The 84,244-nt window shown below is 68.1% G+C and carries 72 protein-coding genes and 1 pseudogene; 41 read left to right on the top strand and 32 right to left on the bottom strand.

The window, feature by feature from the left end; translation table 11 throughout:
- The 6 genes from NBG84_RS25780 to NBG84_RS25755 all read left to right on the top strand — a co-directional run.
- On the top strand, positions 1-257 hold a 257-nt coding region (locus NBG84_RS25780; RefSeq protein WP_250921988.1), incomplete at its 5' end, for an FtsX-like permease family protein.
- Positions 258-515: 258 nt separating this feature from the next.
- On the top strand, positions 516-983 hold the full coding sequence (locus NBG84_RS25775) for a GNAT family N-acetyltransferase (RefSeq protein ID WP_250921987.1): 468 nt from the start codon (positions 516-518) through the stop codon (positions 981-983).
- A gap of 163 nt (positions 984-1,146) precedes the next feature.
- On the top strand, positions 1,147-2,532 hold the full coding sequence (locus NBG84_RS25770; RefSeq protein WP_250921986.1) for a hemolysin family protein: 1,386 nt from the start codon (positions 1,147-1,149) through the stop codon (positions 2,530-2,532).
- Entirely contained in the window at positions 2,529-3,542 is a 1,014-nt protein-coding gene (locus NBG84_RS25765) for a hemolysin family protein (RefSeq protein WP_250921985.1), read from the top strand. The genes NBG84_RS25770 and NBG84_RS25765 overlap by 4 nt, the downstream gene beginning before the upstream one ends.
- Before the next feature lie 309 nt (positions 3,543-3,851).
- Positions 3,852-4,631: an SGNH/GDSL hydrolase family protein gene (locus NBG84_RS25760; RefSeq protein ID WP_250921984.1), complete on the top strand. Its 780-nt coding sequence runs from the start codon at positions 3,852-3,854 to the stop codon at positions 4,629-4,631.
- 499 nt (positions 4,632-5,130) lie between these two features.
- Positions 5,131-5,343: a hypothetical protein gene (locus NBG84_RS25755; protein WP_250921983.1), complete on the top strand. Its 213-nt coding sequence runs from the start codon at positions 5,131-5,133 to the stop codon at positions 5,341-5,343.
- A 181-nt stretch (positions 5,344-5,524) separates the two neighbouring features.
- On the opposite strand, the gene NBG84_RS25750 is transcribed toward NBG84_RS25755, so the two are convergent.
- Positions 5,525-6,274 (bottom strand): ArsR/SmtB family transcription factor, encoded by a 750-nt coding sequence (locus NBG84_RS25750; RefSeq protein WP_425608702.1) that lies wholly within the window; start codon positions 6,272-6,274, stop codon positions 5,525-5,527.
- 67 nt (positions 6,275-6,341) lie between these two features.
- Between NBG84_RS25750 and NBG84_RS25745 the strand changes: the two genes are divergently transcribed.
- From NBG84_RS25745 to NBG84_RS25730, 4 genes are all read left to right on the top strand, one after another.
- Positions 6,342-6,986 carry a flavin reductase family protein gene (locus NBG84_RS25745; protein WP_250921981.1) on the top strand — a complete coding sequence of 215 codons (645 nt, stop codon included), beginning with the start codon at positions 6,342-6,344 and terminating at the stop codon, positions 6,984-6,986.
- A gap of 910 nt (positions 6,987-7,896) precedes the next feature.
- Positions 7,897-9,339: an adenylosuccinate lyase gene (purB, locus tag NBG84_RS25740; RefSeq protein WP_250921980.1), complete on the top strand. Its 1,443-nt coding sequence runs from the start codon at positions 7,897-7,899 to the stop codon at positions 9,337-9,339.
- A complete protein-coding gene (gene mug, locus NBG84_RS25735; RefSeq protein WP_250922124.1) occupies positions 9,336-9,884 on the top strand; it encodes a G/U mismatch-specific DNA glycosylase in 549 nt (182 codons plus the stop codon). Before purB ends, mug begins: the two co-directional genes overlap by 4 nt.
- Positions 9,885-10,376: 492 nt before the next feature.
- Entirely contained in the window at positions 10,377-11,534 is a 1,158-nt protein-coding gene (locus tag NBG84_RS25730) for an ROK family transcriptional regulator (RefSeq protein ID WP_250922123.1), read from the top strand.
- Positions 11,535-11,620: 86 nt separating this feature from the next.
- Here NBG84_RS25730 and NBG84_RS25725 read toward each other — a convergent pair whose 3' ends face one another.
- Both NBG84_RS25725 and sigJ read right to left on the bottom strand, forming a co-directional pair.
- Positions 11,621-12,385: a GntR family transcriptional regulator gene (locus NBG84_RS25725; RefSeq protein WP_250921979.1), complete on the bottom strand. Its 765-nt coding sequence runs from the start codon at positions 12,383-12,385 to the stop codon at positions 11,621-11,623.
- A 256-nt stretch (positions 12,386-12,641) separates the two neighbouring features.
- Entirely contained in the window at positions 12,642-13,544 is a 903-nt protein-coding gene (sigJ, locus tag NBG84_RS25720; RefSeq protein WP_250921978.1) for an RNA polymerase sigma factor SigJ, read from the bottom strand.
- Between the two features lie 160 nt (positions 13,545-13,704).
- Between sigJ and NBG84_RS25715 the strand changes: the two genes are divergently transcribed.
- Positions 13,705-14,535 carry an alpha/beta fold hydrolase gene (locus tag NBG84_RS25715; protein WP_250921977.1) on the top strand — a complete coding sequence of 277 codons (831 nt, stop codon included), beginning with the start codon at positions 13,705-13,707 and terminating at the stop codon, positions 14,533-14,535.
- Positions 14,536-14,842: 307 nt separating this feature from the next.
- Here the strand turns inward: NBG84_RS25715 and NBG84_RS25710 are convergent, their stop codons facing one another.
- Positions 14,843-15,898: a DMT family transporter gene (locus tag NBG84_RS25710; protein ID WP_250922122.1), complete on the bottom strand. Its 1,056-nt coding sequence runs from the start codon at positions 15,896-15,898 to the stop codon at positions 14,843-14,845.
- A gap of 181 nt (positions 15,899-16,079) precedes the next feature.
- On the opposite strand from NBG84_RS25710, the gene pdxR reads away from it, so the two are divergent.
- From pdxR to NBG84_RS25690, 4 genes are all read left to right on the top strand, one after another.
- Positions 16,080-17,747, top strand: a complete 1,668-nt coding sequence (gene pdxR / locus NBG84_RS25705) for a MocR-like pyridoxine biosynthesis transcription factor PdxR (protein ID WP_250921976.1) — start codon at positions 16,080-16,082, stop codon at positions 17,745-17,747.
- Between the two features lie 195 nt (positions 17,748-17,942).
- Entirely contained in the window at positions 17,943-19,376 is a 1,434-nt protein-coding gene (locus tag NBG84_RS25700; protein ID WP_250921975.1) for an SWIM zinc finger family protein, read from the top strand.
- Positions 19,373-22,525, top strand: coding sequence for a DUF7824 domain-containing protein (locus NBG84_RS25695; RefSeq protein ID WP_250921974.1), 3,153 nt, complete (start codon positions 19,373-19,375; stop codon positions 22,523-22,525). Before NBG84_RS25700 ends, NBG84_RS25695 begins: the two co-directional genes overlap by 4 nt.
- Positions 22,526-23,018: 493 nt before the next feature.
- Positions 23,019-24,479 (top strand): GNAT family N-acetyltransferase, encoded by a 1,461-nt coding sequence (locus tag NBG84_RS25690; RefSeq protein ID WP_425608701.1) that lies wholly within the window; start codon positions 23,019-23,021, stop codon positions 24,477-24,479.
- Here NBG84_RS25690 and NBG84_RS25685 read toward each other — a convergent pair.
- Entirely contained in the window at positions 24,403-25,614 is a 1,212-nt protein-coding gene (locus NBG84_RS25685) for a trans-sulfuration enzyme family protein (protein WP_250921972.1), read from the bottom strand. The genes NBG84_RS25690 and NBG84_RS25685 overlap by 77 nt on opposite strands.
- A gap of 59 nt (positions 25,615-25,673) precedes the next feature.
- Between NBG84_RS25685 and NBG84_RS25680 the strand changes: the two genes are divergently transcribed.
- A complete protein-coding gene (locus tag NBG84_RS25680) occupies positions 25,674-26,174 on the top strand; it encodes an Lrp/AsnC family transcriptional regulator (protein ID WP_250921971.1) in 501 nt (166 codons plus the stop codon).
- 553 nt (positions 26,175-26,727) lie between these two features.
- Positions 26,728-28,410 carry a DUF885 domain-containing protein gene (locus NBG84_RS25675; RefSeq protein WP_250921970.1) on the top strand — a complete coding sequence of 561 codons (1,683 nt, stop codon included), beginning with the start codon at positions 26,728-26,730 and terminating at the stop codon, positions 28,408-28,410.
- Positions 28,411-28,501: 91 nt separating this feature from the next.
- Here NBG84_RS25675 and NBG84_RS25670 read toward each other — a convergent pair whose 3' ends face one another.
- From NBG84_RS25670 to NBG84_RS25660, 3 genes are all read right to left on the bottom strand, one after another.
- A complete protein-coding gene (locus tag NBG84_RS25670) occupies positions 28,502-29,353 on the bottom strand; it encodes an SDR family oxidoreductase (RefSeq protein ID WP_250921969.1) in 852 nt (283 codons plus the stop codon).
- A gap of 109 nt (positions 29,354-29,462) precedes the next feature.
- Positions 29,463-32,621 (bottom strand): AAA family ATPase, encoded by a 3,159-nt coding sequence (locus NBG84_RS25665; RefSeq protein ID WP_250921968.1) that lies wholly within the window; start codon positions 32,619-32,621, stop codon positions 29,463-29,465.
- Complete coding sequence (locus NBG84_RS25660) at positions 32,618-33,868, bottom strand: exonuclease SbcCD subunit D (protein WP_250921967.1); 1,251 nt, start codon at positions 33,866-33,868, stop codon at positions 32,618-32,620. Before NBG84_RS25660 ends, NBG84_RS25665 begins: the two co-directional genes overlap by 4 nt.
- 548 nt (positions 33,869-34,416) lie before the next feature.
- On the opposite strand from NBG84_RS25660, the gene NBG84_RS25655 reads away from it, so the two are divergent.
- Together NBG84_RS25655 and NBG84_RS25650 are read left to right on the top strand one after the other, a co-directional pair.
- On the top strand, positions 34,417-35,019 hold the full coding sequence (locus NBG84_RS25655) for an ankyrin repeat domain-containing protein (protein ID WP_250921966.1): 603 nt from the start codon (positions 34,417-34,419) through the stop codon (positions 35,017-35,019).
- Positions 35,016-36,137 (top strand): YncE family protein, encoded by a 1,122-nt coding sequence (locus tag NBG84_RS25650; protein WP_250921965.1) that lies wholly within the window; start codon positions 35,016-35,018, stop codon positions 36,135-36,137. Before NBG84_RS25655 ends, NBG84_RS25650 begins: the two co-directional genes overlap by 4 nt.
- A 197-nt stretch (positions 36,138-36,334) precedes the next feature.
- Here the strand turns inward: NBG84_RS25650 and NBG84_RS25645 are convergent, their stop codons facing one another.
- Positions 36,335-36,967 (bottom strand): YigZ family protein, encoded by a 633-nt coding sequence (locus tag NBG84_RS25645; protein WP_250921964.1) that lies wholly within the window; start codon positions 36,965-36,967, stop codon positions 36,335-36,337.
- 62 nt (positions 36,968-37,029) lie between these two features.
- Here NBG84_RS25645 and NBG84_RS25640 point away from each other — a divergent pair, with 62 nt between their 5' ends.
- A complete protein-coding gene (locus NBG84_RS25640) occupies positions 37,030-37,437 on the top strand; it encodes a CoA-binding protein (RefSeq protein ID WP_250921963.1) in 408 nt (135 codons plus the stop codon).
- A gap of 106 nt (positions 37,438-37,543) precedes the next feature.
- Here the strand turns inward: NBG84_RS25640 and NBG84_RS25635 are convergent, their stop codons facing one another.
- Positions 37,544-38,098 (bottom strand): YbaK/EbsC family protein, encoded by a 555-nt coding sequence (locus NBG84_RS25635; protein ID WP_250921962.1) that lies wholly within the window; start codon positions 38,096-38,098, stop codon positions 37,544-37,546.
- A gap of 132 nt (positions 38,099-38,230) precedes the next feature.
- Positions 38,231-38,803 (bottom strand): helix-turn-helix domain-containing protein, encoded by a 573-nt coding sequence (locus tag NBG84_RS25630; RefSeq protein WP_250921961.1) that lies wholly within the window; start codon positions 38,801-38,803, stop codon positions 38,231-38,233.
- 91 nt (positions 38,804-38,894) lie between these two features.
- Between NBG84_RS25630 and NBG84_RS25625 the strand changes: the two genes are divergently transcribed.
- Complete coding sequence (locus tag NBG84_RS25625; protein ID WP_250921960.1) at positions 38,895-39,761, top strand: EamA family transporter; 867 nt, start codon at positions 38,895-38,897, stop codon at positions 39,759-39,761.
- A 25-nt stretch (positions 39,762-39,786) separates the two neighbouring features.
- On the opposite strand, the gene NBG84_RS25620 is transcribed toward NBG84_RS25625, so the two are convergent.
- The gene (locus NBG84_RS25620) at positions 39,787-40,539 is read right to left on the bottom strand and encodes an acyltransferase (RefSeq protein ID WP_250921959.1); all 753 of its coding nucleotides are present in this window, start codon (positions 40,537-40,539) and stop codon (positions 39,787-39,789) included.
- A gap of 507 nt (positions 40,540-41,046) precedes the next feature.
- Between NBG84_RS25620 and NBG84_RS25615 the strand changes: the two genes are divergently transcribed.
- The 5 genes from NBG84_RS25615 (at position 41,047) to NBG84_RS25595 (ending at position 45,544) form a co-directional block, all read left to right on the top strand.
- Positions 41,047-42,750, top strand: coding sequence for a sensor histidine kinase (locus NBG84_RS25615; protein WP_250921958.1), 1,704 nt, complete (start codon positions 41,047-41,049; stop codon positions 42,748-42,750).
- Between the two features lie 161 nt (positions 42,751-42,911).
- Entirely contained in the window at positions 42,912-43,331 is a 420-nt protein-coding gene (locus NBG84_RS25610) for a roadblock/LC7 domain-containing protein (RefSeq protein WP_250922121.1), read from the top strand.
- On the top strand, positions 43,328-43,687 hold the full coding sequence (locus NBG84_RS25605; RefSeq protein ID WP_250921957.1) for a DUF742 domain-containing protein: 360 nt from the start codon (positions 43,328-43,330) through the stop codon (positions 43,685-43,687). Before NBG84_RS25610 ends, NBG84_RS25605 begins: the two co-directional genes overlap by 4 nt.
- On the top strand, positions 43,668-44,282 hold the full coding sequence (locus NBG84_RS25600; RefSeq protein WP_250921956.1) for a GTP-binding protein: 615 nt from the start codon (positions 43,668-43,670) through the stop codon (positions 44,280-44,282). The genes NBG84_RS25605 and NBG84_RS25600 overlap by 20 nt, the downstream gene beginning before the upstream one ends.
- On the top strand, positions 44,279-45,544 hold the full coding sequence (locus tag NBG84_RS25595) for a cytochrome P450 (protein ID WP_250921955.1): 1,266 nt from the start codon (positions 44,279-44,281) through the stop codon (positions 45,542-45,544). Before NBG84_RS25600 ends, NBG84_RS25595 begins: the two co-directional genes overlap by 4 nt.
- 180 nt (positions 45,545-45,724) lie before the next feature.
- On the opposite strand, the gene NBG84_RS25590 is transcribed toward NBG84_RS25595, so the two are convergent.
- The 3 genes from NBG84_RS25590 to NBG84_RS25580 form a co-directional block, all read right to left on the bottom strand.
- A complete protein-coding gene (locus NBG84_RS25590; RefSeq protein ID WP_250921954.1) occupies positions 45,725-46,951 on the bottom strand; it encodes a cytochrome P450 in 1,227 nt (408 codons plus the stop codon).
- 458 nt (positions 46,952-47,409) lie between these two features.
- Entirely contained in the window at positions 47,410-47,943 is a 534-nt protein-coding gene (locus NBG84_RS25585) for a gamma carbonic anhydrase family protein (RefSeq protein ID WP_250921953.1), read from the bottom strand.
- Between the two features lie 68 nt (positions 47,944-48,011).
- The gene (locus tag NBG84_RS25580; protein ID WP_250921952.1) at positions 48,012-48,464 is read right to left on the bottom strand and encodes a DUF4442 domain-containing protein; all 453 of its coding nucleotides are present in this window, start codon (positions 48,462-48,464) and stop codon (positions 48,012-48,014) included.
- A gap of 92 nt (positions 48,465-48,556) precedes the next feature.
- Here NBG84_RS25580 and NBG84_RS25575 point away from each other — a divergent pair, with 92 nt between their 5' ends.
- Both NBG84_RS25575 and NBG84_RS25570 read left to right on the top strand, forming a co-directional pair.
- The gene (locus NBG84_RS25575; RefSeq protein ID WP_250921951.1) at positions 48,557-49,576 is read left to right on the top strand and encodes a DUF8017 domain-containing protein; all 1,020 of its coding nucleotides are present in this window, start codon (positions 48,557-48,559) and stop codon (positions 49,574-49,576) included.
- A 47-nt stretch (positions 49,577-49,623) separates the two neighbouring features.
- The gene (locus tag NBG84_RS25570) at positions 49,624-50,952 is read left to right on the top strand and encodes an MFS transporter (RefSeq protein WP_250921950.1); all 1,329 of its coding nucleotides are present in this window, start codon (positions 49,624-49,626) and stop codon (positions 50,950-50,952) included.
- Here NBG84_RS25570 and NBG84_RS25565 read toward each other — a convergent pair.
- From NBG84_RS25565 to NBG84_RS25550, 4 genes are all read right to left on the bottom strand, one after another.
- Positions 50,914-51,759 carry a spermidine synthase gene (locus tag NBG84_RS25565; protein WP_250921949.1) on the bottom strand — a complete coding sequence of 282 codons (846 nt, stop codon included), beginning with the start codon at positions 51,757-51,759 and terminating at the stop codon, positions 50,914-50,916. The two genes, NBG84_RS25570 and NBG84_RS25565, sit on opposite strands and share 39 nt — an antisense overlap.
- Positions 51,760-51,874: 115 nt before the next feature.
- Positions 51,875-53,053, bottom strand: coding sequence for an elongation factor Tu (gene tuf, locus NBG84_RS25560; RefSeq protein WP_250921948.1), 1,179 nt, complete (start codon positions 53,051-53,053; stop codon positions 51,875-51,877).
- A 100-nt stretch (positions 53,054-53,153) separates the two neighbouring features.
- Positions 53,154-53,306, bottom strand: coding sequence for a hypothetical protein (locus NBG84_RS25555; RefSeq protein WP_250921947.1), 153 nt, complete (start codon positions 53,304-53,306; stop codon positions 53,154-53,156).
- Positions 53,307-53,396: 90 nt separating this feature from the next.
- Positions 53,397-54,110, bottom strand: a complete 714-nt coding sequence (locus NBG84_RS25550; RefSeq protein WP_250921946.1) for a DNA alkylation repair protein — start codon at positions 54,108-54,110, stop codon at positions 53,397-53,399.
- 49 nt (positions 54,111-54,159) lie between these two features.
- Here NBG84_RS25550 and NBG84_RS25545 point away from each other — a divergent pair, with 49 nt between their 5' ends.
- The 5 genes from NBG84_RS25545 (at position 54,160) to NBG84_RS25525 (ending at position 58,106) form a co-directional block, all read left to right on the top strand.
- Entirely contained in the window at positions 54,160-54,864 is a 705-nt protein-coding gene (locus NBG84_RS25545; protein WP_250921945.1) for a TVP38/TMEM64 family protein, read from the top strand.
- Between the two features lie 210 nt (positions 54,865-55,074).
- Complete coding sequence (gene uppP / locus NBG84_RS25540; RefSeq protein WP_250921944.1) at positions 55,075-55,962, top strand: undecaprenyl-diphosphatase UppP; 888 nt, start codon at positions 55,075-55,077, stop codon at positions 55,960-55,962.
- Between the two features lie 52 nt (positions 55,963-56,014).
- Positions 56,015-56,188 (top strand): hypothetical protein, encoded by a 174-nt coding sequence (locus NBG84_RS25535; RefSeq protein WP_250921943.1) that lies wholly within the window; start codon positions 56,015-56,017, stop codon positions 56,186-56,188.
- A 195-nt stretch (positions 56,189-56,383) separates the two neighbouring features.
- On the top strand, positions 56,384-57,550 hold the full coding sequence (locus tag NBG84_RS25530) for a methyltransferase (protein WP_250921942.1): 1,167 nt from the start codon (positions 56,384-56,386) through the stop codon (positions 57,548-57,550).
- A gap of 97 nt (positions 57,551-57,647) precedes the next feature.
- Entirely contained in the window at positions 57,648-58,106 is a 459-nt protein-coding gene (locus tag NBG84_RS25525) for a nuclear transport factor 2 family protein (protein ID WP_250921941.1), read from the top strand.
- 166 nt (positions 58,107-58,272) lie between these two features.
- On the opposite strand, the gene NBG84_RS25520 is transcribed toward NBG84_RS25525, so the two are convergent.
- The 3 genes from NBG84_RS25520 to NBG84_RS25510 form a co-directional block, all read right to left on the bottom strand.
- A complete protein-coding gene (locus NBG84_RS25520; protein ID WP_250921940.1) occupies positions 58,273-58,419 on the bottom strand; it encodes a hypothetical protein in 147 nt (48 codons plus the stop codon).
- Between the two features lie 249 nt (positions 58,420-58,668).
- The gene (locus NBG84_RS25515) at positions 58,669-59,574 is read right to left on the bottom strand and encodes a Gfo/Idh/MocA family protein (protein WP_250921939.1); all 906 of its coding nucleotides are present in this window, start codon (positions 59,572-59,574) and stop codon (positions 58,669-58,671) included.
- Positions 59,575-59,699: 125 nt separating this feature from the next.
- Positions 59,700-60,926 (bottom strand): FAD-dependent monooxygenase, encoded by a 1,227-nt coding sequence (locus NBG84_RS25510; RefSeq protein ID WP_250921938.1) that lies wholly within the window; start codon positions 60,924-60,926, stop codon positions 59,700-59,702.
- Positions 60,927-61,003: 77 nt separating this feature from the next.
- Here NBG84_RS25510 and NBG84_RS25505 point away from each other — a divergent pair, with 77 nt between their 5' ends.
- Positions 61,004-61,600 carry a TetR/AcrR family transcriptional regulator gene (locus tag NBG84_RS25505; RefSeq protein ID WP_250921937.1) on the top strand — a complete coding sequence of 199 codons (597 nt, stop codon included), beginning with the start codon at positions 61,004-61,006 and terminating at the stop codon, positions 61,598-61,600.
- Between the two features lie 191 nt (positions 61,601-61,791).
- Complete coding sequence (locus NBG84_RS25500; RefSeq protein ID WP_250921936.1) at positions 61,792-62,265, top strand: hypothetical protein; 474 nt, start codon at positions 61,792-61,794, stop codon at positions 62,263-62,265.
- Positions 62,266-62,592: 327 nt separating this feature from the next.
- Here the strand turns inward: NBG84_RS25500 and NBG84_RS25495 are convergent, their stop codons facing one another.
- From NBG84_RS25495 to NBG84_RS25460, 8 genes are all read right to left on the bottom strand, one after another.
- Positions 62,593-63,063, bottom strand: coding sequence for a hypothetical protein (locus tag NBG84_RS25495; protein WP_250921935.1), 471 nt, complete (start codon positions 63,061-63,063; stop codon positions 62,593-62,595).
- Positions 63,064-63,290: 227 nt separating this feature from the next.
- A complete protein-coding gene (locus NBG84_RS25490; RefSeq protein ID WP_250921934.1) occupies positions 63,291-63,974 on the bottom strand; it encodes a uracil-DNA glycosylase in 684 nt (227 codons plus the stop codon).
- 212 nt (positions 63,975-64,186) lie between these two features.
- On the bottom strand, positions 64,187-65,767 hold the full coding sequence (locus NBG84_RS25485) for an ABC transporter substrate-binding protein (RefSeq protein WP_250921933.1): 1,581 nt from the start codon (positions 65,765-65,767) through the stop codon (positions 64,187-64,189).
- 120 nt (positions 65,768-65,887) lie between these two features.
- The gene (locus NBG84_RS25480; RefSeq protein ID WP_250921932.1) at positions 65,888-66,667 is read right to left on the bottom strand and encodes an SDR family oxidoreductase; all 780 of its coding nucleotides are present in this window, start codon (positions 66,665-66,667) and stop codon (positions 65,888-65,890) included.
- Between the two features lie 16 nt (positions 66,668-66,683).
- The gene (fabG, locus tag NBG84_RS25475) at positions 66,684-67,445 is read right to left on the bottom strand and encodes a 3-oxoacyl-ACP reductase FabG (RefSeq protein ID WP_250921931.1); all 762 of its coding nucleotides are present in this window, start codon (positions 67,443-67,445) and stop codon (positions 66,684-66,686) included.
- A 217-nt stretch (positions 67,446-67,662) separates the two neighbouring features.
- Positions 67,663-68,055, bottom strand: coding sequence for a DUF3037 domain-containing protein (locus NBG84_RS25470; protein ID WP_250921930.1), 393 nt, complete (start codon positions 68,053-68,055; stop codon positions 67,663-67,665).
- Positions 68,052-68,879 (bottom strand): HipA family kinase, encoded by an 828-nt coding sequence (locus NBG84_RS25465; RefSeq protein ID WP_250921929.1) that lies wholly within the window; start codon positions 68,877-68,879, stop codon positions 68,052-68,054. The genes NBG84_RS25470 and NBG84_RS25465 overlap by 4 nt, the downstream gene beginning before the upstream one ends.
- Before the next feature lie 654 nt (positions 68,880-69,533).
- A complete protein-coding gene (locus NBG84_RS25460; protein ID WP_250921928.1) occupies positions 69,534-70,214 on the bottom strand; it encodes a DUF4232 domain-containing protein in 681 nt (226 codons plus the stop codon).
- 1,763 nt (positions 70,215-71,977) lie between these two features.
- Between NBG84_RS25460 and NBG84_RS25455 the strand changes: the two genes are divergently transcribed.
- From NBG84_RS25455 to NBG84_RS25445, 3 genes are all read left to right on the top strand, one after another.
- Positions 71,978-73,234, top strand: coding sequence for an FAD-dependent monooxygenase (locus tag NBG84_RS25455; RefSeq protein WP_250921927.1), 1,257 nt, complete (start codon positions 71,978-71,980; stop codon positions 73,232-73,234).
- A 681-nt stretch (positions 73,235-73,915) separates the two neighbouring features.
- Complete coding sequence (locus NBG84_RS25450) at positions 73,916-74,734, top strand: class I SAM-dependent methyltransferase (protein ID WP_250921926.1); 819 nt, start codon at positions 73,916-73,918, stop codon at positions 74,732-74,734.
- Positions 74,731-75,660: a malate dehydrogenase gene (locus NBG84_RS25445; RefSeq protein ID WP_250921925.1), complete on the top strand. Its 930-nt coding sequence runs from the start codon at positions 74,731-74,733 to the stop codon at positions 75,658-75,660. Before NBG84_RS25450 ends, NBG84_RS25445 begins: the two co-directional genes overlap by 4 nt.
- A gap of 243 nt (positions 75,661-75,903) precedes the next feature.
- Here NBG84_RS25445 and NBG84_RS25440 read toward each other — a convergent pair whose 3' ends face one another.
- Positions 75,904-76,149 (bottom strand): hypothetical protein, encoded by a 246-nt coding sequence (locus tag NBG84_RS25440; protein ID WP_250921924.1) that lies wholly within the window; start codon positions 76,147-76,149, stop codon positions 75,904-75,906.
- 256 nt (positions 76,150-76,405) lie between these two features.
- Complete coding sequence (locus NBG84_RS25435; RefSeq protein WP_250921923.1) at positions 76,406-76,741, bottom strand: hypothetical protein; 336 nt, start codon at positions 76,739-76,741, stop codon at positions 76,406-76,408.
- A gap of 84 nt (positions 76,742-76,825) precedes the next feature.
- Here NBG84_RS25435 and NBG84_RS25430 point away from each other — a divergent pair.
- From NBG84_RS25430 to NBG84_RS25420, 3 genes and pseudogenes are all read left to right on the top strand, one after another.
- Positions 76,826-77,161 (top strand): annotated as a pseudogene (locus NBG84_RS25430) (ABC transporter ATP-binding protein); the annotation flags it as partial.
- Between the two features lie 953 nt (positions 77,162-78,114).
- A complete protein-coding gene (locus NBG84_RS25425) occupies positions 78,115-78,873 on the top strand; it encodes a thioesterase II family protein (RefSeq protein ID WP_250921922.1) in 759 nt (252 codons plus the stop codon).
- Between the two features lie 101 nt (positions 78,874-78,974).
- Positions 78,975-84,244: non-ribosomal peptide synthetase (locus tag NBG84_RS25420; protein WP_250921921.1), on the top strand; the 5,270-nt coding region annotated here is incomplete at its 3' end.

Here is an 84,244-nt window from a genome sequence, read left to right as displayed (position 1 = left end):
AACTGCGCCGCATGATCAGACTGGAGTCCGTGGTGATCGCGGTGTTCGGGGCACTGCTCGGGCTGGCGTTGGGCCTGGTGTGGGGGGTGGCCGTCCAACAGGTGCTGGCGCTGGAGGGGCTGACCGCGTTCGCGGTGCCCTGGGGCACGGTCATCGCGGTGGTCGTCGGGTCGGTCGTGGTGGGTCTGGCGGCGGCGGTGCTTCCTGCGTTGCGCGCCTCACGCATGAATGTGCTGACCGCCATCGCCCACGAATAGTCCATCGCCCGCGCGGAGTGCCGACCACTCGACCTGACCTCGCTGGGGTGGGGCATCCCCCCACCCCGGCCCGCCAGTACCCGGCCTCGACCGGCTGCACCGCACCAGGACCGATGGCCGGGCCTACCCGAGGACGGTGCGGGTACGCGAGGGGTCAGCCCCGTACACCCGTACGCGGCGACAACGGCAACCAGGCCGGGACCGAGCGGAGGAAAAGCGGGTGGCGATGCCATGTCGGGCCATGCTTGGCTCGGGGCCATGACAACACGGATTGACCCGTTCACCCCCGCCGAGGTGCGGATTCGGACCGCTCGTGTCGATGAGGCCGAGACGGTGCTGGCGTTCTGGGCCGAGGCGGCGGAAGGGACCAGCATCACCGATGACACGGCCGGCGTGACCCAGCTGATCAGCAGGGATCCCGAGGCGCTGATCCTGGCGGAGTCCGCGGGCACGATCGTCGGCACGGTGATCGCCGGCTATGACGGCTGGCGGTGTTCGCTCTACCGCCTGGCCGTGCTGCCCTCCCACCGACGGCTGGGCATCGGCGGGGCTCTCCTCCAAGCGGCCGAGACACGGTTTCTCGCCGTGGGAGGCCGGCGCGGCGACGCTATGGTGTTGGAAGTCAATGAGCGGGCTCAGCACGCGTGGGCAGCGGCGGGATATCGACGCGAGGACCACTGGCGACGCTGGGTGAAGCCCTACCCAGTGCCGGCCCATACCGGCTGAGACCGCCGCCACCTGTCTAAGAACGGTTTTGCCGGTCCTTTACCATGGGTGGACCTAACTCTCTGTATGAAAGGTGTGAGCGTCCGTCCATGGGCGAGCCTCCCAGTATTAGACATCGAGCATTCCTCCCGCCCCTGCCCGATCATGGGACGGAGGTGACCCGATGACCGAAGTGCTCCTCCTCCTTGTGGCGGTGCTGCTGTCCCTCGCCTGCGGTGTCTTCGTCGCGGCTGAGTTCTCCCTCACCACCGTTGAGCGCAGCGACCTCGAACGTGCCGCCGAGCGCGGCGAACGAGGGGCGGCGAGCGCCCTCAAGGCCGTACGCGGTCTCACCTTCCAGCTCTCCGGAGCGCAGCTCGGCATCACCGTCACCAATCTGGTCGTCGGCATGCTCTCCGAGCCCTCCATCTCCAAGCTGATCCGCGGACCGGTCGAGGACCTTGGGCTCTCCCCCTCCGTGTCGTCATCCGTCGCCCTGGTCATCGGTACCGCGCTCTCCACGGTCGTGCTGATGGTCGTCGGCGAGCTGGTCCCCAAGAACTGGGCGATCTCGTCCCCGCTGGCGGTGGCCAAGGTCGTCGCGCCCGCGCAACGACTCTTCACAGCCGCCTTCAAGCCCCTGATCAGCCACTTGAACAACACGGCCAACCGCATTCTGCGCCGGCTCGGGATGGAGCCGACCGAGGAGCTGGCATCGGCCCGCAGCCCTCAGGAACTGGTCGCACTGGCCCGGCACTCCGCCAAGGAAGGCGCCCTGGAGGCGGACACCGCGGAGCTCTTCGTCCGCACCCTCAACCTCTCCGAACTCACGGCCGAGAATGTGATGACCCCACGAGTCCAGGTGACGGCGCTCGAAGTGCAGGCGACCGCCGAGGACGTCGCCAACGCCACGCGTGCCACCGGTCTCTCCCGCTTCCCCATCTACCGCGGGAACCTGGACACGGTCGTCGGTATCGCGCACATCAAGGACGTCCTCGCCATCCCCGCGGACCAGCGTCCGCGCCGGAGCGTGTCCGAGGTCCTACGGGAGCCGCTGCTGGTCCCGGAGACCTTGACGGTGGACCGGCTGATGGATCGGTTGGGCGCCAAATCCACCATGGCCGTCGTCATCGACGAGTACGGCGGCACGGCCGGTGTGGTGACGATGGAGGACATCGTCGAGGAGGTCGTCGGCGAGGTGCGGGACGAACACGATCCGCATGAGACACCGGATCTGGCCGCTGCCGGACAGGACGCCGACGGCAGATCGCTCTGGTCCGCTGACGGTGCCGCCCGCACCGACCAGCTGGAGCGGGTCGGACTGCGGGTCCCGGAAGGTCCGTACGAGACACTTGCCGGCCTGATCGCGACCGAGCTGGGCCGCATCCCGGCCGAGAACGACCGGATCGACCTCCAGGGATGGCGGCTCGACGTGGTGGACGCCTCCGGCCGCCGGGCGGCCCGGGTGATGATGCACGCACCCCCGCCATCCGCCGGGGACGACGGTGACGGCGCCCGTGAGTCCCGGTTCGGGGCCGGGTCCGACGCTTCAGGGGAGGCCGGACGATGATCGCGATCCAACTACTCATCGGCCTGCTGACCCTGGTCGTCAACGCGTTCTTCGTGGGCGCCGAGTTCGCCCTGATCTCGGTGCGCCGCAGCCAGATCGAGCCGGAGGCAGAAGCGGGCAACCGTCGGGCCCGCAGTGTGCTGTGGGGGCTTGAGCATGTGTCGGCGCTGCTCGCCGCAGCCCAGCTCGGCATCACCCTGTGCACCCTGATCCTCGGTATCGTCGCCGAGCCCGCGATCGCTCATCTCCTGGAGCCGGTGTTCAACTCGCTCGGGGTGCCCGAGGGCGCGGTTCACCCGATCTCGTTTGTGATCGCGCTTTCCCTGGCGACCTATCTGCATATGCTGCTGGGCGAGATGGTGCCCAAGAACATCGCACTGGCCGAGCCCACCCGCACCGCTCTGCTGCTCGGCCCGCCGCTGGTCGCCGTCGCCCGGGCACTGCGTCCGGTGATCTTCACGATCAACGCCTTCGCCAACACCCTGCTGAGGCTTCTGCGCGTCGAGGCCAAGGACGAGGTGGCCGCGACCTACTCGGATGCGGAACTGGCCCGGATGGTGCGGGACGCGGGCGATGCGGGACTGCTCGACGACCGTTCGGCCGAGCGACTGCGTGACGCCCTGGAACTGGGCAGACGCCCGGTCCGCGATGTGATCATGCCGGTGGACCAGATTGTGTACGCACGGGTGGGAACCACTCCGGAGCAGTTGGAGCTACTCTCCGCCGAGTCCGGTTTCTCCCGTTTCCCGGTGATCGACACGGGTCGCAACATCCTGGGCTACCTCCATGTGAAGGACGCCCTGGACGCGACCCCGCGCGATGTGCCGTTCCCGGTCACCGCGATGCGCCCGATCGCCCGGGTTCGGGCCGCCACGCCGTTGGACGACGCGCTGACCGCCATGCGGCGCAGCCGTACCCATCTGGCCGCCGTCCTGGACGAGGAAGGCAGGCCGGAGGGCCTGGTGACGATGGAGGACGTGCTGCGCGAGCTGGTGGGCGCCCAGGACTGATCGCCGGTTCCCCCAACGGTTCGGCCCCGATCCCCCGCGGATCGGGGCCGAACCCCTTTGCACCCGGGGCGAGCACTCCCCGTACGGGTGGGTGGCGAAAGCCCGACCACCGCGCCCGCGCTCCCCACGCTCACGGCGCGGGTCAACTCGGTGCGGGGCGACACGTGCGATCGCCGTCTGCCGGCGTTCGAGGACGGCGGTCTCCGGCTCCGCCAGCGCTCGCGTCGGCGCGCTGAGCGGCAGTCACCCAGCGGGTTCCCCACCACGGGACAGAACCGAGCACCTACCGCGCGGTAGTATCGCAGCGCCATGGACATGAGTGCCCACTACACAAGCTTTGTCGCCGTTGGTGATTCATTCACCGAGGGCATGTCGGATCTGCTGCCGGACGGTACCTACCGCGGCTGGGCGGACCTCCTCGCGGCACGGCTGGCCGCTCGTACGGAGGGGTTCCGGTACGCGAATCTGGCCGTACGCGGCAAACTCATCGGCCAAATCGTCGACGAGCAGGTCGGTACGGCGGCGGCGATGCACGCGGATGTGGTGACCCTGGTCGGCGGCCTCAATGACACCCTGCGGCCGCAGTGTGACATGGGGAGGGTCCGCGGACTGCTGGAGGAGGCCGTGGAGAAGCTGGCGCCGTCGTGCGGGCAACTGGTGCTGATGCACAGCCCGGGGCGCCAGGGCCCGATGCTCGCCCGGTTCCGTCCGCGGATGGAGGAACTGTTCGCCCACATCGACACACTCGCCGCCCGCCATGGCGCGCGGGTGGTGGATCTCCACGGCTCCGGGGCCCTGGGTGACCCACGGCTGTGGGACGAGGACCGGCTGCATCTGACGGCGGAGGGTCATCGCCGGGTGGCCGAGGCGGTCTGGCAGACACTGGGCCTGACCGCCGAAGACGACTGGCGTACGCCGCTGTCGACCGCGGTACCCCAGCGATGGGCAGCGCGGCGGACAGCCGACCTACAGTTCGCCCGGCGTCATCTGGGACCCTGGATCGGCCGTCGGCTGCTGGGACGCTCATCCGGTGACGGCCTCCCCGCGAAGCGGCCCGAACTACTGCCCTACGAACCGCCACAGCCCTGACGGGGGCCTTGCCAACAACGCAACGGGGGCGCTGGCCTACCAACACCGCCAGCAGACCCATGCCGGGTGTCTGCGGTGGAGTCGGCCGCCCTCAGGGCTAGGACCGTGCTCGGCACCGGCGCGGCTACCCGCCACACCCCTCGGCGGCTGATCACCCGCTCATCTCCAACGGACCGCGTGGTGTGTTGGGTTTCTGGTCGCGGTGCGCCCGACATCAAGGTGTGCGGGGTGGCGGTTACGGGCAGCGCAGGAGCCTCCCGACTCCCGGTCGGCGGGTAGGGTCGATGGCTCAACGGGTAGAGCATTCTCCCCCTGGCCCATGGGTTCCCTCCCTCTGTGTGCACGCAGGCCGCGGCTACTTCCCCGCAGCGGATTCCACCACATCCCTTTCTGATCTCAGGGCCTGACGGTGGGGCATATTTCCCTTTTTCTCAGTTGATTACCTCTGAACTCCCTCAAGTCCGCCCTACCGTCCTGCCCGCCTGGGAATGATCCGCGCATGAAAAAGAAGAGCAAGAGGAAGAACAGGAGACGTCGTTGGAATTCGGCCGGCGCGATGCTCAGTCTGGTGGGCAACACCATGGTCCTGACCGCGGTCACCTCACGTCCCGACCACTATGACGTGAGCCCGACCACCCTGTGGGTCGCGTGGCCCATCTGGGCGCTCTGCCTCATAGGCACGACCTGGCTGGTCGCTTTCAGCCGCCCGTAGCCCACCCCGCCACCCTTCGCAACGGGCACGGAGACGATGGGGACACCTCCGGGACCCATGGGTCCCGCACTCCCCGGGGTGCAGTGGAAACGAGCCGTGCGGTTGCGACACGTCCCGCCCCCGGAAAACACACGCGGCCGAAGGCTTGGGGCGCACCCTGCGCGGCCCCGCATCGGGAGGGTCAGCTCGACGTGCACTGCGGCTGGGGGAATGAGTCCATATGCTTCGAGTCCTCGGTCAGGCCGAGGTGCTCGCGGAGCGCGCGCTGGCCGGTGTCGGTGATGGCGACGGCGCGGGTGGTACCGATCCGAGTGATCCATCCGGCGTCGAAGGCGTGGAGGCACAGGGCCGCGCCGACGGTTCCGGCCAGGTGGGGTCGGCGTTCCGTCCAGTCCAGGCACGAGCGGACAGGCGGACGCCGGTTGGTGGGGGTGAGTGTGATGCCGAGTTCGGCCAGCCAGGCGGTGCCGTCGCCGGTGATCGTCAGCCCCCGCTCCCAGTCCAGCAGTCCCCGATCGGTCATGGCCCGGGTGATCGCGACCCCGAGGGCGCCCGCGAGGTGGTCGTAGCACGTGCGGGCCCGGGCCAGGGCCCGGCTTCGGCTGACAGCCGGCAGCGAGCCGGTTGGCGCAGCGCGTCGAGGGGCTCGGGAGGCGAGATTCTCGATCAGTGCCGCCGTATCGGAGTCGGCCAGGCGCACATAGCGATGACGGCCCTGGCGCTCCTGTGCCAGCAGTCCGCCGGTGACAAGGAGGTTCAGATGCCCGGTCGCGGTCGAGGCGGCCACTCCGGCGTGGCGCGCCAGTTCGGTCGCGGTCCATGCCCGACCGTCCAGCAGCGCCAGGCAGAAGCTCGCGCGAGTGCTGTCGGCCAGCAGACCGGCGAGGGCGGCCAGGTCCGGGCCGTGGCCATGCGCGTGAGTGCTGTTCATCATCGTCCATCATCCACCAGCGTCCCTTCGGCGCGTGCCGAAGAGTCCTCGCCCTACCGTCGCTCCCATGAACACCATCACACCCGGCGGCGTGTCCGCCCACACCTCGGGCGATCATGTGACCATCTCGCCGAGCATCCTGTACTTCGGAACACCGGTGGTGCTGCTGTCCACGGAGAACGAGGACGGCTCCTTCAACCTCGCACCGATGTCGTCGGCCTGGGCACTGGGCCAAGTGATCGTCCTGGGCGTGGGCATCGAGGGGCAGACCGCGCACAATCTGCGCAGCCGCCGTGATCTCGTGATCAGCCTGCCCGCGCCGGCTCAGTGGTCGGCGGTAGAGCGGCTTGCGCCACTCACCGGGCGCACCCCCGTACCCGCGGACAAACGCGATGGCTTCCGCTTCGAGCCGGACAAGTTCGCGGCCGCGGGCCTACGGCCTGAGCCCTCCGAGCTGGTTCGACCGCCCCGGGTTGCCGAATGCCCCCTCCAACTTGAGGCCCGTGCCGCCAGGGTCCAAGCCGACGTCTCGGCAGAGTTCCTCATCATCGAAGCCCAGGTGCTCAGGGTCCATGCCGATCCGCGCATCGTTCTGCCCCGTTCTCAGCACATCGACCCGGCCAGGTGGAGCCCGCTGATCTACAACTTCCGCCACTACTACGGACTCGGCCCCGAGCTGGGCCGCAGTTTTCGTTCCCGGACGCCTCGCTGAGGCCTGCGGCGCTTACCGGACGCCGTCCCCCAGCGGACCGGCACCGGGGGGAAGAGTCGCGGCCAAGCTGGCGGTGTTCCTCGACGTTGCGGGAGGTGTGCTGGGCATCCTGGGGTCCGACGCGTTTCCGGTGGGTGTCGCACTCGCCGCGGTGCTGCTGCTCCCGTTGCGGGCTGCCTTCCGCGTCGACGGCGGTAGGCCCCTTCGACAAGTCACCTCGGTGTGCGGCCGGTCCTGCGGGTCGCTGTCGTTGTGCTCATCCACGGCGGGGTTCTCACCCTATGGGGCGTGACAGGAAACCAACGCCCAGCTACGAAACCGCCGGTGCGACAACGGGTGCCCTGCGGGGTCTGTTCCTGTGCGACACCCTGATCCCCATCTACCGGAACGGGAGCCCTCTTCACCAGTCGGCCGTTCACCAGGGTTGTCACCCGCTTGGCGGGCTGCGCTGGTCACGTGGGGGTCGGTATCGCTTGCCGCTGCTCCCTTCCTGCGTTCTCCGCGGATGGCGAATCGAAAGAGGCAAGGCAGGACCGCCCCGCACTGGTCGCTTCGGTGCTGGTGGCCAGTCTCGGGTTGGTGTTGTCCGTCATCACAGCCGTTCATCCGGCGCAGGTCACCGAGGGAGCTGGGATGGCGCGGGAGACTGTTCTTCAGTCGCCCGCGACGGATGCCCGCGGCCGCGGATTCGCTACGCCGGTGGCTGGTCCGTGACGCCGCCGTCGCCAAAGGCCCGGAGGCCTTCGGCGACGGCCCTTTTTGTTGTCCAGAGCCGCAGGTTTCGCGGGACGCTGGAACCCCGTGCCGCGCGCGATTCCTGGAGTCGGTTCACCCGGAAGTCCTGACCTGGACTTTTCCACTCCGTACGGGCTGCGAGGACTCCCCCGTACGGTGGGTAAACTCTCGCCATGTGACTGCTGCGTCTGCGAAGCCTCGTATCCCCAATGTCCTAGCCGGCCGCTATGCCTCGGTTGAGCTGGCCGCCCTGTGGTCCCCCGAGCAGAAGGTGAAGCTGGAGCGTCAGCTCTGGCTTGCGGTACTGCGTGCCCAGAAGGACCTCGGCATCGAGGTTCCCGACGCTGCTCTCGCCGACTACGAGCGCGTGCTTGACCAGGTCGACCTGGCGTCGATCGCCGAGCGGGAGAAGGTCACCCGCCATGATGTGAAGGCTCGGATCGAGGAATTCAACGCCCTCGCCGGGCATGAGCAGGTCCACAAGGGCATGACCTCGCGCGATCTGACCGAGAACGTGGAGCAGCTACAGATCCGGCTCTCGCTGGAGCTGACGCGCGACCGTACGGTGGCGGTCCTGGCGCGCCTGGGCAAGTTGTCGGCCGAGTACGCGGAGCTGGTGCTGGCCGGTCGTTCGCACAACGTCGCGGCGCAGGCCACCACGCTCGGCAAGCGCTTCGCCACGGCGGCCGATGAGCTGCTGGTGGCGTACGGCCGCCTGGAGGACCTCCTCGGCCGCTATCCGCTGCGCGGGATCAAGGGTCCGGTGGGCACCGCACAGGACATGCTGGACCTGCTGGGCGGTGACGCTGAGAAGCTGGCCGACCTGGAGCAGCGCATCGCCGGGCATCTCGGATTCGCCCACGCGCTCACCTCGGTCGGTCAGGTCTATCCGCGCTCGCTCGACTACGACGTGGTCACGGCCCTGGTTCAGCTGGCCGCCGCGCCTTCCTCGCTGGCCAAGACGGTCCGTCTGATGGCCGGGCACGAGCTGGTCACCGAGGGCTTCAAGCCGGGGCAGGTCGGGTCGTCCGCGATGCCGCACAAGATGAACACCCGCTCCTGTGAGCGGGTGAACGGTCTGATGGTGATCCTGCGCGGCTACGCCTCGATGACGGGTGAGCTGGCCGGTGACCAGTGGAACGAGGGCGATGTGTCCTGTTCCGTGGTGCGTCGAGTGGCACTGCCGGATGCGTTCTTCGCCTTCGACGGTCTGCTGGAGACCTTCCTGACGGTGCTGGATGAGTTCGGGGCGTTCCCGGCCGTCATCGCCCGTGAGTTGGACCGCTATCTGCCGTTCCTGGCGACGACCAAGGTACTGATGGGTGCGGTGCGGGCCGGAGTGGGTCGCGAGGTTGCCCATGAGGCGATCAAGGAGAACGCGGTGGCATCCGCTCTGGCGATGCGTGAGCGGGGCGCCGAGCGCAATGAGCTGCTGGACAAGCTCGCGGCGGATGAGCGCATTCCGCTGGATCGAAGCGAGCTGGACGCCCTGATGGCCGACAAGCTCTCGTTCACGGGTGCCGCGGCCGACCAGGTCGCCGCGGTGGTCTCCCGTATCGAGGAGATCGTCAAGCGCCACCCCGAGGCGGCTGGCTACACCCCGGGGTCGATCCTCTGACCCCCGCCGAACTGGAGGCCGCCCGCGACCGCGTCATTGACGATGTGGTCGCGGACGGCCTCTCCGTGCTCTTCTGCGGGATCAACCCGGGGCTGATGTCCGCGGCGACCGGTCACCACTTCGCCCGGCCGGGCAATCGCTTCTGGCCGGTGCTGCACCGCTCGGGATTCACCCCGCGGCAGTTGAAGCCGGACCAGCAGCGGGAGCTGCTCGGCTATGGACTGGGGATCACCAATGTGGTGGCGCGGGCGAGCGCACGCGCCGACGAGTTGGACGACGAGGAGTTCCGCGAGGGTGGGCGCCTCCTCACGGCGAAGGTACAGCGGTGGGAACCCCGCTGGCTGGCCGTGGTCGGAGTCACGGCGTACCGCACGGCGTTCTCGCACAAGAAGGCGCGGATCGGGCCGCAGGAGCGCACCATCGGGGAGACAAGGATCTGGGTGCTGCCCAACCCCAGCGGGCTGAACGCGCACTGGAGTGCGGCGGCGATGGCGCAGGAGTACGCCAAACTGCGGGAGGCGGCACAGGCATCGGGCCTGGGCTGACGCTGTCGGTGCCCGACCGGCCGCCATACGGTCACTCGCGGGGGATGCCCAGCCCACCGGGGGCCAGCGGGGACCTACCTACCCGGTCACCCGGTGGGCGCGCGGAGGGGTTGACCTCAACTCGGCGTCCTGCTCGGTCAGGTGAACGTCGGGCGTGGATGGCGCCCGAGGGGGCAGCCGCGCTGGGCATGCGTCCCCAACAGTTGGTGAGGAGGTCGGTGGTTGGGCCCACCCACCAAGGATGAATCGGTACAGAACTACACTCTCTGGATATGAAGTCGATCGAAAACCGGTCGGGTGAGAACTTCTCCACCGCCGGCCGGACAAGCGCTTTGGCCAGGTGAGGCGCCGCTTGGACGGTCTCTGTTGGTTAAGGATCGGATGCGTTGCGTTGCAGCCCGTGCAGCAACCGTGCACGTCGTTCGGCCAGCGAGTACCATCCGGCAGACACACGCGCCCGAACTGCACGAGTGAGGGCTGGAAGGAAACATGGTGGGGCGGCTGACCGGCGGTGATCCGTCGCTGCTGCGGCGGATCAACTCCGCGGTGGTACTCCATGCTCTGCGAGGCGCGGGCTCTCCGACGCTGACAGATCTCACCCGAGTCACCGGCCTGTCACGGCCGACGGTGGAGGGTGTGATCGAAGGGCTGATTGAAGCAGGACTGGTCGCAGAATCGGTTCCCGAGGAGGGCGAGGCACGCCGCCAGGGCCGACCGGCCAGACGGTTCCGGTTCCGCGTGGAGGCGGGCCATCTCCTCGGCGTTGAAATCGGCCCCCACCGGATCGCCGCGCTGGTCTCCGGGCTGGATGGTCGCATCATCGGCGCGGGGTCCCGAGAGGTGTCGGAGACGGCGTCCGCGGACGATCGGCTGGAGCGGGTGCGGCTGGTGATCGCGGATGTACTGCGACGGACGGGGATCGCTCGGACCAGCCTGCGGGCTGTCGGGGTCGGCTCCCCGGGGATCGTCGAGGCGGATGGAACGGTACGACTGGGTACCGCGCTTCCCGGTTGGACCGGTCTGGCGCTGGGACAGCGCCTCCAGCGCTCGTTCCGCTGCCCCGTGCTCGTGGAGAACGACGCCAACGCGGCAGCCGTAGCGGAGCATTGGAAGGGCTCCGGAAAGGACTCGGACGACATCGTCTTCGTCCTCGCCGGACTCAGTCCTGGTGCGGGTTCGCTGATCGGGGGCAGGTTGCACCGCGGTTTCGGCGGTGCGGCCGGCGAGATCGGCGCGCTGCACCTGTTGGGACGTGAAGTGTCCCCGGAGACACTGCTCTCGCACACGGACGAGCCGCTCCATCCGCTGGACGAGCAGGCGGTGGCCAATGTCTTCGCCCTCGCCCGGCACGGGGACCCCCGCGCCAAGGCGGCGGTTGAGCGCTTTCTCCAACGGCTGGTGCACGATGTGGCGGCGTTGGTGCTCGCCCTCGATCCTGAGGTCGTGGTGATCGGGGGTTGGGCGGCAGGGTTGGACGGTGTGCTCGACCCGCTCCGCGACGAGCTGGCGCGGTACTGTCTGCGCCCGCCGCGGGTGACTCTCTCGCTCCTCGGTGAAGCAGCCGTGGCGACGGGTGCGCTGCGACTGGCGCTCGACCATGTCGAGGAAGAGCTGTTCGCGGTGGAGGGAACGGTGACGGCCCGCCACTGAGCCGAGGCTCGTGCGGCGGGCCGAAAGGTCCTGGGTGCCCCTCTCTGCCGAGTGCACGGCAGGAGGGGCCTACTCGGGGCGCGCGCTCAGGAAGCGCGGCGCTCCTCAGCGTGGTGGCTGATCTCCACGTCACCGGTGTCACCGAAGGTGAGCCGGCAGGTGTCAGCACGATAGGTCGCGACGGTCACGGCGGCGGTCCTGCCCTGCGAGAAGTACCGCGTGGTCACCACGAGCACGGGTGCCCCGGGGAGCCGGTCGAGCTCCTTGGCGTCGTCAGCACGGGCCGATCCCAGCTCGACCGAGCGGTCCTGGCCATCGAGGTCAAGACGCTGGAGCTCACGCAGCACGGCACGGGCCCTGGAGGGTCCGGAAGGTGCGTCTATGGCCGAGAGATCGGGCACGGACGTGGCGGGAACGTAGAGCAGCTCGGCCGCCACCGGGTGTCCATGGGAGACCCGCAGCCTGCGCAACGCATACGTCTCGTCTTCGATGCCGGTGCCCAGCATCCGGGCGACCGGTGCCGGCGGTACCGCCTTGGCGCAGTCGTATGACTGCCAGGTGTCCTGGGCCGAGCCCGGCCATGCCTGGCCTGCGGTGGAGACATCCACTCCGACGCGCGGCGGTGCGACGGTGGTTCCGACGCCGCGGCGTCGCTGAAGCCGTCCCTCCAGCTCAAGCTGTTCGAGAGCTTGCCTGAGCGTGGCTCGGGCAACCCCGAATCGAGCGGCGAGGTCCCGCTCGTTTGGCAGGATCTCGCCCACCGAAAAGTCTGAGTCGAGTGCTTCTCCGATCACGTTCTTCAGGTGCCAGTACTTCGGTTCCGGCACTGATTCCAGCTGCGTGGTCCCCACCCTGATCCTCCGCATTTCGCCGTGTCAGCGGCGGCTTTTCCGCGCCCTTGTTTATTAAAGGTTCCTGCACTATCTCAGCCGACGATAAGGCGATGAGGCACCTTGGTCAAGACCAATCCTGCATCGCCGCACCAGAAAATCGACTGCCTTATACAAGCGTTCATAGGGCGTTCGCATCGCGGCGAAGTGCGCTTTGCGCACAGTCCGCTTCTTTTCGACTTTTCGGACAACGGCCTCTGACGTGCGAAGCCGTGATTCAAAGGGATGCGATCGCGGCGAGTTTGTCAGGATTGCGCACGATGTAGATGCACTGAATGAGACCGTTCGCGATCTCCAGCTGGACGACGGTGTCCGGCTTTCCGGCGGAGAGGGCCAACAGGGCAGGAGCGCCGTTGATCTCCGCGAAGAGAAACTCCGCGTCCGGGATCGGGGTCCGGGCGATGGCGACGAGGAAACGCCCGATCCTGTCCGAGCCCGCCATGATCCGCAGTGGACCCCGGGACTTGCCGCCGCTGTCGCCCACGAGCCGCACATCCGGCGCGAGAAGGACCAACAGGGCGTCCAGGTCGCCCCCGGAGGCGGCGGTGAGGAAGCGCTCGGTGAGGTCCCGACACTCCTCGGGATCGACGTCGTACCGAGGCCTGCGTTCCTCGACATGCCTGCGCGCCCGCCCCGCGAGTTGACGTACGGCCGCCTCGGAACGATCGAGCGTGACGGCGATCTCCCCATAGGGATAACCGAACGCCTCACGCAACACGAACACCGCGCGTTCCAACGGAGAGAGCGACTCCAGCACCACAAGGACCGCAAAGGAGACCGATTCGGCCAGAACTGCACGTTCGGCAACGTCGGGAATGGTGGCCGCGAGGTCCGTGGAGATCGGTTCCGGAAGCCATGGGCCCGCATAGGACTCACGCCTGGACCGAATCCGGCGGAGCCGATCGATCGCCAGACGGGTGGCGATCCGCACAAGATAGGCGCGCGGTTCACGGACCTCGGAAGCAGCCGCTCCATCGCCTGCTTCCCGGGCTGACCAGCGCAGCCACGCCTCCTGCACTACGTCCTCGGCATCGGCGGCCCGACCCAGCATTCGGTAGGCCACTGCCATCAGCACGGGCCGGTGTTCTTCGAAGACGTCGGTCAGGGTGTCGGTCGCCACCCACCCATCCCAGCCGAAAGGGTGCCCGGGTGTCCAGCCGGGACAAAGCCACCCCGGCTTGAAGTGTCGGTCCCCTTGAACTCGAAGCTACCGAACGGTAATCATTACTGACATCCCGTCTACAGCAGCCGTACAGGGGCGACACGAGGGAGCAGCAGCCGTGGTAGCAAGTATTTCGTTCTCCGTCGCATCACCCCAGGGCAGCCGAAAACTGTCCGTTTCATATGAAAGGGCGGGGGCTGGAGAGCCTTTGCTCCTGCTGCACGGCATAGGGCACCACTGGCAGGCCTGGGAACCGGTCATGGGCATCCTGGCCGCCGGGCGCGATGTGATCGCCGTGGACCTGCCAGGATTCGGCGCCTCCCCGCCGCTGCCCCCTGGAGTGCCCTACGACCTGTCGACGGTCGGGGCTGTTCTCGGCGGCTTCTGTGAGGCGTTGGGCATCGACCGCCCCCATGTCGCGGGCAACTCCCTGGGTGGGCTGCTGGCTCTGGAGTTGGGTCGAGGGAGACTCGTGCGGTCGGTGACCGCGCTGTCGCCCGCGGGATTCTGGAGCGAGGCCGAACGGCGGTACGCGTTCAGCACGCTTCGGGCCATGCGTACGGGCGCCAGGGCGCTGTCACCCGCCCTGATCGACAGCCTGTCCCGGACGGCGGCCGGACGGATGGCCCTGACCGGGACCATCTACGCCCGCCCGGGGCGCCGTTCGCCCGATGCCGTGGCCGCTGAGACCCTGGCGTTGCGCGGAGCCACGGGGTTCCACCAAACGCTCGCCGCCGGCGGAGCCGTCCTGTTCAGGGACGACGTCCCGGACGTTCCCGTCACCATCGGCTGGGGCACCCGGGACCGACTGCTGCTGCGCCGCCAGGGCATTCGGGCGAAGCACATCATTCCGGGGGCCCGTCTGGTGCGGCTGCCCGGCTGCGGCCATGTGCCGATGAACGACAACCCGGGCCTGGTAGCGCGAGTACTCCTCGACGGCAGCAGCTGACGGAGAGCGGCCGACGACCCCACCCGGTCGTCATCGCACCGCGGTCTCGCCACTCTGATCGGGACACTGCGGTCGGGATCGTCGCGGACGAAATCGTCCCGGTCGGGATCGCCCTGGTCGGGATCGTCCTGGTCGAGGCCGGGGCTCTCCCCGCTTACTCCGACAAGCCCACGGCCTGATGACGGAGGGTGCCGCAGGCGGTGTCCCTCACCCCTCCCCGTCTCGTAGGAAGCCCGCGAGCCGGCGGTAGGAGTCCGCGCTTGCCCTCAGGTCGGGAGCCGGACCCCGCGGGCGGTCCGATGGGACGTCAGCGGGGCTGGCGCCCGGTCCGGTCGATCTGTCCGGCCCTCTCCGACGGTCCCGGCCGCCTGCCGTCCTCCCGCGCGGGTACCCGGCTGACGTTCTTCGTAGTGGCTCCGGTGGGGTCGTCGCGCTCCTCTTTGACGGAGGTCCCCACCGCACCACGCTCACCGAACACCCCGGAGCCCAACGCGGCGCCGGCGCCGACGAGTACGCCGCCGGCAGCCTGTGCGGCGCCCAGGGTGCCGGTGCCGACGAGCGGTGCGGTCAGGGCCGCCGTGACGGGGATGAGGCCGGTGAAGAGGGTGGCGCGCTCGGCGCCGATGCGCTGGATGCCCATGTACCAGGTGACGAACCCGATGACCGTGACGATCGCCGCCTGCCAGACCAGTGCCACTGCCTCTGCCCCATCGGGCATCCGAACGAAACGGGAGCCGTCCAGAACCAGGCCGACGATCGTGGACTCCACCGCGGCGACACCACAGACGCAGGCGGTGAGCAGCCGGGGGCCGAGCGGGCGCAGGACCGGAACGGCCAGGATCGCAAAGCCGACTTCCCCGATCAACGCCGCCACCGACCAGACGATGCCCGCCGTGTCCGCGCGGCCCCACCCCTGGACGGTGAACGCGCCAGCCGCCACCAGGAGGGCTCCGTACAACACGGGGCGGGTGGGGCGCCGGTGGTCGAGCATCGGTACGAGCACCGCGACGATCACCGGCGCACAGCCGACGAACACCCCCGGGACAGCCGGTTCGGCGGTGCGTTCGGCGGCCAGGATCGCCAGGTTGAAACCCACCATGCCGACCCCGGCGACCAGCGCGATCCGACCCCACTGGGCCGGGGTCAGCGCGCGCACCGGGCGGAGTGCCGCCCGACCTCCGAGCAGGGGCAGAAGAAGCAGAAAGGCGAGTGCGTACCGTACGGCCTGGCCGCCGGCGTAGGGGTACTCCCCCAGGACGCTGTTGGCAGTGAAGGAGGCTCCGACCAGGCAGTAGGCGAAGGAGACGAGCAGCACGCCTCGCAGGGCCTGGGGGTTCGTACGGGGTGCGGGGTGGTGGTCCATGGAAGTGACGCTAAGGATCACGGCGGCCCTCCTTAAGGTCCACTTCCAGTGCGTCATCGGGGACCAGTTGCCCAGCGAGGTCGCGGTCGACCACGGACCGACCGTTCGCGGTGGATCATGGTGAAGGGCCGGGCGCTCGATCGGGTGTCGTGATCGAGCCACGAGGGACGTGAGTACGGGGATGAGCCGGCCGGGTCGCTGCGGCTGTGGGCGAGGAGAAGGAGCGGATGCGGTGAGGGATCGAGGGGAAGGCGGGGCGCGGGAAGGAGGGCGCGCCGAGCACCAGGCGCCCTGGGCGACCGCCTGGGAGCTGCTGCTGCCCGCCGCGGCGGCACCCGCCCGTCAGCGGGGTCGCGCGCTGCAGTCCGCACTGCGCGACGCGGTTCGATCGGGACGGCTGGTGGCACGCACCAGGCTGCCCTCCAGCCGTGAACTCGCCGCCGACCTAGGGGTCTCGCGCGGACTGGTCACCGAGGCGTACGAGCAGCTGACCGCGGAGGGATATCTGCGCAGCGACCGGGGCTCGGGCACCTGGGTGGGGGACGCGGCACGCTCCGGCGTGCGGACGACGCGGGATCTCGCCCCCCGTACTCCCGGCCTGCGAGTGGACTTCCGCCCTGGGACGCCTGATCTCTCCCTCTTCCCTCGGACCGCGTGGGCCGCGGCGCACAAGTCGGTGCTGGCCCGGCTGCCTCATCATGCGCTCGGCTACCCCGACCCCAGGGGTCTGCCCGAACTTCGGACGGCTCTGGCGGCGCTGCTCACTCGGCGGCGCGGGGTGGTGGCCGATCCCGAGTGCCTCGTGGTGTGCTCGGGGGTCACTCAGGCGACGGCCGTGCTCGGTTCCCTGCTGCACGACCGTGGCGAGCGGGCGATCGGCGTCGAGGATCCGGGAAGTCCCAGCCATGGCCCGGTGTTCACCAGCGTCGGACTGCGCATGGCCGCTCTGCGGCTCGACGGCGAGGGACTGGCGATGGAGCCGCTGTACCGCTCGGGGGTACGTGCGGTGATGGCCACCCCAGCCCATCAGTTCCCCTCCGGAATTGCCTACTCCGCTCGGCGGAGGATCGAACTCCTCGACTGGGCGCGATCGGTGGACGGCCTGATCATCGAGGACGACTACGACGGAGACTTCCGCTACGACCGGGCCCCGGTGGGCGCGCTTCAGGGGCTTGATCCCGAACGTGTGGCATATAGCGGCTCGGTGAGCAAGTCCTTGGCCCCAGGCCTACGACTGGGTTGGCTCGTCGTGCCGGAACGGCTGGTCGACGCGGTCGTCGAGCGCAAGCGCACGATGGATCTCGGCAACCCGGCACTTGATCAGGCGCTGCTGGCGGACTTCATCGGCCAGGGCGGCTATGACCGCCAGCTGCGGCGGTGCCAGCGGGCGTATCGGGAACGGCGCGACGCACTCGTCGGAGCGCTGGAGGCGGGTTTCCCAGGGACCGAGGTGAGCGGTATCGCCGCGGGACTGCACATCATCGCCAGGCTGCCGGCACGGCATGGCCCCGAAGAGCTGTTCGCGGAGCGGGCGACTCGGGCGGGTGTGGGCGTACGACTGCTCTCCGACCACCGGATGCCGTCGGCCGGGGCAGTGGACAGGGCGAACCCGACCGAGGGGCCCGCTGGGAACGACTCGACCGTACGGCCGGACCCGTCCGGCTCGGCCCCGGCGACGCCGCCGGGGGTACCAGGCGCGGTCATGGGCCCGACGGGACCGCCTCCTTCGACGGGCGGGCCGGGAGCTCCGGGCGGTCCCGGGGTGAGCCTGGTGCTGGGGTACGCCCATCTGACCCCCTCCGAGATCGCCCGGGGGGTTGGACTGTTGGCCGGCCGGGCACCTGGCTGAGTGCGCTACGGACGAGCTGGCCCCGTGGGTTCCGGGGTGCGTGCCCGGCGCCGGGAACGGGCCGCCCCGGCGACCGCAGAAAAATCACCGAGGCGGCGGTGACCAGGAAGAACTCCGAACATTCAGCGGCTTCTGGCAGCTGAGCGGCGCCGCCGCGAGCGGTAGTTGTCAGTGCCAGGTCTTACCGTCCATTGCATGACGCGATCAACACAGGCGCTCGCCTATGTCCGCCCGTCCGCCCTTGAGTCCTCGGTGGACGGAGGGCTCCTCGGGCTGGAAACCTCGGGTGGGCTCACGCCGGTGGGTGCACAGCCGCACCCCAGCTTCTTCGCCGGCTTCCTCACCTCACCGCAGACAGCCGCGCGCGGCCTGCTGGCAGTCGCCGATGTGGCGGCGGCCCGCTATGTGGACCCCACTCCGCGCCCGCTGCTCGATCCTGTGGTGACGGGCAATGGCGACCGGCTGCGATTCGAGTCCTTCTCGGGCTGTTGCGGGGTCTATGCCCGTCTGGATGTGCTCCGTGAGGGGTTGGACGGTCAGGAGACCGGGCGGGGCACCACCAATGTGGACGTCAACAATCCGCTGCGGCAGGCCCTGTCCCGACTGACCGGGGACAGTCCGCTTCATCTGCGCGTGGGCCCCGGGGAGTTGGCGGTCACCACACTGGACGGCTCGGTGGTGGAGAAGAAGGTACCGCTGCCGGATCGCTGGTTGCGCGGATTCGCCGAGGCACAGGTAGCCACGGCGGGATTCGATCTACGGGCCGAGTTGTCCGCCGTGGAAGCCGTGCGCTTCCTGCGGTCGCTCCCCAAGTCGACAGGTCGGGCGTCTTGGGGGACGAGGTGGGTGGTGCCCTCGGGAAGGACCCTCCGGCCGACCACTCGGCCGGTGGCGGGAGCGATCAGTCTTCCGGGGCCGGAGCGGCTGACCACACTCCAGCGGGTACTACGCCACGCAACCGCACTGCGGGTGTACGGGCCGGCCACCCCCGGCGCACTCCCCGGGGGGTCGGCCGGGGCAACCTCCACCGCCTGGGAAGTCGTGCTCCCGGGGATGCGGTTGACGCTCACCCTCTCCCCCGAGACGCGTCGAGGGTTCTCCGGCGAGGGCGGTGTGCTGGAAGCACTGGCCACCGAGGAGGCCGCCCAGGACGCCGAGTTGATCTCCGTGCTACTCGCCTGGGAACCCGTGATCGATCCGGCTGATCTCGCGGCCCAGTCCGGTCTGACGGTGGCGCGGGTGCGCGCGGCCCTGGTGCGGCTCGGTACGGCTGGCCGGGTGGGCTATGACGTGGCTGACGCGGCGTACTTCCATCGTGAGCTGCCCTATGACGCCGACCGGGCGGAGCGTCACAATCCACGTCTGGTCGCGGCCCGTGGTCTGGTTTCGGCGGGGGCGGTGGCACTGGATGGGCGGGTGGCCTCGGTGACCTCGGGCGCTCGGGTGTACCAGGTCAGGGATGTCGACGGAAAGCTGCGCTGCACCTGTGTCTGGTGGACGGATCACCTCGGTGGACGAGGACCGTGCAAACACGCGCTCGCGGTCCGTATGGTCCGGCGCGGAGCCACCGTCGGCACGTCCACCGACACCCTGGACGCTCCGGCCGTCGCGGCGGGAGAAGGCCGATGAACGAGCTTCTGGAAGCAGTGCGGCAGGGGAAGTTCCGGGAGGTTCCCGGTCTGGTGGAGTCCTTGAGCCCGGCCGAGCGCAAGGAGTGTCTGATCGAGCTGAAGGCCCTGCGCACCGAGTTCCGCGGTGCGGACTTGAGCCGTTGGAAGGACTGGCGGGAGCGCAGCAATGCGGCGGCCGCCCTACTGGTCGCGGGCACCGGCTGTCTCAGCGGAGCAGCAGCCGCTGCTTCCTGGCTGGGCGCCCGAGACCTCCGCTCCGCGGCCGACCCGCCCCGCAATGTCATGATTGACCTACTCAAGGGCAGGGATCCCGACTGGCTCGGTGATATCGCGCATCGGCTCGCCGCTCGTGCCTCGACCGCCCAGGGCGACTACTGGTTGATCAATCGCCTCGTCCAGCTGTCCGGTTGTGCCACGCCGACCACGGACGGCTATGTGTACGGCTGGGTCAATGACCTGCTGCGACGGTCGGGGAGGACCCACCGGCTGCGGACCAGGCTCGCGGAGGACCCGCAGACCCCTCTCCTGGTTCCGCGGCTCTTTGAGACTCCCCAGCTCGCCGGGCCTCTGGGCTGGTACTCCCACCCCAAGAACCCCGACCACTGGCCATCGGTGCTCGTCGGTCTCGTCCAGGACGGCGTGGTGGAGCGGGCGGTCCTGGTCGACGGTTGTGTCGCGCGGCTGCTGCGTGGCGGCAAGCCCGGCGACATGGGTTTCTTTCTGGGTCTGTTGCGCCAGTTGGAGCTGACTCCACAGGAGGAGGAAGCTCGCATTCCAGACTGGATCGGGATGGCCGCCGATGGCACGGCTCAGGTGGCGGCGGAGGCTCAGGGGGTGCTCGCTCGGCTGGCCGAGAGCGGTGCTCTGCCCGTCCGGGCCCTTGCCGAGGTGTCGGGCGCGATTCTGTTCCGTACCGAGAAGAAGCTGGTCCTGGCGCAGCTCTCGCTGCTGGGCAGGGTGCTGCGAGGACACACTCAGCGTCGGAAGAAGACCAAGGGCGCTCAGGGCGAGGAGGCGGCCAAGAGCTCCGCGGCTGTCCATGAGCTCCTGCGGGTGATCGCGGACGCCTTCGGCCATGAGGATCTCGGCATCCAGGAAAGGGCCTTGAAGTTGGTTTCTCGCCATCTGCTCCCTACCGACGGTGACCTGCGCGTTGAGCTGTCCGCGGCGGCCTCGTTCCTGAGCCGGATGCATCGCGCGGCGGCGATCGAGACCTTTGGGGCGCTGGAGGAGGAGGACCAGGAGGAGTACCAGGAGCTGCTGCCGGCGGTCCCCGAACCGGTCAGGCTCGCTCCCGCGACCGACTCGATGGCAGAACTGGTGGCGGAGCTGATGGTGGTGGTGCGCCAGCAGCGTGGGGACTCCGGCGGGTTCGAGCGCGCGCTGGACGGCTTGGTTCGCATGGCCCACCGCGATCGGGAGTCCCTGATCGTCGAGCTGCGCGGTGCGCTCGCGGACCGTTGGTGGATGCGGCCTCCCATGTCTGACCGGCGCGATCTCGATAACCACTTCGACAAGGGCTCCTACGGGGTGGAGGTGGCGCTTGCCGCTCTGCTGGGGCGGATCTCGGACAAGCACGTCCTGGGTGCAGCGGCCACACCGACCTGGCGGTCCGGTTGCCCCTACAGCGGGCTCATCGCCATCACCGCGGCCCGGGTGTGGGAAGTGGCACACGCGGTCAGACACCGACCGGTTCCCTTCCTGCTCTCAACCCCGACCGGGGAGAGCGGGGTCCTCGATCCCGAGGTCCTGATCGGTCGGCTACGGGAGTATCGACGGCTCGGTCTGGAACCCCTGCCGACCGACTTCACGCAGGCGCTGTTGCGGGTCTCCCGGGACAACGGTGAGTGGGACCCGGGTGTGTTGGTGGAGGCCGCGGCGCAGTTGGGTACGGACGCGGGCGACCGGCTCGCCCTCTGGCTCAGCGGGGATGGCCCGCTGCTGCGTGCCCTGGAACCGGATCGGCTGGATGAGGCAGGCGGGACGAAGGAAGTGGCCTCCGGCGGCCTACTGCGGCATCCTGCCCGGGCAACACGACGGCTGCTGGACCGGACCCGCGAGCGGCTGGCCGTCCAGCGGGAGTTCCCGGCCGGATTCCGCTGGCTGAACCAACTACCGGACCCACGGCACCACCATGGCTACCCGTGTCTGAGCCGCTATGCGAACTGGCAGACCGTGGTGCCGCAGTGGCCAGCCGTACTTCCGCACCACCGGGACGCACTCGCGGGCTGGTTGGTGCCGGGGTTGTTGGAGGCCACGGTCGCCGATCTCCATGGCGGCGCGGATATCCGGGGCGTTTCATGGTGCCTGCCTCAGCTCGCCGAGGCGGCAGCCCCCAGCGGGGCGGCGGGTCCGGGGATGCACAGCGCTCTGGCGGCCGGTCTGGGAGTGCGTGTCGCCGATGACCGGCTGGCCGCGGTGGACGCGCTGTTGGTGCTGGCGGCCCGGCGGCAACTGGACCCCGATCTACTCGGCCGGCAGTTGGCCGAGTACATCGGGCATGGCCAGCTGAAGCCCAGTCGCGTCACGGACGCCCTGCGGACGGCTGCGACAACAGGTGCCTATGGAACGGTCTGGGCGATACTCGCCAGCGCACTACCCCGCCTCATTCGGTCGGAGAAGGCCGCCCGGGGGCTGGGCGCCCTGCTGACCGTCGCCGCAGACTGTGTGGAGCGTTGCGGTCCGCAGATCGGCTACCGGGCAACGATCACAACGGACTCGGCAGCCGTGGAACCCAGCGCGCCGGTGGACGCAGTCACCGGATGTGCGGACACCGAACCCACCACACGGGAGCCGAGGGCTTCCCCGTCAGCAAGCGCCCCGACTGCCGAGGCGGCGCCGGCCGAGACAGCCGGACCAGGGGGGACATCCACAGCCCGACAGCCAGCCGGGCAGGGGGAAGTCAGCGACGGACAGAAGTCCGCTCCAGGGGAGGTGACAGCAGCCCTCCCCTGGACACCGGCGCCCACCGCACCACCCACGCCCGTCCACTCTCCCCGTGCACATCCCGCAATGATCGAGGCAGAGGTCTCAGCGAACGGCCCGACGGACGCGGTTCGGATACCGGGTCTGGCGGAGTTGGCAGACCGTGGAGGCTCCTCCCAGTTGGTGAAGCAGGCGGCGAGGCTGATGGCGGCACTTCGCTAGTGGCGAGGTGCCCAGGGGCGAAGCGCCGCAGAGCGATCGCCAGGCTACGTCGTGAGGCTTTACCCATCGGTCATACAGCGTTCGTTGCCAGGCAACACGGCTCGGTCAAGGTGATGCCATGACCGAGTTGATGTTCGCGCGGAGTACCCGCCGTCCGCGCCACCGGCGGCGGGACCTCATCGGGCGGGCAGTGACTTTCGGGGCCGTGACCGCGGCCCTTCTCCTCACGGTCAGCGGGGTCATCATGACCGGCACCGGTACCGGCGGCGATAACGCAACCGATGCCAGCACCCCCAAGGGCGTGGGTGCCGAAGCCGACACGCTGACGAGCGGCGCTGGCACCTCGATCGTCGCGAGAGGCGGGCAGGGGGCGGGCGCCGAGTCCCATCCCAGCATCGCCGCGGTCCTTGCCCTGGCCAGCATCGGTGTCCTAGCCATCTGGTGGGTCTGCTGGTCGCACCGCCGTCGAGCCTCCGCGGCCGCGGTAGCGGCGGTGAGGGGCAGCCACGCAGCCCATGGCACCGTGCTCACCGAACACTTCCCCCACACCCTGGACCCTTCGCCTGGCCACGCGTCCCGTACCCCGGGCACGGCCCAGGCGACACAACCGGCGCGGCACGCCGAAGAGTCCCAGAGCGGTGCCGCGCTCCCGCACACCACCACCGGTCAGACGGCCACCGCCTCAGCGCCCACCGCCTCGGAGGGGACAACGGCGTCCGTCCCAGCCGGAGGCGGCACTTCCACCGTTGCCGACACACCGTTCGACGTGCCCGCCACACGGCCTGAATCCGGCCACGGCGACTCCATGGCCGGCGGACAGGCCACCACCTCCCCGGGCCGGGAGCAGCGGGAGACCGCGCTCTGGCGGATGCGTACCACCGTGCGGGACGCGCCCGGCAGTCTCGCCGCGATCTGCACGGTGCTCGCCGGGCTCGGGGTGGACATCCTCACACTCCAGACGCACCCCCTCACCGAGGGCACCGTGGATGAGTTCCTCCTGCGAGCGCCCCTTCCCGTGGAGGCACACCATCTGACCAGGGAGATCACCACCGCGGGTGGCAGCAACACCTGGATCGAGCGGGCCGATGCCCATGATCTGGTGGACACTCCCACCCGGGTGCTGGCCCTCGCCACCCGTACCGCCCTGGACTCCGCGGAACTCCCCCTCACCATCCGAAGGCTGCTGGGCCGTTGCACCATCAGATCCCGACCGGCGGTCTCCCCCAGCGGTCAGCGCCGCAGCGATCTGCCGCCCGTCGAAGGGGTACTGGACGGCACGGTGATGCGGCTTCGGGACGCGAGTGGGGGTTCCATCACCGTGGAGCGGCCCTATCTGCCCTTCACCCCGACCGAGTTCGCCCGGGTACGAGCACTCGTGGAGTTGGATGCCGCCCTCGGTACCCGAATACCCCGTGGACAGGATGTGCTGACCCTCGTCGAGGGTGCGGAAATCACCCTCCGCCGAGCGGGCCCCGCCGATCTCGGAGCGGCGAAAGCCCTGCATGAACGGTGCTCCGCTCGGGCCCTGCGGCAGCGCTACCACGGGCCGATCGGTGATGCCCATCGCTACCTCGGCCATCTGCTCGACCCGCGTTTCGGCCAGAGCCTCGCGGCCCGGAATCGGTCCGGACAGATGGTCGCCCTCGGCCATCTCCTCTGGGACGGGGACGAGACCGAGGTCGCCCTGCTCGTCGAAGACGACTGGCAGGGCCAGGGCCTCGGCGCCCAGCTGCTACGACGGCTGGTCGCTCTCGCCCGGGAAACCGGTTGCCGCAGTGTGTACGCGGTGACCCAGTCGTCCAACACCGGCATGGTCGCGGCGATGCGGGGCCTCGGTCTCCCCCTCGACTACCAGATGGAGCAGGGCACCGTGGTGATCACCGCACGGCTGGAGCCGACGGCTGCCGTACTCCACTGCTCCGGTGGTTCACCGAGCGAGGGGTCTGCGCACTGAGCGCCTGGTGGAGATCGCCCCAGAGGTCATCGACGTCCTCAAGCCCCACCGACAGGCGCAGCAGCCGATCACTGACACCCGCCGAGTGCCGGTCGCTCTCCGCCACGATGCGATGGCTGATGGAGGCCGGATGCTGGATCAGGGTGTCGACACTGCCCAGGCTGACCGCCGGGGTGATCAGTCGTACCGCGGCGATGACTTCGCGCGGATCGCCCTGGACCTCGAAGGAGACCATGGCCCCTCCGACGCGCGGATAGTGGACCCGGGTCACCTGGGGATGCGCGCGAAGGCGGCTCGCGAGTTCGGCGGCGGACGCGGAGGCCGCCTTGACGCGTACCGGCAGGGTGGAGAGCCCCCGTAGGAGCAGATAGCCCGCCATCGGATGCAGAACGCCTCCGGTGGCGAAGCGGACCTGCCGCAACTGGCCGGCGAACTCGTCGTCGCAGGCCACCACCCCGCCCATCACATCGCCATGACCACCCAGGTACTTGGTCGCACTGTGCAGCACGATCCGCGCCCCCGACTCCAGTGGCCGTTGGAGCACCGGTGTGGCGAAGGTGTTGTCGACGAGCAGCGGTACCGAGCCGCAGGCGTGCCGCACCGCCGCCAGATCGACTTCGGCGAGGGTGGGGTTGGCCGGGGTCTCCACCATCACCAGACCGGTGTCGGGGCGTATCGCCGCCGCGATCCCCGCAGGGTCGGTCCAGGTGACCTCGGTACCCAGCAGCCCCGCCGCGAGGAGATGGTCACTGCACCCGTAGAGCGGGCGTACGGCGATCACATGGCGCAGTCCTTGACTGGCCCGGACCAGCAGAACCGCGGTGAGTGCGGCCATTCCACTGGCGAAGGCGACGGCGTCCTGCGCGCCTTCGAGCCGAGCGAGCGCGGTCTCGAAGCGTGCCGTGGTCGGGTTGTCGAGCCTGGCGTAGACGGGCGGGCCATCCAGCCGTGCACCGGTGGCGGCGAAGGCGTCGATGCGTTCGGCTTCCTGGGCCGCGTCGTACGACGGGTAGGTGGTGGACAGATCCAGCGGCGGGGCGTGCAGACCGAGCCGCGCGAGATCGTCGCGTCCGGCATGGACCGCTTCGGTGGCCAGCGCCCGGGTTGCAGGGGCGGCAGAGGCTGAATTCTCCATGGCCGAAGGGTGAACAATTACCCGGCGGTGGCGGGATGATCCCGTGTTACGTTCGGCCAATGGCCGAAACTGTCGCTCTTGACCCGGTGGATCTCCACATACTCCGCCTCCTCCAGAACGATGCACGGACCACCTACCGCGATCTGGCCGCGGAGGTGGGCATCGCTGCGTCCACATGTCTGGACCGGGTGGCAAGGCTGCGTCGTTCGGGCGTGATCCTCGGCCACCGCCTCGCCCTTGACCCTGCCCGCCTCGGCCGGGGTCTCCAGGCGCTGCTTTCCGTGCAGGTGCGCCCGCACAGCAGGGAACTGATCGGGCCGTTCGTGGAACGCATCCGGGCGCTGCCCGAGTCCAGGGCCCTCTTCCATCTCACCGGCCCCGAGGACTATCTGGTGCATGTGGCGGTGGCAGACACCGCGGATCTCCAGCGGCTGGTGGTGGACGAGTTCACTTCCCGGCGCGAGGTGGCCAGGGTGGAGACCCGGTTGATCTTTCAGCAGTGGGAGTGCGGGCCACTGCTGCCGCCCTCACCTCAGGTGCGGCTGACGAGCGACCACTGATCTCGCGAGGGCGCGTACTCGCCCCCGGCTCGTCGCCAACTCGCTGTCAGCTCGCCACACGATCGCGACCGCCCGCGCGCGCCGACAGAGCCATACCGAAGAGTGGCAACTACCGCCAAATGACGCTACGGAGAGTGATGACGGCGATCATCGGCCCTATGGTGCGGCTACGGCGGCCAGCCGGTCGCCGCTCCAGCTCGGATCGACCCCGTCCGCCTCGCTCCAACGGCCCTGCCGACCCGTCCGGCGTAGCCGAGGGAGCAGGCGAGGACCCGCCCGCGCACACGGTGACCGACCACCACAGACCACCGAGAACCACAACAGTTCCCCCTCCGGCGGCGACTGGTCGCCGACTGGTTGACGACCCCGCCGACACCGCCCGCTGACCGACCGGTAAGCATGTTCGCTGTGACCGCTGACCTGCCGGTGGGCCTGTTACCAGTGACCGCTGACCGACCGCTGGCTGGTCAGCGGTGGAGAAATGGCCGGTCAGCGACAGTTCCTCGCCCCGACGATGGTGACGCGGACCCCCCGCTCGTATGAGGATGTGTGCATGTCAGTAATCCCCAGCAGCCCGCTGCCCCGTCAGGTCGCCGACGCGTATGTCGACGCCCTCATCGAACTGGACCCGACCGTGGGTACCTATCTGGGAGTCAGAGAGAGCTCGGCACTCCTCCCCGACTACTCACCCGAGGGTCAGCGGGGATTCGCCGAACTCGCTCGGCAGACCCTCGCCAAGCTCGACGACGCCGAGAAGCTTCCGGGTGCCGAGAGCGACGCGGAAAGGCGCTGTGGCCGGCTGTTGCGAGAGCGCTTGACGGCCGAACTGGGTGTGCTCGACAGCGATGAAGGACTGCGCACAGTGAGCAATCTGCGCTCCCCCGTGCACGAGGTGCGGGAGGTCTTCACCGTGACTCCGGCCAAGACGCCGGAGGACTGGGCCGCTATCGCCGAGCGGCTGCGCGCCGTTCCGCGGGCCCTGGAGGGCTACCGGGCGTCCCTGGAGTTGGGCCTTGAGCGCAAGCTTCCGGCCGGTCCCCGGGCGACCCGGACCAGTGTGGAGCAGATGACCGAGTGGATCGGTGAGGACCGCAGTTGGTTCGAGGACTTCGCCGCCGACGGCCCGACCGCCCTGCGCGAGGACCTCGACTGTGCCGCCCGCACCGCCACGGACGCCCTGATCGCCCTACGCGACTGGGTCCGCGATGTGTACGCCCCCGCCATCGTCGACGCGCCCGACACGGTGGGGCGCGAGCGCTACGCCCGCTGGTCACGCTACTTCAACGGAACCGATCTCGACCTCGATGAGGCATACGCCTACGGCTGGTCGGAGTACCACCGGCTGCTCGCCGAGATGAAGATCGAGGCCGAGAAGATCCTCCCCGGCGCGGGCCCCTGGGAGGCACTCGCCCATCTCGATGAGCACGGCAAGCACATCGAGGGGGTGGAGGAGGTGCGGAGTTGGCTCCAGGGGTTGATGGACGAGGCGATCGACGCCCTGGACGGCACCCACTTCGAACTCGCCGAGAAGGTGCGCCGGGTGGAGTCCCGGATCGCGCCCGCGGGGAGCGCGGCAGCTCCGTACTACACGGGACCTTCGGAGGACTTCTCCCGGCCCGGCCAGACCTGGCTGCCGACCATGGGCGCCACCCGGTTCGCGGTGTACGACCTCGTCACCACCTGGTACCACGAGGGCGTGCCGGGCCATCACCTCCAGCTGGCGCAGTGGACCCATGTCGCGGACCAGCTCTCCCGCTACCAGGCCACCGTCGGCGGAGTCAGCGCCAACATCGAGGGTTGGGCGCTCTACGCGGAGCGGCTCATGGACGAGCTCGGCTTCCTGCCCGACCCCGAGCGCCGCCTCGGCTATCTGGACGCCCAGATGATGCGGGCCTGCCGGGTGATCGTCGACATCGGTATGCATCTGGAACTGGAGATCCCCAAGGACTCTCCCTTCCGTCCGGGCGAACGCTGGACCCCGGAGCTGGCACAGGAGTTCTTCGGCAACCACAGCGGGCGCCCCGCGGACTTCGTGGAGAGCGAGCTCACCCGCTATCTGTCGGTCCCGGCCCAGGCGATCGGCTACAAGCTCGGCGAACGTGCCTGGCTACTCGGGCGGGAGAACGCGCGCAAGGCGCACGGCGACGCCTTCGACGCGAAGGCCTGGCACATGGCAGCGCTGTCACAGGGGTCACTCGGCCTCGATGACCTGGTCGACGAACTGTCCAAGCTGTAGGACGGGACGGTCCGGGACCCGGCTCACCCAAGGGCCTGGGTCCCGGCCACCGTTCGATCCCTCGAAACCCCGGCATCCCGGCGTCCCGGCGTCAGCGTCGGAAACCGCCTTCCGAGTCAACCACCTGGCCGGTGATCCACTCCGCCTCATCCGTGGCCAGCCAGGCGATCAACCGGGCGGGATCGTCGGGCATCCCCCAACGCCCGGCCGGAAAGCGTTCCGCCACCCGCTGGTAGTCCTCCCCGGTCAGATAGTCCGTATCCACCGGGCCCGGATTGACGGTGTTCACCGTCACCGCCAGGTCGGCCAGTCCCGACGCCAGTGAACGGGTGGCCGATGCCAACGCCCCCTTGGCGAGGCCATAGGCAATCTCCTGCGGCATCCCACCGGCGATGTCCTGACCCGATGTCATCATCACCACCCGTCCACCAGGGGCCGGCTCGGCCATCGCGGCGCGTTGACGGGCGTACGCCTGGATCAGCAGCAGCACCGAGCGGGTGTCCACCGCCCAATGGGCATCGAGCACGGCCGCGTCGATCTCGTCCAAGGTGCCGTCCAAACCGCTCAGGGCGTGATTGGCGACGAGGATGTCGATCCTGCCCCCGAGCGCCTCGGCCGCCGCGCCCATCAGCGCGGCCGGAACAGCGCTGTCGGCGAGATCGCCAGGGCCATGGCACACCCGGGCCGCAGGGTCCCCCAGCGCCTCCCTGACTCCGGCCGCCACCGCTTCGGGCCCCGCCGGGTCGGCGCCCCAGGGCTGAGCCGCGTCATGGGGGACATGGTGGTGGAGATAGACGCTGGCGCCGTACGCGGCGAGTCGGCGGGCCACCGCATAGCCGATGCCACCGCGTCTGCTCGCGCCGGTGACCAGGGCGGTACGGCCGCGCAGCGGCAAGGGGTCGCGGCGCAGGGCGGCCGGTGCCGGATCGGGGTAGAGGGGCATGGCAGCCGATCCTGACCGACCGTACCGACCTCTGTCAGTTGGATTTACGGCGGGCTACGACGGCATCGATCCCGAGGTCGGCTGGTCCCAGGAGGCTTCGGCCGCTCGGTCAGCCGCCCAGCGGAGCCGTCAACAGTCGAACGCCCGAGCCGTCCCGTTGTTTGACCACTTCGAGTTGGGTGGGGATACGTCGGCGGAGGTCGGCGACATGGCTGACGATTCCCACGCTGCGGTCCTGCTCACGCAGGGAGTCCAGGACATCGAGCACCTCGTCGAGGGTCTGTTCGTCGAGGCTGCCGAAGCCCTCGTCGATGAACAGCGTGTCAAGCCGTACGCCACCGGCCTCCTCGGTCACCACGTCGGCGAGGCCAAGGGCGAGCGCGAGACTGGCGAAGAAGGTCTCACCACCGGAGAGGGTCGCCGTATCGCGCTCGCTGCCCGTCCAGGAGTCGACGACATGAAGTCCGAGCCCCGCCCTTCTGCCGCCGGATCTGGCGTCGGAGTGAACCAGCGTGTACCGACCCGATGACATGCGCTGGAGCCGGGCGGACGCCGCTGCCGCCACCTGTTCGAGACGGGCCGCCAGGACATAGGACTCCAAACGCATCTTGCGTTCGTTGTCGGCGGAGGTGCCCGCGGTGAGACCCGCGAGCCGGGCCACCCGGTCGTACTCGGCGCGCACTGGCCCGAGCCGCGCCACCTCGGTGGCCGCCTCCCGTGACAGCCGGGAGAGTTCAGCACATCGTTCCCGGGCCGCGGCAAGGCGGGATACGGCGTCGCGCAGGACCCGTTCGGCGGCTTGCTGAGCGGCCTCGGCCGCCTCTGGGTCCGCAGCGGGACGCTGAGCCGCGGCGTATGTCTGGGGGTCGGCAAGCTGGTCGGCGACTGCCGCGGCCTCGGTTGACCAGGTGTCGACGCGCTGCTGGAGAGCGCGCTGCCCGGCCTCCGTGAGGAGGGCGTCGGCGGCCTCCCCCGGGGTGCTGAACCCGGCTTGGAAGGCAGCCTCGGCGAGCCGGCCGTCGGCGTCCTTGAGTCGCTGGGCCGTGGTGTCACAGGTGCGAGCGGCCTCGGCCGCCTCGGCGAGCTGCTCCACTCGGCGCTCCAGCTGAACGGCCAGTTCAGCGACGCCTCCCTCACCGTCACAAACCCGCTCAAGCTCCGCTGACAGCGCTCTCTGCTCTTCGTCCAGCGCGTCCCGCCGGGACGTCCGGGCAGCGGTTCGCCGCTCTACCTGCTGGCGCACGGCAAGGCGCTCCTGGTGCTCGCGCTCGGCGTGGTCCAGTGCCTCCTGCGCGGCATGCAGACCGGAGGCGAGGTCGTGGGCCTGCTCTCGTTCGCGCTCCAGTCGGGAGACCAGTGACATCAGTTCCGCGACACTGGGACCGCAGCCCGCCGCGTCACCGCTGGCCGGGTCCGCCTCCAGCGCCAGGTCACCCGAAGCACCTTCTGGGTCCAGGAAGCTCGCGCCCGATACGGAACCCGCCCCCGTACCCCCGGCGGATTCCGGCCCGCCGCTGAGGGTGTGGGGAACGGCGCGGGCTTGCTGTCTCGCTCGCGCCAAGGACTCGTCCAGCACCGCCCCCTCGCGTTCCGCCGCGGCCTTCGCCGCTTCCGCACGGCTGTACGCCTCGTAGGCCGCGTCCTCCGCGGCCGGCTCGACCCGGTCGCCGTCCAGGGGCGCCGGGTGGGGGTGTTCGGCGGAGCCGCAGACCGTGCAGGGAGCACCCGGGGTCAGATTCGCCGCCAGCTCCGAGGCGATGCCCCGCAGTCGACGCTCCTTGAGATCAAGCCAGTTCTCCTTCGCCGCCGCCGAGTGGTCCCGCGCCCCGAGCAACCGCTGCGCGGCTTCCTCCCTGCGGACGGTCAGCCGATCGCGTTCCTGGGCAGCGCCCAGTCTGGTGCGGGCCGGGCCGAGCCGCGCGGCGAGATGTCCGGAACGGGTCGCCGCCTCCTGAGCCCTGGTGATGCGCTCGCGACAGCCGTGGCGCAGCGTGTCCCAGCCGTCGAGCCACCCCAGCGCCTCGGCGAGGATGTCGTCATCGTCCCGGGAGCGCCGGTCGAGCTCCGCCCGCTCTTCGTCGATCGCCGCGCAGCGCGTTTCCGCCCGGCGGGCGGCGTCCAGTCCACCGAGGTCCTGGCGGAGCCTGCGCTCCAGGGCGGACAGTTGCTCAGCACCGGCATCGGCCATGTCCGATGGCAGTCGGCCCCGGGTGCTCTCCCGGGTCCTGCTCGCACTCTGGTGCTCATGTTCGGCGTCATCGCGCAGTCGCAGCGCGGGCCGCACCCGCTCGGCCTTCGCCGCCCGCTCCCAGCGCGCTTGAGCTTGTTCATGCTCGGCTCGGTGCAGTGACAGCGCCTCGTGCCGGCGTTGCGCGTTCTCGTACCGCTGCTGGAGGTGGTGGAGTTCTCGTTCGCCGTCGAGCAGGGAGCGTGCGGTGGTCCCTCGGCTCTCGGCCGCCAGCAATTGGTGCTCGGCGATATCCGCTCGTTCCCCGGCCGCTGAGCGGGCGATGGCCGCCCAGGTCAGTACGGATTCGCCGAGTCCCGGATCGCCCGGCTGCTGGCTGGGTACGGGCCAGTCAGCGCCCGCCGCACCGGCTGCCTGCTCCATCCGGTGGGCGACGGCGAGGAGTTGCTCATCACCGGCCCGTACCCGGGCCTCGGCGGCGCGCCGGCGTTCGGCGAGCCGTTCTTCGACCGCGGCGAAGCGGCGGGTGTCGAAGAGCCGGCCGAGGAGTCTGCCGCGGGCCTCGGCGTCGGCGCGGAGGAAGCGCGCGAAATCGCCCTGCGGCAGCAGGACCACCTGGCAGAACTGGTCGCGGTTCATGCCGACGAGCTGGGTGATCTCCTCACCGATCTCCTGATGGGAACGGCTGAGCGCCTGCCACTGCCCCGTCGCCTCGTCGTACTCGCGCAGCCAGCTTTGGGCGCGCTCGGGGGTGAGGCCCTTGCCGTTCTTCTTGGGTCGGAGCTGGGCAGGGCGGCGAGAGATCTCCAGCCTCCGCCCTCCCACGCTCAGTTCCAGCACCACCTCGGTGAAGACGCCGGCCGCCGCGTGGTCGCTCCGCAGCGAGGTGCCGGGGCTCTGCCGGGCGCCGGGCACGGTTCCGTACAGCGCAAAGCACACGGCGTCGAGCACCGAGGTCTTGCCTGATCCGGTGGCACCGTGGAGAAGGAAGATCCCCCCTGCGGTCAGGGCGTCAAAGTCGATCTCCTGTTCACCCGAGAACGGGCCGAAGGCGGTGATGGTCAGCCGGTGGAGCCTCATCCGGTCCCCCGTCCGATGCCGTGGGAAGCCTGGCGGCCGCTTCGTACTGCTCCGGTCGTGCGCTGGGACACCACGCGTACGTCTCCGCTCTCCTGTGCCGCGGTTGCTACCCGCACCTCGTCAAAGGCCTCGCGCAGCACGGCGCGCTCCTGGTCGTCCGGCTCCTCGCCACCGCGCACATGTGCCACGAAGTCCTCGGCGACCTGCTGGTCGGCGCGGCCCCGCAGTCGTTGCGCGTAGGACGGGATCGCCGGGCCCCCAGCGGGCCGCTCAGGCTCGAAGACCAGGCTGAGCGTGTGCGGAAACCGGGTGGTCAGACGGGCCATCGGATCGACCGGACGGGCTGCGTCGGTCAGGGTCGCCTCGACGAAGGACCCGGTGTGGCGGTCGAGTGACTCATCGGTGAGTAGTCCATCGAGTGTGCCGCGGAGCCGGGCGAGCGGACGGGGGGTGGGGGTGTTGACGCGTTCGGCGTGGATATCACCGTGCGCGTCGAGGTCGACGAGCCACATGGTCTTGCGGTGGGTGGACTCGGAGAAGGAGTAGGCGAGCGGGGAGCCGCTGTAGCGCACTCGGTCGGTGATGGTCTGGCAGCCGTGCAGATGACCGAGGGCCGCGTAGTCGATGCCGTGGAAGACCCCGGCGGGCACGGCTGCGACCCCGCCGACGGTGATGTCGCGTTCGCTGTCGCTCTCCTGGCCGCCGGCGACGAAGGCGTGGGCGAGGACGATGGAGCGGGTTCCGGCGGGGCGGGTCGCGAGATCGGCCCGCACCCGGCCCATGGCCGCGGCGATCACGGCTTCGTGATGGGCCTTAGCGGTCTTGAACTCGTCCTTCACCAGTGCCGGTTCAAGATACGGCAGTCCGTAGCACGCGATCTCCCCATGGGCGTCGCTGAGCAGGACGGGGGTCGCGCAGCCGGTCGGATCGGTACGGAGGTGGATTCCGGCGCGGTCGATCAGCCCCGCGCCGACCCCGAGGCGGCGGGCGGAGTCATGGTTGCCGGAGATCATCACCGTGGGTACCTGGGCCGCGGCGAGCCGGTGCAGGGCGTCGTCGAAGAGTTCCACCGCGCTCAGTGGCGGCACGGCGCGATCGTAGATATCGCCCGCGACGAGGACGGCGTCCACCTCACGCTCATGGACGGTGGTGATCAGATGGTCGAGAAACGCGCTCTGGGCCGTCAGCATGGGCACTCGGTGGAGCGATCGCCCCAGATGCCAGTCCGAGGTGTGCAGAAATCTCACGTGACGACTCCGAACCGCATGTCTCCCTTTCCCCCGGCCCATCGGGTGCCTTTGGCGTGGCACCTTGACGGCCGCTCCCCGTCCGCCCCTGCCTGATGGCGGCGCCCCCACGTTATCCCCGGTCGGTGCGGCGTCTGGCAAGGACCTCGAGATTTCCCCCCGGGACCTACGAGATGGGCCTATGAGCACCCACCACCCACCCCATGGGATATAAGGGGCAAGTTGTACGGTGTGGAGCGTGTCACCTGCGCTGGGCACTCCTAGCGGATGCCAGGCCAGGGGCCCGCCTGGGGCTGCTCCGTCCGAGGTCGGCATGATGCCCGACAGGGATGCGAGCCGCATCAACCGATCGGTTGACCGTGCCGTCCCCCGTTGTCTTCGCCAAGCCCAGCCGGTACGGGCAGGGGAGGGCGCCACTGCCGGCGCAGGATGGAAACAGAGCAGGACGAGCGGCGTCCCGGGCCGGGAACGCCCTGGCTGACGGGAACCAGCCGCCGCTCCCGGTTCACCACCCCTTGTCCGATCCCTCACCTTCGTTTGGAGACACCATGAACGCTCGTCAGACCGGCGTCCGACTGCTGGAAGCCGCCCGAAGCGGCGATGCCGACGAGGTGCGGGCCGCGCTTGACGCGGGCGCCGATGTCGAGACGCGTGACGGGGATGGGCGCTCCCCCCTGCTGCTGGCCTCGCTCGGTGACCATGTCGCGGTAGCGCACACGCTGGTCGCCGCGGGTGCGGACCCCGATGCCCAGGACAGTCGCCGGGACAGCGCCTGGCTGGTCACGGGTGTGACCGGCAGTGTGGAGATGATGCGCGCCCTACTGCCCGCGGGGCCGGATATGACCGTGCGCAATCGATTCGGAGGCGTCTCACTGATCCCGGCCAGTGAGCGCGGCCATGTGGCCTATGTGCGAGCGGTGCTCAGCGAGACCGATATCGCTGTCGACCACATCAACGACCTGGGGTGGACCGCCTTGCTGGAGGCGGTGATTCTCGGCGATGGCGGAGTACGCCATCAGCAGGTCGTGGAGTTGCTGATGGCAGCGGGCGCAGACGTGGGCATCGGAGACTCGGACGGGGTCACCGCGCTCCAGCACGCGGACCGCCGCGGTTTCCGGGAGATCGCCACCCTGCTGAAGTCGGATCGATGAAGCGTCGGAAGCTTCCCCTCACGGCCCTGCTGCTCACAGCCGCGCTGGTGGGTTGCTCACCGGACACCAGCGGCGAGCAGCCCACCGAACCGGCCCGGGCGACCACCACCGCGCCCACCGACGCGTCCCCAGGAAGCACCACTCCCGCGGGCACCCTGCTGGTCACCGACTTCGGCGCGGACACCGTCACCTTCCTCCACCCCGAACGCGGGCCCTTCGCCTCCGTGCCCGTGGGCACCGCACCGTACGGGCTGGCCGTCGACGCCTCGGGTCGGGCTTGGATCGCCACCGCGGAAGGGGTCGCCGTCGTCGATACGCGCACTCGGCAAAGGGTCGATCGGATCCCCTATCGCACCGATACCGGGCCGGTCACGGATGGTGAGTACCGTGGCGGCGGAATGGGGATCGCGCTCTCCCCCGACGGCACACGGGTCTACGTCGGGGTGAATGTGCCGGACGGTCCGGGTGTGTTGGAGGTGATCGACACCGCCGAACGCGAGGTGATCGACACCGTCCCCGTCGGCCGGCGCCCCTTCGACGTCGATGTGTCGCGCGATGGGCGGGAGGTGTACGCCACCAATCACGACTCCTTCGATGTGACCGCGGTACGGGCCGACACCCTGGACGCTCGCCGCTTCGAGGTCGCCCCCTACGGCACGGAGGGCGGCCTTGGTTCATGGCTCAAGCCGCACTACGCGGTGGTCGCGGCGGATGGGAGGCTGCTGTTGCCGTTCGAGGGCGAGAAGCTGGCCGTGCTCGATCCGCGTACCGGACGGGTGTCGGTGGCGAAGATGACCGCCAACACCCATCAGCACGGAGCCACCCTCACCTCGGACGGCACGCTGCTGGTCGTCGGCACGGGGCCCATCGGTTCCGGCGACAAGAAGGCGTCGCTCACCATCCGTGCCCGGGACGGCAAGGAGCGAGTGGTCGCTCTCGACGGCCCTCATGAGGATGTCACCGCCTCAGCGGACGGGCGCACCGCGTATGTGACGGGCGGGTTCACCCGGGACGGCTACTGGAACGGGATCACCATCGTCGACCTTGACGACGGCACGAGCCGCAAGCTGCCCGGTGGGGAACGCCCCTTGGGAATCGCGGTCCTGACCGGCAGCTGACCGGGCGGCCCCGCGGGTCCGGTCGACGCTCCGGCAACGGCAGATCCCGAGGGGCGATCCCCCAGCCGATCGGCGCGGGGCTCGATCGGTGGATCGGGCAACAGCGATCGGGCCAGCGCGAAGTCGTCACCAGGCACCAAGCGCCCAGCCAGTGGTGAAAGGCCAGTCGTCGGGGGCCGGTGCTCAGAGGTCCGTGCTCAGTGCTCAGGGGGCCCATATGCCTCGCCGCCCAGTTCACACCGCGCGGTCCCGGCCGTGGCGTCCGCCAGCCAGGCGCGGAAGCCCGCAGTCTCGGCTTCCGGCAGCCCGATCTCCAGGGTGACCTGTTCGGCGTAGCGCACCTCGCGCACCGCCCGTCCGGTGGCCCGGAGATCGTTCTCCAACCTGCCCGCACGCTGATGGTCCACCGTGACCGTGACCAGCCGGTAGCGCCGTCGAACGATGGTGCCGAGGTCGTCGAGTGCCTCGCCGACCACTCCGCCGTAGGCACGAATCAGCCCACCAGCGCCGAGCTTCACACCCCCGTAGTACCGCGTGACCACGGCCACGGCAAAGCGAACATCGCGCCGCAACAACATCTGGAGCATCGGCACCCCGGCCGTACCGCCCGGCTCGCCGTCGTCGCTCGCCTTCTGCACGGAGGCATCGGCACCGATCACATAGGCGAAGCAGTTGTGTGTGGCGGTGGGGTGCTGGCGACGGATCCGGGCGATGAACGCCTGTGCTTCCTCCTCGGTCGCGGCGGGTGCGAGCCCGCAGATAAAGCGCGACCTGTTGATCTCTGACTCGTACACGCCCTCGCGGGCGACCGTCCGGTACTGCTCCTGCATCGACCCAGCCTATGCGGCATGGGGAGGGGAATGCTCCGGCCGGGGTGTCCGTTGTCGTCGGTATGGACGCAGACACGGAGAGCATCCGCAGGATTCTGACCGGGACCGGTGACACCTGGGCGGTCGTCGGCCTGTCCAACAACGAGTCGCGGGCGGCCTACGGCGTCGCCCGGGTGCTCCAACGCTTTGGCAAGCGCGTCGTGCCGGTCCATCCCAAGGCCGAGGCGGTCCACGGTGAGCAGGGCTACGCGAGCCTCGCCGACATCCCCTTCGCCGTCGATGTGGTGGATGTCTTCGTCAACTCCGAGTCGGCCGGGGCCGTCGCCGACGAAGCCGTGTCGATCGGGGCGAAGGCCGTGTGGTTCCAGCTCGGAGTGATCGACGAGGAGGCATCCGTACGGACGCGCGCGGCGGGGCTCGACATGGTCATGGACCGTTGCCCCGCCATAGAGATTCCGCGGCTCGGCTGAGCCGCCGGCAGCTGGCGCCGGGGGTCGGCGAGGGGTGGTGTGGAAGTTCTCCTCCCCGCTCCTCGACCCCGGCCAGCAGCTTGGTGATCGAAGGGTTCGGGCGCTCTCAGACGCCCAGGCCCTCCAGGACCAGCGCACCCGGTAGCCCGGCGAACGCCTTGCCGGGCACGATCAACTTCCCCCGTCTGCGCCCACTGCCGATGAGTACCCACGGAGTGTCCACCACGGCCGGGTCCACCAGCAGCGGCCAGTTCCCGGGCAGTCCGATCGGAGTGATACCGCCGTACTCCATCCCGGTCTCACCAGTGGCGATCTCCTGGGCGGCGAACGATGCCTTGCGGGAGCCCAGTTGCTTGCGTACGGCACCGTTGACATCGACGCGGGTGCGGGACAGCACCACACACGCGGCGAGCGTGGACTCGGTGCCGCGCTTGCCCACCACCACGACGCAGTTGGCCGACTGATCGAGAAGTTCCCTGCCGTGGTGCTCGACGAAGCCCGCGGTGTCCGCGATCTCCGGGTCGGTGTCAACGTAGATCAACTGGTCGGCTGGAATGTCCCCGTGCCATCCGCGGACGGCGTTGGCCACCGGCGCTGTCAGCAGATCGAGACAGTCCACAGCAGGTCGGGCATGGTCGAAGGTTCCGATGGGAGCGCGCATGGCGCTCACGCTAACAGCGTTGATCCGCAGCTCGGATGCTCGTTTCCCACCGGCGAAGGGCTCCGGGACCGGACGGCCCGCCAGCGGCCGATGCGCGCGTACTCGATCGGGACCCATCACCATGGGTGGGCGCTAGCGGACGGGTGGGACCGAGACCGCCATCGTCATCTCCACGGGCTCCACTCCCTCATTGCGATAGCCGTGGGGCACATGTGCCTCAAAGGTCGCCGAGGTCCCGGCGACCACCGGGTAGGACTCATGATCCACGACCAGGGTCAGCTCACCGGCCGTCACATGGAGCAACTCCACCGTCCCCTCGGGGTGGGCATCGGACTCACTGCCGTCCCCTGGCATCAGCCGCCAGGCCCACAGCTCCAGCGGCCCGGGCTTCTCGGTGCCGATGAGAAGAGTGGTGGAGCTGCCGGTGGAGGTGGACCACATCCGTACCGCGGCTTCCGGTGGCACGAGTCGGACCTGCGGGCCCTGCTCGTAGTCGAGCAGGGTGGTGATGCTGATGCCCAACGCGTCGGCGAGCTTCACCGTGGTTCCCACACTGGGGTTGGTGCGCGCCTGTTCAATCTGGATGATCATGCCGCGGCTCACTCCGGAGCGGGCGGCGAGGGCGTCGAGGGTGAAGGCCCGCTCACCTCGCCAGTGCTTGAGGTTGCGGGCGAGCGATTGGGTGAGCTGATCGAGGTCCGACACAATAAGTCCACTATCTTCAATGACAGAGTCGAATATTTTGCACTACGGTGTGCTGCACTGAATCGTTCACCACACTGTACTGCGAGGCGCGATGACAGCACTGTTCGCCCTGGCCACCAGCCTGCTGTGGGGCCTGGCCGATTTCGGCGGCGGGCTGCTCACCCGACGCATCCCGGCACTCACCGTCGTGGTCGTCTCCCAGACCATCGCAGCAGCCGTACTCGCCATGGTCGTCGTGACCACGGGCGCCTGGGACGAAGCCGGGCCAAGACTCTGGTACGCGGTGGGAGCCGGGGTCGTGGGCACCGTGGCGATGCTCTGCTTCTATCAAGCCCTCGCCCTCGGGCCCATGGGCGTGGTCTCGCCGCTGGGCTCCCTGGGTGTCGCCGTCCCGGTCGGCGTGGGGCTGATCGTCGGAGAACGACCGGGGCTGCTCCAGTTCGCCGGGATCGCGGTGGCCGTGGTGGGGGTTGTCCTCGCGGGTGGGCCCGAACTTCGCGGCGCGCCCGTCCAACGGCAGGCCCTCCTGCTCACCTTGACGGCGGCCATCGGTTTCGGTGCGGTGATGGCACTGATCGCGGAGGCATCGGCCTCGGTCAACGGGCTCTTCCTCGCCCTGTTCGTGCAGCGCGTCACCAATGTGGCGGTCGGCGGCGCGGCCTTGTGGGCATCAGCCCGACGCGGCGGGCGGACACTGCCCGAAGGCGGTGGACCGCGGATCATCCTCGCCTCGCTGCCCGCACTGGCCTTTGTCGGCCTCGCGGACGTGGCAGCCAATGGCACCTACTCCATCGCCGCCCAGAACGGCCCGGTCACCGTAGCCGCGGTGCTGGCCAACCTCTATCCCGTGGTCACCGTGCTGGCCGCGCTCGTCCTTTTGAAGGAGCGGTTGAAGGTGATCCAGGCAACCGGCGCAGGGCTGGCGCTGGTGGGCACGATCCTGCTCGCCGCCGGCTGACCCGCCGTCCGCACCGGGTCGGCGCTCAACCCTCCTGGGACTTCTCCCACTCGGCGAGCGCGAGCAGTTCCTCCGGTGTGACGCCTTCCGGGATGGGTACGGGCGCGGGCGTCCGCAGGGGTGGCTGCCAACCGTGCTCCGCGTCCCAACTCCGCACCACCCGGGCCGGAGCGCCGGCGACCACCGAGTGGTCGGGCACCTCTCCACGCACGACAGACCCCGCGGCCACCACGACATTGCGTCCGAGCCTGGCGCCGGGAAGCACCACGGCCCCGGTGCCCAGCCAGCAGCCGGGACCGATCTCCACCGGTTCCGTACGCGGCCACTGCTTGCCGACCGGCTGATGCGGATCGTCATAGCTGTGATTGGTCGAGGTGATGTAGACGTAGGGGCCGCAGTAGGTGTCCGAACCGATGACGACCCGCGTGTCGGCGATGACATGGCTGCCGCGGCCGAGCACGACTCCGTTACCCAGCGTCAGAATGGGCTCCGGCCCGAGGTCGAGTCCAGGCATCATTCCCGCCGTGAGCGTGACCTGTTCGCCGATGATGCAGTGGTCACCGAGTTCGATCCACGACTCACCGAAGACGGTGCCCTGCGGGAAGGCCAGCCGGGTGCCCTGCCCCAGCCTGCGGAAGTCCAACCGCCCCGGATGATCGGCGGTTACCGCTCCCACTTCCTTCATCCAGTTCCACCCGCCCTGCGCAGCGCGGGTGAGCGCCCGCCGCCACCAGCCAGAAGGCGAACTGGAGAAGAACGTGTTTCTGTTTCCCGACACCTGCCCACGGTAGTCGAGAAGGGAGGGCGCCGATCAGGGCGCCCGGCTGTGATGTTCGCCCCATGACGGTGCGTCCACTTCGTCCGGGGGTGCTAGGGATCGCACACCCGACCCATAGGCCGGGTTGGCTGAAAACAATCGCTCCAATGCACAATCGCACAACCACACAAAACCCATTCGCCACACAGGCCGCAAGGATCACGCCAGGGCACTGAAGGGTTGGCTGAGGGGACGGCGGTTATGGCGGATTTGCCGCCTATCACGTTCCTTGGCGTGGAGTAGTGAGTTCGGGACTAAGTCCTCCAATCTGCGGGCTGTCGGCCCTGTGCGGACTTCCCCGCTGCGGCGCGTGACTAGCATGAGGTCGCATACGTACGGAAGATCACCGTCAGTCTCCGGTGCCCGTCCAGTACGGCCGTCCGCACCACACCGGCCGGCCCGTCTGATCTCACCTTGTTCTCCCGGGGGGTCCCCCGGATTCCCCGGACTCAAGCAGCGAGGGACCGAATGTCAGTGCCAGTCGCGCCGAAACCGCGCAGGATACGAACACCACGACCGTTGCCCCTCTTCATCCCCTTGGGGTCGCTCGTGGTGGCCGGCGCGGTTGGTGGCGCCGCGATCGCCGCGGCTCCCGCCGCGGCCCGCAACTGGGTGGCGGCCGCCGTCACGGTCGGCTGGGTCTGGGTGGCCGCGGTCACCGTCGCCACCACCCTGAACGCACGGCGACTGCGCAGCAGGACCACCGTCGCAGGTGATGAACTGCGCTCGCTCCAGACGTACTCGGCCCAGGCCGGCGCGGACTGCGCGCACTTGGTGAACGTGACCCTGCCGTCCGTCGTCAAGCGGCTGCGGGACGGGGAGTCGGCCGAGAGCGTACTCAGCAACACCCCGCCACCCGGGGACCCGCAGCTACGGCGGGTGGTGCAGACCTTCGCCACCGAACTCGCCGCGAGCGAGGAGCGGGCCCGTATCTCGGGGGCAGACAGCATCAACGCCGTGCGGCAGTTGGCCCAGGCGGCCGACGATCTGGACCGGCTCACCACCGTGACCCTGCCCGCCGCCATCGACCGGCTGCGCAACGGCGCCTCGGGCGATACGGCCCTCGCCGAGTTGGAGCAACCCGCCGATCCCCGGCTGCGGGTGATCCTGGACTCCATCGTGCGGGAGTTCGCCTTCAGCGAGCGTCGCGCGGCGGCCGCCCAGGGCGCCAGCGCCAAGGTGCTGAGCCGGGTGCAGGCAAAGGCCGTCAGCATGCTCGCCGATCTCCGGGACATGCAGGATCGTCACGGCGAAGCGGTGTTCGGGGATCTCCTCAAGCTCGACCACAACACCTCGCAGCTAGGCCTTCTGACGGACCGGCTGGCCCTGCTGATGGGCGGCCGAGCGAGCCGGGCCTGGAACAAGCCGATCGGCATGGAGAGCATCCTGCGCGGCGCGGTCGGCCGGATCGCCGCCTACCAGCGGGTGAGGCTGCACTCCTCCAGCACCGCGGCGGTGGCCGGCTATGCGGCCGAGGGCGTGATGCACCTGCTGGCCGAGTTGATGGACAATGCCGCGAACTTCTCGCCGCCGATCGACGAAGTCCATGTCTACGTCGAGGAACGCAGCGCCGGAATCGTTGTCACCATCGAGGACAGCGGGTTGAAGATGGCCGACGCGGCCATGCGGCGGGCCGAGGAGGCCGTATCGGGCCGGGCCACTGATCTGGCCACCCTCCAGAGCACCCGCCTCGGGCTGGTCGTCGTGGGTCTACTGGCCGTCAAGTACGGCATGAATGTAAGTTTCCGCCCCTCTTCGCGTGGCGGTACCGGGGTCGTGGTCCTCTTTCCACCGCAGCTGCTGCACCAGTCGCGCGGAGTCGGCATCGAGGCACAGCTTCCGCTCCGTCCCGCTGAGCGCGCCCCGGATCGACGTCTGCCGGAGGCGCTGCCCGCCGCGCCCTCCACTCCCGCATCCGGTTACTCAACCGCTCCTGGAACCTCGCTCCCCGCACAGAACGGACCCAGGGTGGCTACTCCGAACGGCCTTCCGGTACGGCCGCCGGGCCGCACCATGGCCGCCGCGGACAGAGGCCGCGGGGACCACTCCGCAACGCCCCCGGCGCCCCAGCCTCCGACCGCTCCACGACGAGATGCCGGTACGCAGTTCGGCGCGTTCCACCGCGCACGCAAGGCATGGGACGAGCAGTCCCCCAAATCACCGGATCAGTAGCCCCCGGTGACCGGCTCGGCGGGAACCGTCAACACCATGTGCGACGCGCGACACTTACCTCACCAGATATGGCATATATGCCAATTGCACCATTGAGTTCGCCAGACAGGAGGCACGGGCAGGTGACCGGATCGTCCGGCGACACCGGCCCCATCCAGATCATGCAAACCACTGACAACAGCCTGACTTGGCTATTGGAAGGACTTCTCGAACGCACCCCGGGCACTCGCCATGCCCTCGTGCTCTCACGCGATGGGCTGAAGCTCTGCTGGACCCCGCATCTGACGCTCGACCAGGCCGATCAGCTCTCGGCCATCTGCTCGGGCATTCAGGCGTTGGCACAGGGAGCGTCGGCCGAGTTCGGTGACGGCAGCGGTGGCGTACGGCACTCGATGACGGAGTTCCACGGCGGGTTGCTCTTCATCGTGGAGGCCGGTGACGGAGCGCATCTGGCGGTTGTGGCCGCCGATGGCGCCGACCCGGGAGCCGTAGGGCACCAGATGAGCGAGTTGGTCGAGCAGATCGGCGAGCACCTACGGGCTGAACCGCGTACTCCGGTAGCGGAGAGTCCCCGCTCATGACACGCCGCCCCGTCGACATGGGTGACCCAGACCGGCTCTACACCGTCACTGGTGGCCGCAGCCGCACCGACGACGACATGTTCGACCTCGTGACACTGATCGTCAGCGAGTGCGGACCGTCACCGGGGATGCAGTCGGAGCACATACGGATTCTGGAACTGTGCCGGCACCCCACCGCGGTCGTCGAGGTGTCCGCAGAACTGAAACTGCCGATCACGGTGGTACGGATTCTGCTGGGGGATCTCCTGGCGACGGGGCGAATCACCGCACGCCACCCTGGACGGGCGCGCTCCCTCATCGACCTGCCCGACTCGGCACTCCTGGAGGAGGTGCTCCATGGACTCCGCAACCTCTGAACTACCCGGCCGAACTCCGCTGGTCGACTCCGCCGAGACCGGACTGAAGATCGTGATCGTCGGCGGCTTCGGGGTGGGCAAGACCACGCTGGTGAAGTCCGTCAGCGAGATCCGGCCGCTGAACACCGAGGAGGTGATGACCCAGGCGGGCGTCGGAGTCGACGACCCGGCCGGTCTCACCACCAAGACCACCACCACGGTCGCCTTTGACTTCGGCCGGATCAGTCTCAACGACCGCATGGTCCTGTATCTGTTCGGCGCCCCGGGCCAGGAGCGGTTCTGGTTCCTGTGGGACCGCCTCTTCGCCGGCACACTCGGCGCGGTCGTCCTGGTCGACACCCGTCGGATGAGCGATTCCTGGTACGCCATCGACCGGCTTGAACACCACAACACGCCCTTTGTCGTGGCGGTCAATCGTTTCGACAGCGACCCTGCCAGCTTCTCGCTCGACGAGATACGTCAGGCGCTGTCCCTGCCCGCCCATGTGCCGCTGGTCGAGTGTGACGCTCGGGTCCGTAGTTCCGGCAAGCACGTCCTGATCAGCCTCGTCAATCACCTTCATGAACTGGCCATGGGCCGGGAGATGACACCATGACCGACCTCACGGAACCCGCGACCGGCAACGGACCGCCCGCTGGATGCCCGGCCCACGGGGGAGCCATGCGGCTCGGGGGTCTTGAGTTCCAGCAGAGCCCCTCCGAGCTCTATCGAGCGATGCGGCGCGAGTACGGCCCGGTCGCGCCGATCCTGCTGGATGGCGACATTCCGGCCTGGCTGGTTCTTGGTTACGCCGAGGTCAGCTATGTGACCAGCCATGATGATCTGTTCGCCCGTGATTCACGGCGCTGGAACCAGTGGCCGTCGATTCCCGCCGACTGGCCCCTGATGCCCTTCGTCGGCTATCAGCCATCCGTACTCTTCACCGAAGGCGCCGAGCACCAGCGCCGAGCCGGAGTGATCACCCAGGCGCTGGAGGGCGTGGATCAGTTTGAGCTCGCGCACTGGAGCAGCCGCATCGCCCATCAGTTGATCGACGCCTTCGCCGGCAGCGGGCGGGCCGAGCTGATGGGTTCCTATGCTCATGCCCTGCCGATGCGGGCCGCGGTGCAGATGTGCGGAATGCCCGCCGGGGGTGACGACACCGAGGAACTCGTGCGTGATCTGCGGATCACCCTCGATGCCCACGAGGGCGACGATCCGGTGGCCGCCTACGTCCGGGTTCAGGAGCGCATTCAGCAACTGGTCAAGGACAAGCGGTCCGCGCCGGGTCCCGATGTCACCTCCCGGATGCTCGTCCATTCGGCCCAGTTGAGCGATGAGGAGATCGTCCAGGACCTGATCTCCATCATCGCGGCGGCCCAGCAGCCCACCGCCAACTGGATCTGCAACACTCTGCGACTACTGCTGACCGATGACCGCTTCGCCCTGAATGTCTCAGGCGGTCGGCTCAGTGTCGGTCAGGCGCTCAATGAGGTGCTCTGGCTGGACACTCCCACCCAGAACTTCATCGGCCGATGGGCGGTGCGCGACACCCAGCTCGGCGGTCGACAGATACGGGCGGGTGACTGTGTGGTGCTGGGACTGGCCGCAGCCAACACCGACCCGCAGATCTGGCCCGAGGGCCATATCGGGGCCGAGAACTCGGCGCATCTCTCCTTCAGCAACGGCGAGCACCGATGCCCCTATCCGGCACCGCTACTCGCCGATGTGATCGCCCGTACCGCAGTCGAGACGCTGCTGGAGCGACTGCCGGATGTGGTGCTTGGCGTGGAGCCCGAGGAGCTGACCTGGCGCCCCTCGATCTGGATGCGCGGATTGACCGCGCTCCCGGTCCGTTTCACCCCGGTTGTTCGCTGACCCTCAGCAACCGGCTGCGCTTGCCGAGAACACTCAGCAGCCCGGCTCGCCCCGCCTCTTGACAGGGCGAGCCGGACCAGCGGAATGCGGCTGGCCCGCCACGAGGGTGAACCGCACCGGCACTCGCGGCCCGGCCCACCCCCGTCATGGCGCAGGACGGGGCGGACCAGCGATGTACGGTCAGCCCGCCACGGGGGTGAACCGCACCGGCAGTGCGGCAGGCCCGCGGGTGAACACCCCTTGTTCCCGAGGCTCGAAGCCATCGGCGAGTCGCATGTCGGGCATCGCGTCCAAGAGTTGGTTGACCCCTGTCTCCACCTCTGCCTTGGCGAGCAGGGCACCCACACAGAAGTGCCGGCCCAGTGCGAAGGCGAGATGGTCCGCGGCGGCGGAGAACGCGCTGGTGGTGGTCAGGTCGTCGCGGAAGATGTCAAAGCGATCCGGGTCCCGGTAGCGCTCCTTGTCCCGGTTGGCTGCGCCTATCAGGCAGGTCACCGTGGCGCCGGCCGGGATGGTGCCACCGGAGACGGTGACATCGGCCGAGGTCTGCCGCATGATCATATGAACCGGCGGGGTGTAGCGCAGGGTCTCCGCGAACGCCCGGTCTATCAGTGAGCGGTCCGCCCGGACCGCGGCCAATTGCTCGGGGTGGGTCAGCAGATTGGCGAAGATGCTGGCGATCGCCTTGTCCGTGGTCTCACCGCCGGCGGCCAGCAGCAGTGAGCAGAACGCCTTGATGTCCTCGTCACTCATCTGTACGCCGTCGACCTCGGCCGCGCAGAGCGTGGAGAGCAGATCGTCTCCGAGGCTCCCCCGGCGCTCTTGAATGATCGGAACCATGTACTCGGCGAACTCCACCCGAGTGCGCTCACCGGCCGCGGTGACCTCGGGATCACCGGACAGATTGCCGAGAAAGGCGATGACGGTGGTGTACCACCCGTGGAAGCGGGCGTGGTCCGCCTTGTCGAGCCCCAGCATGTCGGCGATGACATTGACGGGGAAGCGGGTCGCGAAGGAGTCGACGAGATCGGCTTCGCCCCGATGTCGAATCGCGTCTATCAGTTCCCGGGCGTTGCGCTCGATGACGGGGAGGAACTTCTCCTGGAGATCACGGCCTCGGAAGGCGGGAGCGACCAGCGCCCTGCGTACGGCGTGTTCACGCCCGCTGAGCTGGATGATCGTCCGACCGTGCACGGGTTCGATCTGCCACTCGTAGTTCTTGGTGGTGTAGGCGGACTCCTTGTCCTTGAACGCCCGCTCCACATCCGCATAGCGCGAGATGAGGTAGCTCTGGGTGGGTTCATGCCAGATGAGGGGCGCGTGGTCCCGCATGACGCGATACGCGGGGTAGGGGTTTTCGGCGAACTCCGGGGACAGGATGTCGGGGACCTGCTGTGCGGTGGCCATGATCGCTCACTCTCAGCGGTAACGGACGACGCACACAAGGTTATTGACCAGTCATCGGCCGAGACAGATGGGTCTTGGCCGAATCTCATACATTTGGTCGCCCCTTTCGGCCATGGCGTGATCATGAACTGTCTGACTATGAGAGGACATGGTCATAGTTGATTACTGTCCGTATGTCCCGCAAAGGGCGGGGCTCTGGATACGCGGGGAGCGCAGGCGCAGCAATGAGCCACCGGTTGGGCTGAGTGGCTGACGGGACGGTGAGTCGCGCCTACTGCGGGCACATCCAGATCGGCGCCTCGCCCAGGGTGGGATCCGTCCAGGGCAGGGCGTCAACGGCGCCGGAATGACCTGGCGCCACGCCTCTGACGGCCCCGCCTCGGACCTCGATCCGTCACGGCTGCGGACGCTTTCGGCGTTTCGCCGCCCCGTTCACCCAGTGCGGTCGGGTCGCTCGCTCAGTGCAGCCGGGTCGCCCCGCGGTGCTCCTTCGCCAGATCCAGATAGACCGCGGCGTTGGTCTGGATGGCGGCCCGCTCCTCCTCAGTCAACTCGCGTCTGACCCTTGCGGGCACACCCGCGACGAGTGAGCCGGGCGGGATCTGCATCCCCTGGGGAACGAGGGCCTGAGCCGCGACGAGGGACCCCGCACCGATGTGCGCGCCGTTGAGGACGGTCGCCCCCATCCCGATGAGTACGCCGTCCTCGACGGTGCAGCCATGGAGAACGGCGTTGTGGCCGACGGAAACCCGCTCACCGACGGTGACCGGGTGCCCTGGATCAACATGGACCGAGCAGTTGTCCTGGATGTTGGAGTCGGCGCCGATCACTATCGGACCCAGGTCGGCGCGGAGCACCGCGTGGTACCAGAGGCTGGCCCCAGCCGCCATGGTGACATCGCCGATCACCACGGAGGTGGGTGCGGTGAAGGCAGCCGGGTCGATGTTCGGGGCCTTGCCACCCACGCCCGCGATCCATGCCTCAGCCGTCACGGCGATCTCCTTCCAGGGCGCCCCTCGCCGGCGCACACCAAGCAGCCTATCCAGTGGCTCACCCGCTCTCAGGAGTGGGGGCGCAGGGTCCATACGATGGTCATCTCGCCGCTCACCGCGCCGTCCGCGCGCTGGATCGCGATGTGCACCGGAAACTCCGGGCGCGCGCCCCCGTCGAGTTCGGCGATCACCTCGGCGACCGGGCGGCCCAGGGTGGCGGTTGCCGTGACCTCCCCCATCGCCAGCTTCCGGTAGCCGATCTCGGCCCGGACCGCGAGCGGTACCGCCCGGCTGAGCTGCCCGCCGAAGGCCGCGAGCACGATGGCTCCGCTCGCGGATTCCGCGAGGGTGAACATCGCACCGGCGTGCGGACCGCCCACATGGTTGTGGAAGTCCGGCTGATCGGGCAGGCGCACCACGGCACGCTCGGGGGTGGTTTCCAAGAACTCCAACCGGAGGGTCCTGGCCATGGGAACGGTAGCGGCGAGCATCTCGCCGACGGACATCTGGTCAGCACTCATGGCCACGATGTTACTCACGAGTAGCGGCGATTGGCCATCCCCAGACGGACCCGTATGGCAGCAGAGGAGCGACCCGCCTATGGTTACCAGCCATGTGGCCAGGACAGCAGCCGCCCGGGGGCGAGAACCCGCAACAGCCGAACCCGTACCAACAGCCGGGTTACCAACAGCCGAATCCCTATCAGCAGCCGGGATATCAGCAGCCCAATCCGTACCAGCAGCCAACGGTGCCGCAGTACGCCGTGCCGGGACAGCCGCCCGGCGGACCGCAGCCCCCGCAGGGGGGCCAGGACAACAAGAAGCGCACCACGATCGTCGCCATCGTTGCCGCGACGGCCGTCGTCGCCACAGCGGTGATCACGGGTGTGGTCGTCTTCCGGGACGACGGAGAGGGTTCCGAGCAGGGCAAGGACGGGCCTGCTGCCTCATCGGCACCGCCGGCGTCACCGGCGCAGCCGACGGCGGCACCGTCCACCGCGGTGGAGAACCCCCGCGGCGGCGAGGACGCGAAACCGACCATCGCCGGCTGGAAGGTCGTCACCAACCCCAAGCACGGCACCCAGTTCGATGTGCCGCCGACCTGGGAACTCGTCGGCTCGGGCGTCAGTACCGGCTTTGAGGACAAGAAGAAGGGTGATGGCACACCCCTGGTCGTCATGTCGGCCCCGGGCCGCTACAAGAGCAAGTGGTGCTCCGTCGACTCCGACAAGGACGGCAGGGCCGAGGACTGGAGCCTGGGCACCGCGGGCACCAAGGGCGGCAAGGGCGCCAAGGACAGCCAGACCGCCGCGTTGAACGAAGCGGGCAACTGGGTGTGGGCCGCCTATGCGCAGTTGGAGCCCAAGGGCACGGTCAAGGTGGAGAAGTCCAAGCCGTACACCACCAAGTCCGGGCTGGTCGGCAGTGTGTCGACGGCCACCGCGGTCGGGGTGAAGAAGCGGACCCGCTGCGACACCGACGGCAAGTCGATCGCCTTCTCCTTCAAGGACGACAAGGGCGACTTCAAGTCCTGGGTCTTCTACGGCACCAAGGGCAATCCGGACGAAATCCCGGAGGCCACCATCCAACAGATCCTGAGCACGGTCCGATTGGCGGCCACTTCGGCCGGCTGACCGGCGAGTTTGGGACTCCTGTCCATTTTATTTCGTTTGGCAGTGCGATGGGCAACCGGGATAGTCCACAGGTGACCTCTGCCTCCCCCCACACCCGCCGTGTCCGCAGACCCGCATGGGCCGGACGCAACTACACCCTGCTGACCGTCGCCGCGGTCATTGCCAACCTGGGCAGCCACGGAGCAATGATCGCGGCGGCGTTCGCCGTGATGGAGACCGGCGGTGACGCGGGAGAGGTGGGCCTGGTCGCGGCGGCCCGCACCATCGCCCTCGTACTCTTCCTCTTGGTCGGCGGCGCGATCGCGGACCGACTGCCCCGGCACCGGGTGATGGTCGCGGCCAACGCGCTCAACTGCGTATCGCAGGCGGCCTTCGCCCTGTTGGTACTCGGGGGCGAAGCCCAGCTGTGGCAGATGATGGTGCTGTCCGCGCTCGGCGGGACCGGCCACGCCTTCTTCAATCCGGCGGCCGAGGGCATGCTGCTGTCCAGCGTCAGCGGATCGCAGGCGAGCAGGGCCTTCGCCTTCTTCCGGATGGCCATGCACGGCGCGGCCATCGGGGGTGCCGCCATCGGCGGCGCCATGATCGCCGCCATCGGCCCCGGCTGGGTGCTCGCCGTCGACGCGGCGGCCTTCGCGCTGGCGGGTGCCCTCCGTGCCTTTCTCGACGTCAGCCACATACGTCCACGCGAACCCGGCGGCGGGTTGCTGGCCGATATGCGGGAGGGCTGGCAGGAGGTCCGCACCAGACCGTGGCTCTGGGCCATCGTGGCGCAGTTCTCGGTGGTCGTGGCGGTGGTCGCGGCCGCGGAGGGGGTGTACGGCCCCTTGGTCGCCCGGGATGAACTGGGCGGAGCAGCGCCCTGGGGCCTGGCGCTCGCCGCGTTCGGGGTGGGGACGATCTTCGGTGCGGTGTTGATGATGCGGTGGAAGCCGCGACGGATACTGCTCGCCGGATCGTTGTGCGTCTTCCCCCTCGCGGCGCCCTCCGCCGCGCTCGCCGTGCCCCTGGAGGTCGAGGGGTTGATGGCGGTGATGTTCGTGAGCGGCATCGCCATCGAGGTGTTCGGTGTCGCCTGGATGATGGCGCTCCATCAGGAGATCCCGGAGGACAAGTTCTCGCGGGTCTCTTCGTACGACTGGTTCGGTTCGGTGGCGATGGTGCCACTGGCGACCGCACTGGCAGGCCCCGCGGAGAGCGTCTTCGGGCGGAGCAACGCCCTGTGGGGGTGCTCCGTGTTGGTGGTACTGGTGACGGCTCTGGTGTTGCTGGTGCCCGATGTGCGAAATCTGACCATACGTTCCAGGGATGTCGCCGGGGCTGAGCCGATCAGGGAGTCAACCGATACCGAAGGCCCCGTCGGGCGGCTGGGGTGATGGCTGGGCATCGTGATCCCGGACGGGCTCCGCGGCCCCGATGAGCCGTGCCAGCCCGCTGCCGTGCTCGACACGGGCGGGAAAGGGGTCGGCAGCAGTGCGGCGGGCGAGGGCGGCGATGTCCAGCGGAGCCTCGGAGGCGAGGAGGAGGACATTGCCGAAACGGCGTCCACGCAGCACCGCGGGTTCGGCGATCACCGCGAGTTGGTCGAAGACGGTGCCGAAGGTGGCGAGCTGGCGGCCGAGGAAGGCGAAGGGCGCGCTGTCGGCGAGATTGGCCGCGTAGACGCCACCGGGCCGCAGCACACGGGAGACAGCCCGCGCGTACTCCACCGATGTGAGGTGACCGGGAACCCGGGAGCCGCCGAAGACATCGGCGATGATCAGGTCCGTGCTGTGGGTGGGAGCCGCCGCGATCCACTCCCGGGCATCGGCGGCATGTACCTCGATGCCCGCGTCAGCGGGTAGGGGCAGACACTCCCGCACCAGGGCGAGCAGTCCACGGTCCCATTCGACGACCTGCTGGCGGGAACCGGGCCGGGTGGCGGCTGTGTACCTGGGCAGGGTCAGCGCGCCCCCGCCGAGGTGCAGCACCTCGATCGGGGTGCGCTCGGGGGCGATGCTGTCGATGAGATGGGCGAAGCGCCGGGTGTACTCGAACTCCAGGTGGGCCGGCTCGTCCAGGTCGACGTATGACTGGGGGGCGCCGTCGACGGTCAGCAGCCAGGCACGGGCCCGGTCGATGTCGGGCATCAGTTTGGCGGTGCCGTGGTCCACAGTTCGGGTCACGGGTACGGATTCGTCCACCGCTCCATTGTGCGTCGTGCCGGTGTGCCCGCCGCCCGCGGGGACGGGCACACCGGCATGCGGGCCCCCAGGCCGGGCGTTCTCGTGGCCCGCCCAGGGGTTTTGCGCAGCTCGCTCAGAGCACCTCGGTGATGGTGCCGGCGCCGACCGTGCGTCCGCCTTCACGGATCGCGAAGCCGAGCCCTGGCTCCAGGGGAACGGCGCGGCCGAGCTCGACCGTCACCGCGACCTGGTCGCCGGGCCGCGCAACCGCCTGCTCACCCAGGTCAACGTCCCCCACGACATCCGCGGTACGGATGTAGAACTGCGGCCGGTACCCGGTGGAGACCGGGGTGGTACGTCCTCCTTCACGGCTGGAGAGGACATACACCTGCGCGGTGAAGCGGGTCCTTGGCACCACGCTGCCCGGTGCGGCGACCACATGTCCGCGCCGGACCCCGTCCCGCGGGAGCCCGCGGAGCAGTAGCGCCACGCTGTCGCCGGCCTCCGCGTACTCCATCGGCTTGCCGAAGGTCTCCAGACCGGTGACCACGGTGGTCCGCGGCCCCGAGTCCGCGCCCAGGAGCTCGACCCGGTCCTGGACCCGGATCGTGCCGCGCTCGATGGCCCCGGTGACGACGGTCCCGCGCCCGGTGATGGTGAGCACGTTCTCCACCGACAGCAGGAACGGCGCGTCGGTATAGCGGACCGGCGTCGGCACATAGGTGTCGACGGCGTCGAGCAGCGCCTCGATGGCGGCGGTCCAGCGGGGGTCGCCTTCCAGGGCCCTGAGCCCGGAGACCCGGACGACCGGAGCCGCGTCACCGCCGTACCCATGCGCGGTGAGCAACTCGCGGACCTCCAACTCGACCAGGTCGGTCAGCTCATCGTCGCCCGCGTCGGCCTTGTTGATCGCGACGACCACATGGTCCACACCCACCTGACGGGCGAGCAGGACGTGTTCGGCCGTCTGGGGCATCACTCCGTCGAGGGCGGAGACCACCAGAATCGCGCCGTCCAACTGAGCGGCCCCGGTGACCATGTTCTTGACGTAGTCCGCGTGTCCTGGCATGTCGACATGGGCGTAGTGCCGGGTGTCGGTCTCGTACTCCACGTGCGCGATGTTGATGGTGATCCCGCGCTGCGCCTCCTCGGGCGCCTTGTCGATGCGGTCGAAGGGCACGAAGGTGCCGGTTCCGCGGTCGCTGAGGACCTTGGTGATGGCGGCGGTCAGGGTGGTCTTGCCGTGGTCGACATGGCCCATCGTGCCGATGTTGAGATGCGGCTTGGTGCGTACGTACGCCGTCTTGGACATGGCTGGTTCTTCCTCGGATGCACAGTGCGGTGGTGTGAAGTGGACCCCATCGGCCTGCCGACCCTCCCCCTGCGGGGTCCGCCGGACGATCCGGGAAGGGTCAGCGTCGTGCGCCGTCGAGCGGGGCGCAGAGGGCCGTGGCATCAGCTGCTGCGGCAGCGGCGGTGGCTTCGACCACCGGGAGGAAGTCGGCAGCCTTCGGCTTCGCGTCCGCCGGAGCGGACTGCGCGGCGAGGAAGGCGTACCGGAACATGCAGCGATCATTGCCGAGGGCGGCCGAGCACGTCGAATGGTTTTCCCGCTGGGGGAGTTCGGCGCTGGCACACCACCCCGGGTGTGGCGGTCAGAGGTTCTTCAGCGCCTCGCGCGCCGAGAGCGGGGAGAGTCGGTCCCGGGCCGATGCGACAAAGGCGCTGACCGCCGTCGGATCGGTCTTGGCGTACTCCCGTAGGCTCCAACCGATTGCCTTGCGGATGAAGAAGTCAGGGTGGTCGGCGCGCCGCAGGCAGTAGCGGAAGAGCCGTTCGCTGTCGGTGGCCTGCTTGTACCGCAGTTGATGCAGCAGGGCGGTGCGCGCCACCCAGAGGTCGTCGTCCTCGATCCATCGGTCCATGTCGCGGGTCAGCGCGGGATGCGCGGCCACCAGGGGCCCAACGGTGTGCGCTGCGAGCGCGTCGACGGTGTCCCACCAGGAGTGGGTGCTCACCAGCCAGCGTGCGGTGGCGAGGAAGTCAGCTGAGCAGCGACCCGCATAGCGCCGAAGGTAGTCGGCGGCGAAGTAGTGGTACTCCCGCTCGGGCAGTTGCCAACAACGCACCGCGATGGCCGTGCAGTCCTTCTCCTCCGGCCGGGGCAGCCCCTCAAGCACCGTACGGGACAGGGCTCGGCGATCGGGCGTGCGGATGCCGAGGAAGGGGGCGATCCCCTTCATATAGGCGGCGGCTTCGACTGCCCGAACGGGTTCGGCCCCGGTCGGGAAGACCGTGGTCAGCCGCTCCAGGACCGTGTCGGCCAGTGTGCTGTGGAGTACGGCTGGGGTCTGTTGGCCACGCGTCATGAGGCACACATTACGGCGATCATATCCCGATGTCGGTTAGTCTCCCCGGATGTTCGAGCCCGTCCCCGCGCCTTCCTCAGGTCTCGCAATCCGCTGTGCGCGAGTGCTCTTCTCGCCTTGGTCACGGCTGTCCCTTCTGGTGCTCATGTTGGCTTCGGCCGGGGCGCTGGTGCTGCTGTACGAGCCGCAGAGACTGCTCTCGGACGGGTGGCCCGCGCAGCTGGGCGGGGCGGCGGCCGTGGTGCTGTACGCGCTTGCCTACGGTGCGTGCACGGCGGCCTTCGTGCCGCGTCCGCTGCTCAATCTGGCGGCGGGCGCACTCTTCGGATCACAGGCCGGATTGGTTTCGGCGCTCGCGGGGACGGTCCTCGGTGCGGGCATCGCCTTCGCGTTGGGGCGGCTCCTCGGCCAGGAGGCGCTCCGCCCGCTCCTTCGGGGTCGAGTGATGCGGACGGCGGACTCCCAGCTCAGCAGACACGGATTCCGATCGATGCTGGCGATACGGCTCTTCCCCGGTATCCCGTTCGCCGCCGCCAATTACTGCGCGGCCATTTCCCGTATGGGTTACACGCCCTTCCTGCTGGCCACCGCTCTGGGCTCAATCCCCAACACGGCCGCCTATGTGGTCGCGGGCAGTCGGGCGGGGTCGCCGACCTCTCCGGCGTTCCTGGTCGCGATGGGCTTCATCGTGGTGACCGGGCTGGTCGCGGGCGCGGTCGCCTGGCGCAAACGCCACAGCCTGCGGCACGGGTGACAGACACGGGGAGCACCGGGTCACCGGACCGCCCCAGGGGCACAAGCCGTGCTGAGGATCGCTGGCTGATCTCACTCGGTCCGATGGCGACCCAAACAGGAGATCCCATCAAACGCTCCTGTTCACGTCACTGATCGTTCACCTTGGAACGCTAGTCTTCCCACGTCCGGCACATGATCGGGATCATTCTCTTGGGTGGCTCAGTTTTCCATGTCGTGGTTTGAATCCTTCATCCTTGGACTTGTTCAGGGGCTGACCGAATTCCTACCCATCTCCTCCAGCGCGCATTTGCGGTTGACCGCCGCATTCGCCGGTTGGCAGGACCCGGGCGCCGCGTTCACCGCGATCACCCAGATTGGTACCGAAACGGCCGTCCTGATCTATTTCCGCGAGGACATCGCCAGAATCGTCACGGCCTGGTTCCGCTCACTGACGGACAAGGAAATGCGTACGGACCACGATGCTCAAATGGGCTGGCTGGTGATCATCGGATCAATTCCGATCGGTGTGCTCGGAATCACCCTCAAGGACCAGATCGAGGGCCCGTTCCGTGACCTGCGCCTCATCGCGACCACTCTGATCGTCATGGGCATCGTGCTCGGGATCGCGGATCGCATCGCCGCCCGCGATGAGACTCCCCACGATGACGGGGGTGGCCGGCATCGAGCCGTCAAGCAGCGGAAAACCCTGAAGGAGCTCAACGTCAGGGACGGCCTGATCTACGGCTGCTGCCAGGCCATGGCCCTGATCCCCGGGGTCTCCCGGTCAGGCGCCACGATCAGCGGCGGGTTGCTGATGGGATACACCCGGGAAGCCGCGGCCCGGTACTCATTCCTCCTCGCCATTCCGGCGGTGCTGGCCTCGGGTGCGTATGAACTCAAAGACGCGGGCGAAGGCCATGTCTCCTGGGGTCCCACCATTTTTGCGACAGTCATTGCCTTCGTCGTCGGCTATGCGGTGATCGCATGGTTCATGAGGTTCATCACTACAAAAAGCTTCATGCCGTTCGTGATCTACCGCCTGATCCTGGGAATTTGCCTGTTCATCCTGGTGGGGACGGGTGTCTTGAGCCCACATGCGGGCGAGTCGGGCGGCTAAAAGCGGCCGCAGCGTGGGAGACCTTCCACCGCGGAGGCCTTAATCTGTTCCCATGTCCCCCCTTCCACGCGAGCCAGAGACTGCTTTGTCCGCCGCCGAACTCAATGCTCGTATTCGCGAGCTGTGGGCCGATGGGCAACTGCCCGACGCCCGGCGTCCGGAATATGAGGCACTGGTACTGAAGTGGGCAGCGGCAGCACTGGAGCGCGTCGAACACGCGGCCTGAGCCGTCCCCACCCCGCACGATGCCCGTGGCGACCCCGTACCACGGCACGGTGAGTGAGGAGCCCGACCCAGCGTTGGGCTCCTCGTGGACCGGGCTTCATCAGGCCCGCGCGCTCCCCCGGACCCCGGCTCCTCGTTGGGGCTGACGGCCGCTGCGTGCCGGGCGGGTGCCAGGCTCGGCTAGCCTGGCTGCACGATGAACCGTCTGATCACGCCTTGGGGCGATGTTTCCCTCGCCCGCTTCCCCGCGGACCCCCGCGACCCACTGCGCGCCTGGGACGCCGCCGATGAGTATCTGCTGCGGCATCTCCAGGAGAGCGACGAAACACCCGAGGAGCTGTCCGGCTCCGTGGTGGTGGTCGGCGACCGCTGGGGTGCTCTGACGGTCTCCCTGGCCGGGCGGATCACGCCAGCGGGCCCCGTGCAGATCAGCGACTCCTTCCTGGGCCAGCAGGCCACGCTCGCCAATCTTCTGCGCAACGGCATCGACCCGGACGCGGTACGCCTGCTCTCCGCCCGTGACACTCCGCCCGAACGCATCGATGTCCTGCTGGTACGGGTGCCCAAGAGTCTGGCGCTGCTGGAGGACCAGTTGCACCGGCTAGCGCCCGGCGTGCACTCCGGAACCGTCGTCATCGGCGCGGGGATGGTCAGCGACATCCACACCTCCACGCTGCGGCTCTTCGAGCGGATCATCGGCCCCACCAAGACCTCGCTGGCGGTGCGGAAAGCACGGCTGATCTTCTGCACACCTGATCCTTCGCTTACTCCGTCCCCCAGCCCCTGGCCCCTGCGCTATGCGCTGCCAGCCGATGTGGGCGTGGTGTCGGGCCGGACCGTGACCAACCACGCGGGCATCTTCTGCGCCGACCGGCTCGACGTCGGTACGCGGTTCTTCCTTCGCCACCTTCCCGAGCGCCAGGGACCGGAGCGGGTGGTGGATCTCGGCTGCGGCAACGGTGTGGTGGGAACCGCGGTGGCATTGGCCAATCCGCAGGCGACGGTGGCCTTCCTCGACGAGTCGTACTCCGCGGTGGCCTCGGCCGAGGCCACCTTCGAGGAGAACGCCCCGGCCGACGCCAAGGCGGAGTTCATGGTGGGCGACTCACTGTCGGACCTGCCGAACGAGAGCGCCGATCTCGTACTGAGCAATCCACCGTTCCATTCCCACCGGGCCACGACGGACAGCACGGCCCGTCATATGTTCGGCGGGGCTCGCCGGGTGCTGCGCCCCGGCGGCGAGCTATGGGTGGTCGGCAATCGGCATCTCGGCTACCACGTACGCCTGAAGAGGCTGTTCGGGAACTGCCAGGTCATGGCGAGCGATCCCAAGTTCGTGGTGCTGCGAGCGGTGAAACGCTAGCTCAGCGACCGTGCGAGGCGGCCGATATGTGAAGGTCGTTCGGCGACTTGCTCGCACAGCTCTTGGACTTGGGGCCGGCCTGCCCGAAACTGAGCCGATGACACAGCGCGTGGATCTCGCGACGGTAATGGACCGACTGGCTATCGACGAGCTGGTGACTCTCTACGCGGTGGCTGTGGACGACTCGGACTGGAGCGCCTATCGAGGGCTCTTCACCCGGGACGGCCGGGCCGACTACCGCAGCTCTGGTGGTATCGAGGGCTCAGCGGCGGAAGTCGCCGACTGGTTGGCGGAGGCAATGCGGGTCTTTCCCGTACGGCAGCGCCTCATCGTCAACCGCCGGCTGAGGCTTCAGGATCTCGGGGGCTACTCGGGCGACGAAGCCGAAGTGCAGGCCGACTATGTGAATCCGATGCGGACGGAAGCCGGCGACGACTACGTCAGCGGCGGCCGCTACCACTTCGGAGTGCTTCGTACGGGTGAAGGCTGGCGGTTCACCTCGGTGGTGAGCCAGGAGAAGTGGCGCCGCGGGACGGGGGCACCCTTCACCGGCTGATCCCGCGCCCCACGCGCTACCGCAGTCAGGCCCGGGCATCACTGATGGCCACCGGGTGGAGTGGTTCTGAGGACGTGGCCCGGAGTGGGCCGGACCACGTTCGGAAGATCAAGACAGTCGCTGATGCGCGCGGCGCCCGGGGCATCGGCCCCCAAGGCACGCACGGTCAGCCGACGAGTTCGGCCTTGTTCATCGCGCTGATGGAGGACGGCGGTCCGCCATGGGTCATCTTGGCGAGTTGCGCTGCTGCGCCGATCAGAAGGCCGGTGGCCACGAGGGCGATCAGGGCTAGGGACAGACGACGAACGCGCATGGGCGCACTCCCTGGGGCGCGGGCTGCTCACAGCCACGGGCGGCAACTGCGGGCGCCACCACTTCGGCGGCTCAACGGGACCCTAGGGCTCGCTGCCTTCCGTGGCTACTGGCGGGCCTGATGGATGGCCGGTATTCAGCCGCCTCGCTCCATCCCCGCGGGCTCCGTGCTGGAGCACTGGTGGCTGGCCGGCCCACGGCGCACACGCCACCCCGGCGGTGCCCTGTGCCCTAGCGGGGATACGCCTGCTCAGCCGGCCTGTTCCCGCGCCCGTACCACCACCAGTTCGCACAGCTCATGAGTCTTCAGAGCGTCCTGGGCACTGACGAACTTGCCAGCGCGCACCGCGTCGAGGAAGGTCAACGCGACCTGCTCGATACCGCGCTGGCGGGCGACCGGCACCCAGTCGCCCCGGCGACGAACACTGGGCTGGCCCTTGTGGTCGACGATCTCGGCCAGGTTGCGCACCTCGCGCTTGGTGTCATGGCCGGAGATCTCCAGGATCTCCTCCGTGGAGCCGCTTCGATGGTTCATCGCACCGATGGCGGTGAATCCATCGCCGGAGAGTTGCAGGACGACATGTTGCAGCCGGCCATCGATCATCCGGGCCCGTACATCGGTGTGCTCGATCGGCCCTGGGGCCAGGAAGCGCAGGGTGTCCACCACATGGATGAAGTCGTCCATGACGAAGGTGCGCGGTTCTTCGGCGAGGCCGATGCGGTTCTTCTGCAGCAGGATCAACTCGCGCGGGTGTTCAAGACACTGGGTGTAGGACGGGGCGAAGCGGCGGTTGAAACCGACGGCGAGGCTGACACCGCGCGACTCGGCGAGTTCCACCAACCTGCGCGCGTCGGCCAGCTCATAGCTGAGGGGCTTGTCGACGAAGGTCGGCACACCCGCTTCGATCAGGGCACCGGCGATCTCCGCGTGAACGGCCGTCGGGGCGTGCACGAAGGCCGCGTCCAGTTCCTGGTCGAGCAGGGATGCCAGGGTGGTGTGCCGCTGTGCGGCCGGGATGCGATAGATGTCACCGGTACGTTCAAGGGTGGCGGGGGTGCGGGTCTGTAGATGCAGCTCGACCCCGGGCAACGTGCCGAACACCGGCAGATACGCCTTCTGCGCGATGTCTCCAAGGCCGATACAGCCGATCCTCACAGATGCCTCCCTAGGGCCCGTCCGCTGATGCTCAGCCCGTCGGGCTCGTCCTACCGACAGCTCCAGAACCACCCGGGGCGCACCATCGTGCTACATCCGAGTGCCTTGGTTCGAAGAAGGGCGGTCTACCGGTGCGCCGAGCGTCCATCCGATGCCTGGTCAGCATACGTGCGCTGGGGCGGATGCCAATCTGCGATGCCGTCGAAGGCGCGCACCGCGGCGCGCGACCCCAGCCCCGCGGCCAGGGTCATCAACGTCTCGCGCACGGTCAGGGCCGGGGCGTTGGAGAGCGACAACAACCGGGCGACCTGGGCGGACTTGCGGACGATGGCCGCGGTGCGCGGCTGCCGTTCGGCGCTGTAGGCCGCGAGAGCGGCACCGAGATCCTGATCCGGCGCGGTGTGGTGAGCGAGGACGACGGCGTCCTCGATGGCCTGGTTGCCGCCTTGACCGAGCATGGGGGTCATGGCGTGAGCGGCATCGCCGAGGAGAACCGCGCGGCCCTTGTGGAAGACGGGGAGCGGGCTTTTGAGGTGGTGCACATCATTGCGTAGCACCTGGTCAGTGGTTGCGGTATCGATGATGGCTGGCACCGGGTCATGCCAGTCGCCAAAGCGGCGCAGCAGTTCGGCCTTCTCGTCGTCGGCCCGCCCGCCGGGCGGCGTCAGGGCTGCCGCGTAGGCATAGATCCGGCCGTCCTTGAGCGGCTGGGTGCCCCAGAGCATTCCCGGGCCCCAGGTCTCATGCGGTTCGAATGGGTGCTCGGCGGCGGGGACCACCACCCGCCATGCGGTGAAGCCCGCGTAGACAGGCCCGGGGTGGGCCGGGAAGAGTGCGCGACGGGCGGCCGAGTGGATGCCGTCGGCGGCGATGACCAAGTCCGCCGTGAGCTCCCCGCCCTCGACGCCGACCCGGGCCGGGCGCCCGCCGGGGACGCCGGGGTCGATCAGATGCGCGGCGGTCCCGGTGCGCACGGCACCGGCGGGCAGCCGGGATGCGATGCGGTCGATCAGGGTGGAGCGGTGTACGAGGACGAGCGGTCCACCGAAACGGTCGGCGAACGCCGAGCTGTCCACTCTGCTGAGCCACCGGCCGCGCGGGTTTCGGATGCCGCCGCCGCCCTGCCAGGCGGCCAACTCGCGGATGTCGTCGCCGAGACCGATGACATCGAGGGCGCGCTGACCGTTGGGGGCGAGGCCGATGCCCGCGCCCACGGGCTCCAGGGTCTCGGCGCGCTCCAGGACGGTGGTCTCCCAGCCGCCCTGGTTCAACGCGACGGCTGCGGTGAGTCCGCCGATGCCACTGCCGATGACAAGGGCGCGGGGTGCTGAGGGGCGAGCAGGCACGGGCATGATGCGTCCTCCACGGGAACTACAACTGTAGTAACGGCAACATACTACAGCCGTAGTGGAAGCGGTAGGTTATCCCCATGGCAGAACGCACCACGTCGCCCCGCTCCCGGTCCGACCTCATCTCGGATGCCGCGTTGGAGGTACTGGCCGAACACGGGATGCGCGGGCTCACCCACCGCGCCGTGGATCAAGCGGCCCAACTCCCCCAGGGCTCGACGTCCAACCTCTTTCGCACCCGGCAGACACTGCTGGAGGCCGTGATCAAACGGCTGATGCACCGCGAGGCGTCGGTACTGGGCATCGATGAGATGCCCGCACCCAGCGGGGGCCTGGCGGCACTGGCTGACGCCATGGCTCTCGCCGTGCACCGCTCGCTGACCCAACACCGCGCCCTCCTGGTGGCGCGCTATGAACTGGCCTTGGAGTCAACCCGCAGACCCGAGTTGCGCACGGTGTACGACACGGCGGGCAGCAGCTTTCGCCGTCCCCTCCAGGCGATCATGGCGGCGGCCGGTTCGACGGAACCGGAGAGGCACACCGTGTCCCTGATCGCCTGGTCGGAGGGGCTGATGTTCACCTACGCGGCAGGGGCTGACCACTCCAGCCCCCTCAGCCTCGATACGCTCCGGGCCGGCCTGCTGGAACTGCTGCACGGAATGTTGGACCACCGCTGAGCCGCCCCGCCGCACGGCGGCCGACCGATCAGTGGACGCACCCCTCCACGATCGCGGCGGCCACCACACCGGCAACGGGACTCCCCAGCGCCACACAGCACTGCGGCGGGCGGCTGACCGGCGTCACCCATGCGGGCCAATGCGCGTGCATACCGGGGTGGACGGACCGCACGCCCAGCAGAGTTGCCCATATGACCACATCAGCCAAGACCCTGCTGGCCATGGTGGCCTGGACCGCATCCGGGATCATGGTCTGCGGCTGTGTGACCGTATCGCCCCGCCCCCTCCCGGAGCCCGTGCCGGTCACCGGCCGCCATACCTCGGTGGTCACGCCGCAGATCGTGCAGGGACCGGCCCGAGAGGCCCTGGAGCAGGCGCCGGTCGAACCCGTCGTCACGCCCGCGCCCACCCCGCCGCAACGGACCCGGCCCACACGGTCCGAAGCGTCCAACCCCCGCGCCGGATACCCGGCACCCCGGCGGCCCAGCGTTGCCAGGCCCTCCTCGCCCCGCCCGCCACGTCCACCACGCCCGCCGGCGACGCTGTCGCCCGCCCTACCGAACGTCTGCGCACTGAGCGAGAAGTACGGCGGCTGGGATCCGTCCAGTCCCTCGGCACGGCTCTGCCGTGAGCTGTACGGCGGACATGGCGCTCGTACCCCGTGAGCCGCACCGGCCTGGCCGACCCCACCGCGGACGGTGGCCGGGGCATCGGCATCGCAGCCCAGCCCCCCAACCAGTGCAGTGGCCAGATCGCATCCCGATGACCCGCATCCACCACAACGCCCGGAGGTACGCACCGTGCGCGGCCGGGCGACTTCCGAGGTCGGTCTCCCTCCGGGAACGGCTCAGCTCACGCAAGGACCGCTCGGTTGGTGTTGGGCCAGGCGCCCAACACCGGGACATCGATGCGGGCGAGCCGCCACCGGACGCCGGCCCTGCACCGGGCCAACCGCGCTCCAGCCCTGGGCGCTCCCCGGTGCTCCCCCTGCGTCACCCCGCCGGCAGAGTCCGCTCCAGCTGTTCCACCGCGGTGCGCATTCGACGGCCGTAGCCGTCATCGGCCAACGCCTTGACCAGTTCTCGCGCACGGTCCAGATGCAACCTCGCCGCCTGAGGGTGCTGAAGCTTCAGATAGTCCACGGCAAGGCTGAGATGGAGCGAAGGGGAGAACACCTGGAGCGCGAGGGCCGACCGCTGCCCTTCGGACCGCTCGTCGCCCAGCCCCTCCGCCGCGGCCAGAGCCCGCAGGTCCCAGGCCAACTCATCGCCGGGATCGTCCTGGGTGTCGGCCATGTAGTGCGCGAGGGTGCAGCGGTGAAGCGCCTCCCCCCGCTCGCCGATCTCGGACCAGAGCGCACCGAACCGGTTTCGCGCCTCTTCCCGGTCGCCGCCGTGGAGCAGCATGACCGCCTGCCCGATCCGGGTCAGAACAGCGTCGTCCGCCGCCTCCTGCTGCTCCATCACTGCGGCCTCCCACATCCGTATGACGACAAGGACACAACGCAAAAGAAGCGCATGTCCACGGATGCCGCGAGAACCGTTCCGTTCTCGCGGCGATCGTGAACACACGCTGTCGACGCTAACCGGCGCATTGGACAAACCGGCAGAGGCTCGGCACTCGGCCCCGCCCCGTCAGCCGGGTGCCCGAGTCCACCCGTCCTCAGGCGCTCCCCAGCCAACGGTTGTTGTCAGGCCAGATCCGGAATGCGCCAGTCGATCGGGTCATGCCCCTGAGCGGCCACCGCCTCGTTGATCTGGGTGAACGGCTGCGAGCCAAAGAACTTCTTCGCCGACAGCGGCGAGGGGTGGGCCCCCTTCACCACCACATGCCGGGTCTCGTCGATGAGAGGCAGCTTCTTCTGGGCGTAGTTCCCCCAGAGCACGAAGACGGCCGGGTCCGGGCGGGAGGCCACCGCCCGGATCACCGCGTCGGTCACTCTCTCCCAGCCCTTGCCCTTGTGCGAGTTGGCCTCGCCGGACCGAACGGTGAGCACTGCGTTCAGCAACAGGACACCCTGCTCCGCCCAGGGCATCAGATAGCCGTTGTCCGGGATGGGGAGACCCAGCTCGGCCTGCATCTCCTTGTAGATGTTCCGGAGAGAGGGCGGTGTCTTCACTCCTGGGCGAACCGAGAAGCACAGACCGTGTCCCTGCCCTTCGCCGTGGTACGGGTCCTGGCCGAGGACGAGGACCTTGACCTGGTCGTACGGGGTGGCGTCAAGGGCGGCGAAGACCTCCTCACGCGGCGGATAGACGGGACCCTTCGCCCGCTCTTCCTCGACGAACTCGGTCAGCTCCTTGAAATAGGGCTGCGCCAGCTCTTCGCCGAGGACGCCGCGCCAGGACTCGGGCAGCATGTCGGTGTCGGTCACGTCAAAAACCTCCGAAAGGTGATCAGTTACTGACCACAGAACCTACCTGGAGCCACTGACAACGGCCCCACCGTCCAGAAATCGCCACGGCCCCCGGGTACACGACCAGGGGCCCGGCGGTCATCCGCCGGGCCCCTGATTCAGCTTCCCGTCCGCTCAGCGGCACGGCAAACCCCCCGGCCACCACCCCGCGAGCGGAGCCTCACCCTGTCCTACCAACTCGCCTTGCGGTACAGCTCCCACATCTGCATGATCGCCTGCGGGTCGAGGGCGCGCTCGCCGCCGCCGATCTCCCTGCTGGCGGCGATGTAGATCTTGCCTTGCCACAGCGGTAGCAACCGGGCGTCCTGAGCAATGATCTCCTGGGCCTCCTCGAACTGCTTGCTCACCGCACCACGGTTGGTCTCCTTCCGCGAGGAGGTCAGCAGTTCACCGGTGATCTTCGAGTTGACGTACGGCGTGAACAGAACGTTGCTCTCGCCCACGAACGGGAAGATGAAGTTGTCCGGGTCCGGGAAGTCCGGGAACCAGCCGCGCCCGAAGACCGGGTACTTCTGAGCCTGGTACCCCTTCCGGAACTCCGCCTCCGGTTCACCGTCTATCGTGACCTTGAACAGGCCCGAGGCCTCCAGCTGCGCCTTGATCTCGGCGAACTCCTGACCGGTGACCGAGCCGTAGCGGTCGGTGCTGTACCACAGGGTCAGGTTGACCTTCTTGGTGATGCCGTCGTCCCTCAGGAGCTTCTTCGCCTTGGCTACGCTCGGTTCGCCGTAGATGTCGAAGAACTTGGTGGTGTGACCGGCGATGCCTCGCGGAATCATCGAGTACAGCGGCTCGGCAGTGGACTGGTAGACCTTTTCGATCAAGGCACCGCGGTCGATGATCTGCGCGACCGCCTTACGGACGGAGAGCTTGCGCGCCACCGGGTCCTTCGGATTGAAGACGAGATAGCGGATATCGGCGCCGACCGTCTCAATGACCTGCAGGCCGGAGTCCTGCGGCAGCTTCTTCTGGAAGGCCTCCACGTCCTTCGCGGTGAGCCCGCGGAAGGTGGCATCGATCTTCTTCCGCTTCAGCGCCCCCACCATGATCTCGGAGTCCCGGTAATAGCGGATGGTGATGGCGCTGTTCTTCATCTTGGCGTAGCCCCGGTAGCTACCGTTCTTGACCAACTCGGCCTTGAGGTTCTTGGTGTACGAAGTGAGCTTGTACGGCCCGGAACCGGTCACCCCGCCGTCGGAGCGCAGTTTGTCGATCGGGTACTTCAAGGGGGCTACCAGAGAGGTCGCCGGAGTGGCGAGGATGAAGGGGAAGGTGGCGTCAGAGGTCTTGAGGAAGAACTTGACCTTGAGCTCGCCGTCGATCTCCACACTGCCCAGGGAGCTCAACAACCCGCTGGGGCCGTCCTTGGAAGCGATGCGTTGGACACGGGTGATGGAGTGCTTGACCGCCTGCGCGTTGAGCTTCTCCCCGTTGGAGAACAACAGCCCCGGCTTCAACGTGCATTCGTACTTCTTGCTCGCCGTGTCGGTGAACTCACAACGCTGTGCCGCATCGGGTTGCGGCATAGTGCTACCAGTGGGGAAACTCAACAAGGTTTGATAGACATTCCTATACAACTCCCACGAACCGTCCCAGGCGGCGGCGGGATCGAGGGTGGTGGGCTCACTCGTCGTGCCCACCGTGATCTTCTGATCATCGCCGCCTTCGTCACCGGCGAACAGGCCGCACCCCGCGAGCAGGGATATGGACGCTAGGGCTGCAGTGGACTGCAGACAGGTCCGGTAGAACACGTGCACGCTCCTCGTTCGGCCGTGGGTCGGCCGACCATATACCGCAGGGCCCTGCCGGTTCGACCCGGGGGCGCGGCGACAGGGCACTTGACTCAACGCGTAACAAAAGGCGCAGTTTGCTCAATGCAGTCCTGCTTTGAGGAAGATACCTCCGTCAACCACCAATGTCTGTCCCGTGACCCAGTCGGATTGCTCCGAAGTGAGAAAGGCGGCCGCGCCACCGATGTCCTCCGGAACACCGAGCCGTCCCAACGGGTAGCCCGCGGCCACCTCCTCCTCGCGACCCTCATAAAGTGCCCGCGCGAATGCGGTCTTGACGACGGCAGGCGCAATCGCGTTGACCCGCACCCGGGGTGCGAACTCGTGCGCCAGCTGAACGGTCAGATTGACCATGGCCGCCTTGCTCATACCGTACGCGCCGATGAAAGGTGAAGGACCGAGTCCGGCAACGGAGGCGATGTTCACGATCGCGCCGCCGTTCTCCTTCTGCCACGCCCGGTAGGTCTGCTGGGCGAAGCCGAGCGCAGAGATCACATTTGTCTCGTACACCTTGCGCGCCACCTGGAGATCGAGTTCCGCGAGGGGGCCGTACACAGGGTTCGTACCGGCGTTGTTCACCAGGAAGTCGATACGGCCGAAGGCCTCCATCACCAGTTCCACGGCATTCGCCTGGTGCTCCTCGTCATGGGCCTTGCCCGCGACCCCGATGGCCCGGTCGGGGCCCAGCCGGTGCACTGCCTCCTGAAGGGCGTCCGCGTTGCGGCCGGTGATGCAGACCCGGTCACCGCGGGCGATGAAGGCCTCCGCGATCCCGTACCCGATACCGCGGCTTCCCCCGGTGATGAGTGCGGTCCGACCGCTGGCGGGCGGTTGCTGCTGTGCCGATGGCTGAGCATTCATGTCCGGTCTCCCGCGTTCAGTCGAGCGGTCCGCCGGCCACGTACAGCACCTGGCCCGAAACAAATCCCGCCGTGTCCGAGGCGAAGTAGGCGATGGCACCCGCGACATCTTCGGGCCGGCCCACCCGCTGAACCGGGATCTGGGTGGCGGCCGCGGCCTGGAACTCCTCAAAGCCCATGCCGACCCTGGCCGCGGTCGCCGCCGTCATCTCGGTGACGATGAAGCCGGGGGCGACGGCGTTCGCGGTGATCCCGAATTTGCCGAGCTCCTTGGCGAGGGTCTTGGTGAAGCCCTGAAGCCCGGCCTTCACGGCGGAGTAGTTGGCTTGGCCCCGATTGCCCAGGGCGGAGGAGGACGAGAGCGAGACGATACGACCGAAACCGGCGTCCACCATGTGCTTCTGGCATGCCTTGGCCATCAGGAAGGCACCCTTGAGGTGCACGCTCACCACGGTGTCCCAGTCGGACTCGGTCATCTTGAAGAGCAGGTTGTCGCGCAGCACCCCGGCGTTGTTCACCAGGATCGTCGGCGGACCCAACTCGGCGGCGATCCGGGCCACGGCGGTGTCGACCTGACCGCTGTCGGAGACATCGCAGCCGACGGCGAGGGCGCGGCCACCCGCAGCCCTGATCGTCTCCACCGTCTCGTTGCCGGCCGCTTCTTCCAGATCGAGTACGGCGACGGCACGGCCGTCCGCCGCGAGTCGTACGGCGGTGGCGGCGCCAATGCCCCGAGCCGCCCCGGTGACAACGGCTACCCGCTGCTCGGTGGTGGACATGCTGGTTCTCCTCGCCCTTGGTTGCGCCCCGACACTCCAGCGGTTACAGCACCGGTCGTACCGAGAGCGCGCGATGACCCGCGTGCCTGACGGCCGCTCATCCGTCGTCTGCCCTACTCCACACACATGAGCGACCGCTTAGCACCTACGGCAGAACGTGACGCTAGAAGCACCGGCACCCGGTGTCAACGGCCCTCCTGGCGCGCCGGTGGGAACATCACCGCACCAGGAGGGCGAGCAACCGCTCCAGCTCAGCCTCGGGGTCAGCCGTCAGTCCGGTGTGTACGGGGCCGGGCTGGACGACGGTCGAGCGTGGTGCGATCAGCCAGCGAAAGCGCCGACCGGCATCATCACGTGCCGCCTGCCCGGCTTCGTCACCGCCGCAGCAGACGTACTCGACGGCCCGCAACGCGGCCCGCACGCCCTGTACGTCGGCGGCGGGATCAAGCGCCTTCAGCTTGGTCTCATCGAGATGGGTACGGGCGGCGACGAAGGTCCGTGCCCGGCAATAGACCACCACTCCGGCGTTGAAGCACTCACCCCGCTCGACTCGTGGCACCACCCGTAGCAGCGCGTACTCAAACACCTCTCGGCCGGCGCGCCCGCTCATGCCCGCGCCCCCTTCTGCTCATGGCGACCGGTCAGCCAGCCGGGAGCCTGGGAGACCCGGGGCCGGGAAGGCTCGCCCAGGATGATCCGTTCATGGACCGTTGCCGCCCGCGGCAGCAGTGCCTCCACATAGGCCCGGCGAAGCTCGTCAGTGCTGTCGAATCCCGGCTCGTCCACCAGCCATTCATCGGGCACATCGGCCGCGGCGGCGGTGATGAGGTCCTCGGTGACGAGCGGGGCGAGTGCGGCGGCAGCGGTCTCGACCTCGGGCGAGAAGCGGGCCAGCGCGTGGTCGGACGCGTCATACGGCTTCTCGGCCCAGCCTCCCGCCCCCGGCCAGTTGTGGTGCCAGATCATGGTGGCGCCATGGTCGATGAGCCAGAGCTCACCGTGCCACACCAACATGTTGGGGTTGCGCCAGGAGCGGTCGACATTGTTGATGAGGGCGTCGAACCAGATGACCTGACCGGCCTCGATCGGGTCCACTTCATAGGCCAGCGGGTCAAAGCCCAGTGCCCCCGGAAGGAAGTCCATACCGAGATTGAGTCCGCCACTCGCCTTCAGCAGTTCCTGAACCTCCTGATCCGGCTCGCCGAGCCCAATCACCGGATCAAGCTGTATCGAGACGAGATCGGGCACCCGCAGCCCCAGGGCACGACCGAGTTGTCCGCAGATGACCTCGGCGACAAGCGTCTTGCGGCCCTGGCCGGCGCCGGTGAACTTCATGACGTACGTACCGAGATCGTCGGCCTCGACGATGCCCGGGAGCGAGCCGCCCTCACGCAGGGGCGTGACATAGCGGGTCGCTGTGACTTCGGTCAGCATTTCCCCAGGCTATACGGGTTCACTTCCTGCAAAACCATGGAACAGGCCGGCGCCGTACAGCCCAAAGAATTCACTGCTCAGCTCTGGGGAGAATTCGGGAAGTTTCACCCAGCGGGCCGTCATCGCACCGCCCGGGCAGTTCGGTCGATGCCGGTACGCCCCTTGGCTTCGGCCTCTGGTACGAAGTGTGCGTAACAACTGAGGGTGATGGTCGGCCAGGAGTGTCCGAGCCACCGCGCCAGGGTCACCGCAGGCGCACCTGCCGCCGGCTGACCGCACCGCCCACCACGGGGTTTGACCACGCGGCCAGTCACCGGCGTGGCCCCCAGCGGCAAGGAGATCCTCCTCCGCACCGGTGCTACGAGCGGGAGCGGTCTCCGGGCGTCAATCTGGACGCCGCCCGCGATACGGCACGGTGGTGGAGTGCCTCACCGGCAGGATGATCGCGGAGAAGGGCACCCACCACGGCGAGCTCTCCACGTCTGGTCGTCGAGGGTTTTGACGGCCGGGCTCTGATCGGGCGGTGTTGAGCCTCGCAGCCTTGTGGCGCCGGGTCGAGGTCGTGGCAGCGTGGGCGGCCGAGATCTGGAGCTCTCGCCGCCCACGCACCGCGTTCAGTTCATTTCAGTTCCGTTCACTTCACTTCACTTCACTTCAGTTGAAGGGAACGGCGTCCGTCGGGGAGATGTGCCAGTTGGTGACCTTCGGGTCCTGCACGGTGATGGTCCCGACCCGTAGGGAGACCGGGTTGGGGTCGTCGTCACCGACACCGACGATGATGTGTTCGAGTTCCTTGCCACCGTCCCCGCCGGTGCTCTTCGGGTTCACCCCGGCGTAGGCGGTGACACTCCCCCTGAGCGTGATCTGCTTGCCCACGGCCTGCTCCGCGGGACCTGCCTGGGTACCGTCGGAACCGAACGCCACGGTGGGAAGCGCGGCAGGCAGGGCACAGGTGATCCCCGGCTTCGCCTTCGCGATGATCAGGATGTACCCGCCGGCCTGGGTCTCGGACTTGGTGCTCCAGGAGATGTCATTGGCGCCACAGCTCTGCCCGACGGGCTCCCGCTCGCCATTGCCGGTGTCAACGCCGGAACCGGTCCCGTCCTGGCCGGACCCTTTGTCCTTCACGTCGGACCCCGTGTCGGCTCCCTGGCCGCTGCCCGCGGTCGGCGAGCCCGACGCGGTGGCCGGATCGCCGGCCGGGGTCGCCGACGAGGAACCCCGCGCGGCACCGGTGTCCGTGGCCGTGGCCGAGCCCTGGCACCCGGTCATCAGCATGGCGCCGCCCACGACGGCCGCGGAGACGAGGATGGCCTTGCGACGGATGCCAGACATGAGATCCCCCTGAGTAATGAGTGGTTGAGGCCGAAGCGGTTTCGGCTTCCCGGTACTCGGTCGATCACTATGAGGGGGCTACGAGCCGAAGAGATCCCAGCGTCTTCGTTCCAAGACCACGCCGTCACAGACCGGTGACATGATCACAATGCGGAAGACGCAGGTCCGCCGCTGACCGTTGTGGTCACTGGACGGTGGTGCGGTGCGGGTGCGTTTCCCCGGGGGGCGGCTGGCTGTCTCGGCAGGCAACCCGGTGTTGGTGGGAGAAACCGATCTTCGCGAAGGCGGCGCCACCCACATCGAGTGCCGTGACGCGGAGCTTCAGACGCGCTACTGCCCCACGGAACAGTTACGTAGGCGATGCGGCCAGAATCGATCGATCCGGCCGAGAACCACTTGGGCGTGCCGTTCTCGATCCCATACCCCCAAACCATCGCACACTGCTCGGATCGGCCGGCCGCGGCCGGGACCATGAATCCGTACACGTCGAGTCATGCGTCCAGTTGTGCGCGAATGAGCATGCCGAGTCGTCGCCAGGCCGGGGACGCGGCGTTGACCGTGCCCCAGTCGGCACCCAGGCTCTTCCTCAGGCACAGGGGTTTCGGCCCCGAACGCCCTCACTCGATTCCGTGGACCTCGTCACCCCGACGCGCACAGATCCGCCGACCCGGCCGACCGGGCACTGTCCGCGGACCACCCCGCCGCGGCGACAACTCGACGTGGTCGAGGCCGAACCGCGTCGCATGCCTCGCGCCGAACTGGGAATCGGTGCGGCGAGCCACCGATCCAGCAGCAAAGGCCGCGGGCTCTCACTGCCTCGGTCAGTGGATGGTGAAGCCGCCCGCGAGCTGGTTTGACCGCCTCGGGCTCGGCTCCCTGTCAGGGCTGGTTGGCGGCTGCGGGCTCGGCGGCGTTCATCCTGCCCTTCGTCGGCATCAAGCTGATCGACCCGGTCAATTCCACGATTCCCGCGTGTGCCGAACACATCCCGTAAACCCGCCAGCCGCGGTATCAGTGCGCGTGATCGGTCCCAGCAGTGCCAGGTATTGGACCGGCCAGCGCCCGGACGGAACACTTGTCTCCAGACCCACGAAAGCCGTCTCCGGCAATCGAAGTCACGCGCCGGGCGGGCAACGGCCTTGCCTTGACGTCCCACAAAGAGGTGCCGGGCCGGTCGGCATCCCCCGCACGGGCTGCTGGAAGGCGTCGGCTTTCGGTTCTTGGCGTCCGCACATCAGAAGTGCTGAGATCGCGAGATGGGAGAGCCGCATGAAGGTGCTGTCGAGCAGGGGGGCGGGAACAGTCGGCGTCCGGGCCCTCGTTGTGACCGCTCCGACGTCCACAGCAGTCTCTGCGGCCGTGGCAGAAGGCGTCGGTCCAGCGAGCTGTACCCGGAACTGTCTGTTTGACGATGTCCGGCTCCACGTGGACAACGGTCGCGCAGCCCTCACCACCCGAACGCTCAGGCCCCTCCGGCGGCCTGGAAGCGGGTTCTGGCACGGAGCACCGGGTGCCGCCCCGTGCCGACAGGTTCACCACAGACCAGGTAGACGGCGTTGCCCCGCGACCGACGTGCGGCTTCGGCCTCTGGCCTTCACAGCTTCAGGAACCCGACAGCCGTAGGCACCCCGACACCCCCACCCCCGAACCGAGCAACCGAGCAACCGAGCAACCGAGCAACCGAGCAACCGAGCAACCGAGCAACCGATTCAAGCAATGCAGACCGTGCGGACTATGCGGACAACGAAGGCGGAGGCAGATCGATGAGAGTGATCGTCGTGGGCGGTGGCATCGCCGGGCTCAGCTGCGCCCTGGCGCTGCACGCCGCGGGTTTCGAACCGCGGGTGTACGAGGCGGCGCGGACCGTCGAGGCCGTCGGTGTGGGGATCAATCTGCTGCCGCATGCCGTCCGGGAACTCGCCGAGCTGGGCCTGGCCGACGAGCTCGACGCCATCGCACTGCCCCCACGAAGACTGAGCTACCGCGACCGAGCGGGCGAACCGGTGTGGGAGGAACCGCTCGGGCTCACCGCCGGCTACCGCTGGCCGCAGTACTCCGTACACCGCGGCCATCTGCACATGATGCTGCTGGCGGCGGTATCCAGGCGCCTGGGCACGGACGTCGTACGCACCGGGCTCCGATTCCAGCGCTTCGAGCAGACCAAGGACGGTGTCCACGCCCACTTCCTGGACCGGGCGAGCGGCGAGTTCACCGCCGAGGAGGCCGAGGTGCTGATCGGCGCCGATGGCATCGACTCCGCGGTCCGCGCCCAGCTCTACCCGGTCGAGGCTCCCCCGCACTGGAACGGGGTCCACATGTGGCGCGCGATCGCGCCGTACCCGCACATCCTCGACGGCCGTTCGATCGTGGTGGCCGGCCACGCCTGCGGAGAGAAGTTCGTCGCCTACCCGATCGAGGACCCGGTGACCGAAGGCGGTGACGCCTTGATGAACTGGGTGCTGGAGATACGGCACCGTGGCCCCGGCCCGGTGCCGCGCGGCGCCGGCCGGCTCGTCACGACCGCCGAGGCGCATACCGAACTCGCGTCCTGGAACCTTCCGTGGATCGACCTTGCAATGCTCGCGGAGCGCTCCCCGGCGATCGTCGAGTACCCGATGCTCGACCGGGACCCCCTGCCGCACTGGAGCTTCGGACGCGTCACCCTGCTCGGTGACGCCGCACACCCGATGTTCCCGATGGGCATGAACGGTGGTTCGCAGTCGGTCGTCGACAGCCGTGTGCTGGCCTGGTGCCTGGCCCTGGAGCGCGACCCGGTGGCCGCGCTGCGCCGCTACGACGGGCTGCGTCGGCCGGTCGTCAACGCCGTCGTGCTGGCCAACCGCGGTCTGGGTCCTGAAGAGGTCATCGCGCGCGCCGCGGAACTCGGCGGGCCACTGCCCACCGGCGGGGCCGAGCGGATCACCCACCGCTACAAGGAGCTGTCCCAGGGCACCGTCGCGCAGGTCAACACCCACGAGTCATGGACGGTGCCGCGCGATTCCACCAGCCCGGCGGACTGAAGGGCGACCGCCGTACGCCGCCAACGTCGCAGATGCCCGTCACCGCCACCGCCCTCGATCCCGGGCACTCACGCCGCACCGTTCGGAACGGCCTTGATCGCCCGGCTCGCATGCGGTCGATGTCCGCTCGGGCAGCGGCTCGGACACCGGATGTCGACTACCGCCGCCGCCCGCTTGCCCCTTACCCCGTATGCGAACCTTCCGAGGAGCTGGCAGTCATGAGCCGCCCGCCCGACACAAGGCATCGTCCTGGCCCACGGCGGCTACGTGGACGGATACAGCTGGAAGAGGGTCTACGGCCCGCCGCGAGCGGACGGTCACCACATGAGCGTGGCCCAGAATCCCACGCTCCCCCGCGCCCGCGACATCGCCGCGACCACCCCCGTCCTCAACGTCCAAGACGACCCGAGCGTGCTGGTCGGACGCTACTGGGGCGGCGCGGTGATCTCCCAGGCCGGCTGTCCGGGCCCGCCGAGACCGCCACGCTCATCAGAACGGCTGCGCACTGCGCCGACGCCTCGGGAGCAGCAGTGCGGAAGGACTGTGACACCCCGTGACCCGGCTGTGCGTTCCGGGGCTTCGGAACCTGACCGGAGCGCGATCGCCCTCGGGCACGGCCTCGCCGCTCTGGCGGACGGCGCGAAGTGCGGCCGAGGGGACAACCATGAAAGGAGATCCCTCATGACCAGCGCATTCTCCGGAGGGGCCGAGGCCCGACCCTATGTCTTCGCCGAGTCGGGCGAAGGGGAACGTGATCGTCTGGAGCTGCTGGCGCGGATGCTGGACCCGATGCACCGGCGAGCTCTGAGTCTTGCCGGGATGCGCCCGGGGCTGCGCTGCCTGGAACTCGGCTCGGGAACGGGCACCATCGCCACGTGGATGGCCGATCAGGTCGGGGCCCGGGGCTCCGTGCTGGCCACCGACATCAACCTCTCGTTCCTGAAGGATTTGCGGCATCCGAATCTGACGGTGCGCGAACTCGATGTGCTCACTGGCGACATTCCCCGACGTTCCTTCGACGTGATCACCTGTCGCGCGCTCCTGCACCACCTGTCTCAGTGGGAACCCGTCGTGGAACGTCTGGCGGGCGCTCTGAAGCCGGACGGCGTCCTGGTCCTGATCGAACCCGACGCCGGGGCGGCCGTGTTGGGCGATCCGGAGCACCAGCGCTTCTGGTCCGCCTGGTGCCATTGGGGGCGGATGGAGGGAATCGACTTCCGCCTCGGCCGCAAGCTGCCCCGGGCAGTTCAACGAGCGGGGCTCGATCTCCATGAGGTGACCATGGAGGTGCCCTTCTACGGCGGCGGCTCCTCCTGGGACGAGTTGTACCGCTCCACCGTCAGAGCGGCCCGGCCCCGCCCGGCGGCCTGGACCGGCCGCGACCCGAGCGCCGCATTCGAGAACCTCGACAGAGCAGACGGTCAGTTGACGTGTTCGTTCGGCTGGATGGCCGTCTGCGGCCGCGCCGCCCCCGCCACGGAAGCGGTGCCGGCCCAGTGAAACCTCCCAAGGTCACCATCATCGGTGCCGCGGGCGGGGTCGGGTCAGCCCTCGCCCACCTCCTCATCAGCGCCCCCGAACCCTACGAGGTCGCGCTGATCGGGCGTAGCCCCGAGTCCGTCACCGGCCTGCTGATGGACGCTGAATCCCTGGCACCGCTGGGACGGGTACCGATGGTCGCCCACGGAGGGACGGTGGGCTTTCACGACTCGGACGTCATCGTCGTGGCCGCGTCGGTTCCGCTCGCCGCGCGGGTGTCGCGTGTCGACTCGATAGTGGGCAACGCGGGGACCGTCCATCCCTACTTCTGTGAGATCGCCAAGATCTCCGCGAACTGGAATGGGTACGTCATTGTCGTGACGAACCCGGTCGATGTACTCAGTGGCTGGTTGCAACGGCATGCGCGGATCGACCGCTCCAGAATCCTGGGCTACTCCTGGAACGACACCCTGCGACTGCGCGTGGCCGTCGCAAGGGTCCTGGGAACGGAGGCGTCGGACGTCAGCGCCTGGGCCATCGGGGAGCACGGCGATGCGCTCGTTCCCCTCCTCAGCCGCATCCGGGCGAACGGCACGCGCGTACAACTGTGCGCCCGCCGCCGCGACGAGGTTCTGACCGACCTCCGCGGCTACTACGCGAGGTGGGGACGTCTGGGCGTGCTCCGCACCACCCCGTGGACCACGGCGGGGGGAGTCGCCCGGATGATCCACGACATCACGCGTGGCGGAGTGCCGGACTGGACCGCGTCCATGGCGTTGGACGGCGAGTACGGCCTGCACGATGTGAATGTCGGAATCCCCGTCACCAGAACCGCGCGAGGAGCCCTGAGTGCGGTCGAGTGGAAGCTGGACGAACCCGAGTACACCGCCCTCCGGCACGCGGCTTCCCTCATTCGGCAACGCGTCGACAGTCTGGGCAGACTGTGAACGGCGGGGCGGGTGGCAATGGCACGGCGACGTCCCGTCCCGGCCGGGCAAGAGAAGGCCGCGGGGTCATTCGGTCCAACGGCCACCGCAGTACTCCTCCGCGGCCCGGTCCAGTGCATATCGGTGACGCAGGCGATGTGTCGCGGCCTGTTCGGCTCACCGGTCTACCCGACCGGCGCAGCACCGGGGCCGGCTCCCGGCCCCGGGCATCTCGGAAGACCGGGACCGGGGCCCGGCGAACTCTCAGGTACGGGGCCGGACCACGCCGTCGCCGACGAGGACGGGGACCGGGACGACGGCTTCGATGCGTCGCTCGCGGAACTCAAGGCATTCCGCCCCCACCCGGTCTCCCAACCGGCGGCCCAACAGGCCGAGATCGGGCGCCGCGCGGACGGCTTGCCACCGGCGGAATGACCCGGCGCCTTCCGGCTCCCGCCAGCCGCACGGCCCGGTACGGGTCGTGCGGCTGAGCTCTCCGGGGCTGCTCACCTACCCGAGTGCAGACCCCGGTGGGCAGCTGGGGCCCGCCCCCATGCGCCGCTACGCAGGGCTTTTCGGGCTATTCGTGGTGGAGATGTAGGGCTGGTCGGCGCGTCGACGGCCGGATAGGGCGAAACCCGCATCCAGACCCGCATCCAGCCCGGTCGTACCGTACGAGCCGCCATCCTTTGGCAAGGCGCTCATAGAAGGCGCGCTCCTCCGACAACCCCCAACTCGGTCCGAGATGGCTGGGCCAGCCGCTGACTCACCGCAGAGGCCGACCGGCCGCGATCGACGAGTGGGCCAGCGAGGTGCCATCGGTTGAGGTCACCCGCCCTGTGCGGCTCCACGCCTTCCCCTGTGGACCACCGTGGGCGCGCGACGCACGACCGACTCTGGCTGAGGTTGGCCTGGTCGTACTGGCCTGGTCGTACTGGAACTGCCGGACCTCCTGCGAGCAGCGGCAGGCGACGGCGGTCTTCGCGGCCCGTTCGAGTGCCGCCTCCCGTGAGGGCAGCTCAAGAACGGTGCAGCCGCCGTTGGGCACCTTGTGGCCGGGGTACGTGCCCTCGGAGACGATGCCGTCACCTGCCACGAGCACCGGTTCTCCGTCCTCATCGATCCCGCCGCCGAAGCGCCCATGGCGAGACGTCCAACGGCGGGAAGAGGTCGACGGGCGGGCTGGGAGGGCACGGGCGTGAGCGTGGGTAGGAAGCAACTCATCACCATCACGTGGCCTTGCGCCCGACCCGATGATCCTCGCCCTCGACGAGGAGACCAGTTCGGTCGACCCCTGTACTGAGGTCCTGATTAAGAGGGAAATGGCCCGACTGGCCCATGGTTGCGCGTCGTTCTTGATCGCGCACCGGCCCTCCACGGTGCGGGACGCGGCACTATCCTGGATAGGGCGATCAGCTCGATCGTTGAACAGGCCACACACAGCGCCCGATTGGAGGCGGGCGGAGCCTATGCCCGCTTCTATAGGGCGCAATTCACGCAAGCCATGACCGAAGTCAAATGAAAATATTGCTGTTGCTACACCTCTAGTCACACTCATCGAGACCCAGTTGAGGGATGTAGATCAAACCGTCAGAGTACGCCTCGCACGCCTCACGACCTGCAACTACTGCATCAGCACCCGAAAAAGCCATGCTCCATTCCCTCATCAAGCGCGTCCGGGGAATAACAGGGAAGGAACTGGTGACGCACAGGATGACGCAACCTGCAGCCAAAGGACTTCGCCCATTCCGTTGGCTGCCGGAACTACCGACGCCCGACCGGTACGAGGGTGACCATTTTCGATATCGGCAGCATGTAGTGCGCACGGGGCCGGATGGACGCTTCTCAATCGATTTCCTCGCCTGGCTCCCAGGCCAGGAAACGCCTATCCACGACCAGCTGGGGTGGCGTGTCACCGGCAAATACGACGAGGAGACCGACCAGCGCTTCTCTCTAGCTAGAGACAAAGGGAAGCCCATAGAGGTCAAGGGGACAACCGATCCCGCCGGGCATTTCAGCGGAGTCGTACGCACTGGCGAAACCCACCGCGTTCGAAATTCCAACAAAAGGGTCCGTCAGCTCGATTCAAATTTATGAAACCGACATGAGCTGACGAGGAACAGGCACCCTTCAGGTTTACGCTTCGAAAGATCAGACTTAGCCTGCGCCCACGTACCCCGGACTCATCGAACCCGGACTTCCGCTTATGCCCCCTTTTATCTCTCAAATACCGACCAAGTCTCTTTGATTGATCGCGTTGACCGATCGCGCAGATGAGGGATTCAGACATTCACATGCCGCCGAGGAGCACCCACCTGAGCCGCCGTATGCCAAGTTCCACCAGGCCACCACCGCTCTGGCTTGGTGCGCCGAATCGTCACGCCGTCCAGCAGGCACGGCGTGCAGCGCATCGCAGATGCATGGCCATGCAGACAGATGGAAACAGAGAGACATCACTATCGGAAGGCGTCCAGAGTGAGCACCAACTCTGACATGGCTGCCCTGTGGATAAGGCATCGCAGGGCGAGCAACGCACGCGTAAGGGTAGCTTGCTTTCCGCACGCAGGCGGGGCTGCGAGTTTCTTCAACCCCTGGCAGAACTGGACCCCTTCCGATGTTGAGATTTTGAGCATCCAGTACCCCGGACACCAAGATCGAATATTGGAACCGTGCCTGGACAACATGGATGAATTGGTTTCACGTCTCTCGCCCTTCCTCTCCGAATTCCGCGACCTTCCACTTGTGCTCTTTGGTCACAGCATGGGGGCATCCGTCGCCTTCGAGGTATGCCGCCGACTTGAAAGCACATTCGACCTCAGCCCACTGAGGCTCTTCGTCTCAGGACAGGAAGCCCCCCACGTCCCGTCGCGTGGCAGTAAGTCGAGCAACGACGACGAAGCCCTCATTTCCGATATTCGCCGACTTGGAGAAGGCGACGCGGGGCCGCTCGACGACCCGGACCTAAGAGAATTGGCACTCCCTGCAATACGCGCTGATTTTCGACTTCTTGAGTCCTACAGGCCACAACCGATCAGGACCATCTCGACACCAATCTCCTCGTATACCGGGGATAGAGATCCGGATGTGTTGCCCGAAAAGGCACAGGAATGGAAGATGGAAACCGAGGGATCCTTCGATTTCAGAGTCTTCCCTGGCGGACATTTCTATCTGTCAGAGCTCGGCCAGGAAGTCGTATCCAGCTTGCTCAAAGACATCAACTATCCGGATCTCTAGGCACCAATCCACTAAGTCGCAGGGCATCATCTTTCAATCGCCAAGCAACAGGCATACCCTCCTGCTCAATGTGCCAAGAAAGGCCATAAATCGTGATTCCGGTGTCGTTTGCGCAGCGTAGGTTGTGGTTCCTGGGCGAGTTGGAGGGCCCGTCGGCGACCTACAACATTCCTCTGACAGTGCGGTTGCGTGGCGCGCTGAATGTGGAGGCGTTGCGGGCGGCGTTGATGGACGTGGTGGCGCGGCATGAGAGCCTGCGCACCGTCTTCCCACAGGTGGACGGTCGTCCGTATCAGCACATCCTGAATGAGTGGGATGAGGATCGCGCTGCTGGGCTGTTGCGGGTTGGTGAGGTGGATGCGTCGGGGCTTGGTGGGGTGTTGGCGGCGGAGGCGTCTGCCGGGTTCGATCTGTCGGTGGATCTGCCGCTGCGGGTGCGATTGTGTGTCGTGGGGCCGGATGAGTTCGTGCTGATCGCGGTGGTGCATCACATTGCCGCGGATGGCTGGTCGATGGCCCCGTTCGCCCGGGATCTATCCCTGGCCTACCAGGCCCGTTGCCGAGGCGAGGCGCCCGCCTGGCCGGTACTGCCGGTGCAGTACGCGGACTACACCCTGTGGCAACGCGAGGTACTCGGCAGCGAGGACGACCCCGACAGCGTCATCTCCCACCAACTGACCTACTGGACCGATGCGCTAGCCGGAATACCGGAGCAGTTGGAGCTGCCGACGGACTTCCCACGCCCCCCGGTGGCCTCGCACACCGGCGGCACCATCCCGGTCAGTGTGCCAGCCCACGTCCATGAGCGCCTGATTGCTCTGGCGCGGGAGAGCAACTGCAGTCTGTTCATGACGGTGCAGGCTGCGCTGGCGGTGTTGCTCCAGCGTATGGGCGCGGGTGAGGACATTCCGATCGGGACGCCGGTGGCGGGGCGTACGGATGACGCGTTGGATGAGCTGATCGGGTTCTTTGTCAACACCCTGGTCCTACGCACCGATACTTCCGGTGATCCCTCTTTCCGTGAACTGCTCGGACGGGTACGGGAGACGGATCTGGCGGCGTTCGCCAACCAGGATGTGCCCTTCGAACGTCTGGTAGAGGTCCTCAACCCGCAGCGTTCGATGGCCCGGCATCCCCTCTTCCAGGTGATGCTGGCCTTCCAGAACAACGCCCAGCCCACCCTCGACCTCCCCGGCCTCCACGTCGAACACCAACCCCTGGATAAGGGGGTCGCTCAATTTGACCTCTCGGTGACTCTGGTCGAGCACTTCGCTAGTGACGGCTCACCGATAGGAATAAGGGGCGAGATCGAGTACGACACCTCACTGTTCGCCATCCAATCCGCAGAACGGATCGCCGCCCGTTTGGTCCAGATCCTGGAAGCGGTCACCGCAGACCCGGATGAACCCATCGGACAGATCGATGTGATGTCGGGAGAGGAACGTCAAGCGCTGATATCCGGCTGGCGTGGCACCAGCCAGGAGGTAAAGCAGACGACACTGCCACAACTCTTCGAGAAACAGGTAGCATGCACTCCCGATGCTACGGCTCTGGTGTTCCGAGACACCTCGCTCAGCTATTTCGACCTTAACGCGCGAGCCAACCGGATAGCGCATGTTCTCATCGAGAATGGCGTGCGCACTGAGACGACCGTAGCGATTGTTCTGCCCCGCAGCGGCGACACAATCATCGCCATGTTGGCTGTACTGAAGGCAGGTGCGGCCTATGTCCCGGTAGATCCCACTCTTCCGCCCGACCGAATTGCCTACATACTGTCGGACTCTCGACCTTCGATGGTCTTGACAAGTAGTGCGGTCAGGCATCTTCTGGAGGAGGAAACTGTCGGCGATCAATTGCAGTGCATTCTGCTCGATACCCTAGACCGCCACACTGGATCAGATGCTCTGGAATACTCAAATCCCACAGATGTCGACCGCAATGGGCGACTACTTGCTTCGAATCAGGCTTATGTAATCTATACCTCCGGGTCCACTGGGCGGCCTAAAGGTGTTGCAGTTGAACACAGTAACTTGGTAAACCTCTTCCAGCATCACTTCAGCGGGGGGTTTGCTCAAGAAATCGAGGCGTCCGATTCGCGGTTCCGCGTCGGACTCATTTCGTCGTTTTCATTCGACGCTTCGTGGGACCCATTGCTCTGGATGGTCGCTGGCCATGAACTTCATCTGTTCGACGACGAAATACGTCTCGATGCAATCGCGTTGATCAGGTACGTGGACAGTAACAAGCTGGACTATATTGACACGACACCTTCGCACTTTCAGCAATTGATCGAACTTGGATTGCTGGATGAAGGGCGCCATCACCCTCGCATCGTTTCACTGGGTGGCGAAGCCCTCACTAGCAGCCTTCAACAGCGCCTCAACGCAACCAGCGGGACCACTGGATTCAATCTCTACGGCCCAACTGAGTACACGGTGGATGCCCTCAGCGCCCGTATGTCCGACGGAGACCGACCTCTCTTGGGACGACCGATTCTCAATACTGCCGCGTATGTGCTGGATGCGGGTCTGTCTCTGGTGCCGGTGGGTGTGGCGGGTGAGTTGTATGTAGCGGGGGCTGGTCTGGCACGTGGTTATGTCAACCAGCCTGGTTTGACGGCGGAGCGGTTTGTGGCGGATCCGTTCGGCGGTTTGGGTGGGCGGATGTATCGCACCGGGGATGTGGTGCGGTGGCGCCCGGATGGTGCCCTGGAGTTCCTGGGCCGTGCGGATGCGCAGGTGAAGGTACGCGGGTTCCGTATCGAGCCCGGTGAGATCGAGGCGGTTCTGGCCTCACATGACTCAGTCGGTCAGGTGGCGGTGCTGGTCCGCGAGGACCGTCCGGGTGACAAACGCTTGGTCGCGTATGTGGTTCCCGCCCAGCTGAGCATTAGCTCTGTCTCGGTTGTGGATGCTGATACTTCCCTGGTCACCGGGTCCGGTTCCGGTTCCGGTTCCGGTTCCGACTCTGGTGTTGTGTCGGTGGTTGATGTGTCGGTGTTGCGGGGTGTGGTGGCGGAGCGCCTGCCGGACTATATGGTGCCGTCGGCTTTTGTGGTGCTGGAAGCCTTGCCGTTGACGCCGAACGGGAAGCTGGATCGTCAGGCTCTTCCCGCTCCCGAGGTCGCTGCCAAGGTTTCTGGTCGTGGTCCGCGTAATGCTCGGGAGGAGGTGTTGTGTTCGCTGTTCGCCGAGGTTTTGGGTGTGGCCGAGGTCGGTATCGATGACGGCTTCTTTGATCTGGGTGGCGACAGCATTGTGTCGATTCAGTTGGTGGCGCGGGCGCGGGCGGTGGGGTTGGTGATTGCGCCGCGGGATGTGTTTGAGCGGAAGACGGTTGAGGGTTTGGCGTTGGTGGCCGGTGTGGTGGGTGAGGCACTGCCGGTGGTCGGGGACGGTGTGGGGGTGGTGCCGTTGACGCCGATCATGCATCAGTTGCGTGAGCGGGGTGGTTCGATCGACCGGTTCAGTCAGGGTGTGCTGGTGCGGGTGCCAGCCGGTCTGGGTATGGAGCCATTGGTAACGGCGGTGCAGTCGGTTCTCGATCACCACGATGTGCTGCGGGCCCGGCTTTCGGGTGCCGACGGTGATGGCGAGTGGGTCCTGGAGGTCCTGGAGCCGGGTGCGGTCCAGGCAGCCTCGTGTGTGCGTCGGATCGATGTCGCAGGCCTGGAGGGATCAGACCTGCAACGCGTGATCACCGTAGAGGCGGAAGCGGCCCGGGACCGGCTGGCACTCACGGACGCGACGATGGTCCAGGCAGTCTGGTTCGACGCCGGACCCACCACCTCAGGCCGCCTACTCATAGTGGTCCACCACCTCGTAGTCGACGGAGTGTCCTGGCGGATCCTGCTACCCGATCTACAGCAGGCATGGGAAGCCGCCACAGCAAATCGGCCCGCGGCTCTGCAACCAGTCGGCACCTCCTTCCGCCACTGGGCACAAACCCTGGCCGAGGAAGCCTGTACCCCCGGCCGGGTCGCAGAACTAGCATTGTGGCGCAAGACGCTGCACGGACCGGATCCGCTACTCGGCGCCCGGCCACTGGACCCGGCACGCGACACCAGCAGAAGCGCCCGCTCATTGACCGTGACACTGGCACCACAGCAAACCGAGCCATTGCTGACCGAGGTCCCCGCGCTCTTCCACGCCGGTATCAACGACGTACTCCTCAGTGCACTGGTACTGGCGATGGGACGCTGGCGAGCCCGCCGCGGCCAACACGGCAACAACACTCTACTGATCGACCTCGAAGGCCACGGCCGTGAGGAGATCTTCGACGGCGCGGAACTATCCCGCACCACAGGCTGGTTCACCTCCATGTTCCCCGTCCGCCTGGACCCGGGCACCATCAACGAAACCAACGCCTGGGCCGGCGGCCAGGACATCGGCCACCTCCTCAAACGGATCAAAGAACAACTACGGGCCGTCCCCGACCACGGCATCGGATACGGCCTACTCCGCTACCTCAACCCGGACACCGCCACCGAGCTGGCCCCACTACCCACCCCACAGATCGGCTTCAACTACCTAGGCCGCTTCTCCATCGGCCAACCCACCGACTGGACCCCTGCCACCGACGGCACCACAGCCGGCAGCGGAACCGACCCCGACATGGCCCTCACACACACCCTCACCATCAACTCCCTCACCCAAGACACCCCCCAAGGCCCCACCCTGACCATCACCTACACCTGGCCCACCGACCAATTCAACGAAACCGACATCCAGCAACTCGCCGACTCCTACCTCCAAGCCCTCACCGCCCTCACCCAACACGCCACCCAACCCACCAGCGGCGGCCGCACCCCCTCAGACCTACCCCTACTCAACCTCAACCAGGCCGACATCGACCGCCTCGAAGCCCGACACCACGACGCGGTCGAGTTGCTCCCGCTGGCTCCGCTGCAGGAGGGTCTGCTCTTCCATGCGCTCTACGACGAGCAGGGCGAGGACGTCTACACCACCCAGCTGTCTTTCCTGGTGGAGGGGGTGTTGGATGTTGCGGTGTTGAAGGCCTCCGTGCACACCCTGTTGCGCCGACATGCGAACCTACGCGCCGGATTCCTCCACGAAGGACTGTCCCAACCCGTCCAGATCATCCCCCGCAACATCGAACTACCCTGGCAAGAAATCGACCTCCGCCACCTAGACCCCCACCAACAACAACACACCATCACCGACTGGCTCCACCACGACCAAAACCAACGCTTCGACCTCGCCAACCCACCCCTACTCCGCTTCGCCCTACTCCACCTCGACACCCACCGCTACCAACTGGTCTTCACCAACCACCACATCCTCCTCGACGGCTGGTCCCTTCCCGTGCTGATGCGGGAACTGTTCACCCTCTACGCCCACCACGGAGACGA

It is taken from the genome of Streptomyces albipurpureus, from assembly GCF_023701525.1.
Classification (GTDB): domain Bacteria; phylum Actinomycetota; class Actinomycetes; order Streptomycetales; family Streptomycetaceae; genus Streptomyces; species Streptomyces albipurpureus.
Note: the sequence above shows the minus strand (reverse complement) of the source record. Positions and strands in the feature narration are given on the sequence as shown.

Bases quoted from the DNA above. Each gene is read 5' to 3' on its own strand.
- NBG84_RS25755 (WP_250921983.1), top strand. From the start codon at position 5,131: ATGAAAAAGAAGAGCAAGAGGAAGAACAGGAGACGTCGTTGGAATTCG.
- NBG84_RS25510 (WP_250921938.1), bottom strand. From the start codon at position 60,926: ATGCCCGTGCCTGCTCGCCCCTCAGCACCCCGCGCCCTTGTCATCGGC.
- NBG84_RS25575 (WP_250921951.1), top strand. From the start codon at position 48,557: ATGTGGCCAGGACAGCAGCCGCCCGGGGGCGAGAACCCGCAACAGCCG.
- NBG84_RS25525 (WP_250921941.1), top strand. From the start codon at position 57,648: ATGACACAGCGCGTGGATCTCGCGACGGTAATGGACCGACTGGCTATC.
- NBG84_RS25520 (WP_250921940.1), bottom strand. From the start codon at position 58,419: ATGCGCGTTCGTCGTCTGTCCCTAGCCCTGATCGCCCTCGTGGCCACC.
- NBG84_RS25680 (WP_250921971.1), top strand. From the start codon at position 25,674: ATGGCCGAAACTGTCGCTCTTGACCCGGTGGATCTCCACATACTCCGC.
- NBG84_RS25665 (WP_250921968.1), bottom strand. From the start codon at position 32,621: ATGAGGCTCCACCGGCTGACCATCACCGCCTTCGGCCCGTTCTCGGGT.
- NBG84_RS25460 (WP_250921928.1), bottom strand. From the start codon at position 70,214: ATGTCTGGCATCCGTCGCAAGGCCATCCTCGTCTCCGCGGCCGTCGTG.
- NBG84_RS25625 (WP_250921960.1), top strand. From the start codon at position 38,895: ATGACAGCACTGTTCGCCCTGGCCACCAGCCTGCTGTGGGGCCTGGCC.
- NBG84_RS25670 (WP_250921969.1), bottom strand. From the start codon at position 29,353: ATGCCCCTCTACCCCGATCCGGCACCGGCCGCCCTGCGCCGCGACCCC.
- NBG84_RS25590 (WP_250921954.1), bottom strand. From the start codon at position 46,951: ATGGCCACCGCACAGCAGGTCCCCGACATCCTGTCCCCGGAGTTCGCC.
- NBG84_RS25645 (WP_250921964.1), bottom strand. From the start codon at position 36,967: ATGCAGGAGCAGTACCGGACGGTCGCCCGCGAGGGCGTGTACGAGTCA.
- NBG84_RS25700 (WP_250921975.1), top strand. From the start codon at position 17,943: ATGACGCGATCAACACAGGCGCTCGCCTATGTCCGCCCGTCCGCCCTT.
- NBG84_RS25605 (WP_250921957.1), top strand. From the start codon at position 43,328: ATGACACGCCGCCCCGTCGACATGGGTGACCCAGACCGGCTCTACACC.
- NBG84_RS25750 (WP_425608702.1), bottom strand. From the start codon at position 6,274: ATGAACAGCACTCACGCGCATGGCCACGGCCCGGACCTGGCCGCCCTC.
- NBG84_RS25745 (WP_250921981.1), top strand. From the start codon at position 6,342: ATGAACACCATCACACCCGGCGGCGTGTCCGCCCACACCTCGGGCGAT.
- NBG84_RS25595 (WP_250921955.1), top strand. From the start codon at position 44,279: ATGACCGACCTCACGGAACCCGCGACCGGCAACGGACCGCCCGCTGGA.
- NBG84_RS25455 (WP_250921927.1), top strand. From the start codon at position 71,978: ATGAGAGTGATCGTCGTGGGCGGTGGCATCGCCGGGCTCAGCTGCGCC.
- NBG84_RS25695 (WP_250921974.1), top strand. From the start codon at position 19,373: ATGAACGAGCTTCTGGAAGCAGTGCGGCAGGGGAAGTTCCGGGAGGTT.
- NBG84_RS25610 (WP_250922121.1), top strand. From the start codon at position 42,912: ATGCAAACCACTGACAACAGCCTGACTTGGCTATTGGAAGGACTTCTC.
- NBG84_RS25580 (WP_250921952.1), bottom strand. From the start codon at position 48,464: ATGAGTGCTGACCAGATGTCCGTCGGCGAGATGCTCGCCGCTACCGTT.
- NBG84_RS25635 (WP_250921962.1), bottom strand. From the start codon at position 38,098: ATGCGCGCTCCCATCGGAACCTTCGACCATGCCCGACCTGCTGTGGAC.
- NBG84_RS25545 (WP_250921945.1), top strand. From the start codon at position 54,160: ATGTTCGAGCCCGTCCCCGCGCCTTCCTCAGGTCTCGCAATCCGCTGT.
- NBG84_RS25760 (WP_250921984.1), top strand. From the start codon at position 3,852: ATGGACATGAGTGCCCACTACACAAGCTTTGTCGCCGTTGGTGATTCA.
- NBG84_RS25765 (WP_250921985.1), top strand. From the start codon at position 2,529: ATGATCGCGATCCAACTACTCATCGGCCTGCTGACCCTGGTCGTCAAC.
- NBG84_RS25535 (WP_250921943.1), top strand. From the start codon at position 56,015: ATGTCCCCCCTTCCACGCGAGCCAGAGACTGCTTTGTCCGCCGCCGAA.
- fabG (WP_250921931.1), bottom strand. From the start codon at position 67,445: ATGTCCACCACCGAGCAGCGGGTAGCCGTTGTCACCGGGGCGGCTCGG.
- NBG84_RS25450 (WP_250921926.1), top strand. From the start codon at position 73,916: ATGACCAGCGCATTCTCCGGAGGGGCCGAGGCCCGACCCTATGTCTTC.
- NBG84_RS25710 (WP_250922122.1), bottom strand. From the start codon at position 15,898: ATGGACCACCACCCCGCACCCCGTACGAACCCCCAGGCCCTGCGAGGC.
- NBG84_RS25675 (WP_250921970.1), top strand. From the start codon at position 26,728: ATGTCAGTAATCCCCAGCAGCCCGCTGCCCCGTCAGGTCGCCGACGCG.
- NBG84_RS25640 (WP_250921963.1), top strand. From the start codon at position 37,030: ATGGACGCAGACACGGAGAGCATCCGCAGGATTCTGACCGGGACCGGT.
- uppP (WP_250921944.1), top strand. From the start codon at position 55,075: ATGTCGTGGTTTGAATCCTTCATCCTTGGACTTGTTCAGGGGCTGACC.
- NBG84_RS25600 (WP_250921956.1), top strand. From the start codon at position 43,668: ATGGACTCCGCAACCTCTGAACTACCCGGCCGAACTCCGCTGGTCGAC.
- NBG84_RS25570 (WP_250921950.1), top strand. From the start codon at position 49,624: ATGGGCAACCGGGATAGTCCACAGGTGACCTCTGCCTCCCCCCACACC.
- NBG84_RS25470 (WP_250921930.1), bottom strand. From the start codon at position 68,055: ATGAGCGGGCGCGCCGGCCGAGAGGTGTTTGAGTACGCGCTGCTACGG.
- NBG84_RS25480 (WP_250921932.1), bottom strand. From the start codon at position 66,667: ATGAATGCTCAGCCATCGGCACAGCAGCAACCGCCCGCCAGCGGTCGG.
- NBG84_RS25505 (WP_250921937.1), top strand. From the start codon at position 61,004: ATGGCAGAACGCACCACGTCGCCCCGCTCCCGGTCCGACCTCATCTCG.
- NBG84_RS25555 (WP_250921947.1), bottom strand. From the start codon at position 53,306: ATGTTCCGGTACGCCTTCCTCGCCGCGCAGTCCGCTCCGGCGGACGCG.
- NBG84_RS25550 (WP_250921946.1), bottom strand. From the start codon at position 54,110: ATGACGCGTGGCCAACAGACCCCAGCCGTACTCCACAGCACACTGGCC.
- NBG84_RS25465 (WP_250921929.1), bottom strand. From the start codon at position 68,879: ATGCTGACCGAAGTCACAGCGACCCGCTATGTCACGCCCCTGCGTGAG.
- NBG84_RS25615 (WP_250921958.1), top strand. From the start codon at position 41,047: ATGTCAGTGCCAGTCGCGCCGAAACCGCGCAGGATACGAACACCACGA.
- NBG84_RS25500 (WP_250921936.1), top strand. From the start codon at position 61,792: ATGACCACATCAGCCAAGACCCTGCTGGCCATGGTGGCCTGGACCGCA.
- tuf (WP_250921948.1), bottom strand. From the start codon at position 53,053: ATGTCCAAGACGGCGTACGTACGCACCAAGCCGCATCTCAACATCGGC.
- NBG84_RS25650 (WP_250921965.1), top strand. From the start codon at position 35,016: ATGAAGCGTCGGAAGCTTCCCCTCACGGCCCTGCTGCTCACAGCCGCG.
- NBG84_RS25495 (WP_250921935.1), bottom strand. From the start codon at position 63,063: ATGGAGCAGCAGGAGGCGGCGGACGACGCTGTTCTGACCCGGATCGGG.
- pdxR (WP_250921976.1), top strand. From the start codon at position 16,080: ATGAGCCGGCCGGGTCGCTGCGGCTGTGGGCGAGGAGAAGGAGCGGAT.
- NBG84_RS25530 (WP_250921942.1), top strand. From the start codon at position 56,384: ATGAACCGTCTGATCACGCCTTGGGGCGATGTTTCCCTCGCCCGCTTC.
- NBG84_RS25655 (WP_250921966.1), top strand. From the start codon at position 34,417: ATGAACGCTCGTCAGACCGGCGTCCGACTGCTGGAAGCCGCCCGAAGC.
- NBG84_RS25685 (WP_250921972.1), bottom strand. From the start codon at position 25,614: ATGGAGAATTCAGCCTCTGCCGCCCCTGCAACCCGGGCGCTGGCCACC.
- NBG84_RS25775 (WP_250921987.1), top strand. From the start codon at position 516: ATGACAACACGGATTGACCCGTTCACCCCCGCCGAGGTGCGGATTCGG.
- NBG84_RS25770 (WP_250921986.1), top strand. From the start codon at position 1,147: ATGACCGAAGTGCTCCTCCTCCTTGTGGCGGTGCTGCTGTCCCTCGCC.